Source organism: Reticulibacter mediterranei (genome assembly GCF_016587455.1).
Window position 1 is genome coordinate 5,069,258 of sequence record NZ_BNJK01000001.1, and the last position, 115,343, is coordinate 5,184,600.

84 protein-coding genes, 2 tRNA genes, 2 pseudogenes and 1 other annotated feature (1 of these 89 cut by a window edge) are annotated in these 115,343 nt (G+C 52.5%); of the genes and pseudogenes, 50 read left to right on the top strand and 38 right to left on the bottom strand.

What is annotated here, in order from left to right; genetic code table 11:
* The 3 genes from K3T83_RS21890 to ilvB all read left to right on the top strand — a co-directional run.
* A protein-coding gene (locus K3T83_RS21890) for a zf-HC2 domain-containing protein (protein WP_220205062.1) crosses the window boundary here: on the top strand, nt 1-325 show its end. Its footprint begins 644 nt before the window's first position; only the last 325 of its 969 coding nucleotides appear in the window; its start codon lies beyond the left edge, outside the window; it ends in the stop codon at nt 323-325.
* Between the two features lie 301 nt (nt 326-626).
* Nucleotides 627-944, top strand: a complete 318-nt coding sequence (locus K3T83_RS21895) for a hypothetical protein (RefSeq protein ID WP_220205063.1) — start codon at nt 627-629, stop codon at nt 942-944.
* Nucleotides 945-1,037: 93 nt separating this feature from the next.
* Entirely contained in the window at nt 1,038-2,771 is a 1,734-nt protein-coding gene (gene ilvB, locus K3T83_RS21900; protein ID WP_220208276.1) for a biosynthetic-type acetolactate synthase large subunit, read from the top strand.
* Nucleotides 2,772-2,781: 10 nt separating this feature from the next.
* Here the strand turns inward: ilvB and K3T83_RS21905 are convergent, their stop codons facing one another.
* Nucleotides 2,782-4,128, bottom strand: coding sequence for a WD40/YVTN/BNR-like repeat-containing protein (locus tag K3T83_RS21905; RefSeq protein WP_220205064.1), 1,347 nt, complete (start codon nt 4,126-4,128; stop codon nt 2,782-2,784).
* A gap of 353 nt (nt 4,129-4,481) precedes the next feature.
* Between K3T83_RS21905 and K3T83_RS21910 the strand changes: the two genes are divergently transcribed.
* On the top strand, nt 4,482-5,042 hold the full coding sequence (locus K3T83_RS21910; protein WP_220205065.1) for a HEPN domain-containing protein: 561 nt from the start codon (nt 4,482-4,484) through the stop codon (nt 5,040-5,042).
* 208 nt (nt 5,043-5,250) lie between these two features.
* Entirely contained in the window at nt 5,251-8,031 is a 2,781-nt protein-coding gene (gene ppdK / locus K3T83_RS21915; RefSeq protein WP_220205066.1) for a pyruvate, phosphate dikinase, read from the top strand.
* 86 nt (nt 8,032-8,117) lie between these two features.
* Here the strand turns inward: ppdK and K3T83_RS21920 are convergent, their stop codons facing one another.
* Complete coding sequence (locus K3T83_RS21920) at nt 8,118-9,653, bottom strand: malectin domain-containing carbohydrate-binding protein (protein ID WP_220205067.1); 1,536 nt, start codon at nt 9,651-9,653, stop codon at nt 8,118-8,120.
* Nucleotides 9,654-9,912: 259 nt separating this feature from the next.
* Here K3T83_RS21920 and K3T83_RS21925 point away from each other — a divergent pair, with 259 nt between their 5' ends.
* Nucleotides 9,913-12,114 carry a serine/threonine protein kinase gene (locus tag K3T83_RS21925; RefSeq protein ID WP_220205068.1) on the top strand — a complete coding sequence of 734 codons (2,202 nt, stop codon included), beginning with the start codon at nt 9,913-9,915 and terminating at the stop codon, nt 12,112-12,114.
* A 64-nt stretch (nt 12,115-12,178) separates the two neighbouring features.
* Here the strand turns inward: K3T83_RS21925 and K3T83_RS21930 are convergent, their stop codons facing one another.
* The 5 genes from K3T83_RS21930 to K3T83_RS21950 all read right to left on the bottom strand — a co-directional run bounded on the left by K3T83_RS21930 (nt 12,179) and on the right by K3T83_RS21950 (nt 18,949).
* Nucleotides 12,179-12,574: a hypothetical protein gene (locus K3T83_RS21930; protein ID WP_220205069.1), complete on the bottom strand. Its 396-nt coding sequence runs from the start codon at nt 12,572-12,574 to the stop codon at nt 12,179-12,181.
* Nucleotides 12,575-12,795: 221 nt separating this feature from the next.
* Nucleotides 12,796-15,318 (bottom strand): leucine--tRNA ligase, encoded by a 2,523-nt coding sequence (leuS, locus tag K3T83_RS21935; protein WP_220205070.1) that lies wholly within the window; start codon nt 15,316-15,318, stop codon nt 12,796-12,798.
* 95 nt (nt 15,319-15,413) lie between these two features.
* Nucleotides 15,414-15,668, bottom strand: a binding site (T-box leader).
* A gap of 66 nt (nt 15,669-15,734) precedes the next feature.
* Nucleotides 15,735-16,124 (bottom strand): hypothetical protein, encoded by a 390-nt coding sequence (locus tag K3T83_RS21940; RefSeq protein WP_220205071.1) that lies wholly within the window; start codon nt 16,122-16,124, stop codon nt 15,735-15,737.
* A 408-nt stretch (nt 16,125-16,532) separates the two neighbouring features.
* Complete coding sequence (locus K3T83_RS21945; protein WP_220205072.1) at nt 16,533-18,176, bottom strand: glycosyltransferase family 39 protein; 1,644 nt, start codon at nt 18,174-18,176, stop codon at nt 16,533-16,535.
* Between the two features lie 32 nt (nt 18,177-18,208).
* Nucleotides 18,209-18,949, bottom strand: coding sequence for a glycosyltransferase family 2 protein (locus K3T83_RS21950; RefSeq protein WP_220205073.1), 741 nt, complete (start codon nt 18,947-18,949; stop codon nt 18,209-18,211).
* A gap of 636 nt (nt 18,950-19,585) precedes the next feature.
* Here K3T83_RS21950 and hisS point away from each other — a divergent pair.
* The gene (hisS, locus tag K3T83_RS21955; protein WP_220205074.1) at nt 19,586-20,881 is read left to right on the top strand and encodes a histidine--tRNA ligase; all 1,296 of its coding nucleotides are present in this window, start codon (nt 19,586-19,588) and stop codon (nt 20,879-20,881) included.
* A gap of 90 nt (nt 20,882-20,971) precedes the next feature.
* Here the strand turns inward: hisS and K3T83_RS21960 are convergent, their stop codons facing one another.
* Together K3T83_RS21960 and K3T83_RS21965 are read right to left on the bottom strand one after the other, a co-directional pair.
* A complete protein-coding gene (locus K3T83_RS21960) occupies nt 20,972-22,519 on the bottom strand; it encodes a zinc finger-like domain-containing protein (RefSeq protein WP_220205075.1) in 1,548 nt (515 codons plus the stop codon).
* A 92-nt stretch (nt 22,520-22,611) separates the two neighbouring features.
* Complete coding sequence (locus K3T83_RS21965; protein ID WP_220205076.1) at nt 22,612-23,793, bottom strand: M24 family metallopeptidase; 1,182 nt, start codon at nt 23,791-23,793, stop codon at nt 22,612-22,614.
* 303 nt (nt 23,794-24,096) lie between these two features.
* On the opposite strand from K3T83_RS21965, the gene K3T83_RS21970 reads away from it, so the two are divergent.
* Nucleotides 24,097-25,308, top strand: coding sequence for an LCP family protein (locus K3T83_RS21970; RefSeq protein ID WP_220205077.1), 1,212 nt, complete (start codon nt 24,097-24,099; stop codon nt 25,306-25,308).
* Nucleotides 25,309-25,486: 178 nt separating this feature from the next.
* Here the strand turns inward: K3T83_RS21970 and K3T83_RS21975 are convergent, their stop codons facing one another.
* From K3T83_RS21975 to K3T83_RS21990, 4 genes are all read right to left on the bottom strand, one after another.
* A complete protein-coding gene (locus tag K3T83_RS21975) occupies nt 25,487-26,134 on the bottom strand; it encodes a phosphatase PAP2 family protein (protein WP_220205078.1) in 648 nt (215 codons plus the stop codon).
* Nucleotides 26,135-26,178: 44 nt separating this feature from the next.
* A complete protein-coding gene (gene murI / locus K3T83_RS21980; protein WP_220205079.1) occupies nt 26,179-27,108 on the bottom strand; it encodes a glutamate racemase in 930 nt (309 codons plus the stop codon).
* 10 nt (nt 27,109-27,118) lie between these two features.
* Nucleotides 27,119-28,786 (bottom strand): acyl-CoA mutase large subunit family protein, encoded by a 1,668-nt coding sequence (locus K3T83_RS21985; RefSeq protein ID WP_220205080.1) that lies wholly within the window; start codon nt 28,784-28,786, stop codon nt 27,119-27,121.
* Between the two features lie 65 nt (nt 28,787-28,851).
* Nucleotides 28,852-29,055 carry a hypothetical protein gene (locus K3T83_RS21990; RefSeq protein ID WP_220205081.1) on the bottom strand — a complete coding sequence of 68 codons (204 nt, stop codon included), beginning with the start codon at nt 29,053-29,055 and terminating at the stop codon, nt 28,852-28,854.
* A gap of 189 nt (nt 29,056-29,244) precedes the next feature.
* On the opposite strand from K3T83_RS21990, the gene K3T83_RS21995 reads away from it, so the two are divergent.
* Nucleotides 29,245-30,510, top strand: a complete 1,266-nt coding sequence (locus K3T83_RS21995) for an MFS transporter (protein ID WP_220205082.1) — start codon at nt 29,245-29,247, stop codon at nt 30,508-30,510.
* A 116-nt stretch (nt 30,511-30,626) separates the two neighbouring features.
* Here K3T83_RS21995 and K3T83_RS22000 read toward each other — a convergent pair whose 3' ends face one another.
* A complete protein-coding gene (locus K3T83_RS22000) occupies nt 30,627-31,589 on the bottom strand; it encodes a GNAT family N-acetyltransferase (protein ID WP_220205083.1) in 963 nt (320 codons plus the stop codon).
* Between the two features lie 416 nt (nt 31,590-32,005).
* Between K3T83_RS22000 and K3T83_RS22005 the strand changes: the two genes are divergently transcribed.
* On the top strand, nt 32,006-32,245 hold the full coding sequence (locus K3T83_RS22005) for a hypothetical protein (RefSeq protein WP_220205084.1): 240 nt from the start codon (nt 32,006-32,008) through the stop codon (nt 32,243-32,245).
* Nucleotides 32,246-32,270: 25 nt separating this feature from the next.
* On the opposite strand, the gene K3T83_RS22010 is transcribed toward K3T83_RS22005, so the two are convergent.
* The gene (locus K3T83_RS22010; RefSeq protein ID WP_220205085.1) at nt 32,271-32,840 is read right to left on the bottom strand and encodes a biotin/lipoyl-containing protein; all 570 of its coding nucleotides are present in this window, start codon (nt 32,838-32,840) and stop codon (nt 32,271-32,273) included.
* Between the two features lie 239 nt (nt 32,841-33,079).
* Here K3T83_RS22010 and K3T83_RS22015 point away from each other — a divergent pair, with 239 nt between their 5' ends.
* The 3 genes from K3T83_RS22015 to groL all read left to right on the top strand — a co-directional run bounded on the left by K3T83_RS22015 (nt 33,080) and on the right by groL (nt 35,400).
* Entirely contained in the window at nt 33,080-33,373 is a 294-nt protein-coding gene (locus tag K3T83_RS22015; protein ID WP_220205086.1) for a hypothetical protein, read from the top strand.
* Nucleotides 33,374-33,404: 31 nt separating this feature from the next.
* Nucleotides 33,405-33,695, top strand: coding sequence for a co-chaperone GroES (groES, locus tag K3T83_RS22020; protein ID WP_220205087.1), 291 nt, complete (start codon nt 33,405-33,407; stop codon nt 33,693-33,695).
* Between the two features lie 79 nt (nt 33,696-33,774).
* Nucleotides 33,775-35,400: a chaperonin GroEL gene (gene groL, locus K3T83_RS22025; RefSeq protein WP_373324541.1), complete on the top strand. Its 1,626-nt coding sequence runs from the start codon at nt 33,775-33,777 to the stop codon at nt 35,398-35,400.
* Between the two features lie 163 nt (nt 35,401-35,563).
* Here groL and K3T83_RS22030 read toward each other — a convergent pair whose 3' ends face one another.
* The 4 genes from K3T83_RS22030 to K3T83_RS22045 form a co-directional block, all read right to left on the bottom strand.
* On the bottom strand, nt 35,564-36,466 hold the full coding sequence (locus tag K3T83_RS22030; protein WP_220205088.1) for a zinc ribbon domain-containing protein: 903 nt from the start codon (nt 36,464-36,466) through the stop codon (nt 35,564-35,566).
* A gap of 15 nt (nt 36,467-36,481) precedes the next feature.
* Nucleotides 36,482-36,739 (bottom strand): hypothetical protein, encoded by a 258-nt coding sequence (locus K3T83_RS22035; RefSeq protein WP_220205089.1) that lies wholly within the window; start codon nt 36,737-36,739, stop codon nt 36,482-36,484.
* Between the two features lie 357 nt (nt 36,740-37,096).
* Nucleotides 37,097-37,837: a glycosyltransferase family 2 protein gene (locus tag K3T83_RS22040; protein WP_220205090.1), complete on the bottom strand. Its 741-nt coding sequence runs from the start codon at nt 37,835-37,837 to the stop codon at nt 37,097-37,099.
* 119 nt (nt 37,838-37,956) lie between these two features.
* Nucleotides 37,957-39,342 (bottom strand): DnaJ domain-containing protein, encoded by a 1,386-nt coding sequence (locus tag K3T83_RS22045; RefSeq protein ID WP_220205091.1) that lies wholly within the window; start codon nt 39,340-39,342, stop codon nt 37,957-37,959.
* A 365-nt stretch (nt 39,343-39,707) separates the two neighbouring features.
* Between K3T83_RS22045 and K3T83_RS22050 the strand changes: the two genes are divergently transcribed.
* Nucleotides 39,708-40,445 (top strand): sigma-70 RNA polymerase sigma factor region 4 domain-containing protein, encoded by a 738-nt coding sequence (locus K3T83_RS22050; RefSeq protein ID WP_220205092.1) that lies wholly within the window; start codon nt 39,708-39,710, stop codon nt 40,443-40,445.
* 308 nt (nt 40,446-40,753) lie between these two features.
* Nucleotides 40,754-42,928: a thioredoxin domain-containing protein gene (locus K3T83_RS22055; protein ID WP_220205093.1), complete on the top strand. Its 2,175-nt coding sequence runs from the start codon at nt 40,754-40,756 to the stop codon at nt 42,926-42,928.
* 120 nt (nt 42,929-43,048) lie between these two features.
* Here the strand turns inward: K3T83_RS22055 and K3T83_RS22060 are convergent, their stop codons facing one another.
* Nucleotides 43,049-43,774, bottom strand: coding sequence for a universal stress protein (locus K3T83_RS22060; RefSeq protein ID WP_220205094.1), 726 nt, complete (start codon nt 43,772-43,774; stop codon nt 43,049-43,051).
* 479 nt (nt 43,775-44,253) lie between these two features.
* Here K3T83_RS22060 and K3T83_RS22065 point away from each other — a divergent pair, with 479 nt between their 5' ends.
* From K3T83_RS22065 to K3T83_RS22085, 5 genes are all read left to right on the top strand, one after another.
* Nucleotides 44,254-44,937 carry a sigma-70 RNA polymerase sigma factor region 4 domain-containing protein gene (locus tag K3T83_RS22065; RefSeq protein ID WP_220205095.1) on the top strand — a complete coding sequence of 228 codons (684 nt, stop codon included), beginning with the start codon at nt 44,254-44,256 and terminating at the stop codon, nt 44,935-44,937.
* Nucleotides 44,938-45,346: 409 nt separating this feature from the next.
* A complete protein-coding gene (locus tag K3T83_RS22070) occupies nt 45,347-46,150 on the top strand; it encodes an anti-sigma factor family protein (RefSeq protein ID WP_220205096.1) in 804 nt (267 codons plus the stop codon).
* Nucleotides 46,151-46,395: 245 nt separating this feature from the next.
* On the top strand, nt 46,396-49,458 hold the full coding sequence (locus tag K3T83_RS22075) for a CHAT domain-containing protein (RefSeq protein ID WP_220205097.1): 3,063 nt from the start codon (nt 46,396-46,398) through the stop codon (nt 49,456-49,458).
* Between the two features lie 108 nt (nt 49,459-49,566).
* The gene (locus K3T83_RS22080; RefSeq protein WP_220205098.1) at nt 49,567-50,385 is read left to right on the top strand and encodes a hypothetical protein; all 819 of its coding nucleotides are present in this window, start codon (nt 49,567-49,569) and stop codon (nt 50,383-50,385) included.
* Nucleotides 50,286-51,503, top strand: a complete 1,218-nt coding sequence (locus K3T83_RS22085) for a S8 family peptidase (RefSeq protein WP_220205099.1) — start codon at nt 50,286-50,288, stop codon at nt 51,501-51,503. The genes K3T83_RS22080 and K3T83_RS22085 overlap by 100 nt, the downstream gene beginning before the upstream one ends.
* Before the next feature lie 65 nt (nt 51,504-51,568).
* Here the strand turns inward: K3T83_RS22085 and K3T83_RS22090 are convergent, their stop codons facing one another.
* Nucleotides 51,569-51,859 (bottom strand): GlsB/YeaQ/YmgE family stress response membrane protein, encoded by a 291-nt coding sequence (locus tag K3T83_RS22090; RefSeq protein ID WP_220205100.1) that lies wholly within the window; start codon nt 51,857-51,859, stop codon nt 51,569-51,571.
* 236 nt (nt 51,860-52,095) lie between these two features.
* On the opposite strand from K3T83_RS22090, the gene K3T83_RS22095 reads away from it, so the two are divergent.
* The 6 genes from K3T83_RS22095 to K3T83_RS22120 all read left to right on the top strand — a co-directional run bounded on the left by K3T83_RS22095 (nt 52,096) and on the right by K3T83_RS22120 (nt 62,515).
* Nucleotides 52,096-53,442 carry an MFS transporter gene (locus K3T83_RS22095; protein WP_220205101.1) on the top strand — a complete coding sequence of 449 codons (1,347 nt, stop codon included), beginning with the start codon at nt 52,096-52,098 and terminating at the stop codon, nt 53,440-53,442.
* A gap of 245 nt (nt 53,443-53,687) precedes the next feature.
* Nucleotides 53,688-56,144: a protein kinase domain-containing protein gene (locus K3T83_RS22100; protein ID WP_220205102.1), complete on the top strand. Its 2,457-nt coding sequence runs from the start codon at nt 53,688-53,690 to the stop codon at nt 56,142-56,144.
* Between the two features lie 248 nt (nt 56,145-56,392).
* Nucleotides 56,393-59,233: a tetratricopeptide repeat protein gene (locus K3T83_RS22105; RefSeq protein ID WP_220205103.1), complete on the top strand. Its 2,841-nt coding sequence runs from the start codon at nt 56,393-56,395 to the stop codon at nt 59,231-59,233.
* 39 nt (nt 59,234-59,272) lie between these two features.
* A complete protein-coding gene (locus tag K3T83_RS22110) occupies nt 59,273-60,769 on the top strand; it encodes a helix-turn-helix domain-containing protein (RefSeq protein ID WP_268963472.1) in 1,497 nt (498 codons plus the stop codon).
* Between the two features lie 390 nt (nt 60,770-61,159).
* The gene (locus K3T83_RS22115; RefSeq protein ID WP_220205105.1) at nt 61,160-61,483 is read left to right on the top strand and encodes a helix-turn-helix domain-containing protein; all 324 of its coding nucleotides are present in this window, start codon (nt 61,160-61,162) and stop codon (nt 61,481-61,483) included.
* A 72-nt stretch (nt 61,484-61,555) separates the two neighbouring features.
* Nucleotides 61,556-62,515, top strand: a complete 960-nt coding sequence (locus K3T83_RS22120) for a hypothetical protein (RefSeq protein ID WP_220205106.1) — start codon at nt 61,556-61,558, stop codon at nt 62,513-62,515.
* 171 nt (nt 62,516-62,686) lie between these two features.
* Here K3T83_RS22120 and K3T83_RS22125 read toward each other — a convergent pair whose 3' ends face one another.
* The 3 genes from K3T83_RS22125 to K3T83_RS22135 all read right to left on the bottom strand — a co-directional run bounded on the left by K3T83_RS22125 (nt 62,687) and on the right by K3T83_RS22135 (nt 67,914).
* Nucleotides 62,687-63,598: a hypothetical protein gene (locus tag K3T83_RS22125; protein ID WP_220205107.1), complete on the bottom strand. Its 912-nt coding sequence runs from the start codon at nt 63,596-63,598 to the stop codon at nt 62,687-62,689.
* A 50-nt stretch (nt 63,599-63,648) separates the two neighbouring features.
* Nucleotides 63,649-66,915 (bottom strand): ATP-binding protein, encoded by a 3,267-nt coding sequence (locus K3T83_RS22130; protein ID WP_220205108.1) that lies wholly within the window; start codon nt 66,913-66,915, stop codon nt 63,649-63,651.
* Nucleotides 66,916-67,269: 354 nt separating this feature from the next.
* A complete protein-coding gene (locus tag K3T83_RS22135; protein ID WP_220205109.1) occupies nt 67,270-67,914 on the bottom strand; it encodes a hypothetical protein in 645 nt (214 codons plus the stop codon).
* Between the two features lie 546 nt (nt 67,915-68,460).
* On the opposite strand from K3T83_RS22135, the gene K3T83_RS22140 reads away from it, so the two are divergent.
* The 7 genes and pseudogenes from K3T83_RS22140 to K3T83_RS58630 all read left to right on the top strand — a co-directional run.
* Complete coding sequence (locus tag K3T83_RS22140) at nt 68,461-69,933, top strand: hypothetical protein (protein WP_220205110.1); 1,473 nt, start codon at nt 68,461-68,463, stop codon at nt 69,931-69,933.
* 15 nt (nt 69,934-69,948) lie between these two features.
* Nucleotides 69,949-71,247 carry a CHAP domain-containing protein gene (locus K3T83_RS22145; RefSeq protein WP_220205111.1) on the top strand — a complete coding sequence of 433 codons (1,299 nt, stop codon included), beginning with the start codon at nt 69,949-69,951 and terminating at the stop codon, nt 71,245-71,247.
* 103 nt (nt 71,248-71,350) lie between these two features.
* On the top strand, nt 71,351-71,695 hold the full coding sequence (locus tag K3T83_RS22150; RefSeq protein ID WP_220205112.1) for a hypothetical protein: 345 nt from the start codon (nt 71,351-71,353) through the stop codon (nt 71,693-71,695).
* A 127-nt stretch (nt 71,696-71,822) separates the two neighbouring features.
* The gene (locus K3T83_RS22155) at nt 71,823-72,227 is read left to right on the top strand and encodes a PrgI family protein (protein WP_220205113.1); all 405 of its coding nucleotides are present in this window, start codon (nt 71,823-71,825) and stop codon (nt 72,225-72,227) included.
* A 24-nt stretch (nt 72,228-72,251) separates the two neighbouring features.
* A complete protein-coding gene (locus K3T83_RS22160; RefSeq protein WP_220205114.1) occupies nt 72,252-75,011 on the top strand; it encodes a VirB4 family type IV secretion system protein in 2,760 nt (919 codons plus the stop codon).
* Nucleotides 75,012-75,030: 19 nt separating this feature from the next.
* Nucleotides 75,031-75,759 carry a hypothetical protein gene (locus tag K3T83_RS22165; RefSeq protein WP_220205115.1) on the top strand — a complete coding sequence of 243 codons (729 nt, stop codon included), beginning with the start codon at nt 75,031-75,033 and terminating at the stop codon, nt 75,757-75,759.
* 1,688 nt (nt 75,760-77,447) lie between these two features.
* Nucleotides 77,448-78,434: pseudogene (locus K3T83_RS58630) on the top strand (chitinase); the annotation flags it as partial.
* Nucleotides 78,435-78,766: 332 nt separating this feature from the next.
* On the opposite strand, the gene K3T83_RS22175 reads toward K3T83_RS58630, so the two are convergent.
* The gene (locus tag K3T83_RS22175) at nt 78,767-80,374 is read right to left on the bottom strand and encodes a helix-turn-helix domain-containing protein (protein ID WP_220205116.1); all 1,608 of its coding nucleotides are present in this window, start codon (nt 80,372-80,374) and stop codon (nt 78,767-78,769) included.
* Between the two features lie 604 nt (nt 80,375-80,978).
* Between K3T83_RS22175 and K3T83_RS22180 the strand changes: the two genes are divergently transcribed.
* Together K3T83_RS22180 and K3T83_RS22185 are read left to right on the top strand one after the other, a co-directional pair.
* Entirely contained in the window at nt 80,979-82,187 is a 1,209-nt protein-coding gene (locus tag K3T83_RS22180) for a thaumatin family protein (protein ID WP_220205117.1), read from the top strand.
* 179 nt (nt 82,188-82,366) lie between these two features.
* Nucleotides 82,367-83,122, top strand: a complete 756-nt coding sequence (locus K3T83_RS22185) for a hypothetical protein (protein ID WP_220205118.1) — start codon at nt 82,367-82,369, stop codon at nt 83,120-83,122.
* Between the two features lie 133 nt (nt 83,123-83,255).
* Here K3T83_RS22185 and K3T83_RS22190 read toward each other — a convergent pair whose 3' ends face one another.
* Both K3T83_RS22190 and K3T83_RS22195 read right to left on the bottom strand, forming a co-directional pair.
* Complete coding sequence (locus tag K3T83_RS22190; RefSeq protein ID WP_220205119.1) at nt 83,256-83,420, bottom strand: hypothetical protein; 165 nt, start codon at nt 83,418-83,420, stop codon at nt 83,256-83,258.
* Between the two features lie 8 nt (nt 83,421-83,428).
* Nucleotides 83,429-85,324: a serine/threonine protein kinase gene (locus K3T83_RS22195; protein ID WP_220205120.1), complete on the bottom strand. Its 1,896-nt coding sequence runs from the start codon at nt 85,322-85,324 to the stop codon at nt 83,429-83,431.
* A gap of 340 nt (nt 85,325-85,664) precedes the next feature.
* Between K3T83_RS22195 and K3T83_RS22200 the strand changes: the two genes are divergently transcribed.
* From K3T83_RS22200 to K3T83_RS22215, 4 genes are all read left to right on the top strand, one after another.
* On the top strand, nt 85,665-86,309 hold the full coding sequence (locus K3T83_RS22200; RefSeq protein ID WP_220205121.1) for a histidine phosphatase family protein: 645 nt from the start codon (nt 85,665-85,667) through the stop codon (nt 86,307-86,309).
* A 517-nt stretch (nt 86,310-86,826) separates the two neighbouring features.
* Nucleotides 86,827-89,286 (top strand): transglutaminase TgpA family protein, encoded by a 2,460-nt coding sequence (locus tag K3T83_RS22205; protein ID WP_220205122.1) that lies wholly within the window; start codon nt 86,827-86,829, stop codon nt 89,284-89,286.
* A 109-nt stretch (nt 89,287-89,395) separates the two neighbouring features.
* A complete protein-coding gene (locus K3T83_RS22210; protein ID WP_220205123.1) occupies nt 89,396-90,523 on the top strand; it encodes a hypothetical protein in 1,128 nt (375 codons plus the stop codon).
* The gene (locus K3T83_RS22215; RefSeq protein ID WP_220205124.1) at nt 90,520-91,446 is read left to right on the top strand and encodes a hypothetical protein; all 927 of its coding nucleotides are present in this window, start codon (nt 90,520-90,522) and stop codon (nt 91,444-91,446) included. The genes K3T83_RS22210 and K3T83_RS22215 overlap by 4 nt, the downstream gene beginning before the upstream one ends.
* A 42-nt stretch (nt 91,447-91,488) precedes the next feature.
* On the opposite strand, the gene K3T83_RS22220 is transcribed toward K3T83_RS22215, so the two are convergent.
* The 3 genes and pseudogenes from K3T83_RS22220 to K3T83_RS22230 all read right to left on the bottom strand — a co-directional run bounded on the left by K3T83_RS22220 (nt 91,489) and on the right by K3T83_RS22230 (nt 97,406).
* Nucleotides 91,489-92,535 carry a ribonucleotide-diphosphate reductase subunit beta gene (locus K3T83_RS22220; RefSeq protein ID WP_220205125.1) on the bottom strand — a complete coding sequence of 349 codons (1,047 nt, stop codon included), beginning with the start codon at nt 92,533-92,535 and terminating at the stop codon, nt 91,489-91,491.
* A gap of 214 nt (nt 92,536-92,749) precedes the next feature.
* A pseudogene (locus K3T83_RS22225) lies at nt 92,750-95,245 on the bottom strand (ribonucleoside-diphosphate reductase subunit alpha); the annotation flags it as partial.
* A gap of 316 nt (nt 95,246-95,561) precedes the next feature.
* Complete coding sequence (locus K3T83_RS22230; RefSeq protein WP_220205127.1) at nt 95,562-97,406, bottom strand: leucine-rich repeat protein; 1,845 nt, start codon at nt 97,404-97,406, stop codon at nt 95,562-95,564.
* 222 nt (nt 97,407-97,628) lie between these two features.
* On the opposite strand from K3T83_RS22230, the gene K3T83_RS22235 reads away from it, so the two are divergent.
* From K3T83_RS22235 to K3T83_RS22245, 3 genes are all read left to right on the top strand, one after another.
* On the top strand, nt 97,629-98,066 hold the full coding sequence (locus tag K3T83_RS22235) for a hypothetical protein (RefSeq protein ID WP_220205128.1): 438 nt from the start codon (nt 97,629-97,631) through the stop codon (nt 98,064-98,066).
* A gap of 85 nt (nt 98,067-98,151) precedes the next feature.
* Nucleotides 98,152-101,181, top strand: coding sequence for a winged helix-turn-helix domain-containing protein (locus tag K3T83_RS22240; RefSeq protein ID WP_220205129.1), 3,030 nt, complete (start codon nt 98,152-98,154; stop codon nt 101,179-101,181).
* Between the two features lie 153 nt (nt 101,182-101,334).
* Nucleotides 101,335-102,189: an alpha/beta fold hydrolase gene (locus K3T83_RS22245; RefSeq protein WP_220205130.1), complete on the top strand. Its 855-nt coding sequence runs from the start codon at nt 101,335-101,337 to the stop codon at nt 102,187-102,189.
* A 104-nt stretch (nt 102,190-102,293) separates the two neighbouring features.
* Here K3T83_RS22245 and K3T83_RS22250 read toward each other — a convergent pair.
* The 4 genes from K3T83_RS22250 to K3T83_RS22270 form a co-directional block, all read right to left on the bottom strand.
* Nucleotides 102,294-102,379: transfer RNA gene (locus K3T83_RS22250), tRNA-Ser, on the bottom strand.
* Nucleotides 102,380-102,387: 8 nt separating this feature from the next.
* Nucleotides 102,388-102,472 (bottom strand) — tRNA-Ser (locus tag K3T83_RS22255).
* Between the two features lie 80 nt (nt 102,473-102,552).
* Nucleotides 102,553-104,094 (bottom strand): GH1 family beta-glucosidase, encoded by a 1,542-nt coding sequence (locus K3T83_RS22260; protein WP_236064956.1) that lies wholly within the window; start codon nt 104,092-104,094, stop codon nt 102,553-102,555.
* A 120-nt stretch (nt 104,095-104,214) separates the two neighbouring features.
* Nucleotides 104,215-104,493, bottom strand: coding sequence for a hypothetical protein (locus K3T83_RS22270; RefSeq protein ID WP_220205131.1), 279 nt, complete (start codon nt 104,491-104,493; stop codon nt 104,215-104,217).
* A 308-nt stretch (nt 104,494-104,801) separates the two neighbouring features.
* On the opposite strand from K3T83_RS22270, the gene K3T83_RS22275 reads away from it, so the two are divergent.
* From K3T83_RS22275 to K3T83_RS22285, 3 genes are all read left to right on the top strand, one after another.
* Nucleotides 104,802-105,686 carry a sigma-70 family RNA polymerase sigma factor gene (locus tag K3T83_RS22275; protein WP_220205132.1) on the top strand — a complete coding sequence of 295 codons (885 nt, stop codon included), beginning with the start codon at nt 104,802-104,804 and terminating at the stop codon, nt 105,684-105,686.
* A 165-nt stretch (nt 105,687-105,851) separates the two neighbouring features.
* Nucleotides 105,852-106,142, top strand: coding sequence for a flagellar biosynthesis anti-sigma factor FlgM (locus K3T83_RS22280; protein WP_220205133.1), 291 nt, complete (start codon nt 105,852-105,854; stop codon nt 106,140-106,142).
* Between the two features lie 310 nt (nt 106,143-106,452).
* Nucleotides 106,453-106,650, top strand: a complete 198-nt coding sequence (locus tag K3T83_RS22285) for a carbon storage regulator (protein WP_220205134.1) — start codon at nt 106,453-106,455, stop codon at nt 106,648-106,650.
* A 194-nt stretch (nt 106,651-106,844) separates the two neighbouring features.
* On the opposite strand, the gene K3T83_RS22290 is transcribed toward K3T83_RS22285, so the two are convergent.
* Complete coding sequence (locus tag K3T83_RS22290; RefSeq protein WP_220205135.1) at nt 106,845-107,993, bottom strand: inositol-3-phosphate synthase; 1,149 nt, start codon at nt 107,991-107,993, stop codon at nt 106,845-106,847.
* A gap of 558 nt (nt 107,994-108,551) precedes the next feature.
* Between K3T83_RS22290 and K3T83_RS22295 the strand changes: the two genes are divergently transcribed.
* The 5 genes from K3T83_RS22295 (at nt 108,552) to K3T83_RS22315 (ending at nt 113,844) form a co-directional block, all read left to right on the top strand.
* The gene (locus tag K3T83_RS22295) at nt 108,552-109,955 is read left to right on the top strand and encodes an alkaline phosphatase family protein (protein WP_220205136.1); all 1,404 of its coding nucleotides are present in this window, start codon (nt 108,552-108,554) and stop codon (nt 109,953-109,955) included.
* A 75-nt stretch (nt 109,956-110,030) separates the two neighbouring features.
* The gene (gene cysC, locus K3T83_RS22300) at nt 110,031-110,711 is read left to right on the top strand and encodes an adenylyl-sulfate kinase (protein WP_220205137.1); all 681 of its coding nucleotides are present in this window, start codon (nt 110,031-110,033) and stop codon (nt 110,709-110,711) included.
* Nucleotides 110,712-110,763: 52 nt separating this feature from the next.
* Nucleotides 110,764-111,930: a sulfate adenylyltransferase gene (gene sat / locus K3T83_RS22305; RefSeq protein WP_220205138.1), complete on the top strand. Its 1,167-nt coding sequence runs from the start codon at nt 110,764-110,766 to the stop codon at nt 111,928-111,930.
* 226 nt (nt 111,931-112,156) lie between these two features.
* Nucleotides 112,157-113,212, top strand: coding sequence for a GHMP family kinase ATP-binding protein (locus tag K3T83_RS22310; protein ID WP_220205139.1), 1,056 nt, complete (start codon nt 112,157-112,159; stop codon nt 113,210-113,212).
* Between the two features lie 29 nt (nt 113,213-113,241).
* On the top strand, nt 113,242-113,844 hold the full coding sequence (locus K3T83_RS22315) for a D-sedoheptulose-7-phosphate isomerase (protein WP_220205140.1): 603 nt from the start codon (nt 113,242-113,244) through the stop codon (nt 113,842-113,844).
* Nucleotides 113,845-113,885: 41 nt separating this feature from the next.
* Here the strand turns inward: K3T83_RS22315 and K3T83_RS22320 are convergent, their stop codons facing one another.
* From K3T83_RS22320 to K3T83_RS22330, 3 genes are all read right to left on the bottom strand, one after another.
* On the bottom strand, nt 113,886-114,185 hold the full coding sequence (locus K3T83_RS22320) for a hypothetical protein (protein ID WP_220205141.1): 300 nt from the start codon (nt 114,183-114,185) through the stop codon (nt 113,886-113,888).
* 66 nt (nt 114,186-114,251) lie between these two features.
* Nucleotides 114,252-114,683 (bottom strand): zinc-ribbon domain-containing protein, encoded by a 432-nt coding sequence (locus tag K3T83_RS22325; protein ID WP_220205142.1) that lies wholly within the window; start codon nt 114,681-114,683, stop codon nt 114,252-114,254.
* Between the two features lie 206 nt (nt 114,684-114,889).
* Nucleotides 114,890-115,189, bottom strand: coding sequence for a GlsB/YeaQ/YmgE family stress response membrane protein (locus K3T83_RS22330; protein ID WP_220205143.1), 300 nt, complete (start codon nt 115,187-115,189; stop codon nt 114,890-114,892).
* Between the last annotated feature and the right edge of the window lie 154 nt (nt 115,190-115,343).

Genomic DNA, 115,343 nt, shown 5'->3' on the forward strand with positions numbered 1-115,343 from the left:
TGCGCACGAATGGATTGCGGAAGAACCGACATTTAATCTGGCCCAATTGCGCAAGGATTTAACAGCGGGTCGCGCAGTCTATCTCGGCAAGAGTACCTTCAACGGCAAGCCTGTCTATCGCGTGCGCAATGCCGATGGTACGGTCCTGCTGCTCGATATGGATTATATGCCCGTCAACGTTCTGGAAAGCTCCGGGACACCGGGAACTGCGAAACCGATGTTCGATACGTTCAAAGTACTTCCCACTGCACAAGTTCCTGATTCTACCTGGGATATGACGGTGCCTTCGGGCTTTAAGCTTGGCACGATGCCAGAAAGACCCTGATTATTCGCCTCTTTCTGGCTCTGCCCAGCTTCTGCTCTCAATATTGTTCTCTCAAAAATAAATAATCAAGAAATTAATATAGCTGCAATAAAATTTTGTAAAAAGACTGGACAAGCTCCTGGCAGTCAACACTCATGAGATCCGCAATGTTGCAACGGCTCTTTAGGACGGTTGACAAATTGCCAGGAGCTTGTTATTCTTAGAGAAATAAATGATGACTATCATCATACAGGTATTTTCTGACGAACCAGAGGACTGGTCGGCGGCAACTTCCCGATGAGATATTTGGAGGAGAGCAATCATGACAAGATCGTGGCGTGGGCCAATAGCGATAAGCGCTGGTAATGGTTGCCCTGCCTGTCTGCCTGCTTTCCGCTTTGCCGCACAGCAAACAACTTCGACTACTTCTAGCTTCGCACCTGTACACTATCAAGACACCTGCCAATTTGTGCAGGTGTCTTTCTTTATTCTGGTTGTTGCTGCCGTATCGCTTGCACTGCACCTTATTGTAGCTGTTCAGCTCGTCCTTCTTGCAGGGCTGCTTCTTAGCCTTACAGAGCAGGTAGGACTCGTCGGGTTGCTTACCCGCAGACTACAGGGAGGAGAACGCAGGCGCTAAACTGACGGAACTGCAAATCGTTTCTTGAGAACCTCCCACAGTGGGAGGTTCTTTTTTATATCTCGGATTTGAGAGGAGAAAGGTATGGCAAATATGTTGTCAAATACACAACAGGATACCCGGACGTTCATATTACAGTCAGAAGCACCAGAGACGCTGACAGGCAGCCATCTACTCTGCCAATCACTAATTCGTGAGGGCGTTGATATATTCTATGGCTATCCAGGTGGCGTGCTTGTCCCGTTTTACGATGCACTCACCTCGTATCCAGCGCTCCATCACGTGCTGGTCAGACATGAGCAGGCGGCAGCGCACGCGGCAGATGGCTATGCACGAGCGACGGGCAAGGTTGGCGTCTGCATCGCCACCAGCGGTCCCGGCGCGCTTAATCTCGTTACGGGCCTTGCCACTGCCTATGCCGATTCCATCCCGATGGTTGCCATTACCGGACAGGTGCCGCACGATCAGATCGGGCGCGATGCATTTCAGGAGACCGACATAATCGGCGTGACACAGCCCATCACCAAACATGCTATGCTGGTACGCACGACAAGTGAACTCTCTGCTGCGATTCACGAGGCGTTTCATATCGCGCGCAGTGGGCGTCCCGGCCCGGTTGTCGTGGATATCCCAAAGGATGTGCTTTTTGATACGGCCCTCGCCACGACATTGATCACGCAAAACGCTATTGACGCTGCTCCCGCCCCGATTGCGCATCCGGCAGCGTATCTCGTCGCTCAGGCAGCTGCGTTAATTGCCAGAGCCGAGCGCCCCCTGATTATGGCGGGGCACGGCGTCATTCTCTCACAGGCTTATGAAGAGTTGCGTCGATTTGCAGAGAAGGCGCATATTCCAGTGATTACTACCCTGCTCGGCATCAGCGCCTTCTCCTCTGCCCATCCACTCTTTATTGGCATGCCCGGTTTGCATGGTGCCGCTCACGTCAACCGGGCGATTGGACAGGCAGATCTAATTATCGGAGTGGGATTGCGCTTTGATGATCGGGTGACGGGCAATGTGAGCGATTTCGCCCCGCATGCGCGGATTATTCACATCGATATCGATCCCGCAGAGATCCATAAAGTCAAAGTGGCAAGCGTGCCGCTGATCGCCGATGCAGGTGCAGCTCTGGCTGCGTTGCATGAGCGGATCGAGCCGCTGGATCATAGCGAGTGGCTGCGCGAGATTCGCTTCTGGCAATATACGGATGGGGCGATTGGTCGCAGACAGTTTAACGAGACGCTGCCCGATCCTATTGGCATTCTCACCGCGATGCACGAAGCGACGGATGGAAAGGCGATTCTGGTAACTGACGTGGGGCAGCATCAGATGTGGGTGGCACGCTACTATCCCTGGACGTGCCACAACAGCCATATCACCTCCGGTGGTCAGGGAACGATGGGCTTTGCTTTGCCAGCTGCTCTGGGCGTGAAAATGGGGTTGCCCGATGCATCGGTCTGGGTGGTTGCTGGCGATGGCGGTATTCAGATGAATATTCAAGAACTGGCAACCTTGCAGCAGGAGGGCGTGGACCTCAAGATCGTGATTATGAATAATGGCTATCTGGGCATGGTGCGCCAGTTGCAGCAATTCTTCTATGCTGGTAACTATTCCGAGGTGCCGATCAGCAGCCCCGATTATGTCCAGCTAGCCGATGCATACGGCATGAAGGGCATACGTATTACCAGACGTGAAGATGTCGCCGACGCGATCCAAACGGCAATGGAGACGCCCGGTAGCATCATTCTCGATTTTGTGATCGAGGCAGAGGCCAACGTCTATCCGACCGTGATTCCCGGTAAAGGTATTACCGAGATGATCGAATAATGATGAACGCTTACCCGCTCACATAACGATACAGAGCTGTCTTGCCACCGACAAAGCTTCTGAGCCAGAAGACCGCGCCATTGTTGGTGCCGGTGGGAGTGACAGCCAACAAATCGCCAGGTTGGGGCGGTTTCGTAACATCGTTCCATTGCTTGCTGGCGGGATCATAGCGTCGAATGGTGCTATTGTTGCTTCCATTAGCACTGGAGAGAGCGTAGAGTTGTCCATCGATGGTGCTAAACCAGCCATGCACGAAACCGCTCGCTCCCTGCACCTGCAAGGTGGTCTGCCATGTGGCACCGCCATCTGTGCTGGTGCGGATGCGGAAGGAGATTGGCGCGGTAGATGACAACATAGGGACAGACGTATCGTTGAGCGCTCTGTTGCTCATTGCTTCGCCAACAAAGAGCGTGGTAGGCTTCGCGCTTGCCAGCTGCAGCGTGCTGTCAGGCAGAATGTCGTTGAGCAATTGCTGCCAGTTTGCGCCTCCATCCGTTGTTTTATAGAGAGTCATGAGCGTTGTCTTTGCACCAGGTGTGATACCTGGCTCGCTCAGGCGTGGTGGCGGCCCGGCTATCTCGTAGATGGTGCGCGTATCGTTGGGATTGACTGCGTAGTCGTGAACGATGAGCGTTATGGAAGCCGCAGGATTGGTGATAGGCGTCCAGGTTTGTCCTTCGTCACTGCTATGAACCAGTCGTGATGGCGTCGTGGTAGAAAGCTGGGTGACATTGGAGGCCAGCGGTGATGTCCACTGAATGCCGAACAGGTCGTGGCCTACCTGCCGAAGCTGCTGGACATGCCATGTGACGTTTGCCTGTCCATCTTGCAATCTGGATTGTAGCGTCTTCCAGGTCTTTCCACCATCGCTGCTCTGTTTGAGTACATCGGGCGTGTTGCCCCCGGTTGGCGTGCCAGCTGTCACGACAAAGAGTTCGTTGCCGTTTGCGGGGTTGATCGTGAACTGGCAGAAGTCGCGCAACGTAACCTGTTTGCTCAGATCTTGCCAGTGAGCGCCAAAATCGTCGCTACGTAAGAGCGTATACTGAGGGGACTGTCCCTGCTGCGGTTGAGGATAAGGAGAAGCACATGCATAGAGAAGAGCAGGATTTGTTGGAGCGGCCTCTAGCGAAGAGAAAAGGTAGCGATTGTCCAGGTTGACCCATTGTCCGGCTGCCGGTGGTGTGCTGAGAGGCGAGCTGGCCTGATTGGTGATGCCGCGCAGGACAAACAGAATGATGCTGGTAGCGATAATGAGTAAAACGACCAGGAGCGTACCAAAGCTCGTGAGCCAGGATTTGCGTGCAGGGGTAGCTCGTTGCTTGTCTGCTGATTTATGCTGATCTCGTGCTTTCAACTTATTCTCCTGCATCTTACCCTCCCGCTTTCTCTGGATCGCTTGGATTGCCGTAAATAGAACCATCTGAGAAGAAGACGAAGGGAAATGCCGGAAAGTTCCACGAGATTCGGTCTGGTTTGCGAGAGCGAGATTTGCTATGATAGGGGGAGGCTGTGAGCAACTTGTGATGGCTGCTTGAAACATGCCCGTATTTCGTTCGTTGTTATATATTGGGATCGCAGGTAGCTCCTACAAGCATTGACACACGTACCTTATTAGGAATACTATGGGCGCATAACCAGTTGTGCTATGCGAAGAGTAACTGAGAAAGCCAATCAATCCTGATTGACGAGATTGAGGAACATTACACCATGTCACAGAGGCAAAACGGCAACCGGGAAAGTCCCCGCGCAGGCAACGACGACGATTTAGAGCAACTCCTCGAAGGTGGCGTCACTCTGCATGAAACACAGGGAGGAGACACTGCATCGGCGTTTCTTGTCGATGAGGACGACGAGGAGGCTGAAGAAGTGCTGCCGAACACCGATGTTCAGGGAGCATTAGGACTATACGCGGAGGCTGCACAGGACATGGCTACGGCCTCTCTGGAATTAAGCCTGGGGCGGCATTTTGCTTGTGTTGATTACTGTAATCAGGTCGCAGAAAAAGCGGCACAGGCCGTGAGCCTGTTGCGCTATGGTCGGCGCTCGCGTTATGATCACGATCTGCGAGCGTTGGGAGCGTTGGTTGGCGCGCCGGAAGATATTCAGGTGGAGATGGAGCGGCTCACTCCTTTTCATCCAGAAGCCTTTTACTCGGAAACGCCCCCGGAAGAGGCCGACGAGGTTATTAGTGCTGAAGAAGCCAATCATTATGTACAATGTACACGGATGATACTGCGTTGGGCCAGAAACGTTGTCCTTAGTGCGTAGAGTTCTATTCGAGAAAGCTTTCTAACAGAAAAGTTTGGTCAAAAAGGCACTCTCTACACCGGCTTTCTATGTTAGAGCGCTTCTGCATGTAAGCAGTCCGTTGTTGCTCAAACACCTTTGAGATCAACGGGTCTGGTAGAGGCGAAGGTTCGTCTGTACCGGGTCTGCAAAGCTCGTTTTGCCCAAAAAACAATTTGGAGGATATTTAATGACGCAACAGATCACCCATTCGGAGTTGGATGAGGCGGTGAAGCAATCACCTCGTAAATGGGTTTACCTTTTTAGCGAAGGCAACGCCACGATGCGCGAACTACTAGGTGGTAAGGGCGCAGGTGTTGCGGAAATGACCAATGCCGGGTTGCCGGTGCCTCCGGGTTTCACCATCACCACCGAGGCATGTAACGCCTACTATGAGGACAACAAGCAGTTTCCGAAGGGCGTATGGGAGCAGGTGAAGGCGGCGCTGAAGGTTGTTGAGCAGCAGACCGGAAAGAGTTTTGGCAATAAAGAGAATCCGCTGCTGGTTTCCGTTCGTTCCGGTGCCAAGTTCTCCATGCCGGGTATGATGGATACGGTCCTCAATCTTGGCATTAACGATGAGACGGTGCATGGGTTGATCGCTCTGACCGGTGACGAGCGCTTCGCCTATGATGCCTATCGTCGCTTTATCCAAATGTTTAGCAAGATCGTGCTGGATGCCGATCCGCGCGATTTCGAGCATGTGCTTGACACCTATAAAGAACGGGAAGGCGTCAAGACCGATGCCGAGATTTCGGCGGGGGCGCTCAAGCAGATCGTGGTCGAGTTTAAGCAGGTGGCCGAGAAATCGTCGGGCCAGTCTTTCCCCACCGACGTATATGATCAACTGCACAAGGCCATCGAAGCCGTTTTCTCCTCCTGGAACAACAAACGCGCTATCGACTATCGCAACTTCAACAAGATTCCCCACAGTCTGGGTACCGGCGTTAACGTGCAGACGATGGTGTTCGGTAACATGGGCAATGATAGCGGTACCGGCGTTGCCTTTACCCGCAACCCCAGCACTGGCGAGAAAGTGCTGTACGGCGAGTATCTGCTCAACGCTCAGGGTGAGGACGTGGTGGCCGGTATTCGCACGCCATCAAAGATCAGCCGTCTGGAAGAAGATCTACCTGCTGTCTACGAACAGTTCCAGCAGATTGCGGAGCGCCTCGAAAAGCACTATCGCGATATGCAAGACCTGGAGTTCACGGTAGAAAAAGGTCGCCTCTACATGTTGCAGACTCGCTCTGCCAAACGCAACGCACAGGCTGCCGTTAAGGTCGCCGTCGATATGGTGCGCGAGGGCTTGATTAGCGAAGAAGAGGCCGTCAAACGCGTCGAGCCGAGCCAGGTCTACCAGTTGTTGCTGCCTCGCTTCGACGAAGAGGACAAGAAACGCGCCACCGGCTCGGGCCGCTTGCTGGCGAAAGGTCTGAACGCCTCCCCGGGTGCTGCCGCTGGTAAAGCTGTTTTCGATGCCGACACCGCCGAGGATCTGGGCAAGAAAGGTGTGCCGGTCGTGCTGGTGCGTCCTGAGACCAGCCCGGACGATGTGCATGGAATGCTGGTGGCAAAAGGTATCCTCACTGCTCGCGGTGGTGCGACCAGCCACGCCGCAGTTGTGGCACGCGGCCTGGGCCTCCCCTGTGTTGCCGGTACCGAGACCCTGCGCGTCAGCGAGAGCGAGAAGCTGTTCCGAGTGAGTGGCTCCGATGTTGTCATCAAAGAGGGCGATGATATCTCCATCGATGGTGGCACCGGCGAAGTCTTCAAAGGCATCATCAAGACCGTTGATCCCGATTTCGACAAAGAAGAGGATCTCAAAGCCCTGTTGACCTGGGCCGACAAGTTCCGCAAGCTGGGCGTCTGGGCTAACGCGGACTATCCACGCGATGCCAAACGTGCCGTCACCTTTGGTGCTGAGGGTATCGGTCTCTGCCGCACCGAGCATATGTTCATGGAGCAGGAGCGCCTGCCCATCGTGCAGAAGATGATCCTGTCAAAGACCAGCGAGGAGCGTGTGGTAGCCCTTGATCAACTGTTGCCGTTCCAGCGCGCCGACTTCAAAGGTCTGTTCGAGTCAATGGTCAATCCTGAGACCGGCGAAGGCTATCCCGTCGTGATCCGCCTGATCGATCCGCCGCTGCACGAATTCCTGCCTTCCTATGAGGAGTTGCTGGTAGACGTGACGCGCCTGGAGACTCAGGGTGGTCATGAGGCTGAGCTGGCTGAGAAGAAGACTATGCTGGAGGCCGTTGGTGCGATGCGCGAGATGAACCCCATGCTGGGTCTGCGCGGTTGCCGCCTGGGTCTGCTCTTCCCTGAGATCAACGTCATGCAGACGCGTGCGATCCTGGAGGCTGCGGCTCAGGTTGCGAAGGCTGGCACCAAAGTCTATCCCAAGATTATGATCCCGCTGGTTGGTCATGTGAACGAGTTGAAGGAAGTGCGCCGTCAGCTTGAGGCGGTGGCGCAGGAGATCGCCGGTGAACTTGGCGGTGCCATCGATTACAAGTTCGGCACCATGATCGAGCTGCCTCGCGCCGCTCTAACCGCCGATCAGATCGCAACTCAGGCCGATTTCTTCAGCTTCGGTACCAATGACCTCACGCAGACCACGTTTGGCTACAGCCGCGACGACGCAGAGGGTAAGTTCTTGCTCCGCTACGTCGAGGGTCTGGATGAGCCAGGTGCGAAGGAGAAGGTGAAGATCCTGCCGGTCAACCCCTTCCAGACGCTCGACCGCGACGGTGTGGGTCAACTGGTCGCGATGGCCGTCGAGAAAGGCCGCCGCACTAACCCGAACATCGAACTGGGCATCTGTGGTGAGCATGGTGGCGATCCTGATAGCATCGAGTTCTGCAATCAGGTTGGCCTCAATTATGTGAGCTGCTCGCCCTTCCGTGTCCCGGTGGCACGTCTGGCCGCTGCTCAGGCCGCTCTCACGCGCTCTGAAAAGGATAGATAAGTCATATCGATAATGCGAAGGTGGGCATCCGTATGGATGCCCACTTTTTTGTGTCCAGATTTACATAGAAGGAAAGAAGAAGTGTATTAAAAGCGTTGCACATATGCAGCCGAACCTTTGGGGTTGCAGCCATCGGTGACTTGAAATGTGCAGCCATCAAGATTGAAGTATGATTCCCAGTAGAGCTTGCCCTGACTACGCAAGGTGGCAAACGTATCGGCCATCTTATTGATGTAAAATGGGTTGTCGGTCGAGTTTGGGGTATTAAGACCCCACTCCGGGAATGTGAGCGGCTTGTTATGTGCATTAGCGAAGGCGATCCAGGCTCCTATCCCGGTTGGACTGCCATCCTGCGTCGCGTTGTAGTCGGCGTCCCATGCGCCCTGATTCGGGTATGCCGGGAACATGTCGTAGAAGTCGGGGCCGATCACATCGACCTTATCGTCGCCAGGATAGGTGGTTCGCGTGTCAAATCCGGCAATGTTTGATGATTTGTTCGGGTTCCAGGCAATGACGAAGCGGGGGTCCACGCTTTTAAAAGCATCGTAGGCATGGCGGAAGCACTGCACCCACTGCCCCGCTGTATCGGGCGTGGCATGCCACCAGAACCAGTCTCCGTTATGTTCCCAGCCCAGACGAATGAGCGCGTCAGGGAAGCCCGCATTCTTCAATCCCGTCGCGATATTGCGATAGTGCTGGTCAAGGCCGCCACTAGCACACGTGCTAGCATTCTCGCTCTTTGCCCATAAAGGCTGAGAAAAGGAAATTTTACCGGGAAAGCGCACATTGAACGGAGCGGTTGCTTCCCCTGTAAAGTAGGCATGGACTGTATGGAGCGCTTCCATTTCTTCCCAGGTCTCGAATGTGTTCCATGTTTCCCAGACCTGTACAGGTGTGCCTCGAAACGTCCCGAAAGTATACGGGTTCTCTGTTCCTGCTCCGGATAGCCCTGGTGCTCCTGTTGAAGTAGATACAGTTGGAGAGGCATCTGGAACAGTTGGAGAGGCATCGGGAGCTATGGGCGCTGCGATTGCCGTCGCTGGCTGCTCTGCGACAACCTGAATGCCGCTAATAAATGGATTGTCTGCCCCTGCTTGAGTGAAGGCGATGACGATCTGACCATTGCTATTGGCTTTGACGGGAAAATCTTTTACCAGCGCTTTCTTATATCCAGCTGTCGCAAAGACATCAAAGCTGCTCAGTACTGGAGAACCATTAATTGCAACATTAAAGAGCCGCTGTCCCTTCGCTTTCCAGGATAGCTCTGCCCAATGGAGCCGCACAGTATAGGTCGCGCCGACCATCAAGCTGGGGATCGTATAGGTAAAGGAGCTATTCCAGCGGCATGTCTGGTAAACGTCCTGGGGAGCGGGATCTGTAACGCCACTCGTGTCGATGGGCGTTGAGGTATCTATGTACTGATTTCCCTGATCGAAAGCTGTATCAGCAACGAAATTCCCAGCGGTATCTCCACCAGTATTGATAAAGATGTTTGTGTTGAGCGTGTCTGCTGATGCTATGGAGAGGGTTCCAGCGATCAAACTTACCATCACCGCACCGATTGCCAGGATTGCGATGATGAGAGGAGGTTTGCGGCGTAATGCCCATCTGCGCGCCACCATGATTCCCTTCCTTTCGCGAAGAAGTGGATCGACGATTGGTTCATGCTCTCAACTCATTGCACAGACAATGTTGGGGTTAGCATAGGGTATTTTTCTTCTGTTTTCAATGTTGTACTTTTCTCAACATAAGGTATTATTTACTATTCTGCTCCATCCTGTTTTCGCAATCGTCCTGTTTAGGGGGGATTTTATTGTCATCCCCTCTGGTGCTTGCTATAATGGTTGGGTATTCGCCTGGCATTAAAGGAGCAAGAGGCTTATGATTGATCCCGTCGGTCAACAACTTGGAAATTATCGCCTGGTACGCCTTTTAGGACGGGGTGGATTTGCGGATGTCTATCTTGGGGAACATGTTCACTTACGTACCCAGGCGGCGATCAAAATACTACAGATGCGGCTGGCAGAAGAACATGCCGAATCATTTATTAATGAAGCGCGGACCATTGCCCATCTGATCCATCCCAACATTGTGCGCGTCCTCGATTTTGGCGTACATAATGCGGTGCCGTTTCTGGTGATGGATTATGCGCCCGGCGGCACCATCCGGCGTCATATGCCATCCGGCAGGCCATTGCCGCCAGCCGATCTTTTCCCTTTTATTACGCAGGCAGCCGCAGCCCTGCAATATGCCCATAATCGCAAGTTGATGCACCGCGATGTCAAACCGGAAAATATGTTGATCGGCGTCAATGGTGAGGTGCTGTTGAGCGATTTCGGCCTCGCCCTTGTCACACAGAGTACGAGTTCTCGTGCGGCAGGTGGAAAAGGTGGCGATTTTTCGGGTACCGCAACCTATATGGCCCCTGAGCAGGCGCGAGGAAAGCCACGTCCAGCCAGCGATCAATATGCGCTGGGAATTGTTGTTTTTGAATGGCTGACGGGTGAGCGCCCATTTCAAGGGACGTTTATTGAGGTCGCGACTCAGCAGGTGTTAGCTCCTGTCCCATCATTGCGCGAGAAGAATCCAGCGATCCCGCTGGCTCTTGAAGAGGTCGTGATGCGCGCAATGGCAAAAGAGTATCAACAGCGTTTCCCGAGCGTGCAGGAGTTTGCGGCTGCACTGGCGCAAGCGTGCGGGCGTGAAGGTCTTATCAGCGCGCAAATGGCGCAGGCAGCTCAAGTTGTGACAGCTTCATCGGCCATGCCAGGGACATCGGTGCTCGGCAATGTTTCGCAGCAATTGACCTATCTGCAATCGGTAAAGAGCCAGGAAGCACAACAACCTCCAACAACTCCATCACCTGACATCGCCTCAGAGGGAACGTTTCTTACACCGTCTTCATCAAGCCAGGATTATGCAACGGAGATGATCTCGAATCTGCAAGTATCTCCGTTGTCGTTTATGCAGAAATCTTCGCAAAAGCTACAACAACCACCCGAAGGAGCAGCAGGGCCAGCATCGTCATCGCCAAAGCTGCAACAGTCCTCGAAGAGCGCGTCATTATCAGCTCCCTCTTCGCAACAGCTCGGTTGGCAGCTGGTGCAGTCAACGGATGCATCTGCGGAACAGACGTTTATGATGCCTTCATCGATGAACAATCCGGCACTGGTTGCGAAGGCGTTGAAACGAGCCTCTCACACTAATAAGGTGTTGCTTGCTGTCAGTGTATTTCTGATCTGTATGCTTGTGATTGGTGGAGGAGCTGGCTTGTACTTTATGCACAGAAATGGGCGCTCGGTTCAGCTTCCACCGCCCATCAATCGAGGGGTAGGTAAGGGAACCTCTATAGGACAGCCCCAACAGGATGGCACAGCGGGAGGAAAGCAACCTGCGCGGCCTACTCCTACGCCACAGTTGTCTAATTCAAATGCTGGTACACAGGCACCCAGTCCTTATATGTCGTCGATGGGAACATTGGTAGTGAACGATCCTATGACCAGCAATCAGCTCAGGTGGGATGATGGCGAGTCCTGTAAAATCGACACCGGCGGATATTATATAGGGGTGTCAGGGCAGCAATCGACCATTTGTTATGCCCATGCAACTGATTATGCCAATTTCACCTACGAGGTGCAAATGAGTTTCTTGAAGGCCGACGATACAGATCCTGACGCAGTAGCCGTTGGCCTCGTGTTTCGCGGCGATAATGACTCGGGGGCTTCGTATCGTATTGAAGTAAGTCAAAATGGCAGGGTTATTCCTCTTATGTGTAAAGCGGCAGATACCTGTGCTGTTTTTGATGATGGTCAGTCACGACCAGCAGACGGCAGTCCGGGACCTGCAACTGGTAGCTTGCAGCAAGCAGTTGCAGCTTTTAACAACGGCGTTGAGCAGAGCAACAAGCTGGCAGTGGTTGCTATTGATAACCTCTTAGTGTTTTATATCAACGGACAAGAAGTTTTTAGCACGAAACAAGCCAGCTTTCCCAAGCATGGCATGATTGGCCTCTATTTGAGGGACCGCAATAAAGATAGTAGTGCTGTCGCTCTTTTCAAGAATGTCAAAGTATGGCAAGCATAATCGTTAGCCCAGAGCTTTCTTCAGCAATCTTCCTGTCATTAGATAGGAGAGGTTGCTGATTTTGTTAATTTACCTGTTGATTATTCTCCTCATGTTTTGTTTCGGATGTGCCTTGATCAGGTGTTGCCGGTGCTTTTTGTTCCGCTGGTGGCTTCTTCTTTGATCGGAATGAGGAAGATTTTGCTCGTTTGTGAACACGGGGTAGCGCAATAAATACCCCAACAAGTCCAATAATGGCTGCTATAATCGTTGACAACGGTGTGGCTACAGCATTGAGTACTGCAAGAGTGTCAGGTGTGGAAGGAGGAGGAGTAGATGCGACAGGAAGAGACTGCACTGTTACTGGAAATTTGGGAAATCCTAATGTATAGGGAAAACTTTTTTGCCCATTTGCAATAGATGTCCATTGAACCTCAATATCTACACCAATGCTCTGATCGCCGTCTACCAGCGGGGTCACGAACCAATCCCACTCCACTATCTCTCGATGTTTCCTCCGCAGGACAAGTGCCGTGAAACAAAGGAGCGAATATGCGGGGTCATAGACGATGTTACCTCTTCCCTTATAGAATGGAATAAGAAACAGAACAGACCTTTTATCATTATACGCCAGGGTAGACGTTGCTGAGTAGAATTTTTGGTGGTACTCCTCCATCCTTTTGAACACGATATATTGTCCGTTTATACGCTAAAATTGGTATCAGGCTTGTTCAAAAGTGGCTGCGTTGTTACAACATTTACCAGGCGACCGGGCACATACACCACACGTTGTATATGCTGTTCACCAATGAAGCGCTTGACTTTTTCGCTTGCCAGTACCTCATTTTGAATAGCCGCTTCTGTAGCCTCGTGACTCACCTCAATGCGGTCTCGTACGCGCCCGTTCACCTGCACAATCAGCGTGATGCTCTCTGTATGCAGGATGGCGGGATCGTAACTGGGCCACGATGCTTTGTGGATCGAGAAGGTGTTGCCCATGCGTTCCCACAATTCCTCGGTCAGGAATGGCGCGAATGGTGCCAGCAACAGCAGCAACGTTTGCAGTTCCGCGCGTGTCACCTGCTCCCGTCGAGCCTCCAGAGTGTTGAGATATTCCATCAGCGCCGCAATCGTTGTGTTATATTTTAAGGCGGCAATCTCTTCTGTGACGCGCTTGATGGTCTGGTGCTGAGTGCGTTTCGCTTCGCCCTGTGGCGCTTGTTTGGCTGCATTGCGTGTATGCGAGGTGACGAGCTGCCAGACGCGGTCCAGAAAACGCACGACGCCGCCAATGCCGCGATCACTAAAATCTCCACCAATCTCATATGGTCCCATGAACATCAGATAGATGCGGAAGACATCTGCTCCAAACTGAGCAATGTAGTCGTCGGGATTGATCACATTGCCTCGCGATTTGGAGATCTTCGCGCCATCTTTTGTGATCAGGCCGTGAGCGCGGAACCGTTTGAAAGGCTCGTCGAAATGCAGGTATCCCAGGTCGTACAGTGCCATTGTGATGAAACGAGCATACATCAGGTGCAGGACGCTATGCTCTGGTCCACCGATATACATATCAATCGGCAGCCATTTGCGGGTCAGGGCCGGATTCCAGGGCTGCGTATCGTCGTTTGAGGAGGGATAGCGCAGGAAGTACCAGGCGGAATCCAGAAAATTGTCGTTGACATCCGTTTCGCGGCGTGCAGGTTTGCCACAGATGGGGCAGGTAGTTTGCACAAAACTCTCGATTGCCGCCAGCGGTGAGGAACCTGTCCCGGTCGGTTTCCACTCCTCCACGTCGGGCAGTAGTACTGGCAGTTGATCTTCTGGCACCGGGACGGCCCCATGTTCGGGACAATAGATGATCGGAATTGGCGGCCCCCAGTAGCGTTGCCGACTGATTAACCAGTCGCGCAGACGATATTTGATGCTCCGTTGTCCCAGCTTGCGCCGCTCGACTTCGGCAATGATCGCCTGTGATGCTTCAACTGAGGTCATGCCTGAAAATTCTCCTGAATTGACCAGTATTCCCGGTTGCACAAATGCTCCTTGCTGGATATTTGCATTGCCCTCCCCTGGTTGTACCGCGACACGAATCGGCAGACTCAGCGCATGAGCAAACTCCCAGTCGCGTTCGTCATGGGCAGGAACGCCCATGACCGCGCCTGCTCCGTAACCGCTCAGCACGAAATCAGCAACGTAGATCGGGATGCGTTCACCTGTAAAGGGGTGTTGCGCGTAGGCACCAGTAAAGACGCCGGTCATGGCGCGCTCGTCTGCTTCGGTCAGGCGTTCCGCTTGCTGTTGATAAGCTTCTACCGCATCGCGATAGGCGGGCTGTGTGATGCTGTCGATCAAGGGATGATGCGGTGCCAGGGCAACGAAGGTCACGCCGAAGATGGTATCGGGTCGTGTGGTGTAGACCTGGATCTGCTGATCAGGCCTATCGACAACGGCCATCGCAAACTCCAGTCCCTCGGAGCGGCCAATCCAGTTGCGTTGTAACGCCTTGACCCGCTCGGACCAGTCCATATGGTCCAGATCGTCCAGCAACTTTTGAGCGTACCTCGTGATTTTCAGAAACCACTGCTCTAGCCAGCGCTTCTCAACGATGTTTCCGCAGCGTTCGCAGCGACCATTGATGACCTGTTCGTCTGCCAGCACCGTTTTATCAAAGGGGCACCAGTTGACGGGAGCCGCGCGGCGCTCGGCCAGCCCACCCTTAAACAGTTGGACAAAAATCCACTGCGTCCAGTGATAATAGTGTGGATCGGTCGTGTTCAGTTCATGCGACCAGTCGAAGCGGTTGCCGATGCGCTTGAGTTGCTCATCGCGGAAACGCCTGACGTTCTGTGCGGTCAGGACGCGCGGGTGGATGCCTTTTTTGATCGCGAAGTTCTCACTATGGATGCCAAAGGCGTCGAAACCCATTGGCTCAAAGACATCGTAGCCCTGCATCGCCTGCCAGCGCCCGTGAATATCCGAACCGACGTAGGCATAGACATTGCCGACATGCAGCCCTTCAGCCGATGGATAGGGGAACATCATCAGGTTGTAATATGGCTTGCTTGCCTTTTGCAAATCCACCTGATACAGTTTGCGCTCCTCCCAGATGCCTTGCCACTTGCGCTCAATAGAGGAGAAATCGTACTGTATGCCATGTTTCTGTGATCGTCCACGCGCCTGCGCTGCCCGGTTAGCAGCATTGGATGAACTTTTTTCTGTCATGAGTGATCCTCCTATGATAAAGAGCCAACTAATGGTTGCGGAGGATATCATCGTGCAAAGAGGCATAAAAAAACACCCTCCGCCCCTGGCAAGGGCGAAAAGGCGTAGTGGCTGATCGAGCAGCAGCCTTTCGCGGTACCACCTTGTTTCACCGCTGCCTCACGGCAAGCGGCCTTATGGGTGCCAACACACCCGAACTCTATAACGGGAGTTCCCGGTGACAGCTACTCAATCTTTTCACTGCCACGGCTTCTGAGGGAGCTTCAGTCTCGTCCTGCTATTGACTTACACCAACCGTCAACTCTCTGCAAACAGGCAAGCTACCTACTTTCCTCGTTCAACGCCTGCTATAAACATACTTTGTTTAAACGACTGTAACTTACTTTTTGTGATTTGTCAAGTATCATGCTCTCGTTTTACTGAGGACCGGCAAAATTGATCGATATAGTTTTTTGCTGACTGCGCACGCGTTTGCCCTGGCGGATCTGCTGGGCGGCCTGACGATCTTTTTGTGCCTCAACTTTAATCATCGGAAACGCTCGATGAAATTGTATGCTAAAATCGTTGGCTTTCTGTTCCGAAAGCGTGGCCCGCTGCTCATACGAGCGAGCAAAGATATCGCGCTTGACATCATCGCTGGCATCTATCAAAAGCAGATAGGCGAGCGTGAAATCGGGCTTCCCCTGCTCCGCATAGGCGTCTGCACAGATCAACGCATCAGCCCCCTGCTCTAATTGCTGGCGTGCGAGGTCCAGAAAAACATCTTTCAGCATTTTACTGTAAAGATCTGAAAATGAATTGGACATGGTGTGCTCCTGAAAAGACGAACGGATAAAATCAATTAGTACAATATATTATATAACTGCTGTGAAGGAGGGTTGCTGAGCTATGAATGAAGGGGAAATGATGAGAAGACAGAGGTTGTTGGGTCTCCCGTAGCGACAATGGGTGGTTGGGAGGTCTTGGTGGGGGCCTTGCGCTTGTCGCTCTCCCCAGGCTGTTTCATCGCCCCTGACATGCCGCGGGAGGGAGAGAAACCATGCGGGGCGAGAGCGACAAGCGCAAGGCCCCCACAGCCCCTCCACACCACCCCTTGTCGCTACGGATGGAGAGGGAGACCCTCTCTTCCCTGCATCTTTGCCAGATGTACCAATTATCATGCACCTATGACAGCTTAGGTGATTACTTCCATAAATTGTTAAGATTCATGAGCGCTACTTCGTATCGTACAGATAAACGCGTACGGTGCGCGTCTCGAATTGATCGGTACGGTGATAGTGGCTGTCTAACCAGCGCTGGGCGGCGTCGAAGCGGGCCGCTGCTGCGTCGTCGCGTATACGACCGACGATAAAGATGATGTGGGCATGTTTCGCGCCGAAGCTTGCCAGGACCGTTGGGTCAACGGCGGCATCGGGATTGGCCGACTCAAAGGTTTGCCACGAGAAGGGGCCGGGGGAGTCGCTGGTAAAGTGAGCGGCGCTCGGATAGGCTTGCAGATAATATTCAACCGTGACCTGACAACCCTGTTGCAGGCTGTTATCGTAACAGACCAGTCCGTCGCCCTCGCGATAGTGCTGTTGCACCCAGCTTGTCGCCACATTCCAATCTTCTACCTGGGCGCTTCGATAATAGAGCGGAACAGGCGTGAGCGCAATGGCGATAACTCCCAGCGCCAGAATGACGCGCACGAGACGCCAGCGCAGCAGGCTGATCCCCAGCACCATCAGCAAACAGAGCGGCGGCACAATCGTTACCAGATAGCGATCTGAAAAGAGCCGCAACGAACTGTGTGAGACGGCATAGCTCACCACAATCGGGATCACCAGCCAACAGAGCAGCGACCAGGCAATCTCCAGGCTGGTAAGTTTTTGGGTAAGCTTTTGCGCTTGAATATCGCTTCTCATCAACACCCTGAGCTTTGGCAAGAGGCGACGCGAGACTACTACAGCGATGCTCAGAGCGATACAGGCGATGAGAGCAACCAGATAGATTGTGTGATAGCCGCCAAGAATGAGGAAGAGGCCGACCAACTCCTGGCGATGAGGAATCGGCAACCAGCCCGTCTTCGCTCCCTGAAGCGACACCAGCAGCATCGGAATGATCAGGATTGCGACCGCCACAAGACAGATCACAAGAGCTTTGAAATGGACGAGCGCTCCTGCCCGTCTTTGTTTGGAAGCAAGCAATATGCCTGTCACAGCTACCAGTTGCGCGATCAGAATCAGCCCACTAAAGATGTGGGTGTAGATTGCCAGCACCGTCGCGATGGTATAGCAGATCCACCAGCGCCGTGTGTGGGTTGTGCTGGTCAGAGCGGAGAAAAGCGCATACCAGGCAAGGCAGGTAAGCAATAGTTGCAGGCTATAGGCCCGCGTTTGTTGTGCATAGATCAGTTGCAGATAGTTGAGCAGGTAGAGTGTGGCACCGACGACGCCAGCAGTCGTGTTCAGAAAGCGCTGTCCCCACAGGAAGACGACGCCCACGCTCAGAGCCGCGAAAATGGCCGAGGGGAGCCGTACCACAAACTCTGTTGCATGCAGGCCGAAGAGAGAAGTCAGACCGAGCCAGAAATGCAGGAAGAGGTAGTATAGCTCCATATTTGGCTCAAGGTCGAAGATGATATGCCAGAGCAGAGGGAGTGGTTGACGCGCTAGTTCGACGGAAAACGCCTCGTCAAACCAGATGCTCGGCGCTCCCAGCCGATAGAGATTGAACCCCAAAGCAATCACGCACAACACTACGCCCAGGAGCAAGCGCTGTGGCACACGTTGCGCAATATGTTGAAATAATGTTTGCGAGGTGTGTGTTGTTATATTGGTCGATCCATGTTGCTCGACATCCCTGCTGGCCTGAGTCACTCTGAGGGTCTCCTCTCCACGCTTGCGACTTGTTATTGTTGCTGGCCTGCTGCCAGATGTTCTCCCTGTTCTTCGCGATGCCATTTCAGAGCATAGACAAACAACTCGCGAAAGGCTCGTGTAATGACGGAAAGCTTCGCGCCAGTCGCCTCTCCGCCGAGCCGGGGCAGGTGATGGACGCCGACTTCGGTATAGGTGTAACCAGCGCGTTTGAACTTATAGATGATCTCGGTATTGATCATCGCGCCGCGCGTCTCCAGTTTGTGTTCGCGGAAGAAGCGCGCACGATAGAGCTTGAAGGCGCAATCGACATCGCGCACGCGCAGTTTGAAGATGAGGCTAACAACCATCTTCCAGCCCCAGGCGTTTAGTTTGCGCGTCCATGCATCCTGCCGATTGATGCGATATCCTAGCACGCCATCGTATTGATCGATCAGGGGAAAGAAGCGTTCCAGATCGTGGATATCAAACTGGCCATCCGAGTCCATGAAAAAGACCAGATCTTTGGTGATGGCCTCAAAGCCGCTGACCAGCGCCGCGCCATAGCCTTGATTGATCTCGTGATGGATGACGCGCACAGAGGGCGTTGCGCTGGCAATCTCCTCTAGAATGGTTCCCGTGCGATCTCGGCTCCCATCATTGACGACGATGATCTCAAAATCCGGCGTCCATCGTGACACCGCTGCGACCGCCGATTGCACCGTCTCGGCAATTGCCACCTCTTCGTTATGGGCTGGCATGACAACGGAGAGACTATATTTTATGCTACTCATAATTTTTATCTATCTTGTCCGTATTCCCCAGATGATGTGTGTACTGGTATTCTTCGGGGAAGATCTTCCTGATTCACAGCGTATTGTAGAGATTGTACACCCTGATCTTTATCAGCGATCTCTTGTATGCCTCCGAATAGTGTACCACTGCAAGGACGCGCTGGCTATCGTTTTTGTTCCCGACTGCAATCATAACTGCGGTGAGAGGCGAAGGAACTGTAAATTGTCTGCACGAAAAAACACGTTGAGTCACGATTAATAAGACGAAGCTTCTGTACGCCTGTAACTGGCTCAACCAGATATGCTACCGGCCCGGGGAGCGCCTGGACAGGGCTTTCCAGTTCTCCGCTCAAAGGGGTGCAGGGTCTCCCTGCCGGGGTCTGGGGCGTCCCCAGTTTCCTTCCCCCCTTCGCGCGCCGCCGCAGGAGGCGCGCAAAAGAGAAGAAAAAAGGTTTTTGCGGGGACACCCCGCACCCCGGCAGAGGGCTGCCGCCCTCTGCACTCCCGCTAGATGGGAGAATTGGAAATCCCTGGCGGCAGGAAGCCCTGAGCGCCTGGAGAAAAGGTCTGCATAATGGCGAAGAATCTGCTATAATAGCGGCATTCGTTGTGCGTGGAGGGAAGAAGGACTGACTTATGCCAGAACAATACAAATCGCTACAAGGCTTTCGAGACATTTTGCCTGAAGATCAACCTTACTGGCGCTATGTGGAGAAGGCAGCGGCAGAGGTTGCGCAGCTATATGGCTATCGGCGCATCGAGACGCCGCTGTTGGAAGAGACATCGCTGTTCAGGCGCACATCCGGTGAGGGCACGGATATCGTCGATAAAGAGATGTATAGCTTCGATGATCGCGCCGATAAAGAAGGGCATCGGCTTAATCTGTCGCTGCGACCTGAAGGTACTGCTGGCGTGGTGCGTGCTTATCTAGAGCATGGCATGTTCAAGCTGCCGCAGCCGGTCAAGCTCTATTATCTGGGCGAGGCCATGTTTCGTCGCGACAAGCCGCAGGCCGGGCGCTATCGTGAGCACCACCAGTTCGGTTGCGAGGCGCTCGGTGAGGAAGATCCCGCAGTTGATGCTGAGATGATCGGCCTGCTCTACCAAGTCTATACAACACTCGGACTGAAAGATATCCAGGTCTACATCAATAGCATTGGTGATGGCAACTGCCGTCCGCAGTATATCGAGATCCTGAAGGACTATTATCGCCCTCTGCTCGACAGCTGTTGTGATGATTGCCAGGTGCGCTTCCACAAGAATCCGCTCCGGCTGCTCGATTGTAAGGAGCCACAGGATCAGGCCAAGATTGCTAACGCGCCGAAGATCAGCGACCATCTCTGTGAGCCATGTCGGGAGCATTTTGCGGCAGTCCAGACCTTCCTCAAAGCCTACGAGGTGCCGTTTAGCGTTGATCCACTGATCGTGCGCGGCCTGGACTACTACACGCGCACCGTCTTCGAGTTCACCTCGACTCGCGATAAGCTCGCCCTGAATGGCGGCGGGCGTTACGACGGCCTGGCCGAAATTCTGGGTGGGCAGCACACACCGGGCATTGGCTTTGGTGCCGGGATTGAGCGTATCATTCAGGAGCTAAAGCGCCAGGGGATCACGCCGCCCGAAGAGCTGCGTCCACGTGCCTTCGTTGCCTACTTTGATCGCACACCCGAGGGCAAAAACGCGGCGGTGCAGCTTGTCGCCGAATTGCGATTGGCCGGGATCAAGACCGAGATGAGCTATGGGGATCGTAGCCCCAAAGCGCAGATGAAGCGAGCCAATGGTTCCGGGGCCGACTATGCAGTGCTGCTGAAAAGCGAGGAGCTGGCCGAAGGTCTCGTTACCGTCAAAGATCTGCAAGCCGCAGGAACCGATATCGATAGCAAGCAGGTACAGGTCAAACGCGATGAACTGATCGCGTACTTGCAGCAATAAGAGATCAGCTTATAAAAAGGACATGATTGTGTGAGGGCAGATGCAGCCTCGGCTGCATCTGCCCTCACACAATCATGTCCTTCATTTTGTCTATTGATCGGGCTTCTTCTCTTCTTCGTCCTCTTCTTCGGTAATGTTATATGGCGGCACCTCAATAGGCACGCGATAACTCCCAGCATTATTGTTAGTTGGGGGCGTGGGAGCCATCAGGTCGGTTGTGATGGCCTTCACCAGCCGCTCGATACGATCCCAACGAGCAGGGAAACGTTCGGCGTAGAACTTCTCGCGCCCTTCACTATCGTAGACGTAGAAGACATAATCCTGACCATTGACGCGATAATGAACTTTCGTATACGGCATGCGTACCAGCTCAACCACTTGCAGCGTTGCACGCGAGACCGTTTGCTGATCGATCCCAGGTTTCTCGGGCACCTGACTTTCGCCGTTTACGAGTTCTACCGTAGCACGCCAGATATCGGGCAGCACGTTATCTGGAGGCGCATCTGCATACAGCGGTTCGTTGACCTCGGCGTTATAGACCAGATCGCCGTTTGCTTTGAGCAATTGCTGCGTGGGGATGGGGCTTTCGCCAATCACGCGTGTTTGTGAGCGTAGTTCAAAGCGGCGCAGGATCTCACGGTGGCGAACAACCTTCCCGGTGCCTGCGCAGTTATTGCAGAGCGACATCTTGGCACCTTCGCAGGTGCTACACATGCGCTTGCCGTTGCCGCAGGTACATGGCACCTCGCCCTTGACGCAATCGGGGCAGGGAACCGTCGCGCCTTTGGTGGCTGGATCGGTGTCGATAGGATTGGGGATCGGCACGCCCTGCTGACGAATATTCTCAAAAACGTCCGCAACCTTGCCGCCAACCGAAGAGGTGATATTCTCCGCTTGCTTCTTGAAGAATGGTTTCTTCTCTGATGGCACCCAGTCTGCCACATAGCCACGCCCACGACAGGTGTTGCATTTCTTCTTGGTGCGTCCTTTGCAATCGGGGCAGACAACCCAGCCGCGCCCGTTACAGATGGCGCATAGTACATGCCCGGTGCCGTTACAGACCGAACAACCGACGATCTCGTCCATTTTTTCCAGGCGCGTGCGCGCCTGTGGCGGCTTGAGACCTACGACGGGAGACAGTTCGTAGTCCCACACCGGCAACAACGGCTGCGGCATGCCAACCTGCCGACCTGCATATGGTTCGGTGACGATCTCCATTGAGCGCGTTTCCCAACGCGTTTCCGTCGATGCCACCCATACCTCGTCAGTACTCCACGAGACAAGATCCATATAGTTGCCCAGATCGCGGGTGACGCGCCAGTTCTCCGTACTCCATATGTTCGCAAGCTGGCGAATGCGCTGCTCTTCAACGCTGCTCGCCTGCTGGGGAGTGGCTGGCGTCTGGGCCTGCTGCCAGTAGGTGCTGGCCTTGTCAACGACCTGTTTGATGCGCTGCTGTGCTTCGGTGGCACCCTGCACAACGACGCGTCTGATATCTTCTATGCGTTTATCTAGATTATCTTGATTCATATTTGGATCAGGTTGCCCTTCGCCTTTATAATAGGGCTGGTCCTGCCCGTACTCGTCGCTCATGGCTTTGATGCCTCCCAGTTCTCGTTCTCTGTATAATATTTGCACGCCTTGCCCCGTTGCAAGAGCAGCACCATGTATGTTTACTTCATATACGTGTTACGTAGAAGTGGGTTGTAGATGTCGGGATGCTAGTAAGCTCACAGTAGAGGTACAATAGCTTCCTGGGCAGGTACACCTGTAACCTCTGCGTCATGTTCAAAAATCAGCAGATTCACCTCGCTACGTATTCCGAAGGCTGGCAGATAGATGCCCGGCTCAATGGAGCAGCAGGTATGCTCCAGCAGGGCACGCGCATCCTGTGTCTCGTAATTGTCGATATTGGCTCCGTTGCCGTGATCGGTTGTGTAGATACTATGGCCGGTACGATGGACAAAGTTATCGCCATAGCCCGCCTTTGCAATCACCGCTCGCGTCACATCATCCACTTCGCGTCCCTCCACGCGCTTGCCAGCCGCCAGTCGTTCGCGAATAAAGGCGATGCCCGTATCGCGTGCCTTGCGCACGATTTCAAACACCTCACGCTGACGGAGCGGGATCTCGTCCGCTGTGCCTGCGAAGGCCATCCAGGTGTAATCGGCATAGATCGCATCTGGCTGTGGGAGCCTGGCCCAGAAGTCGAAAAGGATGAGATCGCCACGCTGGATTGGCTGCGAAAGCGTGAGACTCGGCGCATAGTGTGGATTGCTGGCATTGCCGTTCACTCCAACGATTGGTGGTTCGGTTGCCTGCAATCCAGCATTTTCGATTAGAGCGAGAAAGCGTTGCTGCACATGATACTCGTCCAATGCTATCCCATTGCGCAGATCGTTGCTCAGTTCGGCAAAAAGCTGATCTTTGGCAGAGATCAAGCGCCGTCCCGCCTCGCGGTGCTCCTCTGTTTGCTTGTCGCTCAACTGAGCAACGAAACGCTGCGAGAGATCGGCTGAGCTGACGACTTCTACCCCACATTGTCGCACCAGTTCGAGTGTGCCTGCATCGACTCGCGCGCTGTAGGGGATGGCGTTCATTGGCGAATATTCCATTGCGACGCGTGTATCGGGCGTGAGTATTGTTGCGAGATGCGCCTGCATCTCTTGCCACGTCCGAAAGACGAAGCGCTGTCCAGGAAGCGCCTGTAACACGTGAGGTTCAACGGCGCTTACAAGCGCGCTCGGTCCTCCCTGTGCTGGTACAAAGTAGAACCAGCGGCGGGTATACATCTCTTCAGCCGGGAGTTCTAGAACCTGATAGGCGATGGGATTGGACTTGCGAAAATCGTAAAAGAGCCAGCCATCAAGCTTTTCATGTTGTAATGCTTGTTGTACGCGTTCTATATCCATTGTTTAATCCTCTCACAACTGAGACGAAATATGATTTTATTGTATCACCCAGATCGCTGCACAATCCTGCAATCAGCTCACCATGCAAAATATTTCAGGATGTGAGACGAGGCACATCCTTTTGGGCATTTTTTTTGTATACTATTCCTATGGACTTCTAAGAATTTGATGGGGCCGGTCTTTTGCATGTGGCGGAGCATGATAATGATCTATTGAACAGAAAATCAGCATATACTGAGTGTCTGCGTTTACATTATGGTTTCCGTGAAACAATTATTGCTATAGCCATGAGGGAGACCGAACATGGATGAGAAACCAACAATTAGGATAGCGCAACAATCTGGCAAAAAATCCCGGCAATTTGTACAGGGCTATAGGTCGCGCAGTGTAGAGGATGTGCCCACGGCTCCCATGCCGTCACAAAAGCGGCGCAAAAAGCGCCGCCTTCATCCGGTGCTGCTTGCACTCATCGTTTTTCTTTTGCTTATTACCAGCGGTGGTGGTGTGCTGGCGTATGTGTACTATACGCGCGTGCATGAGCCACTGAATCAATTTATTCGCCCAGTCTCCCGCGACAAGAACGAAAACTCTTCCGACACCAGTTACAGCAGCATTAATGGACGTGCCTGGAATATTTTGTTGATGGGCAGTGATAACGATGGCAAGTATAATTTTCCGGCTATGTTAACGCAGGTGATGATGGTCGTTCACGTGGACCCAGTGAATAACAAAGTCTCGATGGTCTCGATCCCCCGTGATTCCTGGGTCTGGGTGCCGGAGGTTGGCGGTATGCACAAGGTCTCGCAGGCATTTTTTCTGGGTGCCAACCGCTCGAATACCTTTGAGGATGGTGTTCGCCTTGCACGCCTGACGGTCGAGAAAGACTATGGGATCAGCATTGATCGTTATGCCTGGGTTGGTCTGGACGGTTTTGCGAAGGTGATCGATACGTTGGGGGGAGTGGATATTGATGTGACGCACCCGATGGTCGATGATACCTATCCTGATGATGTCGGTAAAACTGCCGATCCCAATAATCCCTTCGGCTACACACGCCTCTATATCGCCCCTGGTCCACAGCATTTAAGCGGTCACGAAGCGTTGGAATATGTGCGCACGCGCCATGCCGATCTGATTGGCGATATCGGACGCACGCAGCGCCAACAGCAGGTGTTGCAAGCGCTCAAGCAGAAGTTGACTGTGAAAGGGGTAGTGGAGAATATGCCGCAACTCTTCAAAGACCTGCAAGGCGAGGTCTATACTGATCTCAGCGAGCAGGAGATGCTCGATTTCGCCAATTTCGGGCGTACGCTCAGTGCAGGTTCTATCCTGCAAGTCACGCTGGGACCGGGCGAAGGCGAGCAGAATTATGGCCAGTATTCCACCGTCTACGATCCCTCGACCAATTCGCAGCAGGATGTGATCATTCCCGATTGCACGACGATTCAGCCAGCCATCAATCGCATCTTTACTCCTCCGCTCTTCGCTGCCACCTGCAATGTTACTGGTCCGTGATAAGCAATGTACTCAAGCGGTCGTAGTCGAGCGATAATGAAAAATTCCGTTCAAAATCGGTAATCTCTTTCGTAGTTTCCCGATTTATCGGGAAGGCGTCACCAGCCTGGACGGAAGTGGCGCCCCCTCCCGATAAATCGGGAAACTACGAAAGAGATTCCTGGTTTGTTTCGTAAATCTATACGCCGCGAATCATCAGAATAGCGAGGGTGAGAGCAATATTCAGGAAGGAACCGGCGAGAACCTGACCGAGCGTGTGGCGGCGCAGGACGACGCGGGACCAGCCAACAAGCACCACTAGCAGGAAAGTGAATAGCATGGCAGAGCCGTAGAGTGCAGTGAGAAAGGTTGCTGCCCCTGCTAGCGACGAGGCGTGAATGCTGATCTTCCACCAGAGTGTAATTATCATCATAACGATGCCGCCAATGACGGTGATCAGCAGGATAGTTTGCAAGTTCTTGGGACCATTCGTCAACGCCATAATGATGAAACCGGCAAATGCCGAGATGATGCCGAAGAGAAAGGGGCCGGAGCGCTGCGAACGATTGCTGACATCCACATCGGTAAACTTGCCCCGCCACACGCCAACCAGAATGTAGAGCATTGGGCCAATGCTGAGAAAGAAGAGCGTCAGGCCGGTATACTCGGCTACTGTCAACTGATTAGATTGATGGTAGAAGGCAACCAGCAGAACAGCCGGTAACGAAACGACAAACGGGGAAAGAATGGCTGAAATATAACGCGCGATATGTATATATAAAGGTTTGGATGTAGTAGGCGGCGCAATTGGTGGCTCGCCCTCCTGTAAAGCTATTGGATCTGGCATATGGCTCCTTAAATATAATAATGTTGTGTAATCGATAAAACGGATTATTCCTCTTTTTGAGAAGCAACAACCGAATAGCCAAGTATCGCGCTGGCGACATCGCTGAAATGTTTGGCATCCCCGCTGCACCAGACCTGGAGGTTGCCCTGTTGTGCTCGACCGTGAGATGGATGCAATACATTTTCGGCCAGCAGGATAGAGTGGGTGCGGCGTGCGATGGCAGCTGCGCTATCAATGACCTGGACACGCTCACCAACAACATGTTCGATAGCGGCGCGCATGGCCGGGAAGTGTGTGCAACCCAGCACCAGCACATCGATATCCTGATCTGTCAGGGGAGCCAGCACCGTGCGTAGCGTTTGTTCTACTGCCGGTCCTGCCAGTTCGCCTCGCTCTACAAGTGTCACCAGCGCGGAACAACCAGCTGTGTAAGCCTGAATATCCCCGGCGAAATCGGCGATCAATTGACGCAGATAAGCCGAACGTGCCGCCTGATCGGTTGCCGCAATACCGATGCGACCATTTTTCGTCATACGAGCAGCCGGTTTGACCGCTGGCACGACGCCAACGATGGGGAGGGAGAACGTTGCGCGCACCGCCTGTAACGCGGCTTGCGAGGCAGTGTTGCAGGCAACGACGATCAATTTGACTCCCTGCTCTACCAGCAGGCGACAGGCATCTACCGTGAGCGCCGTAATATCGGTCTCCGTGCGCTTGCCATAGGGACAGTGCTCTGTGTCGCCGAAGTAGATATAGTCTTCCTGCGGTAGCTCCTGGCGCAGAGCGGAGAGAATAGTGAGTCCACCTGCCCCCGAGTCAAAGACCCCGATGGGGGCAAGTGGACGTGCTTTGCTCGTATCAAGATGAGGGTTGCGATCAAAGAGATTGCGGTGAGTTTCAGCTTTTGGGGCTGAAGGTGCCTCTGCTATCTCCTGATCTGGTACGTTCCTGTCTTGTAAGCTCTTGTCTCGCATTGCAACCTGTCTACTCTATACTACGAAATTCCCGCTGTTCGCCGAAGACGCGCCGCATCGTATCGCTGATTTCGCCCAGCGTTGCGTATGCCTCGACCGCCTCGATAATCAGCGGCACCAGATTGGCCGTGCCAGTGGCCCCTTCTTCAAGCGCCTGAAGCTTCTGCTGAACCAGCGCATTGTCGCGGCGCTCGCGCAGAGTTGCTAAACGAGCGACCTGACGCTGACTTACGGCGGGATCAACGCGCAAAAGGATCGGGCGTTCCTCCTGCTCAGTAATAAAACGATTGACTCCGACCACAATTGCAGACTGCTTTTCCAGAGCAAGCTGGTAGTTATACGCGGCCTGCTCAATCTCTGCCTGCATAAAGCCGCGCTCAATGGCATGCACGCTGCCGCCCAGGTCGTCGATCTTGTGAATATACTCCCACGCGCGTTGCTCGATCTGGTTGGTCAAATACTCGACATAATACGAGCCAGCCAGGGGATCGACGACCTCGGCCACCCCGGTCTCGTATGCCAGAATTTGTTGGGTGCGCAGGGCGACACGCGCCGCATCCTCGGTTGGCAAAGAGAGCGCTTCATCTTTCGAGTTGGTGTGCAGCGATTGCGTGCCGCCCAGCACCGCGGAGAGTGCCTGATATGCGGTGCGCACGATATTATTGTCTGGTTGCTGTGCGGTCAGCGTTGAGCCAGCCGTCTGGGTATGGAAGCGCAACATCAGCGAGCGCGGGTCTTGAGCGGAAAAGCGTTCGCGCATAATATGTGCCCACATGCGACGTGCGGCGCGAAATTTGGCGACTTCCTCAAACAGGTTGTTATGACTGTTGAAGAAAAACGACAGTTGACCTGCGAAACGATCGACGTTCAGGCCCGCATCAAGTGCTGCCTGTACATAGCTGATCGCGTTCGAGAGCGTAAACGCTATCTCCTGCACCGCCGTTGCTCCGGCCTCGCGGATATGGTAGCCGCTGATACTGATGGTGTTCCAGCGCGGCAACTGCTCGGCGCAGTAGCGAAAAATATCGGTAATAATGCGCATCGAGTGCTGCGGAGGATAAATATAGGTGCCGCGTGCGATATACTCTTTCAGCACATCATTTTGCACCGTCCCGGATATCTTACGTACCTCCGCGCCCTGCTTTTTGGCGACGGCAATATAGAGGGAAAGCAGAATGATGGCCGTTGCATTGATCGTCATCGAGGTGCTGATACTTTCGAGCGGCAAGCCCTGGAGCAGTGTCTCCATATCTTCCAGGCTGGAGATCGAGACGCCGACCTTGCCCACTTCGCCCACTGACAGCGGATGATCCGCATCGTAGCCCATCTGGGTTGGCAGATCAAAGGCGACGGAGAGGCCAGTTGTGCCCTGCGAGAGCAAGAAATGGTAGCGGCGATTGGATTCTTCTGCTGTGCCAAAGCCTGCATACTGGCGCATGGTCCAGAGGCGCGAGCGATACATGCCCGGATGGATGCCACGAGTATAGGGAAACTCGCCGGGAAAGCCGAGCCGTTCTTGAGCATCAAAATCGTGCTGGTCTTCTTCACTGAGTAGCGGGGGAACATCGATGTTCGAGCTGGTCACAAATGACGGTTGCCGCTCAGCGGTCTTCTCGCGAGCGTTCCGCAGGGTTGTGTTGCGCCATTCTTCGGCGCTTTTGCTCATATGCTGGTCCATGAGCCACGCCTCCTTCAATCGCATTATAACATAGTCGAGAAGACGCTATAGTCCTTTCAGGACCGCTATGAGAAGCCTGTAGGTGAAGATTGACGATAGCCCGTTTTCTCTGTTACTATTGCTTTATGAGTCCTTTCAAGATTTTGAACCAATCGACGCTGACACCAGGATGGATGATCCATCGCAACCGCAATCGCGGTGCGAACTTCTTTGCCGCGTAAGCCTGGCATCGCTGGCTTGCGTGGCTCAACATGGTGCCACCTTCTCATGTAACCTCCAGTTATAAACGATGAGGTTCTTTTCAGGCGAGCCATGTTTTCTCCCTTCTTCTGCTTTTGCCGGGTGAATGATCAGATCCCCTTGCATCTGCATGCCCGGCATCCTTACATAGCGTTGTGCTACTGCCCATCGAGAGGTCTGATTCCATTCCCCTGCTCACGTTATGAAAGGATAGATCTATGTCAACACTTCCCGATGCAGCACACAAGCAAGAACGCAAACTCCCCGTATCGTTGTGGCGACAACGCGATTATCTGCTGTTCTGGAGTGGTCAGACCATTTCCAGCATTGGAGGCAATATCTCGCTGGTTGCTTTTCCATTGTTATTGCTGACCGTTACTGGTTCGCCTCTGGCGGCCGGCATTGCCGGGATGTTGCGCCGACTTCCCAATCTGCTCTATCTGGTGGCTGGCGCGCTGGTGGATCGCTGGAACCGCAAGTACGTGATGCTTGTTTGTGATATCGGGCGCGCGTTCAGCTTGTTCAGCATTCCGCTCGCTCTACTACTGGGACATCTCACAGTATGGCAACTCTACATCAATGCGTTGATAGAGGGGACGCTGCTGGTCTTCTTCAGCATCGCGCACGCCTCCAGCCTGGGGCAAGTCGTTATGAAAGAGCAGCTACCGCAGGCGATGGCTCAGGAAGAGGTAGTCGAGGGTGTAACCAATCTGTTGGGACCAGGATTGGCTGGACCGCTGTTTGCGCTGGCTCAAATGCTGCCGTTTGTGGCCGATGCCATTTCCTATGCAGCCTCTATCCTGACTCTTCTCTTGATCCGCACCCCATTTCAAACTCCATGCGTCCAGCAACGCCGCCGTCTGTTGGTAGAGATACGCGAGGGCATGGTCTGGATGTGGCGGCAGCCTGTGATTCGTATGATGAATCTGACAAACGTTGCGGCGGCGCTCGTGACTCCTGGTAGTACGCTGGTGGTGATCGTGGTTGCCCAGCAGCATGGAGCCTCAGATGCTATCATTGGCTTGATTTTTGCCTGTGGCGGCGTTGGCGCAATTCTTGGCTCGCTCCTGGCTCCGCTCACACAGCGCTTTCTCACGGTCGGATGGGCGATTGTGCTGGTACGCTGGCTGTTTGCACTACTTTGGCCCTGCTATGCGCTGGTTGGACAGCCGTTGTTGCTGGGTGCAGTTGAGTTTGGCATAGGCTTTGCCGATCCCCTTGAGGACGTGCCGTACTTTAGTTATCGTCTGTCCATAATCCCCGATGAGTTGCGCGGTCGTGTCATCAGCGCATGCAGGCTCTTTACTGCCGTGAGCAATCCGTTCGGGCAATTTCTCACTGGTCTGTTGTTGGAGTGGTATGGTGCGACACCAGCCATTCTGTTTGGATGGATCGTAATGCTGCTCGTAGCGCTGGCAATGACACTGTACAAACCTCTACGTACTGCTCGCTATTCCCACACAATGAAATCTAACGCTTTATAAGGACAATCTCCTCCGTTTCGTAGTGGAGCGATTTATCGTGTTGGAGCAGGCACCTCTCACGCTGCTCCAACACGATAAATCGCTCCACTACGAAACGGAGGAATCATCGGGTTCGTTTATAAAGATTTTAGCGGAAGTTGTAGATCATATCTGGTTGCGAACTGATGATAACCTGCACGTCGAAAGGCGTTTGCCATTGGAAAATTTGATACATCGGTGTCGGCGCGAATCGTTGTGAAACCGGCATGATAGAGGTTGGCAGTTCCACTGGCGAGCAGGTCGTTGACATATCCTTTTCCACGAAAGCCTGGAACGATCCCAATATATCCAATCACTGCCATCGAAGGGTTTTTAGTGGGCATCACCAGGCCAACCAGTTCGTTTTGGGGCGTATAGGCCAGTTGCCACCAGGCGGGGTCGTACTCCATGCGCTGGAGATCTTCAAAGAGGTCTCTCGCCTGTTGTTTCGGGCCGTACAACTCTTGATCCTGTTGTGTCCACTGATCGAAAGTCTGAGCCGAGACCTGTTCGATGGCGGCAATAAATGTGTCAGCATCAAGCTCATATAGGGAACGAAAGACCAGTCGTTGTGGTACTGTAGTAGCGCCAATCCCTTGCGGTTGGCGTTCTGCCTTCCATTCAAAGCGCAGGGCATTGCGTACAATCTGGAAGCCCACGTGTTGCAGGAGTGCCAGGCGTTGTTCCGAGAAGAATTGCCACTGCGGTTTCATCGGCGGTTGGTCAAGCACATGTCCGATTTTCTCTATTGGATACGTTTGCCGTGTCTTTTGCAGCGTATCCTTTAGAAGTTGAGTACCAACGGAGAGGAAATCAGCACGTTCCCAGGGTACAGTAAGTAGCACAACGTCTGTTGGTTTTCCAGTGGTGGGCAAGGCCCAGTAAGCAAGCGTACCAATAATTTGTTCGGCTTCTTCGGCAACAAAACACCATTCGAGGCGTATTGAGCCTTGTTGCAGCATTTGTTGCAGATAGTGTTCAACGTCCTGGGCATGAGTATTGCTGCCGCACACTTGCGCAAAAATTGTAATCTCGTGGGAAGCAAGAGGGCGAATAATCACGATAATACTCCTTTAAGTATTTACAAAGAGATCGTTGACATAATGATTTCATGATTATGTACCTCCTTTCTTCATGTGCTGACACCAGCAGCCTGTAAAGATGGATATGTTACCTTACTTATATTGCACTTTCACACTATACATGAAAGTGAGAGCCTGTAGCAAGGCTTTAGCCTGTGTTTCTCTTCTCAAGAAGCTGAGCAACATACTGTCATCCGAGATATAGCTATCTGCTAGCAAACTTGTAATCGAATGGGAACTTTTTATTAGTAATTTATGGGGTGATTCGTTACACTAAGCCTTGCCCTTTGACAGCGTCGAAAAATGTAATACATATAATTCTAGATTCTAAAAAATAGATGTGTGATAGAAACATCTTGCAAGATGTTTCCAGGAGAATGGTTGGGGGAACTGCGATGAGCGATGTGGCACAGCTCAGATTGCAGATCGATCGGGAATATGAGGCCGCATATCAGGGCTTATATGGCCTGGCATCAGGGGCCGCTCGCCATCAGTTTGTTCATTGCAAAATGGAGCGCATAGCCCGTTATTATCAAGAGTTGGCTACCCGCGTTGGTGAGGACGCTGCGGATGAGACGCTATGTATGTTGAACGAGCAATATTATCGGCGCTGGAAACAGAGTGCGCATCATTAAACAGATGTAAGTCTTTCGGTGCTGTCTATTGCTTACTGCTTTCGATGACAACCAGAACCTCGCCCTGGTCAACGGTCTGCCCTTGATGGACGCGCACCTCTTTGACCGTGCCGCTGATCGGTGCTGAAAGATCATTCTCCATCTTCATCGCCTCCAGGATCACCACCGTCTGTCCCGCTTCGACACTTGTTCCCTGCTCTACGGGCGTACCGATTACCAGGCCGGGCATCGGAGCCTGCACCGTCATTTCGCCGCTCTGAACTGCTGTGTGCGCGAGATTTGCCAGCAAGCGTTCTCGCTCATCTTCTACTTTGACCTCAAAGCGTTGTCCTGCAACGAAAATTTCGTAGCTCTGGCTGTCTTTCTGTTCCGGTCGTGTGATGCGGCGAACGAGGATATCGTAGGATTTGCCCGCAAGTAGCAGGCTGTAGCGCCCACCCTGTCCAACGTGTCCTTTGGCGTCAGCTGCCAGAGGAGCAAGGTGTCGCCAATCGATAGCATGTGTGGTTCCGTCTAGCGTGATATGTTGCTGTTGTCCATTTTCTTCTGTATCGACGCGATATGTTTGTTGCTGCACTGTAACAAGAAACGACATTGTACGTTACTCCCTCGCAGTAGTTGGAGATAGTTCTGAAGCCATTGTATCATATGCCGTCTGGTTGGATGAGTGAGCGGAAGGAAGAAATAGCAAATACGGCATGAATTGATAAGAGGTGTGCATCCCTGGTATATTCTAACATTCCTCTAACACTTTTCCTATACGCCTCTAACAATCGCTGTGGCATACTAAGGCCTAGAGGCTGAACAAGGTATAGGCAGCTTGGGATATAAAAGATGGACACAGAGAGTAATCATCCATGTACTGGTAATGGCAATGTTCGCATGTCATCGCCGTCGGGACAAAAGAGACGTTGTGCCAACTGCGATATTGAGATCCTCTGGCCTCCAGTCGTGGTACAGGGCATCACCTATTGCTGCACTGGCTGTGCCGCAGGCGGTCCCTGTAATTGTGACTACTCCCAGTATCGTTCGGTCAATATTGCCGGTGTCATCCACTATGATGTAGAAGAAGGAAATGCCGATGTGTATTCCTCTTCTACATCGGAAGACAGGCCGAAGCAGCAGTAATATCTCTACAACTTGTAAAGGAGCATAGAAAGTGGCAAATATCCGTCCTGTTGGAGATCGCGTGGTTGTAAAGCCTGCGGCGAAAGAAGAAGTTACCAAGAGCGGCATCGTTATTCCTGACACCGCGAAAGAGAAGCCCCAGGAAGGTGTCGTCATTGCAGTTGGCAGTGGTCGTTTGCTAGACAATGGTGAGCGTGCAGCCATCGATGTACACGAGGGAGATCGTGTGTTGTTTGCCAAATACGGCGGCACCGAGTTCAAGCTGGAAGGCGAAGAGTATCTCGTCCTGAAAGAGAGCGACATTCTCGCCATTGTTGGTTAGTCCGTAGGGTGTGTTAACAGGCTTTCATAAGCCTCTGATGATAAACCCTTATGATAGTTGAAGAAGGAAAAAGAGAATCATGGCAAAGCAGCTTGTATTTGATGAGGACGCTCGTCGTTCCTTGAAGAAGGGTATCGATACTCTTGCTGGTGCTGTAAAAACCACGCTTGGCCCCAAAGGTCGTAATGTGGCTCTGGATAAAAAGTTCGGCGCTCCCCAGGTGACTCATGACGGCGTGACCGTCGCCAAAGAGATTCAGCTGGAAGATCCCTTTGAGAATATGGGCGCTCAGTTGTTGAAAGAGGCCGCGACCAAGACCAATGATGTTGCTGGTGATGGCACCACTACCGCAACTGTGCTGGCTCAGTCCATTGTCAACGAAGGTTTGAAGAACCTGGCTGCTGGTGCGAACCCGATGCAGCTGAAATCTGGCATCGACAAAGGGACCGAGGCCGTCGTGGAGTACATTCGCCAGCTGGCAATTCCCGTCGAGAGCAAGAAAGAAATTGCTCAGATCGCCTCTATCTCCGCAGCCGATGAGCAGATTGGCGAGTTGATCGCTGACGTGATGGACAAAGTTGGTAAAGATGGCGTCATCACCGTTGAGGAGTCGCGTGGCGTCAACTTCGAGGTCGAGTATGTCGAAGGTATGCAGATCGACAAAGGCTATATCTCTGCTTACTTCGCAACCAACACCGAGAAGATGGAAGCCTCTCTCGAAAATCCCTACATCCTCATCACCGACAAAAAGATCAGCGCGATTCAGGATATCCTGCCCTTAATTGAGAAGGTTGTTCAGCAGGGTCGCCGCGAGATCGTGATTATTGCCGAGGATGTCGATGGCGAGGCACTGCCAACGCTCGTGGTCAACAAACTGCGCGGTATCCTCAATGTGCTGGCTGTGAAAGCCCCTGGCTTCGGTGATCGCCGCAAAGAGATGCTGCAAGATATCGCAGTTTTGACTGGCGGTCAGGTCATCAGCGAGGATATGGGTCGCCGCCTCGATAGTGCAGGCCTGGAAGATCTTGGTACCGCTCGCCTGGTCGTCTCTCATCGCGATGACACCACAATTATTGAGGGTCATGGCGACGCAGCCGATATCCAGGCTCGCATCCGTCAGATCAAGGCGCAGATGGAAGAGACCACCAGCGATTACGACCGCGAGAAGCTCCAGGAGCGTCTGGCGAAGCTCTCCGGTGGTGTTGCAGTTATCAAAGTTGGTGCTGGTACAGAGGTTGAGCTGAAGTATCGCCAGACCCGCGTTGAGGACGCTCTCTCGGCAACCCGCGCTGGTGTGGAAGAGGGCATGGTCCCGGGCGGTGGCGTCGCTCTGGTGAACGCTATCCAGGCACTCGACAATCTGAACGTGACTGGTGATGCCGCGACCGGCGTCGCGATCCTGCGCCGCGCTCTCGAAGAGCCACTGCGCCAGCTCGCCGTTAACGGTGGTAGAGATGGTTCGGTCGTCGCTGAAGGCGTGCGCCGCGCTCAGAAAGAGCAGAACAGCAACCATATTGGTTACAACGTCCTCACCGACAAGTACATTGATATGGTTGAGGCTGGTATCATCGATCCTGCCAAAGTGACCCGCTCTGCCTTGCAGAACGCGACCAGCATCGCGGCAATGATCCTGACCACCGAGGCTCTGATCACCGATCTCCCCGAAAAGGAGAAGCCAGCAGCTCCGGCAATGCCCGAATACTAGTCGATCAATTAGATCTTCAAACAGCCCATCGTGCCGAAGCGCGATGGGCTGTTTTTAAGGGAAAATTTAGAAATTGGAGAATGGCGTGGGGATCAAGCGTATTCTCTATCAATTATTTCGATCCATTAGCCGGGAGAAGCTGTTCGCCTCTCCCGGCATGTGATTATGAGAGAAATTGTACGGAATTGAGCATAGGCTGGATATACTTCTGCATAGCCTCGTCGTGCGCAGATGTGGGCAGCACGAATGCGAGGTTGTAATAGGATTTGTTGTGCAGCACGGAAATGCTGGCAAAGTAGCTCTCGTTGCCCTGACTGTCGCTAAGGATCACATCCATCTCGGTCCATTGGGTACCACTGATCGTCGGCTGCGTCTGGGCAGAAGTGACAGGCTGCGCTTTAGTTGCACCAAGCTGGCTGCCGGCACTGCTGATGATCACCTGATTCAAGGCATCGGCGCTTTGCACTTGCGAGCTATCAATGATGCGCTCGACCACAAAAACAATGCCCAGTTTTTCTACGGGATGGAAGCCGGTCGTGACCGTGCCACCAGACTTATCCATTGGCCCTTCTTGCCAGTCTGAGGGATATTGCAGCGATATGTTCAAATCTTTATCTGAAGACTTGCTAAAAGAGGTAGGAGCAGGTAACTGGTTGCCCTGTGTCGCGCCGGGAGTTTGCTGGGTGTTTGGTGTTGGTCGTACCTGACTGGTTGTGGCTTTGACCTTTTTCGCATTGCTGTGTAAGAGATCGCCACTGAGGTAGAGGTTGGTAAGGGTGAAGGCAGAGCCAATGATGGGAACCAGCACAAGAATAGCAACTGCTAACAGAACGCTGCGGAGAGAACGTTTGGGCTTCTCCGTCTGGCTACTGCTGATGGAACCTGCGGTAGCAGTTGGAGACTCCAACGCGTGCGGGAGTCGCGCAGGAACGGTCGTTGGCCAGGGGGGGGTGCCCGCTGGCAGGTATGAGAACGTCGTTGGTTGCCCTGGCTGGGTGGCAGTTCCGCACCGGGGACACGTGGTCGCTGAGTCTGGTAGTTCAGCCTGGCAATGTGAACATGTCATGGTAGTCACTCTCCGTTATTCTGATGGATGAGTTAAACGGCAGTCAAAGCGTACGACTCCACTACGTCGCTCAGTTACCACTCTGACCACTTCCAGTCTAATCGGCTCTCCAATAGCAATGGAAATGTCGCTTTCGTCCAGAACACGGCACTCGAAATGGCGCTCCGGGTCATGGATGTCAGCAATGACGCAGCGCACATAGGGATGTTCTTCCCCTTGAAAAATTGTTGTCAGTCCTGGCTCTTTTTCCAGGAGTATTCCTTCTCGTATCATAAAATGCCTGATGTCCGATCCCTTTACCCGAACAGAGCATAAGAAATTTTTAGCCATTATAATTATATGCTGGAATGTGTATGTATGCAATTATATATCCCAACAAACCAGCCTGGCAAGCCGTATAGTATTTGCGCTGCATTGGCTCTATAAGCCGATTGACATGGGGTATGGCATAAGATTTATTATTTTTCGTGTGGGACTTCTCTCCTGATGATTCTCTTGAAGATAGTGGAATGGAGCCACCAGAGATACTTTTACCTCATCTATCTGTGATAAAAGTATGGAGCGATGGCGGCAAGGGATGAGTAACTTGCCGCTCTCATTGGTTTCATGAGCCACCGCCGGTTCGCTATTTCAGGATGTATGCTGAGCGACTGGCTCTTTTTTGGGAGCTGTGAATTGAAATGGCTTGCTGAAACGACGGTTTAACAGCATGGCAAGGGCGGGCCAGCCATCTTTCCAGGGCGACAACTTTTTCTCTTTGCGTGGTGCATAGCTGATCGGCACTTCCAGAATGGTATAGCCAGCTTGCAGGATACACGCTGTAATCTCTGGCTCAATCTCGAAGCGGCGACCCTCCATCGGCAATGCCTGAGCGATTTCACGCGGCATCAGCTTGTAGCAGGTTTCCATATCGTGAATATGGCTGCCAAAGAGAATATTCGTGGTGGCGGTCAAAAAGCGGTTGCCCCAGCGAGTGGTGAACTTCTGAGCGCCAAGATCACGATAGCCATAGACGGCGACCTTTTCTTTTCCCTGGGCTGTGCCCTCTTCCCACTTGCGTACCAGCGCGGGGAGATCCTGTGGATCATACTCCATATCGGCATCTTGAATGGTGACGAGTTCGCCCGTCACCAGACCGAAGCCGGTGCGCAGACCAACGCCTTTGCCCTGATTGCGTTCGTGGCGCACATAGCGATACTTGCTATATGGCTCCTGCTGGCGCAACTCCTGTAATATTTCCCATGTTCGATCTGTCGATGCGTCATCAACGACGACCACTTCAAGATCGAGGGGAGCTTTCGACAGTTGTTCGAGTACGGTTGCGACGGTTTTTTCTTCGTTATATACCGGGACAACTACGGAAACGCGCATAAAATATAACCTCGTTCCTTTTTGAATGAGAACATAAAAGATTGCCTTGAACCCTTATAACTAAACGAACGAACCAGAAAAAAGATAGCAACAAAGTCCTACTTCACACAAACAAAGTCCTAGTGCCATATCTGAATGGTTCCATCGGTAAGGGCCGCGATAAGCTGCTTATCGATAAAATGGAGGGCGCTGACTTGCCAGGGATGATAGAACTTCTGCACGATCTGGCCGGTACTGACGGACCAGAGATCGATAACTCCTTCGTTAATCTCACTATCTTCGCGTGCGACCGCCAACCATTGTCCATCGGGCGAGAGGGCCAGACGAGCGCTACTGCCCATTGTGCCGCTTAGCAGTTCGCTATATGTGCCTGCTATTGTATCGCATATGCGCAACTTTTGCCCTAAATAGACGAAAGCAACTACTCGCACATCGGGCGTAGTTGCATAGGGAGGAGCACAATCAGCACAATTGCCAACCTCAATGGCGGTTGTAATCTGTGGACGCGCTTTGCCTCCCAGCCGACTCTTCGCCGTGAGATCCCAGCGACGAACGATCACCATTTGTTGCTGCTCATGAGGCACCTGTGCACAGGAAAGCGTCATCAGCGTGCGCGCATCTTGAGAGAGGACGCGCAGACGGATCGCCCAGAAGCGCCTGTTTTCGTTCCCCTCTTCTGAGCAGATCAGCGGCTCGCCCATTTGCGTTGCGGCCGCTTGCAGGTCGTGGGGGATAATATCAGTGCCGCGAACGCCACGCGAGCGCGGTGCCCGTACGTCCTCCGGTAAATGAGGGAGCGCCATCTGAATCTGCGATTTGCCATCAGAGGCAACGTGTAAGGCCGCGTCGAGCGAGTAGTGGGCTGAGACCGCGCGCTCAGTCAGCGGATAGCTCCAGAGCCGGGTGCCGCTAAAGGTATCCCAGACATGCAGCGCCATACGATGCCAGCCTGCCAGTAACGAGCCAGCTGAAGAGAAGCGCAGTTCGCGCAGCGATTCTACTTGAGTCGTGGGATCGGCTGCAATATTGACCGGGTTCTCAGCTTTGCCATTCGCGAGCTGCCAGAGCATGCCCTTGCCATCCAGTGAACCTGCCGCGATGCGCAAACCCTGCACGGTCTGGATGCCGCTGAGGGCTGAAACAACTCCCAACCCACTATGAATGACGGGGCCAGCACGGAGCGGACCGCGCGTACTGAAGATGTTCAGGCCGGAAAATTCGAGATCGTCCGCATTGTCAAAGCGCTGGGGACGTGTGCGCTGGCGAGGGTAGCGTAGATCGATTACGCCACCAATAATGGTATCGTACTGCTGGCGCTTGTCGGGATTGCTCAATACGTCGTAGGCTCGATTGATCCGCTTCATCTCAATAGCACCCTCCGGTCCCGCCAGATCAGGATGAAAGCGGCGAGCAAGTTGTCGATAGGCTCGCTTCACTGTGTCACTGTCAGCATCGACCGGAATACCTAAAATAGCATAATAGTTTTCGGGTGTGTCCATAAGCATATAATCTGATTACCTGCTACTCTGACCACGTTCTTGTGCGCGACGGCGTGACAATGCCACAGCACCGCGACACTCAATAAGGACATCTCTGAATACCTGTTCCCTTCTCTCTGTCACATCTCTCCCTTTCAATTGTACGACCCGCGTTCATCCGAATTCAACGCAGATGCCGCTCCTTGAGGAGGATAAAAAAAAGAACAAATTCAATTTACTGGACGACCTGCAAGTTTTATCTGTGACAGAAAAATGGCACATGTGGGCAAGAATGATTCACACATTGTGAGCTAAAGTTAATACTATCGTAAAGAAACATTGTTATCATCCCGGTGTAATACAGGAAGCGTGTACGGATCAGGAGGAAGAGCATGTCCATAGGAGAACGCGACGAACTATTGAGATACGAAGAAAATATGCGTATTGAAGAGGTGTTGATGCAGTACGACGGCTTTATCGTTGCTGTGGTGAGAGAGCAGATTGGCCTGGACCCCACATTGATACGAGCAGCTGTGCGCGACCTGGAGATCGACGAGTTGGCCCAGTTGGTTCGTATTAAGCTCTGGCATGCACTTGAAAGGAAGGAGATCATGTATCCAAAGGCATATATTCGCCGCATTGTGTACAGCGAAATCGTGGATATGACGCGTCGGCAGAAGAGGCCGGTGCAGCCGTTGCCGGAAGACGAGGAGGGAGAGATCTATAGCGGCAAACTGCTTGTCTCGCCAAGTGAAGGGATGGCTGATCCAGCAGAGGTTGTCGAGCAGCGGGAAGAGGTTCGAGGACGCATGAAAGAGGTGGTTAGCGTTGTGCTGCAACTCCCGGCGCGGCAACGACACGCCATGATTTGTACATTGCGGGACCGCGTTGATGATCCTCAACTCCTGGTGGACGCTTTTAAGCAGAACAAATGTGAAATGCAACAGTGGCAGTGGCCGCAGATGAGAAAAGAGAAGATCTTGCTGCAAGCCTCACTTTCTTACGCCAGACATACCATGTTGTGTGCCATCTTTAGCGAGCAAGCGCAGCAAATGCAGTATTTGCTGGCTCAGAGGAGACGCAGGCGCAAGCAGATGGCGGCAACTGCGACGCGAGGTTGCCGGAATTAACTGGCAACCTCTCCCAGAGATGATGGGCGCGTAGATTCGGCGTATTAATACTATTTTTATATTTTTCCACGCAAAAATGCTTGTACATTTGTAATAGATATGTTACACTGATGAAGGAAAGTGGTGGATGTTGGAAGGAATGATATGAAAATTCATCAACGAACCCTCAAAAACAGAGAAATATCCTCAATGTCTTATCTCATGCAAGACATATTGTTCTCTTTTTTCTTTTCCTGTCCGGTGTCGTAAAATCAACTGAGACTCGTTGCGAGAGACCTGATGAAAAATGATTACAGCGGAGAGGAACAATGTCAGATACACAGCAGACGCATACGTCGGAAGACGCGTATCAGCATACAAACCGGCTGATCCATGAGACCAGCCCCTATCTTTTGCAGCATGCCCACAATCCCGTTGATTGGTATCCCTGGGGAGAAGAGGCGCTGCATAAAGCGCAACAGGAAGATAAGCCGATCCTATTGAGCGTGGGATATTCCGCCTGCCACTGGTGCCACGTAATGGAGCGCGAATCCTTTGAGAATGAGCAGATCGCTGCCCTGATGAATCAGCATTTTATCTCAATCAAGGTGGACCGGGAGGAGCGGCCCGATATCGATAGCATCTATATGCAGGCGGTTCAGGCCATTACTCACCAGGGCGGCTGGCCGATGACCGTTTTCCTCATGCCTGATGGTCGCCCCTTCTACGGCGGCACCTACTTTCCCCCGGCGGATCGCCGCTATGGGCGTCAGGTCATGCCTGGCTTTCCGCGTGTCCTCTTAAATATTGCGACCGTGTATGAGCAGGAGCGGGAACAAGTAGAGGAACAGGCCAACCAGATTGCGCAATATTTGAGAGATAGCAGTGGAGCGCCATTGCGCGTGCAAAACGTCGCAGGAGCGGCAGTCGCACCATCGTATTCAATGCTCGGTGCGGCGAGTCGCAAGCTCGCCACCGATTTTGATGCGCAACACGGCGGTTTTGGCTCGGCCCCCAAATTTCCTAATACGATGGCGCTGGAGTTTTTGTTGCGCGTCCATCAACATCGCCAGAGAGGGGAGATCAGTGAGCAGGCGCTCTTCTCCGAGATGGAGATTGTCGATTCTACGCTACAACATATGGCCTATGGTGGCATCTACGACCAGCTGGGCGGCGGCTTTCATCGCTACTCGGTCGATGCCGAATGGCTCGTGCCGCATTTTGAGAAGATGCTTTATGATAACGCCCTGCTCAGCCGTCTTTATCTGCATGCCTATCTCGTCGCCGTTGATCCCTTGTATGAGCGGATTGTCACCGAGACGCTCGATTATGTTGTGCGTGAGATGACCTCGCCGGAGGGTGGTTTCTATTCGACGCAGGATGCCGATAGCGAGGGGGAGGAGGGCAAGTTCTTTTTGTGGACCGCTCAGGAGATTCGGCAATTGCTCGATCCGCACGATGCTGATCTATTTATGGCCTATTATGATGTCACTCCACGCGGCAACTTTGAAGGGAAAAACATCTTGTATGTTCCGCGCCCGATTGACGAGATCGCTACCGAAGCCGAATTAAGCGTTGGCGAGGTGCAGGAGTCGCTCAAACTTAGCCATAAAGTCCTGTTCAAAACGAGGGAAATGCGCGTGAAGCCTGCACGCGATGAAAAGGTTCTTACCGCCTGGAATGGGCTAATGCTGCGTAGTTTTGCCGAAGCAGGACGTTATCTCAATCGTCCTGATTACTTGCAAGTGGCCGTTAATAATGCTACATTCCTTCTGAACAAATTGCGGGCCGAAAACGGACGCCTGTTGCGTACATACAAAGATGGTCGGGCACGTTTGAACGGCTACCTTGAAGATTACGCCTTTCTGGCAGATGGTTTGCTGGCACTCTATGAAGCGACCTTTGAGACGCGCTGGTTCGTTGAGGCGCGTAAGTTGCTGGATGAGGCAATTACATTGTTTGCCAGCGATCAGCAGGGAGGCTTCTTTGATACTGGCAGCGACCATGAAGCGCTGGTGAGCCGTCCTCGCGATATTATGGATAACGCGACCCCGGCTGGCAATAGTGTGGCTGGGGAGGTGCTGTTAAAGCTGGCAGCTTTTACCGGTGAGGAGAGCTATCGCCAGCGCGCGGACGAATATTTGCAGGCGATTGCGGAGATGGCGGTGCAGCATCCGCAATCTTTCGGGCGGGTACTCTGCTCGCTAGATTTTGCCATCTCGCCAGTGAAGGAGATCGCCATTATCGGGCATGGAAAGCTGGAACCGGGTAATCCAAAAGACGCCGATACACGTATACTGGTCGAGAGAATCAATAATCATTACCTGCCGAACAGCGTGCTGGCCTATAGCGGCGTGGATGAGGTGAAGAATGCGGAGGCAATTGCATTATTGGCAGATCGTCCTTTAAAAGATGGTAAAGCGACGGCATATGTATGCCAGAACTTTGTGTGTCAGGCACCGGTCAACATGCCCGAAGAGCTGGAACAACTGGTGTTAGCATAAATAAGCCATATATTTCGTAGTGGAGCGATTTATCGCGTCGGTGCGGCTCCCAGATGGTTCGAGCAAACGCGATAAATCGCTCCACTACGAAAAGGATTAATGTTCAGGAGGTGCGGTGAGTTAATCATTGACGTAGCGTAGTTCGCCTTGAACCTGGTGGCGACAGAGGAGGCCAGTATTTGCCAGTTGTTCGAGGGCGTGCGAGGCGGCGGCAATCTCTTTTGTGCCAGGGTTATTTTTTGTGGGAGGAGCAAATTGACGTGCCGCCTGCTCAGGCGTAAAGACTGAGAGTGCATCCGGGTGTTCCTCGGTCAGGTAACGGGTAATGGCATCGACGTACCAGGTGAGGAGATCCTCATTATGGGTGATAGGGGGCGCGACAACGATCATGACGGGACAGGGAGCGAACTGAAGAATGCGGCGAGAGACGCTACCGATGAAGAAGCGGCGCATCCTTTCTTTAAACGCATTGCCACGCGTTCCGACCACGATAAAGTTGACGTGGAATTCTCTGGCGGCTTTGATAATCTCATCGGCAGGAACGCCGGTGCGCACGACGCCTTCGATGTGGTCCAGCGCGATGCCCTGTTGTTGGAGCAATATACGCGCTTTCCGTAACACTTCTTCGGCCTGGGCTTGCTGTGTGGTCGTGGCGGCTAAGGGAAGCACCTGCCCGACGTACATGCCAGGATGCATGGTGACGACTTGCGTGAGGGGGATCACGTTGAGGAGGATCAGGTGAACATTAGGTGCTGCCTGTTCAATAAACTCGCCGATAGCGCGCAATGCATATTGCGTTGTTGCAGAAAGATCGGGATCAACACCGAGCAAGATTCGCTTGTTCATGGCAGTCACAGGCTTTTTGTGGGACTGATCACTTCTGTTTGGTTACATAGTCCATTGTACAACATAAGATTTGCGAGTAATCTACAAGCATATACAGTATACCTGTTTTGGACTAAAGAGGCAAGAAATAGGACATATGACAGGTATAGCTTTTGCTGGTGGGTTTGTGAGGGCTGGAGCGCGCTCTGGAGAGAGAAGAAGTGTGGTCGCGGGTATCATCCAGTCGGGTGTTGTACGGGCTTATATGATGCACTTGTATTGCCCATGAATATGGTTATACTTGAAGGTGTGAAATAGACTATCATGCAATAAATTGAACAAATAAATAGTTGCATAGTAAAAATTGAACTGTTACGAAAAGAAGAATTTGAAAGAAAACAAAAATCTGCGTCTGATATTGTAGCTGTAGAACGTTGGATAAAGCCGCAGCTTCAGTGATCGCTGAAGGGGAAGTAGGTTATAGAGCGATGGGGATAACGATGGATAAGCCTCCTGGTGAGATGAGTCTGACCGATCTGGCCGAACACTGCGCCTATGAGATGCGGAAGTATCGTCGTAAAGAGCCATGCGATGATAAATATTGCCTGGAAATATTTCGGCGAGCTGTGGTGCAGCGAAGCGATGCCGCCTGGACTGTTTTGCGGCAACAGTTTCATGAAAGTTTGCGCCTGTGGATGGGGCGTCATGCAAATCGGGAAGCGGCCTTGCGCCATGAAGACGAGCAGAGTTATATCGACGATGCGTTTCGACGTTTCTGGCAGGCAGTGAGCGAGCAAAAACTGGCTTTCTCCACGCTTGCGGGTGCGCTCAGCTATCTGAGATTATGTCTGAATTGTGCCATTATGGATACGCTGAGAGCCTATTCGCGACCAAAAGAAGAACCTATTCCTGATTATGGACAGAGCCAGCTCGATGAGCCTTCGGTGGAAGATCTTTACCACGAGAATGATCTATGGGAGATTGTGCAAAGCATTCTACCGGGAGAAAAAGAGAGACGCGTTGCGTATTTACATTTCCACTGCAATCTCAAGCCGCGCGAAATTATGCGCTATTGCCCAGGCGAGTTTAGCGGTGAAGATGAAATTTATCGATTAAAACGCAATATTGTTGAGCGTATCTTGCGCAACGCCGATAAAATTCGCTGGCGTCTCAGCGATAAATAACATACTTTCATTAAGTAGAAGAATAAAAGCAGCGGGAGCGGTACAAAAATGCTCCCGCTGTTTTTATTCTTCTGTTATGAGTGAGGTTCTGAGGTGGATGTGGCCAAAAAGAGAAGTGCAAAAAACATGTGCGCTGTCGTTTATAGAGCGACACCTATAAAAAGTACTCAAAGTCAGATAAAAACCGGATATTGAAAAAGAGAATATGAGGTAGTGTTCATGCTTACGAACTTGCTCCTGTAAAATGGAGGGAAGGGAGCTTGCGATTGCAGGTCTCAAGCTGAATGGCTGCAACACGAATGATGGAGAATGTGTTTGTCCTGGCAGGCAAGGTGGCTTTTCGGCCCCTAATTCAAGGTGCGCCTGCTTTCTCCCCTTCGAAAAGGGGATCTGCTGGCGGAGGTTTTTTATGAACTGTTTAGACTCAATGGCCCCCAATGAAGAGGAACTGCTGAGATATGCTCTGGATGATGAACCCTTGAAGATGAGCGCGGAGGAGCATCTGGCGCATTGCTCGCTGTGCCGTCAACGGCTTGCCACCTATAAGCGAATAAATACGTTTTTTGTCTCAAATCTATATCGTTCTCAATGCCCCGATCCTACTCAATTAAATCATTATTGCGCAAATATGCTAAGTATTGAAGATACGTTACTCATTACTGATCATCTCAAAATGTGCCCCCTATGCGCTACTGAGGTATTGGATATTCGCAAATTTCTGGCGGACTTCGAGCCTTTTCTCGCTCCTATGCCGCTCTCTTCGCCTGTTGCCTCGTTCAAGCAAATACTGGCCTCTTTCGTTCCCTGGCAGCCTCAGATGGTGATGCGCCAGATACCTGCTGAAAGCCAGGATGCTTCCTGGCCTCGACAATATCGTGCTGGCTCGCTGAATATTTCTCTCCATCTTTCACGCACCAGCAACGGCAACATTATTCTCCTGGGATTATTTAGTAGTATGGACACGGATGAAAGCATTGATGATTTAGAGGGCATTGTCGTTGAACTGCATCGTGCGCGCCCTTCGGCCAGTGAAGCAAATGGGCAACAGATGCAAAAAGAAGAACAGCCGCAAGAGATACCATTTATGTGTACCTCTATCGATGACCTGGGCAATGTGGTCTTCAAATCGGTCCCGATGGGCGAATATCGATTGGTCGTGCACCTATTGGATAGCGATCTGGTCATCAAGGGCTTGACTATTGGGCGCATTTAGCTAGAATAAGATACGTATCTATACATCGATATATTTGTAATAGTTCGGTTTACCGGGACATCAGGGTCTTGCTCTCTCTAAGAGAATGGCAAGATCCTTTACGCGTTTGTGTTCCTGCATAAGATATTTCGTAGTTTCCCGATTTATCGGGAAACTACGAAATATCTTACCAGATTTGTTCGTACAAACTCATAAATCGCGCAACTACAACAGCCTGAGTTATTTTGTGTGCGGGGGACTGACGAGTGAGTATCGATCAACAACTATTTTTACAGCAATTGCGTGCGCTCAATCTGGAGGATGGGAAAGCATACATCCAACGGTGCTGGGAAGAAGTGGGCGATTGGCAGCAGGTGGGCGAGGCGATTCGCGATGAGGCGCGTCGTCAGGAGAACAGCAGTGCGCTTGTCTCGCTCAAACTGGGCGAGCTATTAATCTTTTTCGGCGAACATGTCCAGCAGAAGCTATTGCAGGCGCGAGGCCTGATCGCGAAAGGCGATGCGCTCAAATTGATTGGGCAGCATCAGGCGGCTTTAGAATGCCTGGATCGGGCCGGTGAGGAGCTATTGCACCTGGGTGAAGATCTGGACTGGGCGCGTAGCCGTATGAGCTGGATGATCTCTGCAACCTGGTTGGGGCGTGCCGATGAAGCGCTTAACGAGGCTCAGCAGGCACGCGAGGTTTTTCTACTCCATAACGACTACTATTGGGCCTGTGCGGTTGACCACAATATGGCCGCTATCTATAAGCAACTTGGCAAATATCAAGAGGCCAGCGCCATCTACGAACGGTTGTTAGTAACATTGCCCGCTATCAGTAACGGAAATGAAGAGCTTATTCAGCGTGCAATCGCGATGGCGAATGCTAATCTAGCGCTGGTGCGGTTATTGCAGGGCAGGTTTGAGCAGGCGCGTGCATTATTGCGGGAGGCCAGGCAGGGCTTTGCCGCGCTGGACAATATCAGCGCAATTGTCAAGATAGAAGTTCATCAAGCCGAAGTGGATTATGTAGAGGGCTATTATGGTTCGGCTTTGCGACAATACTATCAGGCGCGCGACCACATGATCGAGCATAAGATCGTGAAAGGTCCGATGTCGCTGGCAGAACTTCATCTGCGCATCGCTGACTGTCTGGTGAAGCTCAATCGCTCCCAGGAGGCAGCGGAACTTGCGCGGGATGCAGTAGAAGGCTATCGGCAGGTTAGGGTACCGCTGGATATTGGAGAGGCGCTGCGCGAGTATGCAAAAACCCTGGTCGCGCTGGGCCAACCTGGAGAGGCGCTGGCAGCGTTGGATGAGGCCCAACAGTTATTTGAGCAAGGAAGCCTCGAACATTATGCGATGGCAACCCGTTTGCAGCGGGCCGAACTCCTGCTGACCAGCGGTGAATATGAAGAGGCATATAATCAGGCATATCGCGTCAAAGGATTCTTTGAGGCCAGAGGGCTGCTCGTTTCCACCATCCAGGCCGGGCTGGTCATCGCCGAAGCACTGATTGCCAGAGCTGTAGCTGATACTCCTGAGCGCAAGCAATCTTTATTGGAAGAGGCAAAGCAGCTCTGTCAGCAGGTAACTATGCAGGCGCGTCGCCATCATGTGCAGCAGCAGGTCTATCGAGGACATCATCTGTTAGGGAATCTGGCCCTGTTGCAGGGGAGTAGAAAGCAGGCATCACGCCATTATCGAGTGGCAATAGGACAGATTGAGCGTATTCTCGATGATCTGATGCATGATCTGTCGCCGGCCTTTTTGCGTACAGCCTGGGCAGTCTACGAAGATATGATTGCGCTCCATTTAGAAGAGGATGAGGCTGAGGTGGCATTTAGCTATCTTGAGCGTGCACGTTCTGTGGTGTTGCGCCGGTATCTCAATAGATCGAAAGAGATGGTGCATCGACAGGATGGAGAGCAGACTGCCACCGGGCAGCGGCCTGTTAGCAATATGGCGGTGTTGCAGGTGCAGCGTGAACTCGAAGAGTGGCAACAGAGTTATCGTAAATACAGCGTTCAGCTTGCCAATTACGATATGTTCGCCTCCTCAGATATCGATCTAGCCGTCATTCAGGATGAACTCAAGCGCTGCGAGGGGCGACTCAGCGAACTGTTTGAGCGTTTGCAATTGTGCGAGTTGGAGGGAAGGAGCAGCGTACAGACGCAGAGGGAGCAGCGGCAGATGGTCCAGCCGGTCGATATTGCCCGTTTGCGCCAGCACCTTGCGCCGCAACAGGTGCTTCTGGCCTATTTTCTTTTCCAGGGACGGCTCGTGATCTTTGCTGCGACTCGTGATGGGTTGGTGACACGTACGCAAACGGACGCTACAAGCCAGTTGGAACGGCTCTTACCTCTCTTGCATGCACATTTACAACCGGCGGGATGGCCCGATCAGTTGCACCCACCTCAGCAGGTGATTCGCCGCCTGCTTAATAAGCTCTATGATCTGCTGATCGCCCCGGTTGCGGACCTCCTACCCCCGGCAGGTGGACATCTGACGATTGTCCCCTACGGCCCGCTGCATACTCTGCCCTTCCACGCCCTTTGCAACAACAACAGCAATGGTTCACATTTTCTGGTCGAGGATTTCCTGATCAGCTATTTGCCTGCCAGCAGCGTTCTGATGCCGTTGGGGGAAGTCCAGGCAACCGGGCGCGAGGCAAAGCTGCCTCCCCTGATTTTTGGCTATTCGGGCAACGGACAGTTGCAGCGAGCCGTTGAAGAGGCGAAGATCCTGGAACAATTGCTAGGGGGACGCTGCTATCTGGAGGAAGAGGCAACAATCACGCGGCTGTTGCAGGAGGCACAGGGCAGCTCTCTGATCCATCTGGCAACGCACGGACATAGTCGCCTGGATGCACCAAACTTTTCTTCGATCTTGTTGAATGATGGACAGCTCAATGCGTTGGATGCGTTCAGTCTGGATCTCCAGGATTGTGAACTGGTGACGTTAAGCGGCTGCGAAACGGGGCTGTCGTTAAGTGGTGGCGGCGATGAGCAGTTGGGTTTGGGGAGAGCGTTTCTTGCCGCTGGCGCTGCGTCGCTGGTGATGAGCCTCTGGCCTGTAGAAGATACGGCAACCAGCATATTGATGCAGCATTTTTATCAGTGCTTGCTGGAAGGAACTAGTAGAGTTGAGGCGCTCAGTGCAGCACAACGCCACTTACTGACACAAGGCTCCGACACTCAACCAGCACATACTCATCCTTATTTCTGGGCCGCGTTCCGTCTAGTGGGAAATGCCAGCCCCCTTCTGCACTTGCAATCCGAATTGCATATTGATGTTGCACAGGCAGTATCCCAAAAAATCGATGTATGAGCGTTTGTTGTAGTAGATCATGATGATGGTTCTATCGGCTCTACGAAAACATGTTAGTAATACAATTAGCAGTAGTATTATAAGTAAAATACGGCTATGGAGGAAAACATGTCTGACGTAAATCAAGAAGCTATACATACTCCCTGGTGGAGTGATATCGTTATGTACTGGCTGGAAGATCAAATCGCTGTAACCTTTCAGTCTGACATATCTCTGTCTCAGGGGGCCGACGCGGTACTGAAGTCGTTGCGCCTGGATGATCTCAAACAGTTTCTCAAGGTGCGCGGCTTTGGCTTGAAGCCATTCGATGCGCAATATGCAGTACAGAATTCTTCAACCGTTCCAACACCGAGCAAGCCATCAGGTTATCATAACAAAACAAACGGTAGTGCGGACAGCAGTCAGGATGATCTCAATACATTATTCGGTAAGTATCTCTTTGCCTCTGCGGTGGGTCAGGGAACAACGGTGGTTGGATACTTCCATGTGGAGGCAACGGAACAGTGGGACGAGAGTGATGGCGCGGCGGTCCCTCCGATGCCTGTGTTGGGAGAAAAGGAGAGCGGCACGATCACGCAGCAGGCGATTAATCTGCTCAATCATAATTTGGATCTGCTCAGGGAGGACGTGGGAGTGCCGATTCATTCCGCGATGGCAAACTGGTTCTGCGGATCATCCTGCTTTACACATGGGGGGCCGGCTACCCCGCCTTTCCCGGTGCCGGAAGGTGATATATGCGCTGCCGATCCGGGCAACTGGCATATTTCGCTGCCAGAACTTGCCTCGTCCCCCTTGGGAACAGAGATGGAAAGGGCGTTACGGTCTTTGTGCTGGATACGATGCCATCTGCCACCGACGACGCAGATGGAGTTGCACAGGCCATTCAGAACGCCGCGACGAAGGCGGGCGAGCATAACCACTTGCTAAATACAATTGCGACGCAGATGAATCGCGAGCAGGAGCCATACATCAAGTTCCACTACACGCAACTTGCTCCGTTCTTTTCGACGATGGCTTCCGACCAGATGGTGACGGGGCGCGATCTTCACGGCAAGAAGCACGCGTTTCACATGGAAGATCACGGCCTCTTTATTACCGGCATTATTCGCGATCTTGCTCCCGAAGCCAATATTGAGCATATAAGGATACTCAACGATTTCGGCGTTGGAGACTGTTCTACATTGATATATGCGCTCGAATCGATTCATGGGCGTATGTCTGAGATTGATCCAGCGACAGGCAAACAGGGCGATCTCTACCAGAGGCCGGTTGTCATCAATCTGAGCCTGGTAACAACGCCTGCTGACGAGGAACTGGTGCGCTACTGGTTCCAGGATAGCAATAATGGCTACAACCCGCTGGATCATCTGCGAGCGGCAGATGATATCAAGCTGTTGCGCGCTCCGTTGCATCGAATCATTCAGGAGCTGGCCGCAAACGGAGCCGTCATTGTGGGAGCGGCAGGCAACGATTCGTTCACGCCCTATATTCCAACGCGCATCGGGCCACGCTATCCCGCCGCTTTCCCCGAAGTCATCTCGGTTGCTGCCGTCGATAAAAATGGTGACATGGCATCCTACAGCAACTATCCCCAGGTGCCATCGCAGCATAACGGCATCGCCACTTATGGAGGCAATCTGCCCCGCGTGTCTGATATCAAACAGGACAATGTTGATGCCGTAATAGGTGTCTACAGCGTAGCGACCTATCCTGCGCTTGAGGCAAAAAATCCGGTGCTGCCCGATGTGCCTGCTCCTAACAATAACGGTTGGGCTTACTGGTCCGGCACCTCGTTTGCCGCGCCAATCATCAGCGCCGTTGCCGCTCGTGTGCTGGAAACGTTGCAGGGAGTGCCAGCTCGCCATGTTGCCTCAGAGGTGCAGTGGGCACTGACGACGACCGCCGGACAGCAAACCGTTCTGGGTACAGCATTGGAAACCCAGCCGGGATTCGCTGTGAGCATGTTGAAAGCGGAACAGTGCCAGCTAACAAAAGCTCAGCCAGCCGGTGCTGCACCTGCTGTAGCAGGAGTTGCAAAAGAATAAATAACGATTATTGAATCAAGAAGCGCTTGCATATGTTCGCAAGCGCTTCTTGTTGTCATTGTATATTAATGACCTCCGGTAATGAGTCGGAGGATAATCAGCAAAATGGCGGCTCCAATGAAGGAGACAACGGCGGTGCCGATGAAGTGCAATGGGTAGCCGACATCGAGCATGCTTGCCAGAATTGCGCCGATGAACGAACCGATCAAGCCAACTATGATGTTGCCAATACAGCCACCGCCTCGGCCACGAACGACCAAGTTGGCAAGATAGCCAGCGATGAGACCGACCAGGAGCCAAGCAATCAGATCCCCCGGTTGAAGGATAGCTCCGATATCAATGGTTCTAATGAACATGCAAGGATGCTCCTCTTAATGTTATCCTGTGTATTGCTCTAATTGAGCATACTATTCCCTGAATATGAAGAACTCTACTGTTCATTATACGTGAAGGCGAGAGAAAGGTTGTGTGTGAAGTTGTGAGTTTGCCTATGCTACAGATTTTCTCTGTCCTTTTGTTCATTGTTTGCTTGCAGGGGTTGTGGTAGGCTATACATAGTCTTTTTTCCAGCTAGCCAGGAGTTTTTTATTGTATGCCCTCAGTCTCCGACAATCCTGAAATGGTGCCAGATCTGCAAAACGTATCTGAAACAAAAAAACGAAATCTTACATCTTTATTGCCATCGCTATTGCATCTACCTAAAAATGTGTATCTGCTGCTCTTTTTTACTACCGGCAAAGGCATGCAACTGACGATAGCAACTCTCACCGTCAATCTCTATGCGCATAGCCTGGGGTATCATCCCGATTTTATCGGTGTATTCAGCGCTATGCCAGCTATCGGGGCGATGGTGGCTGCCTTGCCCGTTGGCCTGCTGGCGGACCGTTGGGGGCGCAAGCCGGTACTGATCATCAGCGCTATTCTGACGCCGCTCTTTCTGATGGCGTTGGGATTGGTTACATCTGCCCCCTGGTTGTTGATATTTAGCCTGTTACAGGGGTTGGTCTCGACGGCCTATTGGGTAACGAACCTGCCATTGCTGACTGAGAGTACAACGGAGAGGCAGCGTGTCGGTGTGCTGGCCCTCAATAGCTTTTTGTTGTTGGGAGTCGGCGCGCTGGGCAATCTGCTAGGAGGAGCTATCCCCGAATTTGTGGGGCATGCTTTGCAGGTATCGGCTGATAGCACCGTCCCTCTGCGCTGGGGTGTGATTACAGCTGCGATCTTTACGCTGGTCTTTGGCCTGCCGCTCTGGTTTTTGCACGAGCCAGCGCGTACGGCTGAAAAAAAGGCCAAGCCATCCACTGAGCTTGAGAAGCCTGAAGAGACCGTTGCAGTATCGCGTATACAAACGGTGAAGCTGTTTGGCAAACTGCTCTTGCCCGACCTGCTCTTTACAATGGGCGAAGGTGCGGTGGTGGCGCTGATGCAACTGTACTTTGTTTTGCGCTTTCAGCTATTACCAGGTACATTGGGGATTATCTTTACGATATCAGGCCTGGCTGGTGGCATCTTTTCACTGACGGCCCCGCTGTTTGTCAGGCGGTGGAGCAAACTGCGCATCATTACCACCGTGCAGTATTTGAGCGCGCCACTGATGCTCTTGATCGGCTTTGCTCCTACCTTGCCGCTGGCGATTGCCGGTGAGTATACGCGCTCATTTGCCCGCACATTGATCGAGCCGGTCTATGCTGCATTTGCGATGGAGCAGGTATCGAGCAGGCAGCGTGCCACGTTGTCCGGCCTGTATTCGGTCACATGGAGCATCGGGTTTAGCATTGGACCGACGATTGCGGGCTGGTTGCAGACGCAGATAAGCCTCTCGGCCTCATTTGTCTTTGGAGCGTTCTGCCTGTTAATCTGTCCGAGCGTACTGTTGTTCTTCTTTGGTAGGCGGAAGAGTGGTAGAATTGAGGGAAATTCACCCGGCGTTGTCTGATGAGTTGTAACAGATGACGGAGAGACTCCTCTCCTGTCGTAGTCGAGCGATTTATCGCGGGAGGGCGCTCCACAAGCCCTCCCGCGATAAATCGCTCGACTACGACAGGGATCATCGGGTTCATTTGTAAAATTTCATTATCCGTCCCTGTATCCCTCTATTTTCCTTCGGTTGCTGTGGTACGCTTCGCTTGATGAAGCTGTGCAGGCTCTCAAGAAAAATAGAGAGGTGGCTCGTTTTGTGTTATGATTGCCCAGAATAATTCGGGATCGTCCAGTCCTGCGATGTTCGCTAGCTATTCGTTGACCAGGCTGCTTGGGCAAACATCCCGGAGCGATACCTATCTGGCCTTTCCTATGAGCCAGCCCGAGCTCGCAGTGGCAATCAAGATCTTTCATCCTTCGTGTCTGGGGCCTGGCTATGAGGCAAGAGATTTCCTGCGGGATGTGGCACGCCTGCAACAACTGACGCATCCTCATCTGCTGCCGCTGCTTGATGCTGATGTCGAGCAGCAGCAGCCATTTGTCGTCAGCCCCTATCTTCCTCGCGGTTCGTTACGTGACCACTTGCGCACATTGACACCGTCGCGCTTATCGCAGGCTCTGACGTTGCAATTGGGCATTGAGATCGGGCAGGGACTCAGCTATTGTCATAACCACGATTTTCTGCACGGCCATCTCTCGCTTGATAATGTGCTTTTTGCGGACGAGGAGGGGGGCGTGCAGCTTGGCGATTTTGGGTTTGCAGCATCCCTTAGAGGTGAGTGCATCGCCGAGGATACTGTCTCGCCTCACACCGCTTCCTATCGTGCGCCTGAGCTGCTCACGGGTCCAGAAGATCGGCAAAGTGAGCAGTTCGCGCTTGGCTGCCTCCTCTATGAGCTGCTCACAGGCTCGCATCCCTTTGAGCCGTTAGAATCTGCCATTGTTCAGAGCGATCCACAGGCGAAACTGCCGCTGCCTCCCTCCCGGTTGGTCGCGGATGTGCCAGAGGTGTTGGATACGGTCTTGCTCAGAGCTTTGGCGCACGAGCCGGCGGCACGCTATGAGAGCGTGGCACAGATGGTTGGAGCGTTGCAAGCGATCTCGATACCTGCTGCGACCACTTCCACCGCTCTTTCCCAGACCAGCCCGGACGACGATCAGCCGGATACATCGAGTAACTCCACGCGCTCAAAGGCTCCAGTCTTTCCCTTCGCGTCAGAGGCGTCGGTCAGCTATCGCGCTATTCTCTCCTCACTTCAACTGGAGGAGTTGGAAAGTCCAATCCCTTCATATATGGCAGGTCCATTGGAAGATGCGATGGAGATTGACAACTTGCCTGCAGCGAACAAATCGCAGCCTGCTGCTGAAGATGCCTCGTCATTCTATCTCTGGAGCGACCATGATGATGCTCATCTGTGGAACGTACGAGAGGATGACAGCGAATCAGAACAAACTACGCAGATGTTATCTGCTTCTTCTGCGCTTGATGAACAGGAACAGGTTATGCCGCAGTACGGGCTGATGGCTGATGAAATTGTGGGACAGGAACTGGATGAACCGACTCCTCCCGTCGCGACGGCTGTGAGACCTCAATCACATTCTCTCCTCACGGCTGCACGCCCCAGAGGGTCATTGCTGATCCTCTTAGCTCTGATGCTGCTGCTGGCTGCTGTGGGCTTTTTACATACCTATCTCTTCACGGCCTTCCTGCCTGATGGGAATGTGGCTCTGCTGGCGACGCCTCAGGCGACGATAGATTCAAGGTCGATAGCTCAGGGAAGCATACAAACATCGAAGCCTGCTCATGGGGTGCCAACGCGCAAAGCAACGCCAACGCCAACACCGAAACCGACGCCAACACCGAAACCGAAACCAACGCCAACGCCAACACCCAGGCCAACACCAACATCGATATTCACATCGGCTCCGACACCAACGCCGACACCAATAGCATTGTTGACAGCGACGCCAACACCAAAATCAGCGCCGGCATCATCACCAACGCCGACACCATCACCAACACCATCACCAACACCGACGCCATCACCGACACCATCACCATCACCATCACCGACGCCATCACCAACGCCGACACCATCACCGACACCGACACCATCACCGTCGCCTACACCGACTCAGGCGACACAGCCGACGACGCCGGACCAGATTTATGCCTGGGCTACCAGTGGCGCGCCTGTGGTCGATACTGCGTTGAGCGGGCAAGATGAAAATAATTGGCAGATTAAACCTGATAGTGCTGGTAGTGGGTGCAGCTTTACTGGTGGGGCGTATCAGGCTTCAGTTGCACACAATAACGCCTATATCAGCTGTATGGGACAAAGTACGGATTACAGTAATTTTGCCTTTCAGTCAGAGATGACCGTTACCGAGGGCGATGGTGGCGGGCTGATCTTCCGCACTACATCGTCCACCACCTACCGTTTCCGTGTCGATGCCAGCGGCCATTACGATCTAGCGGGTCTATCCGATGGCAAAACGATCTCCGGCACCAGCGCGGCGATCCATACTGGCGTCAATCAGACGAATCTGTTGACGGTCGTGGCGAACGGAAACAACATCTATATGTATGTGAACAAACAGTTGGTGGCCTATGTCAGCGATAGTTCTTCCAGCAGCGGCATGATCGGATTCATGGCGATAGATGCTGACAATGCGACAAAAGTGCTATACAAGAACATGAAAGTGTGGAGACTCTAATCTCAGGCCTGGACGCCAGATATATTATAAAAGAGAGAATCTCAAATAGTCCCTTTTTCCGACTATTATTTTGCCTATAGTGCTGTATCCTCTTTATTAGAGGATATCAGGCAGTATAGATCGCGTGAGAAGGACAGATGAGGGTGAAGCTCCAGCCACCCTTCAGGCGCGTATCGCAGCTATGGTATAATGGGGGCAGCTATATATGTTTACCTGGGTGCGATTATTGAGAAGAGAGTGTTTTTGAAATGGACGCGGATATCGCTACTGCGCGTCTGCAACGTGGCTGGTCGCAGACGATGCTTGCGGAAGCATTAGGGACGACGACCAGCATGATTGCGGCCTGGGAAGAAGGTACGGCCCAGCCTTCGCCTTTTTTTTGCCAGGCGCTTCAGGCTCTCTTTAGTCAGGATAATCGGGCAGAGGAGCAGGCACGAGGTGAGAATATCACTTTTCTGCTCCTGCCCAATACTACGCCATTGCCACGCATGCGCCACGAGCAAGAGACAGATTCTCTACTGGTCGATCCAAGCTGGATGGGACAGAGAACCTTTGATCCGTTCTTGCCCAATCCTCCCCGAGGAGCGAATAGCCTGATTGGGCGTGAGGAACTACTACAAACATTGCAGCAGCAGCTTCTACACCAACGCAATCTGGTACTTTATGGGCTGCCGGGCGCAGGCAAGACGGTGCTGGCGGTGGCCCTGGCGCACCAGCCGGAAATCCAGGCACATTTCTACGACGGTATCCTCTGGGCGGGCCTGGGCGTCAATCCACACATTTCCAGCATATTGCGGCGTTGGAGCAATATGCTGAACATCTCCCTCCCGCGCGATAAAACCACGATTCGTCAGGAGGAGTGGCGAGAGATTTTCCAGAGCAACCTGGGGCAGATGCGACTGCTGGTGGTGCTGGATGATGTCTGGCAGTCGGATGCAGTTGAGGCACTCCAGGTTGGCGGCACTGAGTGTACCTATGTGCTGACCACACGTTTCTCCCGAATGGCTCGACACCTGAATGCCAGCGAAGCCGTTCGCATCCCTGAGCTGAACGACAAAGATGGTGTGAAACTGCTTACTCGCTTTGTACCCGAAGTGCTGCAACAGGAAGGTGAGATTGCGCGCGAACTGGTGCGTGCCGTTGGCGGGTTGCCGCTAGCTCTTTCGCTAATGAGTAAGTATCTGGGCAGCAGTGCTGCTATGCACCAGCCTCGGCGCTTGCAGACTGCGCTGTCCCACCTGCGCAATGCCGAGCGGCGTTTGCGACTGCATGTGCCCCAGCCGATGCTGGAGGTTCTCTCTGCCATTCCGCCCGGGGCCAAGTTGTCCATCGAATCAGTGATTGCCGTAAGCGATTATCATCTTCCCGAAGCAGCACGGGCCGCCTTGCGTGCCCTTGCCATCCTACCAGCGCGACCCGTGTTGTTGTCGCGCGCGGCGGCTCTCTTCGTTGCCGATACGAGCGAAGACGTACTTGCAACCCTGTGCGACGCTGGCCTGTTGGAGCAGCAGGCCAACGACTATTACGCGCTCCATATTTTGATCGCCGATTATGCGCGCACGTTGGGACCGAACGAGGATGCGCCCCTGCGCCTGATCCGCTACGGAGCGCGTTTTATAGAAGAACATCATAACGATAGCGCGGCTCTGGAGCATGAGAGCGCTATCCTACTCGCTGCGCTTGATAACGCCTGGGAGCGGCAACAGGACACACTCCTGATTCGCTGTAGTCATCTCCTGACACCTAACCTGTTCCGCTGGGGGGGGTATACAGCCGCGGAAGAACTCCTGCGACGCACCCTCAGCGCAGTCGAGCGCAGCGGACAAACGGCGGATCGGATTCAGACGCTGGAGCACTTGAGCACCCTGGCGTACCTGCAAGGGAATTATACCCAGGCTCGAACCTATAGTGATGAAGGACTCCTGCTAGCGCGGCAGCAACAGGATCGGGAAAGGATTGTTGGCCTACTCACAATCCAGGGCGATATCGCTCACGAATTAGGAGACTACGCACAATCCGAGCGCTTTTATCAGGAAGGACTCCTGCTGGCGCGTCAGCATAATAAGCAGGAGCAAATGAGCGCACTGCTCAAAAGCCTGGGCGTGCTGGCGAAGAATCGCGGCAATTATGTCAAGGCGCGTGAGTATTATCAGCAAGGGCTGGAACTGGCACGGCAGCTCGATCAGCGTGATCAGATCAGTCGCTTGCTTATTAACCTGGGCGTTATCGCCACCGAGTTGGGAGAGTATCCACAAGCGGAAGAGTACTATCAGCAAGGGCTGGAACTGGCGCAGCAGTTGGGGCATCGCGAACATATCTGCGTCTTGTATGCCAACCTGGGGGTGCTGGCTGACGCGCGGGGGGATTATGCGCGTGCTGAAAAGTTCTTGCGCGAAGGGCTGGAACTGGCGCGAGAGATGGGCCATCGAGAACGCATCAGCCTGCTCTTACTCAATCTGGGCGTGGTGATCAATCGGCGCGGCAACGACATGCAGGCTCGGTCCTTTTTGAACGAAGGGCTGGAACTGGCGCGAGAGATAGGCCATCGAGAGCGCATCAGCCTTTTCCTGCTCAATCTGGGCGATGTCTTCATGGAGCAGGGGCACCAGGAGCAGGCGCTGACGTACTACTCTGAAGGATTGGCGCTGGCCCGGCAACTGGGACATCAGGAGCGTATCAGCGACCTTTTGCTGCATCTGGGGACGGCTGCACTAGAACAGGGTCAATTGGCCCAGGCCAAAAAGTATCTTCAAGAGGGTCTGACCCTGGCGCGTCAACTCCGGTATCCTCAATTAACCTGCCGCTTGCTAGCGGCCTGGGGCGAACTGTACTTACAACAGGGGGATTTCGCGCGGGCGCAGGACTTCTTTCAGAAGATGCTGGCAGACACGCCCAGCGGCAATCGCATCCTCACCGCGCATGCGCAGTATGGCCTGGCCTGTATCGCGGCCAACCAGGGCGAGCGAGAAAAAGCCCGCACTCTGGCAGAACAGAGCTATCGTACCTTCGAGGCTCTGGGACATCGCAAGAAGAGCCTGGTTGGAGATTTCTTGCTTCGCCTGCTCTATCCTCCAAAAAACTCGATATGAATTTTATGAAAGATACACTGTATTTGGTGAGCATAGTATATGACAGGTAATTTGCTAAAAGCAGAAAGAGAGTTGCGTGGGTGGTCTCTGGCAAGAATTGCGGAAGCGTTAGGAATTACTACCAGGACCGTTATTCGCTGGGAGAGAGGGCAGGCGACGCCCTATCCCTACTATCGCGAGCGACTGTGTGCCTTGTTTGGTAAAAGTGCCCTTGAGCTTGGTCTGGAGCCGGATGGTAAGGAAAGAGAGAAAACTATAAGCATGGAAAAGCATGCGGGCGATCCGTCGTTCTCGCAATCTCCCAGATCAGCCTCCTATCTGATCGATAATATGATTCCCGAAGCGCTCGGGCGTGGGGGGAATTTGTTGGGGCGGAGCGAATTGCTAGAACAGATAAAAGAGCGTTTGCGAGAGGGTGAGCGGCTGACGCTGTATGGCTTGCCGGGCGTAGGCAAGACATCCCTGGCGGTGGCGCTGGCGATCGACAAGCAGATTCAGGCGCGTTTCCCGGATGGTATTTTATGGGTAGGACTGGGGACGCAGCCGAATGTTGTGAGCCAGCTGGCGCGTTGGGGTTCGCTGCTGCGCGTCTGGCCACATGAGTTTGAGGATAGTGAAAGCCATGAAACCTGGGCGCGCACGCTACAGGCGTTTATTGGCTCACGCGCGATGTTGCTCATCATCGATGATGCCTGGACTGCCGAGGATGCCCTGGCTTTCCAGATCGGGGGAACGCGTTGCGCCCATCTGCTGCTGACTCGTCTGTTGCAGGTTGCGCTGGCCTTTTCCCAGGAAAATATGCTGATGGTCCCCGAAATCCCTGAAGATGAATGCCTGAAACTTCTTGCTCGCTACGTGCCTCGTCTCGTCACACACGATAAGGAAAGCGTCTGTACCCTTGTGCGGGCAGTTGGACGTTTGCCGCTGGCATTGACACTGATGGGTAAACATCTGGCGCTGCAAGATCTCACAGGACAGCCGCGACGGGTGCAGGCTGCACTTACACGTCTGCACGAGACCCGGCATCGCTTACATCTGAGCATACCTGTTACCGTTCAAGAGCGCCCTCCGCATTTGCCTGCTGGCGTCCCGATCTCGCTGCATGCCACTATAGCTGTGAGCGACCAGCGCTTGAGCACGCAGGCGCAGATCATGTTGCGCCGCCTGGCCCTGTTCGCCCCCAAGCCCAATAGTTTTAGCGAAGAAGTTGCTCTCGCCGTTGGCGGGGAACCGGCAGAGATTCTGGATGAATTGTGGGATGCTGGCCTGCTGGAATCGTGCAATGCGGAGCGCTACACTCTGCATCAGACGATCGTTGATTATGCGCGGGCCGATCAGCCGCCCGATCTTGCCGCTCTTCGCCGCCTGGTCCTGTATATGCTCAACTTCCTCGAAAACCACATTCAGGATAGCGAAATGCTAGAGATCGAGACAATAAACATCCTCACTGCACTCGATGGTGCCGCCACCCTCCAGATGCAGCCTGAAGCCGTGCTGACGGAAAGCGCTCGCATCTGGCTGCAAACGCTACGGTGAAACTTGTCATCTACCTGATAGTTTTTGCCCTTGTATCACTTACTCCTATCAAGTATTCTTCTTTTTAAGGAAGCAGTACTTTTCTATTATCTGCTCTGAATCTACGACCCACATGACCCAATAGATGAAATGCCGTTTTCTATCTATTTCAAAGGAGAGTAGGAAAATTATTATGAAAAGTATAGAAACACGCAGTGCTATTCGATTTGTATTGTTCGCGCTCTATGATCGCGCCCAGCAAAGCACTGAAGGTTCAACCGGAACCGGTGATGGCTAGCCTCTCAAGACTGCACATGCATTGCGCATGTAGCCTTGCTGCCGTGTCATGATGAAGACAGGTTGAAGGACCGTCATGACCGGCAGACGACATTAACCAGAGGAGAGATGAACTTGCAACTTTTAGAAGAAAAAACAAACACACTCACATCAATAAGAGATATTCGCTGGTATGGTGAGCGGCATTCTATTATTATTCAAGGGCGAATCATCAAACTAACCGCTACAGAATATCAGCTACTTTTTCCGTTAAGGCAGGGAATGCCAGTTACCTATGCGGAACTGGCATTGGCCGTGTATGATTGCCCACTCGACGAAAAAGTGCGCTTAATGATGGATAAACATGTTGACCGGATGCGCGCTAAATTGCGTGGGATGGGACTCTATATCTATTGTGTGCTGAACTATGGCTATGTCCTGCTTCCAGAGATTTGGTGACGCCGTATGGTTGTGAATACTATGTGACGGAAAACAATCCACTTTCTTTCTATGTAATGGAAGGAGCATATTTTGGATACACTCACAAATGATATGCGGCGTCAGATCAGGGCCGACACTCTGAATAGTAGCAAGTCTTTGCCCAGGACTGACGCTCTTAATGTCAATAACATCAAAGTTGCCAGTCGGACAGACACGAATAGGTTGTATACGCAGTTCTACACCTTTATCAAAGAGCTGACGCAGGTTTTGGAGGGGGATTTGCGTGTCAAACTGGCGGTTCCAGAGGGGAATATGGGCGCGCTGGCGGAAATTTGTAATGCCTTAATTGAGAAACTGATCCTGTTCTCACGCTGGACCATGTATAGCGCGGAACAAACAATCTCGACTTCGCACATACTCCTGGAACATGCTTTCTCGGAGGCACAGGTCGCCGAAAACCAGATTCGTCAGATCGCCAACGTCGTTGGCACTCTAGAGAGTGCCGTTGCTTCTACCCGACGTTTGAGTCATACGCTTCATCTCAGTGCTGCGATGGGCCGTGAGCAAGAATCATATTTCTTGCAGCAAAAGATATTACTTGAAGATATGCTGTCAAAAACTATGAAAGAAAAAATATCATCTTTAACAGAGCAACTTGCAGATAAAGAGCATATAGAATATAAAGAAAATATAGAAGAAAGAAGCGTACAACCGTCATCCAGTGAGAGCCATGCAGAGAGTACATCTGATGACGCTGCCATTGCTGCCTCTCTGCTACTGACCCAACTGATGGCAAATACTCAGAAACAAGTTCATACATTGGAGGAAACATCGCACGCCCTCTCAGAAAATGTCGAGACCACCGAGGCCAGCATCAACGACCTCTACACCGTCGCCCAATCCCTGTACGCCTCCACAGTTCAGGTATTGCAAACGACCAGAAATATTGGCGAATTGGTAGATGTCGCTGAAGATTGGAAGCACTCGATTGAGGGATTACGCCTGCCAGAAGAGGAGCCAGAGGAAGCCGGTGCGGAATGGCTGTTGTGATCCGAATATGGTAGGGGCGACGGCTTGTCCTCGCCATTTTTACAATACACGTAATAGGGGAAATACGGGCGAGGACAAGCCGTCGCCCCTACCATATTCGTGTGGTCCTCTCCGTCTCAATTGCCGGATGCATCAATAATCGCTCGACTACGAAGAGGGGATTTGCGTCACTTAGTGCGAGTTATGTTGGAAGATGAAGGTGAATACCCTGGTAATGGTGGTGAATATGTGTATGATGGCCGGGAACCAGGATGGCGCGAGGACCAGCAGGACCGCAAAGACCGCGCCGGCAAGCACCACCGGCAGCAGCAGGTTAACTGCATTGGTGCTGATCACCCCCTGTGCTGTGTGATTGAAGCCGTGCCGGACGAAGAGTACTCCCCGGCGTTTGATCCCCCAGAACGAGACCCGATCCCCCAGAGCCATATCAGCACCGCGCATATTGCCGCGCAGTCTTGCATCTTTGAGTTGTCCCTGGAGCGTCTGAATACGTACCGTCGTCATAACCACCCGGTCGTTCTCGCGCTCCTGCTGGACATTGACCATAATCCAGATGAACTCGACAAGTATCATCGCCAGCGATGCCATAATATCGGGATTGTTAAAGACCTCTTCCTTAGACTCGATATGCATCACTACCCCGGCGAGCGTGGGCCGCATTCCGAGAAAGTACCAGGGAAGTTTATCTTGTTGCCAGCTTTCGTCCGTGATCTGTACATTTCCTATCGCCTGGGAGCGCGAGTTGGTAAATGGGTCGGGCAAGGTGACATCGTGTGTGGTCGCATATGGCTGGATATCGTTCTCGCGCTGCCGGATCGCCCGTCCCGTCTCCCCCGCTTTGACAATCTGTGGCACTCTCTGCGAGCGAGGGGGGCCAGCGGGCCGCTCTTGCTCCACTGATATAGAATCCTCATCCTGCGCACCCCTGGTCTCTGCCCCATCATCACTGGAGGAAACGGGCGCATTTTCCGATGCACCGACTGGTTGGTCTGGCACGGCCTCAAGTGGCCGCCCGCAGTTGTGGCAGGTCGTGACTGCTTGCAGGTGGCGACAGCCACATGCCGGACATTTTATGACAGGCATAAGTATCTCCTCTCTTTCTTCCTATGGGGCGTTCCCTGTTACCTTGAGTATCAATCCTCATCTTCGTCGTCGTCATACAAGTCATGGAAAAAGTGATCCTTTACAGAGTCAGCTAAAAGGATTTGTTCGTACTCGCTAAAGTCATAACGGGTGATGGTATGCAGGAAAGCGCAGTAGGCTACACCGAGAACGTGGAGCGTTGGTTGCGAACCGGGTTCGGTGCCCAGCCAGACCTTCGCTATATGGGTGGCTGCGTCTGCTGTGGCCTGATAGCGCGCCTGCAAGTTCTCGTGCGCGCTGCTGGTCAATTCTTCGTGTATCCACTTGGCGTTTTTTTCGATCAGCAGATTTTTGGTATCTGTGCGGTAGAGGCAGCGGGCGGGACAATATTTGCAACCGGCGAAAGGCCCCTGACGCCGTTCCATCACCTGCCTATAGCGTTTAGAGAACTGAAAAAAGGATCTTTCCACAACCTCCATCTCTTTCTCGCGCTCCTCAAGGTCGTCCGGGTCTTCCCCATGAGAGACCTTGAAAGATGCGCGCCCATAAGCGATCAGCCCACGCGTGAGAAGGATGCGCATTTCCTCGACCTCACTATAGCTCCAGCCAAACTGGGCACCGCGCTGCCGGAGCACCTCAGCACAGCCACGAATCAGGGCCATAATCAGTACCGCGACATGCTTATCTGGCGGCAGATAGGCCATATCGACCTCGATTTCCTCCGAGAAGCGTAGCAGGCTATCAAGTACCAGCACTGGATTCGCAATCAAGCGCAGCAGAATATTCGACCAGATCCATTTACTCTTCTCGCTGTCCAGCACCTTACTCGTTGCGTGATAGATGACCGGATCGGGGCCGCCGTTGTCTGTGCCGGGAATGCCATACTCGTTGATATCGATGATCGCTTGAAAGGGTTTGAGCGAGATATACTGCTGACTCATTTTCTTGAGCGCTTTATCGGTCAGCGGCGAGATGTTGCGTTTGTAATTCTGCATGCGCACCAGATAAGCATGATCGGCACCTTCGGCGAAGATTGCCGCCATGCCCGGCAAGAGTATGCCCAGGTGTGTTAGTTGCTCCATATTCAGATTCATCGTCTGGCCGATACTCTGGCGGTCATCCTGGGCAATCAGACGATGGACAATTTTCATATTGGTATTTTTGAGCACGTCGGGCGCGAGTTTGCTGGGGATCTGTTCCGCTACCAGCACGCCCTGGCCGTAGGCACGCACCTCCGAGAGCATATTGGTAAAGACTTCGATGGCCTGAGCGCGCGGGTTAGCCGATTCGCTATCGACTTGCGTCGAAGTGTTTTTCAGCAGACGATGTGCCTCCTCGAAGACGATGAGATGTTGCAGGCCGGGCTGGATCTGGCCCGTTGCAGCCTGGAGTCGGCGATGCTCATAGAGCCGCGCCAGAAACAGGCCCATGAGAAAGGTCTTCTCATCGTCGTTGCCGATATTTTCCAGTTCCAGAATTGTCGGTTTCGAGAGCAGCGTCTGCAAGGGAATGCCGCGCACAGTATCGAGCATCAGCCCTTTAGAGCCAATGCGCAGCGAGCCAATGCGCGATTTGAGAGCCGCTTTGACGTTGCTCTCCACTTCATGGTCATACTTCAGTCGTACCGTCACTTCTTCTACTTTATAGTAGAGATCCGTCAGTGTTGGGAAAATCGGGTAAATATGGCGTTGCGACCAATCTTGCAGGCGCATGTTGATGCCATTGGTAAGATCCCAGCCACGATCCTCGTAGATCTCGTGCAGGGCGGTCTCCAGCACTTGAGGCATCGGCGCGTAGAGTGGGAAGGCGGCGTTGAAAACGGCCTTCAAGAAATCGATATGGCTCAGCAGGGAGGCGCTGCCCGGCTCATCGTCGGTCTCAAACTCAAAGGGATTGAGGCGGAAGGGTGCGACGGTTTCGTTGCCCAGCGTGTAGACGCGAATCTGCGCACGCCCAGCGAAGGCGCTGTGCAGTGCGCGATATTCTGTTTTGGCTGGTTCAATTACCAGAAATGGTTTTTGTGCATCAATCACTTTGTCGAGCAGATTCATCACTGTTGTCGTTTTGCCGCTACCGGTAACGCCGATGACGACCGCGTGTTTGGTGAGTGCGTCCAGGGCGATGTTGTAGTGCTCGTCTGTTTCTTTGCCGTTGTGCAGAATCTTCCCCAACGGGAGTTGTTCCTGATCGGTGTGGCGAAAATCGGCGTCGAAGGAAACATAGTCGTGAATGGCGTAGCCGGGTACTTCTTCGCGGGGAAATTGCAACAGCGCGCCCACTTCAGCGGAAGTCAGAAAAGTATAAAAAGATTCCAGGGCAATCCCCTGCGGCTCTGTCAGCGTCGCACGCAGCGGTTCCGGGCGCGAATCGCTGCCCGAGAGCGCACCGAGCAGCAGCGATCCGAGGCGCTGAACATCATTTCTGTTCCCCGCGCCAAAATAAGTGCGCACCAGCCATTGCCCGGCAGCCATCCCCTGATCCAGCCGCTCAAGCTGCTTTTCCAGCAGACGGATTAAATATTGTGCGCGATAGCTGATCATATCGGCGGTATAGGACTCGCTTGTGCCGCCGGAATCGACAAATGTTTTCTGCATGTTTGCTTGTTTGGAGGACGAGCGCTGGACCTTTGAATGATTGGTAATCTGGGTCAGCAGATCGATGGTTTTCATGCGCTCTTCAACGACTTTGACGCGTGGGCGCGGATGGGCCTGGATCATATACGCCCATTGCGCGCCATACATCCCGCGAATCACCCGTTCGAGGGGAGCCTGATTATGTGTAGGCTGGCTCTGCGCTATGGGTGACGAATTGGGCTGAGGTACTTGCGTTGAGTTCGTATCACCGCCCCCCTTGTCGGGGCCAAATGCTTTGTGACTGGGGATACCAGTAATGACGCCGCTGTCGCGGAAATGCGGCGGCAGAAGCTTTGTGAGCGTATTGGCCTCTACGGGAGCCAGGACGATGCCGGGAAAGATCCCTTCGAGCAGCGTTCGCGTCGCGTGTTCCCCGCCAAGCGAAAGATAGACCTGGATGCGCTGCGATTGACCGATGATGATCATCGTAAGTTCAGCTTGTTGTTGATTGTGGCTGGCAATCACCAGATCGGTCATAAACTGACTGAAATCCGCCCCTTGCATATGGCGTCCCCAGAAATTTGCCAATCCTTGAATATGAAAAAATATCTGCCCGCTATCATCCAGCAGATCGGCAGGATAAAATGACTGTGGCACCACATCTTCCAGTTGAAAACGCTCCAGCCTGCTGATCAATTTCCCCAGGACATTCAAGGACTCAACGTCAAAACCAGGAGTAACCATATATATTCCCTCTCGTACCAATTTAACGCCTGCGCCTGCGGCCCATATGGATAAGTTATCCCGAACTGTTTCCACACGTTCGTCCAACCACGAGCAGCGAAGACACGAGATGCATCAAACGGAGGAGGCAATCTTCAGGATAACCCATGCCTGACATAAGCTTAGCCGAAAGGGTGGATGCTCCTGGTCGGATAGAGGGACAATTTTGTTGGGATTTTGTGCGCGCTGGCAGGAATACTATGAGGCGGCGGCAGGAAAAGGGCCGGTTTGATGGCATACAGATACCTCTGCGGTCCAGCGGAGGCGCAGGAAAAAGAGGTCAGATGGCCGTTTTGTCTGGTATGTAACCCGATCTTATAGTCTGGGGTTGGGAGCCATTTTGCTCTCGACTTGTTCCAGACTGCCTGCCGCCATTGGTATTATAAGATTGTTCATTTGTTGACTACTTGGATCTCCTCTGAAGAGTTCTAAGGATTTTTTTAGGAACTCTTTTAGCTTTCGCTCGTTCTCTTCTGCATCCTCCTGATTTTTTCTAAGCTTGTTTGGTTCTTTCTTCTTCTTTAAGTGTTCCGAGTAATCGCTCGCGCTGGGCCTTTCATCCTCCGTCGATTCTTCGCTCCCATTGCCAGTTCTTCCTCTAAATTCGCGGCGGCCCTCGCGCTCAAAGTCGATACTGATTTCAGAGATGCTGCTAGTCTCAGAAACAATGCCCTCGCGGTCAAAGGTGATACTGATTTCAGAGACGCTGCTAGTCTCAGATGCGTCATCATCGGTTTCTCCCGGTCGCCTTAGTCGCACAAGTTCGTGCGAGGTAGCTCCCGCTTGCTCCTCCGATGCTTCACTTCTATGACTATGTATACTGCTATTGTCAGGAACGTCGTCATCACCAGTGAGACTCCTGATATCAGATCTGGCACTGGAGTAGATGCTGCTGGTCTCAGATCCGGCATCGTAGCCAGAAGGATTGCGGGTGTTAGTGTCTCTAGCCTGTTTTTCCATACGTGTGCGTTCATTAGATTGTGTTCTTATCACGTCAGAATAATCGTCTTTCTCCAGGCTGGCAGGGGACCCTGAACGCTCTCCTTCTCCTATTTGAGAAAGTTCAGTGCCGCTCAACCTTATGGCGTCAAGAGGAGTGGGTTGGCGTTCACCCCCGGAACCAGACCGCCCAAATTCGGAACTACGACCACTATGCACTTCAGGCCGCTTATGAAGCTTTTTCCCTCCCCCTTCTCCTCCTCTGTTCACTAATTTGGTTATTGCTCTAAACACAGCCATATCCGGCCTCCTTTCCCTGCTTCAAGCATACAGTAAGCGTAGTGGAAAAATCGGGTGATGAAGGGACAGCCTGAACTTTTTCATCTGTGAGAAAAATGTCAAAGGATTGTCCCTTTGTCCCTCGATTGTCGCGGATCTTTTTCTCTATCATAAAAGCAGTTACATATGATGTAGCCAGTCAGAAATGACAGTGAGTGAGCCTGGTGAACAACGTGTTGATGAAATACAACAGGGTGATAATTTGGTTTGTTTGAAGGAGACACAAAGATGGGTCTCAGTCTTTTGAAATATGCTCGGAAGGCTACAAAAAGCTGCGGGTCATATTTGAGCAAGAGGAAAAGCCAGCGGACTGGAGAGCGCAAAACCGGAAAAGCCTTTCGGCGCAAACGCCTGCGCTCCCTCGTGCTTACTATACTGAGCGTTCCTGGTTTGCTCATCATGGTACTTTCTGCGGCAGGATTACAGAGCGGAGCGACAGCAGGCAGCGGTTCCGCTACAGATATACCGCAATTGCAGCAGTACACCGCGATTATAGGCCAGGGCAACCGTCTATCAGCCTTGCAATCCAGTGCTGACTCTACGCTGACTGCGTATCCTGACGACAGGCCAGGCGAGCTTAACTCTGCGGTGATTGATGAGAAAACGGGGAAGCAATCCTACGTGCGGGGTGCTGGCAACGGGGGAGTGGCAGTAGCGACGTACAATATTGCCGATTGCCCCGATATGGGGGATATGGGCAATCAAGTGTCAAAATATGGAAAGCAGGACGACCCCTCCACCCATCCTACGCGCGTTGAAGGAGATCTTCTGACAGGGAACGGAGGCTGGCTATACAATATTCCTCTGGACCTGACGACCCAGAATACAGCGATCAAAAGCTTTGTACAAGTATTGCAGACGCTGGCTGAGGCGTTGCTCGTTCTGGTAATCATGATGATTGGAATCAGGATTGCTATGGGTGGTGGTGGTGGCTGGAGCTTTGGAGAACTATTGGAGGTCTTACCGCGCCTGGTATTCTCGGTTATCGCTGTTGCTCTCTGCCTGACGCTGGCCGAAGAGCTTATCTCGTGCGCGAATGCGCTGATCGAGCTATTCCAGGGAGTCCTTAGCAACGCAGGTGCCTCGGTAGGGCCTGCCAATATTGTCATGCCGCTAAGCCTCTGGGGATGTTATCTGACCGCATTGTCATATAGTGGCGCAGCCATCATGATCGCGATGGCGATCGCGCCGCTTTCCGCCTTTGGTTTCAATTTTGGTGGATATATTGCGGCCGCCCTGGTGGGTACATCGGTCGCTTTCATGATTAAGTATGTGTCAGCATTTTGCATTCTGGGCCTTACGATGGCGCTCACCGCGATGGTCATCATGCGGATCCTGCTCATCAATGTATACATTATTCTGAGTCCGCTGGCAGTGATTGCTGCTGGTATGCCGGGGCATACTGGTCAGGGCTTCGCGCGGCAATGGATTCTGGGGTTTTTGTCCTTGCTTGCTGCGCAGTTCGCGCAAGTTGTTGCTCTGGGCGTCGGCATGGTGATGTTGACTGCATACGATCATACATATGCCCCCTCTCAGGGGGATATGGGTGAGCTTTTCATAAGATACGGAATTCTTCTTTTAATGTTACGTGTGCCGACGTTGTTTAGCTCGAACTCGACTGCCATCCTTAGAGAGACTGGCCCTGCTCTGGGTGCGGCAATATTGCGCGATAAAGCGCCCTTCAGCCCGGGAGGGGCGTAAAGCTAAGGAGGAGATATGCTGAAGCAGAAAGTAGCAGCATCCATATTGTTAGCGTTAGTGGTGCTGGCCCTTGTCCTCTTCCTGGCGGCACGCGGGTCCACAGCGGCGAGACAGTCAACGGCGACATCGAGCGTGGCACCACAGCCTGTCTCATCGCCAACCTGGGTCGATAGGCAAAAAAAGCAGGGCTTTCGTTCCCAGAGCCAGTATATTGCGGCAGAAGCAATCATCATGGCGCGCAATCTTTACGGTAAGCAGGCCAACCAGTACTATGCCGACGCAGCAACCATGAAGACCGCTTACGCCTACTGGCAGCGCACCTGTCAGCATGCCGATGGTTCGCTGTGTGAGGCGGCCAAAAGCGGCAACTTGCAATGCGTTACCTTTCTGGCTGGAGTGTTCGCATCCATCGACGATGAACTACCCTATGTTGGTGACGCCAATCGCTTCTGGGATCTCTACCAGCACAAAGAGGGCTGGCAGGAGATTGCCCCCGGCGCGATACAGACGAGTGCGCCCATGCTCGGCGACCTCGTGGTAGCCAGCGGAGGCCGTGCCGGTCATCTCGCCATCATCGTGGATCTGAAAGCGCCAGCAAAGGGCCAGGATGGTTCGATCACCGTTGCCGAGGCCAATGCCCCTTCTGCGTTCGAGCAGTTGACCTGGCATGCTAATGGGCAGGTCGATGTCTGGTCCGGCTATCGCTTCCAGGGGCTTATTCGCCAGCAGGAGATCGCGCCCTGCCTGCGCCAGCAAGCAACGCCGACGCAGCAACAATGGGCGGCGCTGGCAATGGAGGTCGCGGTCCATTATGGCACGCCGGAGAAGTACTTTTTGCGGCAAATCTGTCAAAGCGGTTTTCAGATCAGCGATGCACGGGGACACGCGCTGATCAGCTCTAGCGGAGGGATTGGCATTGCGCAATTGCCCGCGAACATCGCGCGGAACATCCCGCGCTGCGTCACCAACTTTGTGCAAAACGCGCAGAATTGCGATCAGCGCGTTGGCAGTTTGCCCACTGGCGTTGGAATCGACCCGACCGTGCCAGCGCAAGCCTTACCAGCAGCAGCCTATACCATGTCAATACTTTACAACCATTATCGTCAGAACCCACTTGTGCAAACCGCTCAAGATACGCTTGCCGCGTATACTATGGCACTCGCAGCCTATAACGCAGGGCCATCAGTCGTTGACAATGCTGTAAATACCTGTGGTTCTGTTAAAACCGCTGGTTGGTTGAGTTGTCTTGACCATCAGCAAGCGGACCATCACACCAGAGACTACATCCGCGCAGTCCTGGGCGAGAAAGCTTGAATCTATGGCAGAACAATAATCTCCGCGACACCTTCCCTAGTTATTGTTTTGAATTCTGGCGCAATTATGTAATGATTGCGGAAAAAATGAAAGGAAATGGAAAATGGTTACAGTTGGAGCATTAGTTTATATTCTCGGTTATGGCGTTACCGCAATGTTTGCATTAATCGGGTCTCATATATTTGTCCCTGTTGTACTGGCTGATATTGGGGGCATAGGTGGCATGCTGACCACCTTTATAAACAATCTTACAGACATTTTGAAAGGCCTTGGCGTAGGTGTTGCGGGAATCGGTATCATCGTTGGTGGACTGATGCGTGCCACTGCCTTTGGCAACGAACGCAAGGTCGCAATCTCTAATCAGGCAATTGCCGCCGCTATCGTCGGTCTGGTGATCGTATTAATCGCCTCGACTGTATCTACGGGCATGAGTGCTATGTTCCACTAGAGGAAGCTTGGTTGGTAGAGATGGCGAGCCGTAGAATGGAAGTGTTGTCAACCTCATCTCTTCATGCACAACCCTTTCATATAGGGAAGAGGCCATGAAGAGATGATGGTGAAAAGCGAGTAGTGTGATGAAGAAAGAAGAATTCCCAACATTTCTTAACCAGAGACCCGCGATCGTCTTTGGTCGTACCGGTCGCGAACTGATTATCATCACGATCGGCCTGACGCTCGGATATCTGGTGTGGCAGAATCTTACCAATTCCTTAGCCAGTAGCAGCATTCTAACCAACGCCTTAAAACTCATTGTTGCGGCCCTCTTTTTGGCAGGGGCGCTGGTTGTTGCCTTTATCAAGATCGCGACCCGGCCTCTGGAAGAATGGGCGCTCGTCTGGGTGTTCTACTTGTTCATCCCTAAAGTCTTCATTTATATGCCCACGGAAGAAATAGTGTCGCCCGAAACGCAGGATAAGGAGGAAGAACGAGAAACAGTTCAGAGGCGCAGGGAAGAAGATGACGATGATGAAAGACGATGATGAATAGATCAGGAGTCAATTGCTATGTCTATCGCACCACGAACCCCTAGCATGATGTTGAGCAGTCCCATGAATATTGTGAACACCTTCATCAAATTGTGGGATGTGCAGGGTGATGTCGCCTGCCTGGGTTTTGGGCAAAAGACTATGGAATATCGAGGCATTCTTCAGATAAATTCCATCAATTTTTCTTTGATGTCGGAAGAAGATCAGGAAGCCATCATTGAAGGTTTTAAAGGCTTCTTGAATGGCCTCTCATTTCCCATCCAGATTTTGATCCGTAACCGCCCGCACAACCTGGACAATTACCTCAACATGCTGGATTCAGTGAAAGGGGTCATGGCCCCTATTATGCGTGATCATGCCAGTTTTGTGCGCGTGCTGGCTTCTCGTCGAGCGCTGGTCAAGCGTGAATTTTACATCATCGTGCCTGCCGATAAGCAAGGAGCCAAAAACAAAACCGAAGCCCTGATCAACGCGCAACTGCAGCTGCAACTGCGTCTGGAGGAATTGCTGCGGCAACTGGAGCGGATGGGATTGACCGGGAGGCGCTTAAACGATATCGAGATCATCCGGCTCTACCAGAGCTGTTATACGCCCTGGGAGGCTCGTATCAGGCCAATCACCGAAGAGATGGTCGGAGGCACACATGGTGGCCCAAGCGTCTCCTCCTTTGATCGCCAGGACGATGCTGCAACTTCTATCAAGCCCCTCTCGCAAAGTGATGAGGGAGCGGAACGCGATTCAGCACCGCTTACTGCGCGCGAGCAAAGAAAAAGGCGCGAGCAGGAGAAAAGGCTGGCAAAATTGAGAAAGAAAGAGGAGAAGCTGAAAAAGAAAGAGGCAGAGAATCAAAAGCTGCCCGATTTCGTGAAAATCCCGGATTTGATCACGCCCAGTAGTATTCAGATCTTCCCTTCCTATATTCGGATTGATGGCGAGGCTGACTATGAATACGTCAGGACGCTGGCGCTGGCGAGCTATCCGCGTAGCGCGTATCCTGGCTGGCTTGATAATATTATCCAGGTTGATGAACCAAACATCGATTTCAGCATCCATATTAAGCCGCTGGCACCAGAGCAAGTCTCCTCTCGCCTGGGCCAACGGGTGGTAGAATTTCGCGGTGCGGCTATGGTAGCGCAGCGCCAGGGGAGAACACCAGATCCGGCGACCGCAATTGCCCTGGATGACGTAGAAAAGCTGCGCGAGAATATCGCTCGCGGCACTGAGCGCGTCTTCAACATTGCAGCATTTGTGCAGGTACGTGGCCGCGATCGCCGCGAACTCACGGAGCGCAGCAACCGCATTTCTGGCGCTATTCGTAGTCTGGATTTTCGTGCCCTGCCCGTACATTGGCAGCACCACGTTGGCTTAATGAGCTGTCTGCCCGATGCAAACAACCAGCTGGGACGAAGCCGTCTTTTCGGTACCGGCGCGGCAGCTACTTTTTACCCCTTCACCAACAGCGACATTAGCATGGAATCGGGCGTCATGTTTGGTGCGCACCCTAACGGTGGCCTGGTCATTCTCAACCCTTTTAACAGCCAGCAATTAGAGAATGCCAACATGGTTGTGTTCGCCAAATCAGGCTCCGGAAAAAGCTTTTTCCTCAAAGTCGCCACCAGCCGTCTCCTGCCAGACTGCAACGTCTACGTCATTGACCCGGAGGCCGAATACGGCAATATGTGTGATGTGGTCAAGGGACAGTATGTGCGTTTGGCCTCAGAGTCATTGCAGGTCAATCCATTTGAGTTATATACTTCAGGAACAAACTCCTCAGACGCGAGCGGATCGAATGACGAAACCAACTTCTTTCGCGAGAAGCTGCTCAATCTGCTGACCCTTCTGGAATTGCTGCTCTCCGATGAAGGTGTGTTGCCACAAAAGGAAAAAGCCTTTCTGTACAGGTGCCTCATGAAAACCTATGAGAATCGAGGCATCACTATGGACCGCTCGACCCATCATCGCGTCCCGCCAAATATGCGTGAGTTCTATGTGATCATGTCGAGCGCGTTACGTGGCGATGAGCGTTTTGGCATGGGTCAGGACACGTATGGCCTGAGTGAGCGTTTAGAGCGCTATCTACACCTGTTCCCCACGCGAACACGCGTCGTACTCAATAACCGCTTTATCGACTTCAACATTCGTGAACTGAATGACACGCTCAAGCCGATTGGCCTCTTTCTGATCGCGGACTTCCTGTGGACGAAGATTCGTGTGGCGCGTCAGGCGAAAACCCCACAGCCGAATACAATCATTCTCATCGACGAAGCGTGGTTGCTGATGCAATTCCAGCAGGGAGCGCAATTCCTCGAGGAGATGGCACGCCGTATTCGTAAATATGGTGGTGGTTTGTGGTGTACGACGCAAAACTCGGATGATTTCTTAGGCTCTGAGGAGGGCAAGACGATTCTTGCGATGTCCACCATGAAGTTTTTAATGAAGCAAGACCCCAGTACTATCGACTCGGTAACAAACACCTTCCATTTGAGTCCAGGGCAGAGAGCCTTTTTGCTGGGGGCCAGACGCGGTGAAGGTCTGTTCTCCACCAAAAACTGGACACAGATGGAAGTCCTGGCGTCGCCTATGGAGGCGAAAATGGCAAATACCACCGTCGTTTCCCGTCTCTCGCCGGGGCAACAGGCCGCGCTCGATCAGGAGCAAAACTATCAAGAAACGTTGGCTCACGAGAGCAAGCAGAAGCCGTATCAGCCAGCGAAAGGGATAGGACGCCTTGTTGGGCAAACACCTACCGATGAGAATCACACAATTGGCAGAAAATAGAGAGAACGAGAAGCTCGAAATGAATGGTGTAGCATCCAGTTCAGAGGCGGGGAAATCACAGAATGCAGGGCTTCTGGCAAAAGTGAAGCCGCCTCGGTTCAATAACTGGCTCTTGATTGTCGTGGCCGGATTGATAGTCCTGTGGCTCTCATCAGGCGCGTTTCCGCTGGCATGGACGCGCCTGATGCAGATGATAGGAGATTGGAGCACATTGCAGGCCGCAAGTGGGAACGCTATGCTTGCGCCCTTCGCGATCTTGCTTCTGCAAGTCGTTTGCTTTCTCGTGGCCTGGGCAATACTTGTGTTGGTCATTGTGCGTGAAGTCCTCGCGTCCAGAGATGATTCGAGTCAGGCGCAAAGCTCTTCCCCCGAGAGCAGCGCGGCCCCGCCCACCCCGCCCTCGATGCAGGACGCGGCTGATGCCGTTACACCCCTGGATACCGCCGATGCGACTGCGGATGAGTATATCCCATTTGATATGAACGCGGCCATCTTTGAACTGCTGCCTGATCAAGATGAGACTAAGCCAGAGGAAGAAGAGGAGGAACTGCTCACTTCGGCCATCGTCGAGGAGGATGCGGTCTTCGTCTATGGCGATCCGCTGGCTGGAGATCTCCCGGAAATCTTCAGCTACGATACCGACCTGATGCGCGATGTGCAAGACCAGCGCGAAAAAGTCAGTCTGCTTTTGCAGGCTGACAGTATGGAGAACCGCAACGAGAAAGAAGAAGAGCCGGAGGAAAAGTAGTGCAGGCGCCAGTCAAGACGAAAAGCCACGAATAAGGATATTCAACGATGGAAGAGCAAGCGGTTACTCCGCCTCAGAAACGCAAACCTTTCGCGCTGCTCATATTGGTGATACTATCACCTTTGTTGATGGGGGCGCTTTGCTTTGGAACTGGCCCCACTTCGTCATCATTGAAAGCACCAGGTGGCCTATCATCCATCCCTGGCTTTGGTGCAACTGACATCAATCATTTCAAAATGATTGATGAAAATAACGGTTGGGCAACCACAAGTGAAGCGGTAATGAGAACGAGCGATGGTGGAAAAAACTGGGTAGATGTGACGCCAGCTGATTGGGAGCCATTGGATAAGTCGGAGCCGAACATCCAGGGAATCATCGGTGTCTGTTTCTTAGATGCTAATCATGCCTGGCTTGCCGTCAGCGAGAGAGTGTCGCAAGCTGATCTTGATGCTGCCGCGACCGCCGCGAGCAATATCGCCGCCAGTCCAGTGCCGACTGTGGATTCTCATGGTCATTCAAACATAGATACCAGCCATATTCCCACAGCAGGAACCTATGTCTATGTGCGTTCTACAGTGGATGGCGGCAAGACCTGGATGACATCCAATGTCCTGTCTGTGGACAATCTCGCTGGAACCAGCGAGATAAATTTTTTCAATCCCCATGAAGGTTGGATGGAACTGGTGACAGGAGTGATGTCCTCTGGTACGTATATTGGCACACTGTACACCACTTTTGATGGGGGCATAACATGGAATGGGGAGGATGACATACCAGGCACTTCTTCAGCCGTAATCTCCGCCCAGAATGCGATTACTGGCATGACGGCTGTGAAATACGCTCCTTGCCCTCCAGATTCGCCAGGTCCAAGCAGTTATCGTTATTGCGCGCAAGATGACGGCTCAACTGTGCAGGGTTGTAAGTTTAACTTGCTACAGGCCGGGCAAACGGAATCAATTTTGGGGTGGGCAGGGGCAATGAATGTTGGGCATACGCTGCTCACAAGTACCAGTAACGGTGCATTCTGGTCGCAAGATTATACGAGCGCAATACTCACGCCAGGAGGCACGCCCAACCAGAACAACGATTCCGCCTTTGTCTCTTCTCCTCCGACCATATTCGGCGACGGGAGCGGTATCTTACCTGTGGAGATCCAGGCCAATCCCGATGGCAATGATCCAACGCACTTCTTTTTGCACTTGTTTACAATTGCGATAAGTTCTACCACCAGATCATATACTATCAATGACGCAAGTCCGACTGGCGATTTCGACACGCAGTTCATCGCCGGGAGACATACATTATCCGCACCTGATGCGCAGCACGTTTTTGTCGTCGGCCAGGAGTACAACACCACCGATAACACTGATGGCAATGTGAATCTGTATGAATTCGTGAATGGAGGATGGCAGAAGCTAAATACGCAACTCGATGCGACGATGCCCAAGACTTCGTCCGGGAAATATACCGAGCCGTTCAATGCGTATCTGGCTAACATCAATTTTATCAGCGATACAGAGGGTTGGGCCACAAATGGCACCTCTATCTACCACATAACGATCGAGGGGGGGAGCGCAACATGGTCGCTGATCTCGACCATGACGACGAACGAGAAAAATCTTACGGACACATCTTCAGGGGCGCGTCGATTGACGCTTGTTAAGCGTGAGCCAGGTAAACTGATACCTGCGCCAACGAATCCCCCACCCTGTTATAAGGAGACCACTCAGCAGCAAAATCCTCGATCTGCCAGTGGTTTGCCCGCGCATACTCTGACTGGTTACTGGCAGAACTTTACCAATGGTGCGAAGCCGTTGCGGTTGAGCGATATCAATGTTAACTATGACCTGATCGCCGTCGCCTTTGCTGGTGCCGATTCGACCAAACCAGGTGGTGTGACGTTTAGCGTTGATCCCGATCTCTCAAGGGCGCTTGGTGGCTACAGCGATGCCCAGTTTATCTCAGATATCACCTCACTGCACCAGCAGGGCAAGAAGGTTGTGCTCTCGGTTGGTGGGCAAAACGGGTCGATCAGCGTCACTAGCGATGAAGCGGCGAAGAACTTTGCCAATAGCACTTTTGCTTTGATGAAGAAGTATGGTTTTGATGGCGTCGATATCGATCTGGAGCAAGGGATCGACGCGACCTCTATGGCGAGCGCTCTCCAGCAACTATCTGGCCTGGTTAAGGACGAGCAGCAAGGCGTCATGGGTCAGGGAGGCTCTATGCCCAATTTGATCATCACTCTAGCCCCCCAGACCGTGGATATGCAGTCGGCGCAGGCCAGCTACTTCCAGCTGGCACTGAAAATCAAGGACATCCTGACTATCGTGAATATGCAGTATTACAATTCAGGCACGATGAATGGCTGCGATGGCAAAGTCTATGCACAGGGCAGTGTTGACTTCCTGACCGCGCAGGCATGCATTCAAGCTCAGGGAGGATTGAGTCCCGGCCAGATTGGACTGGGCTTGCCGGCGTCCACATCGGCGGCCGGGAGCGGCTATGTCGATCCCTCAGTGGTCAAGTCTGCGGTTAGTTGCCTGTCCAGCGGACAAAGCTGTGGCTCGTTCAAACCCTCCACTACCTACGCGGTCCAGGATGTGATGACCTGGTCAATTAACTGGGATGCCTCTAACAACTACCAGTTCGCGAAAACGGTGAAGGGTGGGTAAAGGGCAAGACAGAAGATGCCGCTCTGCTCCTACCACAGGCAGGAGTGGAGCGGACAGGATCAAGAAAAAGTGAGGAGTAAGGAAGAGCAATCATATGGGAGGAGGGAACCAGGGAGAGCATCTCGACGACGACATGCGCAAGGCTCCCTCCCAGGCTCAGGTTCATCCCTAGTTGTTATGCGTGAACCATCTTGCATACCAGGATTTCTCGGATGCACCAATTATGAACTCGCGAAGGCTGAGGATGTTGGCGCTGCCTGTACCCCTTGCTTACCAGGAGGCGCGACCTTCAGGAGCAGGAGAAAGAGAGCAGGCAGAGCACCTCTGATCTATTAAAAAGAGATGCCAAGCTGAAGCAGTGCCATCTGAGCAGCATGATCGTCAAGCTGCATAGCCGCCTCAAGAGCGCGCTGTTGATACTCGGTCGCCTGATACCAGAAACCATATGCACGCATGATGGGAGCCAGCATGATCGTTCCTTCAATCAGAGGACGCGCCATTTTCAACTCCACTGCACCATCGAGAGCTGCCAGGAGATTAGCGATTTCCAGCTTCAGCGCCTCGGTATCCTGTTGATGTTCGCGAATATAGTCAAGCATATAGTTCGCCAGCCGCGCACGCGCCAGAGGAGCCTCGTCAAGATTGCGCGCGTAATCGGCAATGGTGGCATGCAAACTATAGCGTCCCGGCTCGTTGCTTTCCAGCAGGCCAGCATCCCAGAGTTCATCGAGTATTTCGACCGGAGCCTGACTGACGGCAAGAGCTGCCTCCTCGGAAAAACTGTTTGGTTTGGTCGGAAAGAGCGCCAGAGCAGTCAGGGCAGCATGGGCCTGTTCGCTTAAAGCGCGATCACTGATCTCAATCGTTCGCTGTACCGAGAGCGCGTGTTCGGATGGAGTGAGCGCGGGCGTGAGCGCAGGCGTCAGCACGGAATTGGATGGTTCTAGGGACAAGCGCCGCCGGGCGTCTTGCAATTGTGCCAGGGCCGTGCGGAGACGACGGGGCTGAGCGGGACGTAAGTTCGCCAGATGTTTGCCAATCTGCACCAGTGCCAGTGGCAGCCCGTCCACCGCCTGTACCAGGGCGCGGGCGATCTTATTCTCTCGCGACACAATCTGGGGAACGAAGCGCGCCAGCAGGGTCAGTGCATCCGTTTCTGTCAATTCAGGGACGGTAATGGTCCCCTCCCGGGCGAACGTGAAAGCCACCTGGGGATGGCGCGTTGTGAGCAGGTGTGCACAAGACTTGCCTCCGACCTGGAATGTCAGAGCATCTTCCCCGTTCCAGGCATCGTCGATGATCAGCAGCATACGGCGCGAGCCGATCGTCGCGTGCAGGATGCTGCTCCAATCCTCGCAGCTCTCGACATTCTCCACCTCCTCTGGCTCGACGCCCAGCAGCTTGCCCCACTGAGTCAGTAAGCTCAGCACATCTGGTTCCGGCCCCAGGCCAACCCAGAGAATACCATCGGAAAAGTGCGCCTGAACTTGCTGATCGGTGGCGAGCGCGAACGCGAGTGCCGTTTTGCCCACGCCGGGCAACCCCTTGAGGGCCGTTAGCGCAAAATCGTTTTTGTTTCCCGAGAGAAGTTGCTCTTTTGCTTGCTGTAACAGTGCGCTGCGCCCTATCAGGCTCTGAGTCGCGCCCGCACGCTGCATAGGACTAGCCTGTGCGGTTGCTTGCGCTGAAGTGAGAGATAAAGCGACTCTGGTACTGAGCGTGTTCGCTTCTGGGCTGGTATTCTCCTGTGCTAGCAGGCCCAGTTCTCTGGTATTCTTGCCAAAAAGATTGCACAATTGCTCTCGATAATAAGGATAAGGAGTGGTCTGCCCCTGTTCCCAGCGCATTACTGTCTGGACGGAGACGCCCAGAATCCCGGCCAGCCTGGTCCGTGACCAGCCATGCCGTTCCCGCTCCACTCTCAATGGATGGATATTCATCAGATATATCCTCCTATGTCTTTGTGATCCTCTCTACGAAGTGCATGGGCTTGACCAGTTTTCGTAGAGTTTTCCCGGGTTAGAACTGAGGAGAGCGAAAGATGGTTCACTGCATTATATATCTTTTAAACGGTGTTTGTTAAAATAAATTGCTAAACGCCAACTATTTTCTGTGCCTGATACATGGCTCTCTGCTCGTTGCCCTTGACCCGGTTTTGTGGAGTGCCATGCGCAGAACCAGAAGATACACCTCTTCCTGCTCTGTCTGGCCCCATGATAGCTCATATAAAGGAAACTTTATTGGAAAATCTTGCGATTTTGCGATAGCTTCCTGAAGCATATCCTGTTTACCTGAAAATTTCCGGTATCTTAGGATAGATGAGAAATAATACTCACTTATTAAAAAATAAGACATCTGGCTGTTCTAGTGCAATACGGAAAACCATCAAGTAGGTGACATCTTTCTCATATATGGCTGTAGAGAAGGGGTTTGAGAAAGAATGACGCTCGTAAAGACAAATTCTGTCCCTCAATCCCTCTTATTTTGCCTGGTTCCTGGGCTACTCTCAAAAATATGATGCTACCACAGATAGTAAAGAGGAATATGAAGCGCATATTGAACCCCGTGCGCGCCGGAGCCGTGACGCTGATACTTATTTTCTTGACGATTGCGTTCTGGCAATTTGCTATCCCACCATCATCAAGCGCGAGAGCGGATGCTGGTGGGACACGCACATTTTCGTTTGTCAACAACACGGCGGAGACCATCTGGGCGGGAGCGGCGGGGAACGCGGGCTTTCCAGCCCCCTCGGGCGGCGGATGGGAAATGCCTCCTGGTTCCACCTTCTCTGTGACGGTATCCAATGGCTGGCAGGGCCGTTTTTGGGGCCGCACATACTGTTCGTTTAACGGTGGAGGCACAGGTTCCTGCGAGACCGGGGACTGTGGGCACGTCTTGAAGTGCAACGGTGCGAACGGAGCCACGCCTGCTAGCCTGGCCGAGTTTACCTTGAATGGAGCGAACGGGCAGGATTTCTATGATGTAAGCTACGTCGATGGCTTCAACGTTCCCATCACCATTTCTCCCGTTGGGGGCGCATCCCCCAGGGCCGGAGATCGTTACTGGTGCGGCGTCGCGGGCTGTGGGACGGATCTGAACCCCGGCTGTCCCGGCGCGCTGCGCGTCATGGATTCCGGCGGACGCATCGTTGCCTGCAATAGCGCCTGCAACGCCTTCCACAGCGATCAATATTGCTGTACAGGCCCGTATAACGCCACCAACTGCAAGCCCACCACCTGGCCCGTCAACTATGCCGCCTATTTTAAAAGCGGCTGTCCTGACGCCTATAGTTACGCCTACGATGATGCAACCAGCACATTTTCTGATAAGGACGCGAATTACCGAATATCCTTTGGTCCTCCCTCTGGAGGAGGTGGAGTTGCTCCCCCGACTGGTGGCGTTCCCTCTACAGTAGCGAAGCCATACGTTGGCATGGCGTTTGCCGAGACAGGCGCGAATAGTGCAACAGCGAAGGTCACGAGCGGACGTTTTCAGGTACAGGTAAGCAGTGCCGGCAGTGGTGCTCTTCGCTTCACCTTTACGCCTGATGGCTGGAGTCCCGGTGGTGTGACCTTACGCTATGCAGCGCTGGGCGGTGCCAAACATGAGGTCCAGATGGGCGGCGGCAATGGAAGTTGGCAGTATACCGCAAGCAACCTGGGCCGCAAAGTGCCTGTTGCCTACTGGTTTCTCTTTCAGCAAGATGGAGTTCAGTACAGTACTGACAGTTGTGCTACCTGGACCTCTCCCTGAACGCGGGTATCGGACGAGTGCTAAGGCTCGTATGGAGGTAACCGTTTTGCGACTGTCCCTCCTGTTCCTTTGAGGGAAGCTCGAAGGAGGTGTTTGAGAGATTAGCTTCCCAACAAAGATTTTTCAGAGAAACTACGGATAAAACTGGAACGATTTTGAGAGCAAGGAGAAAACATATAATGGGTGGCGATAAAAGAAAATACACCGAGCATACAGAAAAAGGTAAAGGAAGAGGAGATGAAACCGAGCAACAATCAATGGGAGCAAAAATACTTCAGGCACAAATGCAATTGGAACGGGCAAAATCTAATAAATATGAATTTCAACTAGCAGAAGCGAGGAGAGGGAGAGTAGGCGATGCAGCATATGAAGAAAGGTATCAGAGCTGGGTTAAATCAAGAATAGAGGGAATGGATCAGGAAATAGAGAAGTTTACCAAGCAGCTTGAGCAGATGCAGCTGGCAACTACCACAGATGTACCTCAGACAGGGCCGGGCTACGGCTATAACCCGCAGAGCTATGCTCCCGGCCAGGGATATAGTTATGGAGCGGTGTCTAGTGGTGGGGTTGAACGGATGGGCACGATAGGTAGGTCACAATATGGAGCAGGCTTCTATGGCACGAGTGATGTCATTGCTGGAGGAGAAGAATATGAAGGAACAGCTTACGAGGAGCCGGTAGCGGGAACGCATGATGCGGGATATGAATATGGAGGAGGGGCGATGGAGGGAGGAGCAGGAAGGCTAGACCCAACTCAACGCAGTTCCTTTGTGGAGGCGGCGTTGCGGGAAGAGCAGGAACAGTTGGCGCAGAGAGATATGCAATTTTTGGCGGAGGAAAATCCAGATTGGTTGGCGCAGCAAGGGATGGCAGTGAATGACCTGCGAGCACAGCGGCAGTCTGGACAGCGGCGTAGGCGCGACCCCCAGAGCTAGAACGGTTGAGACGACGGCGGCCTGAGCAACTTATGATGAGTGAAACATTTGCAGTTCTCGTCGTTTGTTTGATTGCCATGAAGGAGCGACGGCGGGCGCAATCAATTGCCGCCCCTACCTTTCACACAATGAATTACGTCTTTCGCCCCTGCCAGACCGTTGTGGGAAACGAGGAAGAGAGGCAATTGATTGCCCGATCTGGTAGGGGCGGCAATTGATTGCGCTCGCCGGGTTGGGCCGCACGATCTTGCTCCTCATGATCATCACAATCAGATACACTCTCGTCGTTTGTCTGCAATGAGCAAATTAGAGTTCCCACACTTTTGCATTGCGGAACTGTACGGTGGTTGGATGCCCTGCATCGATCACAAAGACGCCGATAGTGCCGCTGCTGGAGGAAGAATCGTGGCAATACATGACAAGTTGCTTGTTTACATACAGGTAAAGATCGCTCCCCTTTGCCACTGCCGTTAACAGGTTCCACTGATTGAGGCCGGTATGAACCGCCCTCACCGGTCTAGTATAGTGAATGTTTTCAGGTGGAGCACCTGCCAGATCGTAGTAGCCGCTGGCATCGACGCGAAAGCGATATTCCGCGTTGGCATTAGAGCGGAAGACCAGGCCGCCACCATCGCCAGCGATTACAGACATCTCAACCTGATAGGCAATGTTACTGAAGTTTGTAGCTAGCGCCATACACGAGCCAAAATATGGTGCGTTTGATAGCGAAGCCTGATAGACTCCGCCCGTAAAGTTGCAGCCATCTTTAGGATTCTGGCTGTCGGTGAGTCCGGTTTGCCATTGATTCTCACTCTCCCCTATCAATGGATCGTCAAGCACGGGCACCCCGCGAGTCGCCTGCGTATATATCTGCTGTTGAGCGGTCGCGGTCAGCGTCGGAGCTGGCACTGTAGGCTTGGCCCACCATGCCAGATAGCTGCCAGACATCAAGGAATAATGAGCCAGGACACCTACGACAACCGAAAGCAGAAGCTGCGTCAGGAGCAACGGAACCAACCATCTGGAGCGAAGCGAGAGCTTAGGCGTTGCCGCGGGCGCTTGCGAGCTCTCTGTACCTCCTCTGGCAGGTGATGGTCGCGGTTTGGTAGGCAGATCAGCCGCCAGAACTGGCATTAACGTCTCCGTCCTCTGTGCTTTTCTGAGCGACATATCTGGTAGTGTCTGTTTTTGTGCTGCTGGTTCTTCCAAGAATTGTTGCTTCTCTTTAGGCTCTCCTGGACCGTTCAGGCCTTCTAGCTCAAGCGGGGAGAGCATATGGCGATAGCTAACCGATGCTTTTGGCTCGAAAGGGAAAACCAGACTGCCCTCTTGTGAAGGCTCGGAGCGGGTAATGGAAGTATGAGGATATGTCGTGCTACTGCCTGAGCGAGGTTGTGGGTAAGAGCGTGTAGCGGATATGTTCTCATCTTGTATAGAAATTGCTTGCAGAGCTTTGACTAGTTGAGCAATGCTCTCATAACGTGCCATCGGCTCGTGGGCCAGCGCTTTGAGCAGCACCGCATCGAACGACTCCGGTACATATGGAGCCAGACGAGAAGGTGCAAGCGGTGGATTAGACGAAGCAGCGGGGAGTGTGCCCGTGAGTAATTCATAGAGAAGGCAACCAAGCGAGAACTGATCGCTTTTTCGACTCACCAGACTCATAAGCAGTTCTGGTGCCCGGTATGCTGTGGCTTGAGACAGAGGAGGATCGTCGTAGACGCTCTCATCGATGAGGGACGCGAGTCCGAAATCAGCAAGTTGCACCGTCTCGTCGTCCACGAAAAGCACGTTGTCCGGCGTGAGATTGCTGTGCAGGACATCGTTGGTGTGACAGTAATTGAGCGCCTGCCCGATCTGAATCCCCAGTCGCAGCGTGTGGGCCACCGAGAAGCGGGAGGGTGAGAGCGTGCGCAAGTGGTCACGTAGCGAGCCACGAGGAAGATAGGGGCCGACAACAAACGGCTGCCGCTGCTCGATATCGGCATCGAGCACGGGCAGCAGATAGGGATGGGTTAGTTGTTGCAGATGAGCTGCATCACGCAAAAAGTCTCTCGCTTCATAGCCAGGCCCCAGACATGAAGCGTGAAAGACCTTGATCACCACCTCGCGCTCTGGTTGACCAGTAGGAGAAGCGAGATAGGTATTACTTAAAGGCGACTTCCCAATTTGCGTCACCAGGGAATAAGCAGCGAACTTCATAGATAATGTGTGTGATCCAGGATACTTTAAACGATAGAGAAATCGCGTCTTTGCTCTTCTGGAGGGCATATACAATGCTGTTAATACCAACTATAACACAAAAGGGGACAGATGGGCCAGAAGATAGGCAAGAAGTTCTAAGTTCATAGTCGATAAGGGATAAAAACAGAAGACGGTGAGGGATAAACATCCTCTGCGTATATATGAGAGGGTAGAGAAACGTCCAGCCATGAACAGATCAGCGGAAGCCAGGTGGCGACTCCTCGCTGTGGTAGAATGAAACTGCTGAAATAGTTTCCTGGATGGAGCAGGAATTGAGCAATGTTAGGAGGAGTCGTTCATGGCACCGACCACGCGGCTGCTGCTGGTGCGGCATGGTGAGACGCTGGCGAATCGTGATTTTCGCTATATTGGAAATCGCGACGATATGTTGACAGAGCAGGGATGCTCCCAGGCTGAAGCGCTGGCCGAAGCGCTCTCGATCTTGCCGGTTGCCGCAGTCTATAGCAGTCCTCGCCAGCGCACACATGATACGGCCCAACCAATTGCTGAGCGCCATCACCTGCCAGTGCAGATATTATCTGAATTAGTGGAGGGCAGTTTTGGGGCATGGGAGGGCTTGAGCCGTGCCGAGGTGCTGGCACTTGGGGTCGAAGATGAGCGTCTCTTACGCGCCTGGGAAGCTGATCCTGAGATGGCACCGCCCGGTGGAGAAAGCTTTGCAGCCATCCAGAGACGCGTGCTTGCAGCGGTGGAGCGGCTCGCACAGGTACATCCCGATCAAACGATTGTGCTGGTCTCACATGTTGGGCCAATCAAAGTGCTTCTTTGTTCCGCGCTGGGTACATCGCTTAGCTCGCTCTTCCAGATCTTTCTCGATCCCGCCACAATCAGTGTTGTCGATTGGCGACAGCCGCACCCCACTGTCCGCCTGCTCAACAGCCATGCACATTTAGGCTGGTCGCACGCGCGGTGGATGCAATAATTACAACTGTTTACCCTCTTTTTCAGGGATTTACTGGTCAGAAACCCTCTTTTTTTCCTAGTTTTGCCAGAAAAGTAGGGCAATATCCAATAAAATAGGGTATAATCTAGAGAGCGATCTCTGGTGCTTGTTTGTCCCTTGTTTCTTGTGTATCTGTAATACAACGTCGAACTGACCGCCTTTACACAAGAAAATGGAGTGAGATCTCTTCGGAGGGGACTATACGTTCTATACAGCTAACTCTTCTATGACCTGGAACTGTGATCTTCTCATTCGATAAGGAGAATGCATAACACACATCCTGACCTGTATCGGGGAAAACAGGTTACTTGACATGATGCTATAGACAGGATGGGCTATCATGTGATAATTTGGCACATCTCAACGTTTCTATGAAAGTGTATGAATATTTAGTCCCAGGTATACTTGAAAATGCAGTTTTTATACCCTTTGCAAGGTATACTTCTGATAATGTCAAAAAAATAGAGCAGAACGTTGTTTTTATGAGGAGTGCTTGATGAGGTCGAGTGTTCTTGATCCCAATCGTTCGACGCAGGTGCGCCAGCCCCGGCGAAGTCCGCATCAGGATGCAGCATATCATTCACAGCCATTGTCATATAAGACGCCGCCTCATCCACCCTCGAAGCAACAACAGCCCTTTCGTCTTGTTCTTTTCCTGCAAAAATATACCCCTGCCGAAGGTTGGTCTGCTCTGGTAATGCTGGCTATTGCGCTCTATTGCGTAGCCTATTCGATTATTGCCGCAAATTGGGTGAAGCATAGCTCGTTGCTGCTCTGGAGTCCGGTGATTGGTCTGCTGATCGGTCTGGCAATTGCGAAAGTGCCGCGTATTCCTCAACCTATGTTGCATCTGGCGGCCTGTGTAGTCGGGCAAATTCTAGCGATCTGGGCAACCAGCGCTCTCGCCTATCACGTCTCCTGGTCGCTCGTGCTGGTGAGCTTACGAGCCGCGCTAACCGGCGGCATAGCAGCGAGTAATATTCCTACGACCGAGATTCTCTTCTTCTTTTACCTCTCCTTCCTCACCTACTTTCTAGGGTATTTTGGCAGCTGGCTTGTCTATCGCGCTCGCCTGCCCTGGCTGGTGGCTCTGGTCTACTGCTCCATTCTGCTGGTCAATTTGAACTACGTGAAGCAGGAAATCACTGCAACGGTCCTGACCGTGTTGCTGGTTGGTTCGCTTGGCATGTTGATTGCGCGTATCCAGCTTGTGAATCAGGTCTATCAATGGACGCGCGAGGGCTTGCATACGGATCGTCCCTGGCTTCGGACTATTACCCGCCGTTGCATGACTGGCGCAAGCCTTTTGATGGTGATAACGCTGCTCGGCAGCTCCCTGCTCCCTGTCTTCGATCAGGCCTCGTCGGGCAAGTCGTTCTGGGATAATTTGAACAACGCCTGGACCAATGTGGTGAATGGACAGGTCTCGCTCTCTAATCCAAAGAGCCTGTTTAAGCCCTATCAGACACCCACCAACTTTTTTGGCGATCAGCTGGCGATCAGCGGTAGCGTTAATCTGCCGATGGGCGAGGTACTGAGCTACGCCAGCTCTGGCGGCCCACAATATTTGCAGGGCTTCACCTACAATCTGTATGATGGTCATACCTGGACAACTACATTAAATTCTACCAATGGACGCAATTTCGCTGCCAATAAAGACTTGCCGCTTGATACACAGGCAAAGGGTGGGGTCGAGATTGCGCTGAATGTAACGCTCAAAGTGCCGCCTGAAAGCACGAAAAACTATATCTATGGTCCCGCGCAGCCCAGACGGTTTGATAAGCCGGTCATGATCTATAGCGATGGAACGGTCGGCACCTGGATGCAGACCTCGCCGTTGACGAAGAATGAGCGTTATCAGGTCACTTCGGTTGTTCCCGGTGCCAATTTAATCAAAAATCTGGTCGATGTGCCTTTGCCTCAACATGACGATCAGGGCGTGTGGCGCAACGACAACTACTTTGCCGATCAATCTCAGTATTATCTCAAAGTGCCCCGTACGCTCTCGCCTAACGTCCTGACGCAGGCGAAGCGCTGGACCGAGGGGGCCAACGATACCTACACATTGCTGAAGCTGTTGCAGCAACACCTGGGGGATCAGAACACATTCTCCTATTCCGTAAACAATGCGCCGATCCCGAAAAACGTCGATGTGGTGGATTGGCTGTTGCAGACGAAAGTGGGCTATTGCACCTACTACGCAAGTGCAATGGCTGTGATGGCGCGCCTGTTTGGAATCCCAACGCGCATTGCCAATGGTTTCACGCAAGGACATTACGATAAGATGCGCAACCTGTGGGTTGTTGAAGGGAGCGACGCGCATAGCTGGGTACAGGCATACTTCCCCGGCTACGGCTGGATCGATTTTGATCCCACACCCGGCTTCTCGCCAAATCCGCCACCAACGCCATCAATAACGCCAACTGCCGCCCCGACAAAGGCGGCAACGAAAACAACGGCGACGCCACAGCCAGTGCCCTCGCCAACAAAAGCTGCCCAGAGCACGCCGCCACCTGTCCCACACGTTCCGCCTACTACACCTGGAGCAGGTAATTCGGCAATGATCAGTCAGGTTCTGCTGATGTGGGGGGCGATGATTTTGCTGGTGATCTCGTTGATGGTCTTTCTGTCTGCGCTTGCAACCTACTGGTGGCGCAACCTCTTCCCGGGCAGTACGCTGGTTGCCGGAATGTTCTGGCGTCTCTGCTGGATTGCCAGTCGAGCGGGATTGGGTCCGAACAAGTGGCAAACTCCATACGAATATAGCAGCATGTTGAGCCAGCATCTCGGCCAGCAGCCCACGCAGCTCTGGCAACTCACAGAACTGTTCGTACGTGATCGTTGGGGACTGCCTCGTCACGCTCCACGCAAGGTGGAAGAAGAGGTTGTCGCGCAACAGCTCTGGCCTTCTTTGCGGAACATGTTCTTGCAACTGCTGGTAAAAAAGAAGAAGTAAGGCATTTGTTACAATGTTTCGCTTTTTTCGTTCTTTAAATATGGAAATAAGAGGATAATTGCTCCCGCTAATCGTCGTTGTTGTGTGATGTGGAAGAAGAGGGGTGAGGATGAAAGAACTGCTTCCCGAGCCGCTGCTTGAATGCAAGTATGGATGGGGCCAGCACTTGCGCCTGTATCCAGAATATCTCGATCTGGACGGCTCATTGTACCCATTGAATGATCTGCTATGTGTATCCCCGGTGTACCAGCAATTTTTGGGCATCGCTTCGGCCCGGTTGGAAATTGCTTTTCAGCGTAAGACACTCGTTGTACGTGGTATTGCTGAAGTTGATGTTGCTCGCAAAATTGTTGAGTATCTGATGCAGCAACTCACTTACCTGTTGCTCAAGGACGAGAGCGATGGGGCTTCATCAGAGATGGTTGCCGTACAGCATCCACCTGCTACTACTGCTAGCTGGCCAGCCTATTTTTCTGGCGATCTATCTATACCTCTGTCATCTTCGCCGCTGGTTTTGCCCGCTTGCTATCCTCCCTGTACGGAGGAGCGTGTGTTGCGTGAGCGAGCTTCTGCAACCACGTTGCCCATCGAGACACCATACTGGCAACGCGTCCATCAGGAGCAGCGACAGCGGCGTTTCAAGCGCTTGCAGACCGAACGATCCTTGCGGGAACATGGATTCGACGTTGAGAAGCTGGCACAGGATCTTCAGCAGGGATTGATTTTTCCTATCCAGGTTTCGGTCCATCTCTTCGCGGGCGAATATGCATATTACTGCACCGAAGCTACACGGAGCGGTGAGTTGTTGAGCAGCGGCGAACAATTGAGGCGGAAGGGTGATGATTATGGCGCGTTGATTTTTACCAATGAGCGCATGATCTATCTGGGACGACGGGGGCAGATCATCCTGGGTTATGCACACCTGCTCTACGTTTCGCGGATGCGTCGGGCCGTCGCGTTTATGGCCGAACACTGGAAGGAACGCGAAGTTTTTGAGGTGCCGCGCCCGCTGGAATGTACGATGTACCTGGAATATCTGTTGCAAGCATTCCAGAAAACGCGTTCCAGGCGCGTGGATGATGCAGTGCTAAGCAGTCATTATATGATTCAAACATGTCCGACTTCAGAGGGAGCCGAACAGCATCTACCTGTTGAGGAGATTGATACGGTGCAGTTTGTACACGATGAACAGGACATACTGGAGTGCCAGAAAACTGGCTATGAGGGTGGAAGATGATAGATGCACTTATGGCTGTATGGAACCGGCGTCATCGCGGACACAGCATCAAAGTGATTCTTGCGTTACTGTTGATAGCAATCAGCATAGCTTTCGTGTTCACGACTTTGGGTATGAACACGAATAATTCGGTTGCCGATCACGTGACGAGCACGCCACGTTCCAATGGAGTAACAGCGACGGCCACCACACCTGCTGCCGCTGCCACTACTAAAAATGGGGAGGTGGTTAGTATTAAAACCGTCACGCCGACTGTTGTGCTTAAAAAGAAGCCGATGACGCAGCCGTGTGTGGCGAAAACGGCGAAGTGGTCGGTTGGTCCGTTCAATGGCGTTTCAGGGAGCAAGAGGCATAATGCAACGCCAACGGCTCACCCGCAGCCCTCGCCTACGCCTGCTGTTTCGCCCACTATTGAGCCAACAATCACTCCAACCGATGTGGCAGTTGAGCCGACAGCGACCGAGGAGGATACACCAACGCCCGAGCCAACGGAAACAATAACTCCCGTCATGTCGCCAGCTCCTGTATCCACGCTGCCTCCTGAAAGAACGGTGATTGTGCTGATTACTCCAACGGTAGCAGCAATAGAGACGAGTACGTCAGAGGCAACAGCCATCAGTGACGATGGAACGGTCACTTCAACGCCAGATCTCGATGATGAAAAAGCATCACTTGCCGCTCAGGTGGTCCATAAACCTGCTGAGAAACTCGGAACCGTGACGATCGCGAGGGGGAGTGCAAACTGTTTGCGGAATAGCGTTGATAGGCCATTTGATGGAATGCAAGGTCTGGCAGTCAATCTCGCAATAATGCTGGGCAGCGTTCTCCCCGGTATTTTGCTGTTTTATGGGGCGCTCTGCGCTGTGTATATGCTCAGGCAGAGAAACGCGAGAGAGAAGCGGCAGAATGTGAAATGGGAATAAAAATGAAGAAAGAGAGCGAGGCCTGGCCTCGCTCTCTGGTTGCTATTCCCATTGTAAGGTTGCAGCGGATTGGTACTCGGTTACGCGTGTCTCGAAGAAGTTCTTTTCTTTGCTCAGATCCATCGTCTCGCTCATCCAGGGGAAAGGATGGGGTGTACGATAGAGAACTGGTAGCCCGATGCGCTCCAGGCGACGATCCGCGATGTGACCCACATAATCGCGGAAGGCCGCAGCGTTCAGCCCAAGAATGCCCTGTGGCAGACAATCTTCGGCATAGGCAATCTCCAGCTCGACCGCCTCTTTGATCAGCCCGATAATATATTGCTCAAATTCGGGCGTCCACAGTTCAGGATTTTCGGCCTTGATCCCATTGATGAGATCGATGCCGAAATTGAGGTGAATGCTTTCGTCGCGCAAGATATATTGAAACTGCTCACCAATGCCCGTCATCAGGTTGCGACGATGGAACGAGAGCATCATCACGAAGCCGCTATAGAAGAAGATGCCTTCCATAATGATGTAGTAGCCGATCAGGTTCGCCAGCAGCTTCTGTGCTCCCTCGAATGATTCGGTCGAGAAATCGGGGTCGAGCAGCGCCTCGGTCAGCTTCATCTCGAATTCGTCTTTGCGCGCGATGGCGGGGATAGAGTGATACATCGTGAAGACTTCGCGCTCGTCGAGGCCCAGGCTCTCCACGATGTAGAGAAAGGTGTGGGTATGCACCGCTTCCTCGAACGCCTGGCGCAGCAGGTATTGGCGGCACTCGGCGTTGGTGATATGTTTGAAGATCGCCAGCACCAGATTGTTCCCAACAAGGCTCTCAGCGGTGGCGAAGAAGCCCAGATTGCGCATAATTACCAGCCGCTCCGCCTGACTCAAGCGCGAGGAGCGCCAGATCTCAATATCGCGCGTCATCGGCACCTCAGTTGGCATCCAGTGGTTGGCGCACCCGTTGAGATAATGCTCCCAGGCCCAGCGATACTTGAGCGGCATCAACTGATTGACATCGACGGCTGAGCCGTTAATCAACCTCTTGCGCGATGCGAGCGAATCTTGGTTGGACTGTATATCGTCAAATGAAATACTCATGGAAGAAAAAACCTCTTAAATTGATGAAATATATCTCTTGTCGTAATCCTCTGTCAAACGTCAATCAACCCATTGGAAAGACAGCTATATATGGTAGGGGCGATGGCTTGTCCTCGCCCTCCCCAGGCGCGGTGATGGGGCCACATCGGGCGAGGACAAGCCATCGCCCCTACCATATATAGTCACATCCCAGAGGACTACGAAAACTGGTTTTTTACTGGCAAGCCTCGCAGTCGCCATCGAGGGAACAAACGGCAGGAGCGTCGCGCTCAACTTGAATAGCGCTGGAAGGGCTGCTATTCTTCATCCAGCGTGGTTGAATGCCCCATTTATTGATGTCAACGGTGGACTTTTCCACCTGAGTTGCGGCCAGCGAGCGCAGATAATAGGTCGTTTTGAGACCCTTACGCCATGCCTGCATATACGTTTCGTGGAGCTTTTTGCCGCTGGGATTGAAGAGGTAAAGGTTGAGTGACTGCCCCATATCGATCCACTTCTGGCGGCGGCTAGCGCATTCTATCAACCAGACTGGCTCGATATCGAAGGCGGTAAGGTAGCGCTGTTTGATCTGATCCGGGATGAAGCCGAGTTCCTGCAAGGAGCCGTCGAAGTATTTGAGCGCCTCCACCGCGTCCGCATTCCACAAGCCAAGCTGTTTGAGATCGTTGACGAGGAACTCGTTGATTGTGGTGAACTCGCCGGACAGGTTGCTTTTCACATACAGGTTCTTGTACGTCGGCTCAATCGACTGGCTGACCCCAACAATTGATGAGATCGTAGCGGTGGGAGCGATTGCCATCACGTTGCTATTGCGCATCCCGTGCTTCTTCACGGCCTCGCGAACCGGCGTCCAGTCCATGCTTGTTGTGCGATCCATCTCGATTGGCTCGCCGCGATCCTCTTCGAGCAGGGCGATGCTATCAATGGGCAGAATGCCGCGCTGCCATTTGGAACCCTGATAACTGGAATAGGTGCCGCGCTCCTCCGCCAGCCGGGTTGAGGCCAGAATAGCGTAGTAGGAGATGTTCTCCATGCTACGGTCAGCAAACTCTACCGCTTCCTGGCTTGCATAGCTAATGCCCAGCTTATGCAGCGCATCCTGGAAGGCCATCAAACCAAGTCCGACGGGGCGATGGCGCGAATTGGCCTGCTGCGCCTCTTTCGTCGGATAGTAATTGATATCAATTACGTTGTCCAGCATGCGCACGGCGATCTGGACCGTTTTCTGGAGCCGTTCCTGGTCAAGAGCGCCGTCGTGAATATGCGCGGCCAGATTGATCGAACCCAGGTTACAAACAGCGGTCTCATCAGCGGAGGTGTTGAGGAGAATCTCGGTGCAGAGATTGCTGCTGTGTACAACGCCCACGTGGTTCTGGGGCGAGCGCAGGTTCGAGGGATCTTTCCATGTGATCCAGGGGTGGCCGGTTTCAAAGAGGCGGGTAAGCATCTTGCGCCAGAGTTCGAGTGCTGATACCCGCTTGAAGTTGCTCAGCTTACCATCGGTGGCCTGCTGCTCATATTCACGGTAGCGCTTTGCGAACGCCTGACCATAGAGATCGTGCAGATCGTTGGCCTCGTCGGGACTGAAGAGCGTCCACTGTTCGTTCTGCTGCACGCGCTGCATAAACAGATCGGAGATCCAGCAGGCTGTGTTCATATCGTGGGTGCGGCGGCGATCATCGCCCGTATTTTTGCGCAGGTCGAGAAACTCTTCGATGTCCAGGTGCCAGTTTTCCAGATAGGCGCAGACGGCCCCTTTGCGCTTGCCACCCTGATTGACGGCTACGGCGGTATCGTTGGCGACTTTGAGGAAGGGGATGATGCCCTGGCTGGTACCATTAGTGCCGCGAATATGTGCTCCCAGCGCGCGCACGTTGGTCCAGTCGTTGCCCAGGCCGCCTGCCCATTTGGAGAGCAGCGCATTATCTTGAATGCACTTGAAGATATGTTGCAGATCATCGTCAATAGTGGTGAGATAGCACGATGAGAGCTGTGGATGGCTGGTTCCCGCGTTGAAGAGCGTCGGCGTAGCAGGTGTGAAATAAAATTGTGAAATTAGCTCGTAGAATTCGATGGCGCGGTCTTCTTTTGCCTCTTCTAGCAAGGCCACGCCCATTGCCACGCGCATCCAGAGCAGTTGGGGCAGTTCAAAGCGGCGTCCCTGGTATTGCAATAAATAGCGGTCATAGAGGATTTGCAGGCCAGGGTAGGCGAAGAGTAGGTCGCGCTCGGGGTGCAGAGCCGCAGCAAGCCGGGTGAGATCGAAGCTTTGCATACGGTCGTCGAGCAGCCCAGTGGCGACGCCATGACGCACAAATTCTGGGAAATAGTCGCGATATCTCTGTGCGCTTTCGGCGAGATTGACGCGGGTTGTGGCGGTTGTCGCAAAGGTTTCGTTGTAGAGCGAGAGCAGAAGGATGCGGGCAGTTACAAAGGTATAAGCAGGCTCAGTTTCGATCAGGGAGCGTGTCGCCATAATCAGTGCGTGCCACAACTCCTCATCGGCAATGCCTGCATAGATGGTCGAGCGTACAGCGGCGAGCAGGCGTTGGCTGCTGACGGCAGGCTCAAATCCCTGACAAACCTCTTCCAGAATAGCCTGAAGAACGCCTGGATCAAACATTCCAGTTGGTTCCTGTGTTGTGCTATAATGGCTAGCGGATTGCCCGGAAGCATCTTGCAGAAGGATCGCCTGGTTTTGAGTGGAACGCTCCTGCCGTTTTATCATACGAAATCACTCCTTTTGTCAATATACAATATATACACAATAAAAGCCCTATTTGCCTTTAGGAAGGGTAAAATCTCAAATGTGGTTGGAGTCGTTTCTTAATCTCCGTCACTTAGTATACTCGCATTGGCCCCCAAAAACAAGCCCTTTAGCACAACATCTTGTGTTCTTTACATTTTAAACACAAGATGTTGATATGACAAGCGCACTCTGGCGAAATTTTGTTCTTCTTTTTGCTCTGCGATCATGACGGCAATCCGGGCAGGAGTCAGGTCACAGGCAGATCGAGAGCACGCATTCAGGCATAGCGTTCTACCTGCCCACCTCGTTGCTCAAACTCCTGGATCACTGACGAATTCCACCTGTCGTGAAGCCAACTCGACGGCAGTCTGAGATGTTGCAGCTCTGGTAGAGCATACAAAACCTCTAGATGTGAGATACGTTTGCTATGAGGAAGCGTTAAGCTGGTGAGCTTCTCGAGTGCAGAGAGCGCGGCAAGGTTGTTCAGTTGCTCGCAACCGCTCAGATTGAGGCTGGTCAGATTGGTCAATCTGGCAAGTGGCGAGAAATCGGTGATGATGTTGCAACCATAGAGGCTCAGATTGGTCAGCTTGCTCAACAAGTGGAGCGGAGCCAGATCGACCAGCGATTGGCACCAGTCAAGATTCAAGCTGACCAGTTCGCTTAGTGACGAGAGGGGAGTCAGGTCTGTAATGGAACCACAATCGTTGAGATTTAACCATTTGAGGGCGCGTAACGACGAGAGTGGGGTGAGATCCCAAATGCAGCAGAGGCCGCTAAGATCCAGCCATGTGAGCGTATGGACCGATGAAAGAGGCGTGAGATCGGTAATCAGCGAGCAGCCAGTTGCATTGAGTTCTGTAAGTGAGCGGAGCGACGCGAGCGGTGCGAGATCGCATACCTGCTGACAGCCGGCCATATTTAGTATGCGTAGCTTCTGCAAGGAGGAGAGCGGCGTAAGATCTTTGAGTGCCAGACACTTATAGAAATTAAGCATTTCCAGTTGTTGCAACGCCGCCAATGGTGAGAAATCCCTGATGCCATGACAGCCTATCAGGTCGAGCGAGACCAGTTGTTTGAGCGAGGCCAGCGCTGTTATATCTTCTATTCGTCGGCATAATCCTAGATGGAGAGCGGTCAATGTATGCAATGAGGCGAGAGGATCAATATTGTTCAGATTGTCACAATTCCAGAGCATGAGTGAAGTAAGACAGGTAAAAGAGCAAAGAGACGACAGGTCATACAGTCGTCTGGCATTGCTTACGTAAAGAGAGACAAGTGTGTTATTTGCGGCCAGTGGTTCCAGCGTTTCCAGCGTCTCAAAGCGATGAATCTCCAGATGGGTGAGCGATTTGAGAGTTGGCAGGATCGGAAATTGTTGGGCCTGTGAATCTTCGTTGTGTCCATTCTCCAGTATCAATTCTTGTAGGCTGGGCAAAATAGAGAGTGGAGATAGATCGTGCAAACGCGGACATGAGCTAATGACAAGACGAACTAGATGAGGAAGTGCTGAAAGGCGAGAAATATCGGTTAACGCTTCACAGGACAATAAAGTAAGTTCATGTAGATATGGGAGAGTAGAGAGAGACGGAAGATGTGTTAATGTTTTGCACATATAAAGAGTAAGTTCCCGCACATGCGGAAGCGTTGGAAGCGAGGTAAGATCACTGCCCCGATAGTTATGGAACTGTAATGTCGTCAGTCCTGGTAAATGTTTTAGTGGAGCCAGCGACTTCCCGGCGAAAGATGAGATGCGCAGCCGTCCGTTATAGCCTGGAACGTAAGCCAGTGCCTCAATACCTTCCAACGAGCGAGCATGAGTGATCGACAAGACATACTCATTATCGTCTTTTTCTAGTTCGACCCAGGGCTGCGTGTTGCGGCCCATTTCATATTCCTCCTGAATGAGCGGGCGTGTGTCTTCGAGATACGTTTCCAGCATTTGTTGCGCCGTTGGAGTTTGAATTAAAGCCAGAGCGCGCATGCAGGCTAGCGTCGATTTGATGTTGCGTTTGGGATCATATGCTAAAACAGGGAGGGCCGCCGCGCCAATCGCTGCTATATATTGTGCTTCTGCAACTGTACGCGGAGACTGTAGAGGATTTGCTCTATTTCCTAACATACGCAAATGCATCTCCAATCCAGATAGATTTTCACTAGATATTCTACTTTCTGATTCACATAAAAAGTATGGAATACTTCACAGTTCTAGTGTGATCCTGACCTCTTCCTGATCGTTCAGCTCTTTTTGCTCTGAAGAGAGAGTCGAAAAATGATTTTGTAAGCGTTTAATGGGTGTATTTGCGTAGCCGTTTTTGAATCCTGTGTATAGGAGCGATCATCAATGAATACGAATCAGGGATGTGTGAGCAGCGTTGTAGGATGGGGTATTAGCGCGGTCCTTATGGGGGCTATTGGTGGTTTTGTGGGGTATATTGTGACGGTGGCACATAGTGCCATTGTGGGCGCTCTGCTTGGCGTGCTGGGGGGCGAGGTTTGTCTGGCGCTTCTATTTGTGCTGGTGCAATTTATTGGTTGGGATGGTATCTCTGCGATAGGGGAAGGGTGTGCTTGCTGTGGCGAGATCCTCTCTATTTTTGGCACATTTGCCTTTGTACTCCTGGGATCTGGCATCGGTTTCCTGCTCTGGCACAACACATGGTTGGGGATGCTTGCGGGAGGAAGTTGTGCGCTCTCCATCTCCATCGTTTGTCTCGTGCTATTGCGTGCCTGGCAGCAGGAGATATGGATGGCACTACGAATGACCCCTATAACAGCATAAATTTGGGGAACACTTGCATCAATTCATGCCCTCATACTATACTCCTCATATGCACTATTTAGGGAACATATCTGGGGAATGAGCTATGCCAAAGGCTGCTACTTGTGTGTTGGTCTGGTCTGTTGAGCACAAGAGTTATGAACTGCATGAGCAGGGATGCAGAGAGACTGCTCTCCTGTCAGGGGATGACGAGTGCTGGCAACGCTGGCTGGTAACTCACACATCCTTTTCTTTCCAGGGAAGAAGCGGCCAGATCAATCTCTTGAAAGAGACTCGTAAGAATAAAGGTGAAGGGTACTGGTATGCTTATCGGCGTCACGGGAAGCGCGTTATCAAACGCTATGTGGGGCGCAGTGTCGATCTGTCTCTTGCACGCTTAGAAACTATTGCGCAAGCCTGCAACGACGGAATTGTGCCAGATGATGTTCAATCGCAGCAGAGACCATTGTTAGCACCTAAACTGCGTTTGCCACATCTGCATAGTTCACTCATCAGACGTTCGCGATTGCTGGCAAAGTTGGATGCTGGATTGGATAACAAACTGCTTCTGCTCAGCGCCCCGGCTGGCTCTGGCAAGACCACGCTAGTACGTCAATGGGTGGAGGAGTACCTTCAGCAGGAAGATCAATTGCAGGTGGCCTGGGTCTCGTTGGATGCAGGTGACAATGATCCGGTGCGCTTCTGGCGCTACGTTTTCACTGCTTGTGAGATCATACATGAGGCGATCAGCAAGCAGGCTCTCACTCTGTTGACTCCGCTACCACAACCGACCCTGTCGTCAGTACTGGAAATAGCACTGACCACGTTTCTCAATGCGTTAACCCACGCTGCAACTCCTGGCATCTTGATACTGGAAGATTACCATGTCATCACCTCATCACGGGTTCACGAAACAGTCGCGTTTTTGCTCGATCATCTGCCTCCGACCTTCCACCTGCTCATCATTTCACGCCATGATCCTCCGCTCCCTCTGGCGCGACTGCTGGCAAGCGGTGATCTCTGCTCTGTGCAGGCCGCTGATTTACGTTTCTCGCAGGAGGAGACCGCTCTCTTTTTCCAGCAAGCGCTTGTCCGTTCGCTCTCGCCCCAGATGTTCAGCCATATCGAAGCGCGTCTGCAAGGCTGGGCCGCTGGTCTGCGTCTGTTTGCTTTGCTGTTACAGGATCAGGTAGGAGATGCATTGCCAGGCGCGCTTACTGTCAATCCGCGCTCGATTCTGGACTATTTTGTCAGCGAAGTACTGCACGTTCAACCACAACCATTGCAACACTTCCTTCTTCAGACAAGCGTACTGAGCCGCTTGACTGGCTCGCTCTGCGATGCGGTGACGGAGAGGCGGGACAGCGCAGTTCTGTTGGATGCGCTGGAACATGGTAATCTCTTTTTGGAGCTACTGGATGGACCTGGACAATGGTATCGTTATCACGCGCTCTTCGCCGAAGCAATGCAACTTGAGGCGCAACAGCGCCTCGGCAAAACCCGTCTCCAGGAGGTATCGCGCCGCGCGAGTAGCTGGTATGAACAGCATGGCATGCTGGCAGAAGCTATTGAAGCGGCTTTCCAGGCAGCAGATGAGACGCGGGCCGCTGATCTGATCGAGCGTTTCATCGATGCGCAGATCTTTCATCTCATCCCAGAGATGCAAACGTTACGGCACTGGCTGGAGCAGATATCGATGGACGTGATGCAACAACACCCGATGCTGTGTTTGAGCTATGCCGTTGTGCTGCTGTGGAGCGTGTATCCCGATCTACAACCTCCTGCGACGTTGCTTGCGCAAGGAGAAGCTTTGTTACGTCTGGCGGAAGCAAGTTGGTGTGCCGAAGGAAATAGCGGCGGAGTGGCCCAGATCAACTCTTTCCGCTCTGTTATTGCGATGCAACAGGGAAAAGAAGATCTGGCGGTGTCGTATGCGAGCAGCGCGCTCGCTGGATTATCCAACAAGGATCAGGCGTGGCGCGGTATCTGCTTGAATATTGTCGGTGGGGGAGAACTGCTCGCTGGCCGTTTGTATATGGCGCGTCAGAGGCTCCTGGAGGCGCGGGAGCTATGGCAGCAGACGTGCCATATCCATGCGATCCGCAGCAACATGCTGGGGCTGGGAGCTGTTTGTTTGGAGTTGGGAGAACTACATCTGGCCGCTGAATATCTACGACAGGTGCTTACGGAGGCCAGAGAGGTTGGTGATCGCGATGATATTGCGCCTGCTCTGCTTGCTCTGGCGCAACTCTTCTATGAATGGAACGACCTGAGTGCGGCTGAGCAAGCGGCTGATGAGGCCCATACTATCGGATCGCACTTGCGCAACCAGACATATCAGGTGCAGGCCATGCTGCTGCTTGTACGCATCTGGCATGTGCAGGGACAAAGTGTGCGCGCTCAACAACGACTTGCCGCTCTGCTTGCTCAGCTGTTGCCAGAGCGCGAACCGCGCCTCTATCATGCCGTGCTGACCTGTCAGGCCCGATTGTTGCTCATGCAGGAAGAGTTTGCCGCAGCTCAACGATGTGTGACAGTTCTTGAACAGCTAAACCAGGATGAGCCGGAGCGAGAACGGGTCGCGTTGCTTGCCGCACGTTTGTTACTGACAGGTGAAAAGGCACAGGAGGCTTTAGAGATCCTCTCACCTGTCGTGGCATCTGCAAACGAAAATGGACGCATATGCACGCTGCTGGAAGCACAACTGCTCATGATGTGCGCATATACAGGCTTGAAGCAGGCAGGAGTTGCCAGAAGGATACTGCAAGCGATACTGCCAGTTGCCCGGCGCGAAGGGTATCTACGCCTCTTTTTGGATGAAGGGGATGTTCTGGCTATTCTGTTGCGCTCACATGTGGCTCATCTGCGTGGGAAATCTCATCCCTATCTACAAAAACTGCTCTCCGCTTTTGCGCCAGGCGGTGAGGGCGCTTCTTTGTTGCCTCAGCCACTCTCTGCACAGGAGCAACGAGTCCTACGCCTGCTTGTGGAGGGTCGCACCAATCAGGAGATTGCGCTAGAGCTAGTCGTCTCTATCAATACGGTGAAGGCGCACGTGAAAAATTTGTATCGCAAGCTTAACGTGAGCCATCGTCTGGAGGCCAGCGTTGTTGCTCAACGTTTGCATCTGCTCTAATCTCGCCTGATAATCCCCATCTGCCAGCATATCCCGCTGGAATAGAGAAAACGCTAGCATTGGGTAAGATAAGTAAATTTGCTCATGAAAACGGTAAGATGATATTATAACATTGGGTGAAGAAATCTTCATGAGAAAGTGAGCAAGAAACATATGGCTGAGTCAGCTGCGATACTTGATATAGAGAAGCGGGTTGAGCATGGATATGCTGAAAATGATGGCGTCAAGATTCATTACGCCAGCCTGGGCAGAGGACCATTGATTGTCATGATTCACGGCTTCCCTGACTTCTGGTATACCTGGCGGCATCAAATGGCGATCTTATCAGAGCAGTTCCAGACTGTTGCCATCGATCAGCGCGGCTATAACTTGAGCGACAGGCCGCAAGGGGGCGAAAACTATCGGATGCGGCATCTTGTAAGCGATGTGGCGGCGGTGATTCGTCATCTGGGGAGGGAGCAGGCAATCATCATGGGTCACGATTGGGGTGGAGCCGTCGCGTGGCAGTTTGCGACGCACCTCCCGGCCCAGACGGAGAAGTTGATTGTTCTCAATTTGCCACATTTGCGCAATCTGTCAAGAGAACTGGCGCGTAATCCCCAGCAGCAGCAGAATAGTCAGTATGCACGTAATTTCCAGCAGGAGGGTGCACATCTCCAACTGACGCCGGAGAAGCTCAGCCAGTGGGTGACAGATCCACTGGCCAGGGAGCGCTATATCGAGGCGTTTCGGCGTTCAGATTTTGAGGCCATGCTGCACTACTACAAGCAGAATTACCCGCGCCCACCGTATGAGGAAAGTTCGTCGCTGGTAGTCAAGGTTCAAGCCTCTGTGCTGCAAATTCATGGCCTGGAAGACAAGGCGCTGCTGCCTGGCGCGCTCAACGATACCTGGGAATGGTTGGAGCAAGATTACACGCTTGTTACTATTCCTCATGCCGGCCATTTTGTGCAACAGGATGCCGCCGATCTTGTCACACGTACAATACGAAGCTGGTTAACGCGATAGGTGTTTGTATTGCATGGATTAAATCTGAGTGGAATGGCCCATGTTCGTAGGTGTGTGAGGGACAGGCTTATACAAAGGCAAAGTAGAAAGGGGAATGGATTGGGCGGAGGAGGCGGGATTCGAACCCGCGAGGGCTATTCACCCTACACGATTTCCAGTCGTGCTCACTAGACCACTATGAGACTCCTCCAGGATGGGCGGAGAGGGCGGGATTCGAACCCGCGAGGGCTTGCACCCTACCGCTTTTCGAGAGCGGCACATTCGACCACTCTGACACCTCTCCGCGAAGCAGTATAACATATCTGTTGTGATGTGACAAGCATTATTTTTGCAGGGTTTTGTGCAAGCGAAGGGAGCGAACAATCAGTTGGTAGCTGTGACCTCTTTGATAAATGCAGCATACCAGCGCCCGCTCTCTTTGATGATGCGCCGCTGAGTGATGTAATCGACATAGATCAGGCCAAAGCGTTTACTGTAGCCATCCGTCCACTCGAAATTGTCCAGCAGGGACCAGACAAAATAGCCGCTGATCGGCACCCCCTGCTTCAGCACCGTCTCAAGTTCCAGCAGATGTTCGTGCAAGTAGCGAACGCGGCGCTTATCTGGCACATGTCCTCTGCCGTCCCAGCTATCCTCAAAAGCTGCCCCGTTTTCCGTAATTAGGATCGCTGAGGGAGCATAGTCGCGCTGCACCCGTAGCAGCATATCGGACAAACCCTGGGGATAGATCTCCCATGCCATCTGTGTATAAGATGCTTCCGGGACCGGCACAACCGGCTCATAGTGCTGTGTGCGTAGCGGCGTGCGGATCAGCGAGCGCGAATAGTAGTTCACGCCCAGAAAATCCAGCGGCGTTGCAATGATCTGCATATCTATATTTTTAATAGCAGGCGGAGCTACTCCCAGATTATTGAAGAGTTGCTCCGGGTAGGTGCCGCGAAAGAGAGGATCGAGGAACCAGCGATTGTGCAGGACATCCAGTTGCTCAACCCCTTGCTGCGTTGCCTCGCTCTCGTCAGCAGCGTAGATGGGCGTAAGGTTGAGCGTAATACCGATGTGTGCTTCGGTTTGAGCATGAGCACGAATCCGCTCAGTTGCCAGCCCATGTGACAGTAGAATGTGATGACTTGCAAGGACGGCGGACGAAAAATCCCGTATACCAGGCGCATGTGTCCCGATACCATAGCCGAGATAGGCGCTACACCAGGGTTCGTTATGTGTCACCCACCAGGAAACACGATCTCCCAACTTTCGGGCCATAAGTTCGGCGTAATCGGCAAAGGCGTAGGCCGTCTCGCGCGTCAGCCATCCTCCTTGCTCATGCAGTGCCAGAGGAAGATCCCAATGATAGAGCGTGGCGACAGGGCAGATATCGTGAGCCAGCAGTGCATCAACCAGCCGATCATAGAAGTCAAGCCCGCATGCATTGATCGGTCCGTTTCCCTGTGGCAAGATGCGTGGCCAGGACACCGAGAAACGATAAGCTTTCAACTGTAGCTCTTTCATCAGCGCAACATCATCGAGCATCCAATGATAATGATCTGCGGCGACATCGCCCGTTTCGCCGTGCCAGGTGGTGCCCGGTTCCCTGACGAACGTATCCCAGATGGAGGGACCACGACCACCTTCTCGTACGGCTCCTTCGGTCTGGTACGCGGAGGTGGCCGCGCCCCAGAGGAAATCGGGCGGGAAGGCATGAGGGGAAGAGAGCTTGCGGCGAGAGGGACTGCCAGCCAGTTGTACAGCCGAGAGATCAGGCGCGAAGCTGTGAACATCCATAATATGCAGGATGCGCTCGCGTGTTTGTGGATCTACATCAGGTTTGTGATTCAACACACGCGAGACCGTTGCTATCGAAACCCCGGCAAGTTGAGCAATGTCGCGGATCGTAAATTTTCTGGTCATACCATTTATCGTGCCTTTACAAAAGGCTATGCTTCCTAGCAGACTCACCACAAGAATTAATGTCTGCATTATAACTTGTAGAGATCACTTTCTCAACTGCCGCGTCCATTATCTGGAGAGCTACATCTCGTTGATTTCCCCCTGTTCATAGAGCCAGCGTACAAAATGCATGCGCAGATCCTCGGAGATGCGCTGTTGCATTTCACTATTTTCGTAAAGATGTGCGCGTAAATGCATAAGTTGCACAGCTTCCTCCCAGTAGAAGCCGGTATCCATCAACAGACGCAGCATTTCATGTTCGCTTGCAGAGGAGGGAGAGGCGACGTGGGCCTCGGAGGATTGGTGGGGATAATGATAGTCAGCAGAACTTTCCATAAAAGGGAATTGCCAGTTTTCCATTTTTATTTGCTCCTTTGAGTTTCAATAGGAGACCATATTCAAATCATGAAACATGAGACGCATACCGTTTTCCATATCATGGCCTGGTGCATAAGCTCTTCCTGGAAGAAAGCTTCTAGCATTTGTATCGGCAAAAGATAGACTGGCGTATAGCGATGAGGTGAAGAAAGCATTTAAGGACTTCTGCATAGGGGACTGAGGACTTGAGTAAATAGTGCTTTGCCGGCTGGCGCTCTACACTTTCATATGTGCAATTCGGAGAGAGCATTTGGGAAGTTGGCTTTTGGAAAGCTTGAAAGGAGTCGTGTATGGGGGCGTCGGCAACGGTAAGCGATATCTGGACCGAGTTCATCGAAACGCGACGTTCAGAGTTGCGTAACGAATTAATTACTGCATATGCACCTCTCGCTCGCTTTGTTGTCGGGAGACTGGGGATACCACCAACCAGCCTGTTGGATACGGAAGATTTAATCAGTTATGGCATGATCGGGCTAATCAACGCCATTGACCGCTTTGACCCGGAGCGAGGTGTCCGTTTTGAGGCATTTGCCACGCCTCGTATTCGCGGAGCCGTCATCGATCAATTGCGCCAGCTGAACTGGTTGCCGCGTGCGGCTGTAGCGAGAATACGACAGGTTGAGTGTACGTTAGCAAGTCTTGAACAGATGTTTGGTAGACCTGCTACTGAAGAGGAGGCAGCAGGAGCAATGGGCGTATCGTCGGAGCGATATCGCCAGATGTTGCAGGAGATGAGCGCTACGATCCTCTCGCTGGATGCGCCTTTGGGATCGTTGATGCAAGAGGATGAGTTGACCTCGCTGAGCGATTTGTTGGAAGACGTAGATGCGTTGGGACCAGCAGAGCAGGTAGAGCAGAGAGAATTGAGGGGAATTCTCACGCAGGCTATTGAGCGTTTGCCCGAGCGGGAACAGTTGTTGCTTTCCTTATACTACAAAGAGGAACTGACTATGAAGGAAATCAGCAAAGTTATGGGCGTCTCTGAATCGCGCGTCTGCCAATTGCGTATGCAAGCAATCATGCGCCTGCGTGTTGCGCTCTATACCTATCAGTCGGGAGAAGAGCGACCCAATGCAATCAACGAAATTGGGGAGAAATATCGATCACAAGCGGGTAAGAAGGGCGAGAATCCGAAGGCGATTGTCGGGAGAAGCTCCAGGCAGCGTGGTTTGTAATGTCTCCAATTTTGCTGAGGTGACGTTGAACTATAGGAGAAGCTACGTCGTGTACACTACTGAAGCGATGTTGAACGACCGATGATAGAGGTATAGAGTGATACGTTGGGAGGGGACGACGCGTAAGATGAGCATACTCTGTATTTTCGTGTTGGGAGGGACATCATGAAAGTAGGTACTGTGGGTACGCACCTGCATATTGTGCGCGCGAAAAGGACGGTTGATACCGGGAAAAGATGTGCGGACGAGCACCCAATTACAATTGAAGAGGGAGCAACGATCCGGGCAGAGAAGCAAGCGCTCATCAGACGAGGTATGCGTGCCGCACAAAGATGGCCGCAAGAGCGTAATGCACGAGTAGAAGCACTACGATCTCTGGTGCAAAGTGGTCATTACCGAATTGATAGCAAAGCTATCGCGGAATGTCTGTTAAATAACGAAACGCATTTCGTATAGGCGTGCTTAATTTTGACTTACGAGGTATACTTAGTATACCCACTATATGGTGCGAACAGCGTCTAAATTAAGAGGTGCCATAGCCCGTAAGGGCATGGTTGGCGAACCCGTTTTGCCCTTATTGTGGATATTGCTTCTCGCACCCGTATATCGCGCCCTCGGGGCATCTGAATAGTGAAAGAGATTATAGTAGTAGCTCTACGTTCGACACTCAATCTTCTTTTGCGGTCACGCTGAAAGAAGCGCCCATGAGGGCGTTTGTCGCAGCGCAGGGACGCTTAGAACATGCTTCTGATGAAGGGAGCCTTGCATGCTTGTATTGCGACGGAAAGTTGGTGAAAGTATAGTGCTTGCTGGGGTTATCCACATTTCAGTGTTGGCTGTTGAAGGTGAGCGCGTCAAGATAGGTATCAGCGCCCCTCCAGATGTATCGATTGTGCGTGAAGAACTTTTGCGCACAACGACCACCAACACGCCCAACCAGAGTACCCCGGTACAACAGCGATAAGAACCAGCAGCCATACAATGTGAGAAGGTGGACGACACGTGTATGTGTGCGGCACGTGTCTACACGTTCTTTTAGTTCAGGAAAGGTGGGTTTTGGCAGCGTTTATACAATGTTCCTGGTTGATATGGAAATGAGGGATGCTGTAGCTAACAGGCATCCCTCATTTCTTGCTGTTCAATATGAGATCGTAGCGATTATTCCGCTTTTGCTTCCTCTACGCGATGTCCGTTTGCATGTTCCTGCACCGTATTTTCGGCTGTTCGGGGCGTAGCTTCTTGCCGAATAAAGGCTTCGGTGAGTTCGCGGGCCTCATCGTCGGGATGCTGAACTGGAGGCGACTTCATCAGATACGAGCTTGGCCCTTCCAGCGTTCCACTTATGCCGCGATCAAGGGCGAGTTTGACCATACGGACCGCATCGATCACGACGCCAGCTGAGTTGGGGGAGTCCCAGACTTCTAGCTTAAGTTCGACGTTCAGCGGGACATCGCCAAAGGTGCGCCCTTCCAGGCGAATGTAGGCCCATTTGCGGTCGCTCAGCCAGGCCACGTAGTCAGAGGGACCGATGTGGACGTTATCCTCGCCCAGATCATAATCAAGCTGGCTGGTGACAGCGTTTGTCTTGCTGATCTTTTTGGATTCGAGCCGGTCGCGCTCCAGCATATTGTAAAAGTCGGTATTGCCACCAACGTTCAGTTGCATCGTGCGTTCCAGCTTGACGCCACGCTCGCGGAACAGGCGTGCCAGCTTGCGATGAACAATCGTGGCACCAACCTGGCTTTTAATGTCGTCTCCAATCATAGGCAGGCCGGCCTCTTTAAAGCGATTTTGCCAGTACTGTTCGCGTGCGATGAATACAGGAATGCAATTGACAAAGCCGATGCCAGCTTGTAGTACCTGCTCAACGTACCATTTTGTCGCTGTTTCGGAGCCAACTGGCAGGTAGTTAATCAATACATCAGTTCCAGTATCCTTGAGGATGTTGACGACATCTGAAGTCTGACTGGGAGCTTTTTTGATGATTTTGGAGAGGTATTTGCCCAGGCCATCATGGGTCATACCACGATAGACTTTGGCGTTGAGCTTAGGAACATCAGAGAAACGATACGTATTGTTGGGTGCTGCATAGATAGCTTCGCTGATATCTTTGTTGACTTTATTGCTATCGATATCGAATGCCGCCGAAAATTCGATGTCGTTGATATGATAGCCACCCAGGTTGACATGCATCAGGCCAGGCACAAAATCTTCCGGGCTGGCATTGCGGTAATAGTGTACACCCTGTACCAGAGAACTTGCACAGTTCCCTACACCAATAATACCCACACGCACTTTCTTACCCATTGTTTGTTACTCCTCTTCAGGTCTATCTGTGTGATGCAAAGGCATCACACCTATCTTTAAGTACAGGTCTGATTGATACTGTACCTACTATACCTTTGTTGATCGCATCATTGCTATGGAATTTCTTACACATCTTCTGTGAAATACTAAACCCTTCGCCCATTCGATGATAGCATTAAGAATTTCACCTGTTTATAGAATATCGACACTCTCATCAGGAAATCTCATAATCTTCTGCTTTGTAACCGCTATTATTGCTTAATCAATGAAAAGCTGTTCATTCGTATGGGCTAATCCTACTATTGAACCACTTTTCCCTCTATCAACATACTACAGGATTTTGCTAACAAGCTGGATATTGTTATACAGGAAGAGCAGAATAGGTTATATAATCATAACACTGAAACAGTAAATATAACCATTTCTATACTCATTCAATACTTTCTTTCTGTTCATAGGATGGTATGCTTAATGCAATGAATGCAATGATGACCATGAAAGATATCAAGATTGTAAGCATAATGAGAGACGTAAAAATATTCTTGTTAGGGGAATGGGATGATGAAGCATAAAAAGAAAGTATTGGTTATTGGCCTGGATTGCGCCCCGCCAGAATTGATCTTTGAGCAATGGCGGGAAGAACTGCCGAATATCAGACGGGTGATGGATCGTGGTGTCTGGGGCCGGTTGGAGAGTTGTGTTCCAGCGATTACCGTTCCTGCCTGGAGTTCTATGATGGCGAGCAAAGATCCCGGCACGCTGGGCTTTTACGGCTTTCGCAATCGTGGCGACTATTCGTATCAAAAGCAGGTACTGGCGAATGCGCTCTCGGTCAAGACGGAGCGGGTATGGGATATTCTTTCGCGGGCAGGGAAAAAAGTTATCACCATTGGCGTCCCTCAGACCTATCCACCCAGACCGGTGAACGGGATTCAGGTAGGCTGTTTTCTTTCGCCGTCCACCAGCAATCGTGAGCGCCCATATACTTATCCGGCATCCGCTATGGACGAAATAACAGGAATTGTAGGGGATTATCTGGTTGATGTTCCCAATTTTCGCACCGATGATAAAGCATATCTGTTGCGCCAGGTCTACACAATGACCGAAAAACGTTTTAAACTTGTAAAGAGATGGCTGTTAGAGAAGGACTGGGACTTTTTTATGTTCGTAGAGATGGGTACTGACCGTATTCATCATGGCCTGTGGCGCTTTCATGACTTAACACATCGAGATTATCAAGTTCATCCGGTGTATAATAATAGCATCCGCGAGTACTATCGTTATATTGACGAAGAAATTGGTCAGATATTGGAATTGATAGACAACGATACCACGGTCTTCATTGTGTCTGATCATGGTGCGAAAAAAATGGATGGCGGCATCTGTATCAACGAATGGTTGATACGAGAAGGATATTTGACATTGCAGTCGTACCCGGAGACGCGTACCGCCATTGATACATGTGAGATTGATTGGAGCAAGACAAGGGTCTGGGGGGATGGTGGCTATTACGCGCGCGTCTTCCTCAATAGAGAGGGGCGTGAGCCGCAGGGAATCGTCAAATCCGGCGAAGTTGCAGCGTTATGCGCGGAACTGAAGGCTGGATTGGAGGCTATAGTTGATCCCGATGGCGTGAATATCGGGACCAGAGTTTTTCAGCCACAGGAGATATACCAGCGGTGCAACGGCGTGCCACCTGATCTGATTGTCTATTTTGGTGATCTATACTGGCGCTCAGTGGGCAGCGTCGGCTATAACTCCATCTATACGTTTGAGAACGACATCGGCCCGGATGATTGTAATCACGCCCAATATGGAATCGTGATCAAACATGATCCAGACAAACTGGAGGAACCGGGAGGGCGAGAACTAACGGGACTGCAACTGATGGATATCGCTCCAACTATCTTACAACAATTACAGGTTTCTGTACCCGCTGATATGCAGGGAAAGGGTTTTTAGTGTCAGGAACATCTCGTAGAAAGCATATGGGGGAGAAGTGCTGTCTTCGCCGTAAGACGTGACAATAAGCAAGCTATGAAATGCTTCCATGAGCGCCCGGCTGCAAGCGTGTACCGGGAGCGGGATAGCGATGTTGACACGCTATTTCCGCCGCAAGAACAGTCAAGGAGAAGAATCTACATGGCAAATACTGGTTTCACGATCTGGTTTACTGGACTTTCTGGGGCAGGCAAAAGCACGCTATCAGAGGCAGTTCAGCAACGTCTGAATGCATACGGTCGCAACGTTGAAATTCTCGATGGCGATGTGGTTCGCACCCATCTGAGCAAGGGACTCGGTTTTAGCCGCGAGGACCGCGACACTAATATCAAACGCATTGCTTTTGTCTGTAGCCTGCTGACCCGCAATGGCGTGGCCTGTATCTCGGCTGCCATTGCCCCTTATCGTGAAGCGCGCGACTGGGCCAGGAATGAGATCGGGAACTTTGTCGAGGTCTATGTGAAATGCCCCATCGAAGTTTGCCGCGAGCGCGACGTGAAGGGTCTCTACAAGCTCGTTGATGAGGGCAAGATTAAGAATTTTACCGGTGTTGATGATCCCTATGAGGAGCCGGAAAATCCCGAACTCGTGGTTGAGACCAACAAAGAGACCATCGATGAGAGCGTCAATCGCATCTTCGCCAAGCTGGTAGAACTGGGATATCTGGATTCTGAGTTTCTGCCACAGGACGCGCAGGCGAGCAGCAGCCGCGCATAAGGAATAGAAAAACCTATCGTAAGTTTTGAAAGGAAAACGGGAAAAAAACGCAATGGCGAATGGATTGATTGCTCCTCACGGAGGAGAACTGGTTATAAATCTGGCAAGCGAAGACGAGCGAGCCGAGTTGCAGAAAGTTGCACGCACTCTGTCACAGATTGTGGTTGGCTCGCGTCAACTGGCCGATCTGGAGATGCTGGCGAACGGCGCGTATAGTCCGCTCGGTGGTTTTATGACGCGCGACGATTATCTAAGCGTTGTCAACGATATGCACCTGAGCAATGGGTTGCCCTGGTCGATTCCTATCACCCTTTCTGTCACTGCGGATCAGGCCAATGCGATTGCGCTTGGTTCGCAAGTAGCCCTGGTGAATGATCAGGGAGCGTTGCAGGCCGTGATGACGGTGGAAGAGAAGTTCGGCTATGATAAGCAGCTTGAGGCGCGCAAGGTATATCGCACCGAGGAAGATGCTCATCCAGGTGTGAAGGTCGTCTATCAGCAGGGGGATATCTTGCTGGGCGGTCCTGTACGCGTTGTCGCGTTGCAGAATCAGGCATTTGCCGAGTTCCGCTTCACCCCAACACAGTCCCGCGCCATCTTTAACGAGCGAGGCTGGAAGCGTGTCGTTGGTTTCCAGACGCGCAATCCTGTTCATCGTGCCCATGAATATATTCAGAAGTGCGCGCTGGAGACGGTTGATGGCCTGTATCTGCATCCTCTAGTGGGAGATACCAAAGGCGACGATATTCCCGCCGACGTGCGTATGCGCTGCTATGAGGTCTTGCTGGCGAATTATTATCCAGCCGATCGTGTGCAGCTTGGTGTGTTGCCTGCTGCAATGCGCTATGCCGGGCCGCGCGAAGCGATCTTCCATGCGCTGATGCGTAAAAACTATGGCTGCTCGCATTTCATTGTCGGGCGCGATCATGCAGGCGTTGGCAACTACTATGGCACCTATGATGCGCAGCGCATCTTCTCCGAGTTTGATCCGACTAAGCTCGGAATCACACCGATCTTTTTCGACCACACCTTTTTCTGCAAAGTTTGTGACTCGATGGCTTCGCAGAAGACCTGTCCCCATAGCAGCGAACATCATGTCATTTTGAGCGGTACGAAAGTGCGGCAGATGTTGCGTGCGGGTCAGGTTCCCCCTCCGCAGTTCTCGCGCCCAGAGGTTGCAAAAGTGCTGATTGAAGCAATGCGCCAGCCTGAAGCGTAATACCAGTAGGCGAGTCATTCTTAAATTTTGTAGTGGTGAAGGCATGTCCTTCACCACTGCTCGTAACCTGAAACGCGTCAGAAGCGTGTATAAAGGTGGGCAATGATGGATCTTTGCCCTGTCAACCCCAAACCCATGTCAAGAAGAGGGGCTATGACCTGCCTTTACCTGAAATGTTTGAAAAATTCTCTGTAGTGGCTTGTAGGTAAATAAGGAATAAAAAAAGATGTTAATTGCCAGAGCGCCGATGCGCATTAGTTTTGGGGGTGGTGGAACCGACCTTGAGGCATACTATGGTCGATACGGTGGTCTCGTCATCAGTACGGCGATCAATAAATACTTCTACGCAATTATCACTACCGATGAATCCGATGATCTACAGGTTATCTCAGCCGATTATCGCTCGTTGTTTCGTCATTCACCCTACAGCGACCTCTTCTGGAATGGAGATCTTGCGTTGCCCAAAGCGATCCTGCATCATTTCGGCATTCGCAAAGGTATCAATCTGTTTGTGGCAAGCGAGGTGCCGCCGGGAACGGGGCTTGGCTCATCGAGTGCCGCCGCCGTGACGCTGGTGCGTGCGCTCTCGACGCTGGTAGAACAACCTATGACCAAACATCAGGTTGCCGAGCTAGCATCAGCCATTGAAATTGAGAAGATGGGGATGCCGATTGGCAAGCAGGATCAGTATGCATCAGCCTTTGGTGGTCTAAATAAGTTCACCTTTACTCAGGAAGGAGTCGAGGTTGAGCTGCTGAAAATTGCTCCTGCCGTCAAACAAACCTTAGAGCGCCGCCTGATGCTGTTTTTTACTGGCAGTTCGCGCGAGTCAACGTCTATTCTCAAGCACCAGCGCAAATCCACGCAGGAGCGCGACGAGTCAGTGCTCCTGGCGCTACATAACATCAAACAGGTCGCTCTGGATATGCAGACCGCGCTTGAGCGTGGCAATCTGGACGAATTTGCCCGTCTCCTCCACTATTCCTGGCAGGAGAAGCGCCGCCTGGCCCCTAACCTCTCGACCAGCACTATCGACGAATGTTACGAGCTGGCGTTGAGTTGTGGTGCAAAGGGCGGCAAGATTACAGGCGCGGGCGGTGGCGGTTTTATGATGCTCTATTGTCCGCAAGAGAGACAGGAGGCGGTGACGAGTGCATTGGAGGAGCGTGGGTTGAAGCGTATGAATTTTCATTTTGATCAGCAGGGAGCAACCGTCATTCTGAATGTCGCAACCAGCTTTAATCATCTCTGGGTATCGCCATATGAAGAGCAATTCAAGTAGAAATTCAGAGTAGAAATATGGAGAAAACGTTGGAAACCGTCATCAACTACTTCGCCGAGCTTGAACAGATGATGCGCGAGATCTCGTTACCACATCTGCAACGTGTGCTACAATTGCTTGAGCGAGCGTATCACGATGGACATCGTATCTTCATTATGGGTAATGGCGGAAGCGCCGCTACCGCCTCGCACTTTGCGCTCGATCTTGCCAAAAATACGATTATCCCTGGCATGCCGCGCCTCAAGGCTATCTCGTTAACGGATCATGTGCCACTGATTACGGCATGGAGCAACGATACGGCTTACGAGCATATCTTCGCCGAACAACTGGCGAACCTCGTTGAGCCGGGCGATGTCGCGGTTGGCATTAGCGCCAGCGGCAACTCGCTTAACGTTATCAATGCCTTGCTCTTGGCGAGAAGGTCGCGCGCGTATACGATTGGTCTGTTGGGAGCACAGGGAGGGCGCATTAAAGGGCTGGTTGATGCCTATGTGCTGGCACCCGGCAAGAATATTGAAGAAGAGGAGGATGCGCATATGATCCTGTCTCACATTATTACACGCCATATGCGCGGAATCGTGCGCTCCTATGCTGAGCGACAGGCAGAAACCGAGGCGATGAGTGTTTTATGAGAAGAGAGCGATGGTGTGGATCATCGCTCTCTTTTCCATTCCTATCCTACTTGTTCCGTTCCATTAGCTGGTTCCTTCCCCACCGTCGATGTTAGCTCTTCAATGACCGCAATATCCTCCGCTCGTATGGCAATCTGTTCCGTCTCTTCGGGGCGTTCCACTACTTCGACCAGAAGCAGCACATCATATCCGTTCTGCGTCGCAAGAGCCTGAAAATGGATAATTCTGATCACCTGGTATTGTGGAAATTCAGGCAGTTCTTTGCCGATTAATCCGTTCGCCCAGGCCGATATTTCTGTCATCGAAGCTGCATGCTCGTAGCCAAGCAAGCGTGTTTCCATAGCATAATCGCTTTCTCATCTCTTTATTCAACAAAGAGAACTCGCTGCTGTCTCTTTAAGCTTTTTCTATAACTCATTGCGCTGTATTTTCCAATCCGTCTGCGCTTTTTGCAAGCCCAGCAACTCCTGTTCCATTTGCAGGATTTCTTGCTGAAGCTGTTGTTTACGCTGTTGTGGACCCCACAGCTGAACATCTTCGATCATTTTGTAGCCGCGCCGCAGCACGCCTCGCGGAACAAAGGCCGCCGTCTCGCTGTGTTGCGCCCGCTTGTTGCTCATATCCATATTGACCTGCTTGAGCATTAATTTGAGCTGCTTCATCTGAAGTTTGAGCTGGGTGATCTGTTCTTTGTAGGGGTCTGTCACTTCGCGGTAGGTGTGGGTGGATTCGGTTGGTGCCGTACGCGTAATTGCTCCGGGCAGTTCCAGTTGTGCTCCGCAATCGTCGCAAAAGTGTGCTCCATCGCGTACACGTTGGCCGCATGTTGCGCAAAACATGTGTTTGTTCCCTCCTGAAACCTGTCTGTGCGTTATTTACTGAGAGAGGTCAGTATCTCTGTTTTGTTGTACGGTATGATCGTCAGGATAGTTTCGCGACTTGTGAGAGTGCGAAGACTGCTGAAGAAGAAAAAAGAATGGAGTTACACCTCGTCGTGCAACTCCAGGAGAATATATCTTGCGAATTCGTTGATTGGGAAGCTGGATTAGTAGGTTCTGCGGAATCCGCCAGAAAAGGCGCGTAGGATCGCGATCAGGATACAGGCACCGATAAAGGCGACCACAACGCTTCCCCAGAAACCATAGCTTGCAGCCGGCACCAGCAGATCCAGCAACAGGCCGCCGAGGAAGGCACCAACGATACCCACAATAACGTCGCCAACGATACCATAACCGCCGCGCATAACCATACTTGCCAGAAATCCAGCAATTAAGCCTACCACCAACCATGCCAGTAAACCACCAGGATTAAGTGCTGCTCCAAGAATAAATGTTGCAACTATCATGTATTGCCACCTCCTTGTTGCTTCAATAGAGTGTTTTCTATGATTCTCTTTTTTATTTGCTTTTGTTACTGTCAACACATGAGACACGGATCATCTCACCCGATAGTTTCGCTTTTCGCGCCCATCGACAAATTATTAACCTCTTCCTAATCCT

Coding starts and splice junctions, on each gene's coding strand:
- K3T83_RS22095 (WP_220205101.1), top strand. CDS start 52,096: ATGCCCTCAGTCTCCGACAATCCTGAAATGGTGCCAGATCTGCAAAAC.
- K3T83_RS22295 (WP_220205136.1), top strand. CDS start 108,552: ATGATGAAGCATAAAAAGAAAGTATTGGTTATTGGCCTGGATTGCGCC.
- K3T83_RS22200 (WP_220205121.1), top strand. CDS start 85,665: ATGGCACCGACCACGCGGCTGCTGCTGGTGCGGCATGGTGAGACGCTG.
- K3T83_RS21920 (WP_220205067.1), bottom strand. CDS start 9,653: ATGGTGGCGCGCAGATGGGCATTACGCCGCAAACCTCCTCTCATCATC.
- K3T83_RS22180 (WP_220205117.1), top strand. CDS start 80,979: ATGAAGCGCATATTGAACCCCGTGCGCGCCGGAGCCGTGACGCTGATA.
- K3T83_RS22080 (WP_220205098.1), top strand. CDS start 49,567: ATGTCTGACGTAAATCAAGAAGCTATACATACTCCCTGGTGGAGTGAT.
- K3T83_RS22310 (WP_220205139.1), top strand. CDS start 112,157: ATGTTAATTGCCAGAGCGCCGATGCGCATTAGTTTTGGGGGTGGTGGA.
- sat (WP_220205138.1), top strand. CDS start 110,764: ATGGCGAATGGATTGATTGCTCCTCACGGAGGAGAACTGGTTATAAAT.
- K3T83_RS22215 (WP_220205124.1), top strand. CDS start 90,520: ATGATAGATGCACTTATGGCTGTATGGAACCGGCGTCATCGCGGACAC.
- K3T83_RS21950 (WP_220205073.1), bottom strand. CDS start 18,949: ATGAGTAGCATAAAATATAGTCTCTCCGTTGTCATGCCAGCCCATAAC.
- leuS (WP_220205070.1), bottom strand. CDS start 15,318: ATGACAGAAAAAAGTTCATCCAATGCTGCTAACCGGGCAGCGCAGGCG.
- K3T83_RS22135 (WP_220205109.1), bottom strand. CDS start 67,914: ATGGAAAAACAGGCTAGAGACACTAACACCCGCAATCCTTCTGGCTAC.
- ilvB (WP_220208276.1), top strand. CDS start 1,038: ATGTTGTCAAATACACAACAGGATACCCGGACGTTCATATTACAGTCA.
- K3T83_RS22175 (WP_220205116.1), bottom strand. CDS start 80,374: ATGAATATCCATCCATTGAGAGTGGAGCGGGAACGGCATGGCTGGTCA.
- K3T83_RS22230 (WP_220205127.1), bottom strand. CDS start 97,406: ATGTTAGGAAATAGAGCAAATCCTCTACAGTCTCCGCGTACAGTTGCA.
- K3T83_RS22320 (WP_220205141.1), bottom strand. CDS start 114,185: ATGGAAACACGCTTGCTTGGCTACGAGCATGCAGCTTCGATGACAGAA.
- K3T83_RS22240 (WP_220205129.1), top strand. CDS start 98,152: ATGCCAAAGGCTGCTACTTGTGTGTTGGTCTGGTCTGTTGAGCACAAG.
- K3T83_RS22220 (WP_220205125.1), bottom strand. CDS start 92,535: ATGAGTATTTCATTTGACGATATACAGTCCAACCAAGATTCGCTCGCA.
- hisS (WP_220205074.1), top strand. CDS start 19,586: ATGCCAGAACAATACAAATCGCTACAAGGCTTTCGAGACATTTTGCCT.
- K3T83_RS21895 (WP_220205063.1), top strand. CDS start 627: ATGACAAGATCGTGGCGTGGGCCAATAGCGATAAGCGCTGGTAATGGT.
- K3T83_RS21910 (WP_220205065.1), top strand. CDS start 4,482: ATGTCACAGAGGCAAAACGGCAACCGGGAAAGTCCCCGCGCAGGCAAC.
- K3T83_RS21975 (WP_220205078.1), bottom strand. CDS start 26,134: ATGCCAGATCCAATAGCTTTACAGGAGGGCGAGCCACCAATTGCGCCG.
- K3T83_RS22185 (WP_220205118.1), top strand. CDS start 82,367: ATGGGTGGCGATAAAAGAAAATACACCGAGCATACAGAAAAAGGTAAA.
- K3T83_RS22030 (WP_220205088.1), bottom strand. CDS start 36,466: ATGACATGTTCACATTGCCAGGCTGAACTACCAGACTCAGCGACCACG.
- K3T83_RS22290 (WP_220205135.1), bottom strand. CDS start 107,993: ATGGGTAAGAAAGTGCGTGTGGGTATTATTGGTGTAGGGAACTGTGCA.
- K3T83_RS22330 (WP_220205143.1), bottom strand. CDS start 115,189: ATGATAGTTGCAACATTTATTCTTGGAGCAGCACTTAATCCTGGTGGT.
- K3T83_RS22105 (WP_220205103.1), top strand. CDS start 56,393: ATGGACGCGGATATCGCTACTGCGCGTCTGCAACGTGGCTGGTCGCAG.
- K3T83_RS22260 (WP_236064956.1), bottom strand. CDS start 104,094: ATGACCAGAAAATTTACGATCCGCGACATTGCTCAACTTGCCGGGGTT.
- K3T83_RS21970 (WP_220205077.1), top strand. CDS start 24,097: ATGGATGAGAAACCAACAATTAGGATAGCGCAACAATCTGGCAAAAAA.
- K3T83_RS22210 (WP_220205123.1), top strand. CDS start 89,396: ATGAAAGAACTGCTTCCCGAGCCGCTGCTTGAATGCAAGTATGGATGG.
- K3T83_RS22140 (WP_220205110.1), top strand. CDS start 68,461: ATGGGTCTCAGTCTTTTGAAATATGCTCGGAAGGCTACAAAAAGCTGC.
- K3T83_RS22270 (WP_220205131.1), bottom strand. CDS start 104,493: ATGGAAAACTGGCAATTCCCTTTTATGGAAAGTTCTGCTGACTATCAT.
- K3T83_RS22060 (WP_220205094.1), bottom strand. CDS start 43,774: ATGAACAAGCGAATCTTGCTCGGTGTTGATCCCGATCTTTCTGCAACA.
- K3T83_RS22070 (WP_220205096.1), top strand. CDS start 45,347: ATGAACTGTTTAGACTCAATGGCCCCCAATGAAGAGGAACTGCTGAGA.
- K3T83_RS22150 (WP_220205112.1), top strand. CDS start 71,351: ATGGTTACAGTTGGAGCATTAGTTTATATTCTCGGTTATGGCGTTACC.
- K3T83_RS22205 (WP_220205122.1), top strand. CDS start 86,827: ATGAGGTCGAGTGTTCTTGATCCCAATCGTTCGACGCAGGTGCGCCAG.
- K3T83_RS22160 (WP_220205114.1), top strand. CDS start 72,252: ATGTCTATCGCACCACGAACCCCTAGCATGATGTTGAGCAGTCCCATG.
- K3T83_RS22065 (WP_220205095.1), top strand. CDS start 44,254: ATGGATAAGCCTCCTGGTGAGATGAGTCTGACCGATCTGGCCGAACAC.
- K3T83_RS22235 (WP_220205128.1), top strand. CDS start 97,629: ATGAATACGAATCAGGGATGTGTGAGCAGCGTTGTAGGATGGGGTATT.
- K3T83_RS22325 (WP_220205142.1), bottom strand. CDS start 114,683: ATGTTTTGCGCAACATGCGGCCAACGTGTACGCGATGGAGCACACTTT.
- K3T83_RS22245 (WP_220205130.1), top strand. CDS start 101,335: ATGGCTGAGTCAGCTGCGATACTTGATATAGAGAAGCGGGTTGAGCAT.
- K3T83_RS22195 (WP_220205120.1), bottom strand. CDS start 85,324: ATGAAGTTCGCTGCTTATTCCCTGGTGACGCAAATTGGGAAGTCGCCT.
- K3T83_RS22050 (WP_220205092.1), top strand. CDS start 39,708: ATGTCCATAGGAGAACGCGACGAACTATTGAGATACGAAGAAAATATG.
- K3T83_RS22285 (WP_220205134.1), top strand. CDS start 106,453: ATGCTTGTATTGCGACGGAAAGTTGGTGAAAGTATAGTGCTTGCTGGG.
- K3T83_RS22035 (WP_220205089.1), bottom strand. CDS start 36,739: ATGATACGAGAAGGAATACTCCTGGAAAAAGAGCCAGGACTGACAACA.
- K3T83_RS22100 (WP_220205102.1), top strand. CDS start 53,688: ATGATTGCCCAGAATAATTCGGGATCGTCCAGTCCTGCGATGTTCGCT.
- K3T83_RS22090 (WP_220205100.1), bottom strand. CDS start 51,859: ATGTTCATTAGAACCATTGATATCGGAGCTATCCTTCAACCGGGGGAT.
- ppdK (WP_220205066.1), top strand. CDS start 5,251: ATGACGCAACAGATCACCCATTCGGAGTTGGATGAGGCGGTGAAGCAA.
- K3T83_RS22055 (WP_220205093.1), top strand. CDS start 40,754: ATGTCAGATACACAGCAGACGCATACGTCGGAAGACGCGTATCAGCAT.
- groL (WP_373324541.1), top strand. CDS start 33,775: ATGGCAAAGCAGCTTGTATTTGATGAGGACGCTCGTCGTTCCTTGAAG.
- K3T83_RS21990 (WP_220205081.1), bottom strand. CDS start 29,055: ATGAGAAGGTGGCACCATGTTGAGCCACGCAAGCCAGCGATGCCAGGC.
- K3T83_RS22130 (WP_220205108.1), bottom strand. CDS start 66,915: ATGGTTACTCCTGGTTTTGACGTTGAGTCCTTGAATGTCCTGGGGAAA.
- K3T83_RS22165 (WP_220205115.1), top strand. CDS start 75,031: ATGAATGGTGTAGCATCCAGTTCAGAGGCGGGGAAATCACAGAATGCA.
- K3T83_RS22045 (WP_220205091.1), bottom strand. CDS start 39,342: ATGCTTATGGACACACCCGAAAACTATTATGCTATTTTAGGTATTCCG.
- K3T83_RS22005 (WP_220205084.1), top strand. CDS start 32,006: ATGAGCGATGTGGCACAGCTCAGATTGCAGATCGATCGGGAATATGAG.
- K3T83_RS22145 (WP_220205111.1), top strand. CDS start 69,949: ATGCTGAAGCAGAAAGTAGCAGCATCCATATTGTTAGCGTTAGTGGTG.
- K3T83_RS22125 (WP_220205107.1), bottom strand. CDS start 63,598: ATGCCTGTCATAAAATGTCCGGCATGTGGCTGTCGCCACCTGCAAGCA.
- K3T83_RS22280 (WP_220205133.1), top strand. CDS start 105,852: ATGAAAGTAGGTACTGTGGGTACGCACCTGCATATTGTGCGCGCGAAA.
- K3T83_RS22010 (WP_220205085.1), bottom strand. CDS start 32,840: ATGTCGTTTCTTGTTACAGTGCAGCAACAAACATATCGCGTCGATACA.
- K3T83_RS22110 (WP_268963472.1), top strand. CDS start 59,273: ATGACAGGTAATTTGCTAAAAGCAGAAAGAGAGTTGCGTGGGTGGTCT.
- K3T83_RS21965 (WP_220205076.1), bottom strand. CDS start 23,793: ATGGATATAGAACGCGTACAACAAGCATTACAACATGAAAAGCTTGAT.
- K3T83_RS22275 (WP_220205132.1), top strand. CDS start 104,802: ATGGGGGCGTCGGCAACGGTAAGCGATATCTGGACCGAGTTCATCGAA.
- K3T83_RS21995 (WP_220205082.1), top strand. CDS start 29,245: ATGTCAACACTTCCCGATGCAGCACACAAGCAAGAACGCAAACTCCCC.
- K3T83_RS22155 (WP_220205113.1), top strand. CDS start 71,823: ATGAAGAAAGAAGAATTCCCAACATTTCTTAACCAGAGACCCGCGATC.
- K3T83_RS22040 (WP_220205090.1), bottom strand. CDS start 37,837: ATGCGCGTTTCCGTAGTTGTCCCGGTATATAACGAAGAAAAAACCGTC.
- K3T83_RS21925 (WP_220205068.1), top strand. CDS start 9,913: ATGATTGATCCCGTCGGTCAACAACTTGGAAATTATCGCCTGGTACGC.
- cysC (WP_220205137.1), top strand. CDS start 110,031: ATGAAATGCTTCCATGAGCGCCCGGCTGCAAGCGTGTACCGGGAGCGG.
- K3T83_RS22015 (WP_220205086.1), top strand. CDS start 33,080: ATGGACACAGAGAGTAATCATCCATGTACTGGTAATGGCAATGTTCGC.
- K3T83_RS21940 (WP_220205071.1), bottom strand. CDS start 16,124: ATGTCCAATTCATTTTCAGATCTTTACAGTAAAATGCTGAAAGATGTT.
- K3T83_RS21985 (WP_220205080.1), bottom strand. CDS start 28,786: ATGGACCAGCATATGAGCAAAAGCGCCGAAGAATGGCGCAACACAACC.
- murI (WP_220205079.1), bottom strand. CDS start 27,108: ATGCGAGACAAGAGCTTACAAGACAGGAACGTACCAGATCAGGAGATA.